Origin of the sequence: Rahnella sp. BIGb0603, assembly GCF_024808755.1 — a bacterium.
Lineage (GTDB): Bacteria > Pseudomonadota > Gammaproteobacteria > Enterobacterales > Enterobacteriaceae > Rahnella > Rahnella contaminans.
This window is the reverse complement of record NZ_JANUEX010000009.1, coordinates 114,420-202,626: the sequence shown is the minus strand read 5'-3', so window position 1 is coordinate 202,626 and position 88,207 is coordinate 114,420. Positions and strand designations below refer to the sequence as shown.

Genomic DNA, 88,207 nt, shown 5'->3' with positions numbered 1-88,207 from the left:
GTCGGCATGGTTCGAGCAATCAGATGTCACCGACAGAATATGAAAAGCAGTATTATCAACGGCTCGGAAGTGTCTAGATTATCCGTGGCGATTCAGAATTGCTATCAACGTTCCATTATGTCGGGCGTGCAATTAATTAAAAATGGCTATTCGAAACTAACTAAAATTTCTATACACCTTCAAGATCTATTAAATTTTATTTTCAGGCATCACCCTTAAGGGTGATGCCTGAAAATAGGAATTTATATTAGCGTGAACTCTCTGTTTTAGAATAGATAAATAGGGAACTAGACAGCACTAATTATTAACCTTTGTCTTTGACACGTAAATTGGGATGGAAAAGGAGATTCCGATGAATCTGAAATTTATTGAATTTATGCACACACTCGGTGACGCGAAATGCCTCATCATTAATGGCCAGTGTTTTACGTATCGAAATGTTGTTGATGGTATTCAACGATGGGATTCTGAATTTTCTAACTATGGTATAACTCAAGGCTCGGTTGCCGCTTTAGAAGGTGCATACTCCTTAGATATGGTAACAGCAATGCTCGCGCTATTTTTACGTGGAGTGATTGTTATCCCCCTATCTCCGAACGCTAAAGGAGAACGAACTGACTATTATGAGATAGCACATGTCGAATGGACGGTATTTATTAATACTGAAACACATTTACCGCCATATAGTATAAAGCGGAGAATAGCAGCTCAGAACCATTCTATAGAGCAACATCCACTTTATCACCAGATTGTAGAGAGTGATCATGCTGGCCTGGTCCTTTTTAGTTCAGGAACAACAGGGAGCCCCAAAGCATCTTTGCTCGACGTGCACAAGATGATTGCTCGTTATCCCGATAATAAGAGACCTCAGATAATTCTTGCCTTTCTGAGTTTGGATCACATTGGGGGGATAAATACTTTACTTCATACACTATCTAATGGAGGGGTACTCGTTACAGTAACGGAACGAAACCCCAGAACAGTTTTTGAAGCAATACAAAATCATCGTGTGCAAGTACTGCCTACGACTCCAACCTTCCTAAACATGATTTTACTCTCTGACGTTTGTGAAAAATATAATACCAGCTCATTAGAGCTAATCACATATGGTACAGAACCCATGCCGCAGCGTACGTTAGATATTATAAAAATAACTATGCCTCATGTACGCTTAAAACAGACATATGGTCTAACGGAATTAGGGATTATGCCAACGAAATCGAAGGGTAATGGGTCTCTTTGGATGAAATTAGGGGGAGGTGGATTTGATTACAAAATATTGGACAACATTTTATGGGTTAAATCTAATATGGCAATGCTTGGATATCTAAATGCTGATTCACCTATCGATTCAGATGGTTATTTTAACACGCAGGATGTTGTTATTGTTGATGGGGATTATGTTCAAATTCTCGGTCGTAAATCAGAAATAATCAATGTCGGAGGCGAAAAAGTTTATCCAAATGAAGTTGAGAATGTACTTTTGACAATGCCAAATATCGCTGCTGTTCGAGTTAGTGGCTATCCTAGTCATATCACTGGATATGTAATACGTGCTACCTTCCAGCTCGTGGAATACGAAGATATTGGGTTGTTTAAAGTTCGAGTGAGAGAGCATTGCAAGACGCACTTAGCTCCTTTTAAAATTCCTGTTGTGATTGAGGTTACCCAATCTGATCTCCACTCAGAACGGTTTAAAATGATCAGGTCTGGAACAATCGTATGAACATGATTTCTGCACAAGTTGCAATTGTTAGTGGCGGCAGTCGTGGTCTTGGAAAAGCGATTGTGGAAAAGTTGATTTTGGAAGGGTGGAAAGTTGCAACATTCAGCAGACATGAGAACGGGTTTATTTCCCAATATCAGAATAAATATCCTGACCAATTTTATTGGTATGAACTTGATTTAAAAGACCCAAGGGAGTTGTCTATTTTCATAAAGTCGGTAGTTGTTCGGTTTGGTGGAATAAATCTTCTGGTAAATAATAGTGCTGTTTTATATCAAGGCCTTTTTTTAAGTACATCTCTTGAAGCTATTGATGAAATGGTGTTGGTAAATTTACTTGGCCCCATCAAACTCACCAGAGCATGTGTGCGTGTAATGGCTAAACAGAAAACCAGCGGTAGTATTATAAATATTTCCTCTGTAGGAGCGATCCGAGGTTATCGCGGAACTGCTGTGTATTCTGCAACTAAAGCTGGGCTTGATGGTTTTACACGAAGTCTCGCCGGAGAAATGGGAAAGCTAAATATTCGTGTTAATTCTATTGTCCCAGGTCTTTTTGACTCGAAGCTTTCAGAGAATGTATCTGATATTAATCGTGAGAAAATTGCTAAACGCACCCCTCTGGGAAGATATGCAGAACTTAAAGACATCCTAAATGTGTTGTCATTTCTTATCTCACCGCATGGGAGCTTTATAACAGGTCAATCAATAGTCGTGGATGGAGGTCTAATATGCTAAATCAAGAAAAAATTGAATATGGCGTTCTCAACAAAGTTTCAGAATTGATAACGGTTGACGTAGTGGATATAGATATTAAAGCTAATTTTGATGAGGTTGGACTTGATTCTTTAAGCCTCGCAATGCTTTTTATCGAGTTGGAAATGCTATTTGGATTTGATCCTTTGGGTGAGGGTAACTCATTACTATCAGATATTCATTGTATTTCCGATATTATTGATATATTTACAAAAAATGAAAAGTCACTTCTGTTAGGATAAGATATGAATTCTAAAAAAAAGTTTTCTTCTGTCGATGAAATACTTGGTCCCTCGGAGAATCGTTTTTTTTCCTCAGGCTACCGATGTTCAGAGCATAAAGTATCCAATCTGACATTTCCTGAACCAAGAGAAAATAATTGTTGCTTAGAAGCAACCGTTTCACTTTTTTACCCGTCGAACTGGTCAGTTAAAAATGCAGGTATGGACGTTACTCCGCATTTAAGTACTGTTGATATGCTCGTCCTTGCTATTCAAATGGTAGAAACACATCTTTCATTTCATTTAGGTCTCAGTATGGATGATCTGGATACTAATCATGTTAATGAGATTGCTATCCATGCTGGTACAAAACCACAGGAAGATCTGAACGATATCCCTGTTTCGCTTGTGTTACGGCGTAGTGTAGAAAAAGCTGATGATTCCTCAAGAAAAGTATCTACATATGAATGCCGAGTAGGTTTGATGCGGGCAGTCTGTCAAATTGAACACCCATCCTGCGGAAAGGAGAATAATAAGTTAGAAATTAATATTTTGGATAATTCAAATATAAAAAAACGTTACTATGGCCTCGGGTATAAAGAACAAAAACATACCCTTTCTGCAGTTTGTTTAGATATGGCTAATCTGACGGCAGATGCACAGGTCGAATTTATCCTTAGTAAAGAAGAATCTCAAGCCATTACTCCTGAAAAAGTTAGCTATATAGATGTATTTGTTACTTGTGCACAGCTTGCTCAAATCCTTCTATATTCTTTAGATGGACTATCTCGCAGTGAGACCTCCACGCTGTGGATGATTAGAACCCATTTCTCAGAAGATGCTGGAGAAATTAAAAATCATGATAAAGTCACAGCATTAATATCAAAAAGTCAAATAATTGAATTAAATGGAAAGCAGTGGCGTAATGCCGAAGTGTTAGGAACACTTGGAAATAAAAAAGCCAAAATAACATTTGCACATGCTCTGCCTCCAATAAAAATTTGATATAAATATATACTGGGTGAAAATATGAAAATTGCTATGTCGGGTACTTACTCTTCTGGTAAAACTTTTACGGCGATGGTGCTGGCTTACTATACAGGAGTTCCCCGCCTTCTTTCAAAAGCCATAAGAGAAATCATGCCAGGACTGATGCCTGGTAAACGTCTCTCTGAAGTAACTCCCGAAGAGTTTCTTCATCTAATGATTGCTCGCCATATAGGCCGACTAAAATCGGAAATTAAAATGGGTAATAACTATGTATCAGATGGGTCTTCCTTACAGGAGTTGTTGTATGGTGAAGCAAGGTTAGTTTACGGAATCAATCCATCAGTAGGTAGTTTAGATATCGCAAAGTATGAAAATGATATTTCCTTCTTTGCTAGAATGTTAAAAGAATTTAGTCGTTCTCTAAAACTCCATGTAGCAAATACATATGACGTTTTCTTCCACCTTACACATGAGTTACCTCTTACAGAAGACGGTCATCGCCCCATGAACACTGATTTCCGCGATTTGGTCGACAAGCGTTTAATTGAAGTATTAAATGAAATAGGAACTCCATACTATATTGTAAGTGGTAGTGTAGAGAAAAGAGTTAAGGATATATCTGACCATTTAAATCTGCATCCAGTAATGTCAATGGAGGAAGCAGTTAAACGGGCTTCACTTGACTATAAAGCACAAGATCTTCGTCTGGAAGAAGAGCGTTCAAGAAGTAAAAAACAATAGTCTGGTTATTATATTATCATTTTTTAATTTAAAAACAGAAAGGATTCAATTATGGCTATTTCTAAAGCTGTTAAAAATACTATAGATTCTGTAGGGAAATTTACGTCTGTTGATATGACCCATGATCCTAAGTGGTTTATTAACTTTATGGATGAGGCAAATTGTCTGCCTGATCACGAAATAATCAATCGCAAATTAGCTGAAGTGCTGGAGCCACTGGATTATAAAAGCATTATTGAGTTAGGGTGTGGGACAGGGAATGACGTTCGCTATTTACTGTCTATTTATCCAGACGTAACTGAGATCATCGGGGTCGATTTAAGTGAAGCTATGATTGCTGAAGCAAATAGTCGGATAATAGAGGGTTCTCGTATTAGATTTGAAAAAGGTGACGGTAAGCATCTTCATTTTGATGATAATAGATTTGATGCCGCTCGTGCAAAGTTAGTACTAATGCATTGTGATAGCATTGATACCACACTGTCAGAACTTATTAGGGTTGTTAAGCCTAATGGTAAAGTTGCTATCTTCGACCATGATTTTGATGGGCTATTAATTGATCACTCAGATGTAAAACTTACCAGAGAAATAGTAGAGAGGCTATCTAATAAAGCTAAAAATAATTGGAGCGGACGCCAGTTATTTGGAAGGTTTTTGAATCATGGGCTCGTTAATGTATCCGTTGAAGCCATCAGTGTGAATTTAACCCTCGGCGTATTACGGTCTATGATTTTGGGACAAGAAGATATGGCTCATCTTTCTAAAGCTGAGCAGGCCTGGTGGGAAGAGTTAGTTATCAAAAATGAAAAAGGTCTTTTCTTTGCATCCTTTATAGGTTTTCTGGTTGTTGGTACAAAATAATGGCTTGATGTATTTTCAGTATTAAATTCTTGTAATAAATTTAATACTGACCCTAAAATATTTTCATCCTATGGTGACGATTTTTCTGTTATCCCTATGCTGGAATCAACGGGAAATCCAGTTTGCGTGGGTGGTGTTACAGATTTGGACAAATATATGTTGTTAAATGGCTGGTTAATAATTTAATTTATGAAATTCAAATTACTTTTATTATAGTCGCTTATATAATATTTGTACGATAGAAAATTCCTCCTTAGTCTTGAGCATATAAATGCAGATACAGGGGGCATGATCCACACCGATTTCAAGTACAGCAAGCAACTTGTGGTTTTGGCACATCAAGGTTGCACCAGGTAGCATCCTGTTTTTTTCTGTGATGTTACCTGACTATGAGCTTGCTCCGGAAATACTTCTGTCTTCTGCATTATCCCGTCGCACTATTACCCAATGCGTTTGCTGGTGTCTGACTTGTTCCCCGGGCCTGCGTAATCAGGAAGACATGATGGCGAGACACGGTATTTGGGTTGACTCTATTCCGCACTTCACCGTTGGGCATTCGGCTTGTGCCTCTGCTCAATCGAGCCTTTTGTCGGCATAAACGTTCTGTAGGCCGCAGCCCCTCCCGGCCAGACTGCCGACTTTCTGCTGATCGCTAATGTAGCTTTTGCCGAACTTCAAATGTTTACGTGGCATAACCCCAAAAGCTCTTCAAACCTTGAAAAAACCTTGGCGGGCTGCGGGCTGCGGGCTGTGAGGGAGATCACATCATCAGCTGCCGTTTTTTTGAAACGTTAAATCCTTTTTTAAATTTTGTAGTGATAATGTTATATTCGTAGCCATCATTTGAAAAAATGAAGTTTCAGTAACGATCCCGCGTGTTTTTTTGCTAATTTCTTGTTCGATAGTCTTAACAAAACAGAACTGAACATTTAGAGAAACAGACGTCATGAGAAAGATACTTGGTATGCTTCTCAACCGTGACTCACTGGGTGCCAGCGAGCCTGCGGCCGCAGAAGACGAAAAATCCGTTGATGTATTGCTGGTCGGCGGCGGAATTATGAGTGCAACGCTGGGGACGTATCTCCAGGAACTCGAGCCGGACTGGTCGATCCACATGATCGAACGCATGGATAGCGTGGCACAGGAAAGCTCCAACGGCTGGAACAATGCGGGCACCGGTCATGCGGCGCTGGCAGAAATGAATTACACCCCGGTGATGCCCGACGGCTCTGTCGATATCACGAAAGCCGTGGCGATCAACGAAGCCTTCCAGGTTTCCCGTCAGTTCATGGCGTATCAGGTTCAGAAAGGCGTGCTGAATAACCCGCGCTCATTCATCAACAGCGTGCCGCACATGAGCTTTGTCTGGGGCGATGAAAACATCGATTTCCTGCGCAAACGCTTCGCTGCGCTTCAGCAAAGCACCCTGTTCCGCGGGATGGAATATTCGGAAGACCCGGAACAAATCAAACAGTGGATCCCGGCCGTAATGGATGGCCGTGACCCGAATCAGAAAGTCGCTGCGACACGCACCACGGCAGGCACGGACGTTAACTTCGGTGAAGTGACCCGTCAGCTGGTGGACGCGTTACAGAAAAAATCCAACTTCACGCTGGCAAACGGTCAGGAAGTGCGCGATATCCAGCGCAACCGCGACAAGACCTGGCGCGTCACCATTACCGATCTGAAGCACAGTCACAAACACCACGTCGTGAATGCGAAATTCGTTTTCATCGGCGCGGGTGGTGCATCGCTGACATTGCTGCAAAAATCCGGCATCCCGGAAGCGCGTGAATACGGCGGTTTCCCGGTCGGCGGTGAATTCCTGGTGACTGAAAATCAGGACGTTGTGAAACGTCATCTGGCTAAGGTTTACGGCAAAGCCGCCGTGGGCGCGCCGCCGATGTCCGTTCCGCATCTCGACACCCGCATTATCGATGGCAAACAGGTTCTGCTGTTCGGGCCGTTTGCTACCTTCTCCAGCAAGTTCCTGAAAAACGGCTCCCTGTGGGATCTGTTCGGCAGTGTGAACAGTTCCAACCTGTTGCCGATGACTCACGTGGGCATGGGCAACTTCGACCTGGTAAAATATCTGGTCGGGCAGGTGATGCTCAGTGATGAAGACCGTCATGCCGCACTGAAGGAATTCTTCCCGCAGGCCGAGCAGAAAGACTGGAAACGCTGGGTCGCCGGACAACGTGTGCAGGTCATTAAAAAAGATGGCAAGCACGGCGGCGTTTTGCGTCTGGGCACGGAAGTGGTCAGTGCGAAAGACGGCAGTATTGCGGCATTGCTGGGGGCCTCTCCGGGCGCGTCCACGGCAGCGCCTATCATGATGAAATTGCTGGAAACGGTCTTCAAAGAGCGGGCCGCCAGTGCTGAATGGCAGGCGAAATTCCGCGAAATCATTCCATCCTACGGCACAAAACTGAATGGTAACGTGGAAGCGACCGAGAAAGAGCTGCTGGAAACCAGCCGCATTCTCGAACTGGAAACCCCGTCAATGAAAACGACGCCGGTTGCCGAAGTGATTCAGTTGCGCCCGCTTGAAGCCGAAGCCAAAGAAGAACCGAAAAAGCCTGCGGATATCGCACTGTAAGTTCGGATTTCAGAAAAACAAAAACCGCCTTTTTCACAGGCGGTTTTTTTTATGCCCATAATTCCGATCTACATGCCTGACAATGGTTTTGCGATATTTGCTGCTTTCACACGCGCCGTTTCGTTCTGTGATTCCAGCACTATTCTCGCCAGCGGCGTGTCTTCGTGATAACGCGTTTTATCATCCAGTCCTTTGGAATATTTGTTGTATTTCCACCACGCATAGCCGAGGAAAAGTACCAGCCCGCCGACGTTATAAAACACGATGGTAATAATGCTGGCACCGGTCGGGAAGGTTGAAGCGATAAATCCGACGGTGAAAATCACAATCAGCGTGCTGACGATGGTGATGCCCTGCATTCTGGAACCCATTTTGAAATCGCGTTCGACGTTGTCGTATTTCAGCCGCAGGTTCAGGTATGCCAGCATAATAAACAGCGGCGGAAGCATGGACGCTGCGGCAGTCATGTTGATCAGCGTATTCATGAGTTCCTGCACGCTGTTGGAGCCTAACGTTGGAATTAACATCAGCGGGATGACGATTAAAAACTGTATCCACGCCGCACGTGTCGGAACGCCATGTTTATTCAGTCGAATGGTTTTCTCGCCAAAAATCCCCTTAGGAATTTCAGTAAAGAAGATTTTCACCGGCGCGGCCGTCCACATCAGCAGTGATCCAAACATGGCGGTGAAAGAAACCACGCCGACAAAACGGTTCATCAGGACGGCCGGTAAACCAAAGTGCGCCGATAATCCTTCAAAAACCTGTACCGTACCGCCGGTGAAATGCAGTGCGGACTGTGCCACAAAAACGTTAATCAACAATGACGCGATGGAATAAAGCACGCCAATCACCAGCCCGGAAATGATAATGACTTTCACAAACGACCGGCTGCCGCCTTTGACGTCATTCACATAAACTGCCACGGATTCTGCTCCGCCTGCCGCCTGGAATATCCACGCGATAATGCCTAAGAATGCCCAGTTAAAGTGCGGCGTCATGGCCTCCACGTTAATCGGATTCGCCGGTTCCACGCCGCCCATTAATGCCGCGCCTGCCAGCACAATATAAGAGAACGTCAGCAGCAACATTAATGTGGATGTTACCGACGTCATCGGACCGAGTAATTTCGCGCCGCTGTTGGAAATTAATGTCGAGAAGGCGAACAGACAGATGCTGATAATTGCTGTGGTGATTGGCGTGAAGATATAGTCGTGCCCTAAAAAAGCGTACGACGCATAGGCAATGACGCGCGGAAGTAATGCCGTGAAGAAGAACAAATTCACGAACCAGTAAGTGTACGCGGTCATAAATGCCCAGCGTCCGCCGAGTGCGCTTTTTACCCAGGCGTAAACTCCGGCTTCCGAGTTTTTATTCAGCGAGACAAACTCGGCGATGATCAGACAGAACGGAATAAAGTAAATGATCGTCGCCACCAGAAATACCGGTGCGGAGGCGATGCCTAACTGGATGTTATTGTTGATGACGTTATTGAAGCTAAACACGGCGGCAAATGTCATGGATAATAATCCAAATTTGCCTATGGTATTTCGACTGGACCCGGCCATAAATACTCTCCAACTGCGATGTTTGTAGGGTAAGTGGTTCTTGTTTTTTTATTATTTATTAACGAAATAACTCTCTTCGACGGTCACTTTTAATATGACTTTTTTGACGTCTTTTTCCGGCCTGAACCGGCAGGCTTCGTGGTTTTCAAAAATGACCACGCGGCCTTTATTCACCTTTACCGTTTCACCCTGACCGCTAAAAAATTCGCGATCCGTTTCATCGTCATAAGGCGAAATGCAATGCAGGGCAGATTTGGCAGCAAACTCGATTTCTTCTGCGCCTTCGAGGTAGTAATGCACGTCGAAATACCGGCGGTGACCTTCGAATTCTTCACGCTGAAACTCTGCGCCGGACGCTAACCGGTACACCAGCGAATCCCCGATGGAGTGAAAGACGCCGGAGTGGATTTTTTCAATATTATTAATGGCTTCCATACAGCGCTGCCATTTTTTCCCTGTATGATAAAGCTGCTGAAATTCAGCCAAAGACCCGAGAATAATCATCAGTTTGCCTCCTGCGGCTGGATGCTGAATTGCGCGAGACTCAGGCTGTCGTTGTCCTGCTGGCGGAATGGCAGCATCGTGAAGCCGTAGCGAAATGCCGTGAAATACACGCGGTAGGAATCGAGCACTTCCGAGCCCCACGAGTTCGAGCCGAGCCCCATAATCTGGTGATCGAGATTGAGCGTCAGGCAGCTGTCCTGCGTGAGTTCGTCGATGTGCTGCGCCTGTTGCAGCATCTGCGAACTGTACGGCCACAGGCTGAAATTGAGCGGCTGGCGTGGCTGAATGAAAATCCCTTTTCCCGCGTCATCGCGAAGGCTCAGCCAGCGGATATCCTGCCGGTTACCGTTGTCCTGCGGCATCGGATAATTTTCAAATAAGCGGCTGACCGGCTGCTGATAATGGCCGATCAGGTTGGCCTGGCGGCTGTCCGGATAGTTTTCACCCGGTCCGCGCCCGTAATATTCCACCTGCGTGAAGCGGCGGCTGACGCCAAAATCGAGGCCGATCTTCGGGATAATTGCATCGAAATGACCGTAGGGTGTGCCGGATAAATCGAGGCTCACCGCGCCCTGAGGCGTTATCTGCCAGCGGTAAACGCAGCGCATCCCGAAATCAAAGACCGGCGGTGCAATGATGCTGTGAACTTCAATCACTACGTCGCTATTTTGATTTTTCCAGCTCAGTGAGCGGAAATGTTGCTGCATGATTTGCAGATGGTTGGGCTGCCACAGGCCCTCGAACTCCTGTTTATGGTTGTCGATAACCGGCTTGAAGAAATTGAGTTTCGGCGCGCGGCCGGTGATCTCAACGCCGTCCGCCTGCCAGGATTTCAGTTCGCCGTCGAGACGGGAAAATTCGAGACGGAAGTTTTCGCCGCGAACGATCAACTGATGTTTTTGCTCGTCGCAGATCAGCGCTCCGGTGGCTTTAAGGTCAGGCAACGTTTCCAGCGGCTGAGCTGCCTGCAACAGCACCTGGTAATGGCCGAGCGGATGATTCGCTTCGCTGTAAGCGGTCGGGCTGTTTTTGCTGATGCGGATATTCAGGAAGGTTTCCTGCCCGTTGTCAGTGAATTCCGGCAGCGGAACCGTTTCGCTTTCGCCGGATTGCAGATGCGGCAGGGCGATTTGATGGTCTTCCAGACCGCGACCTGCTACCTGCACGGTGAGCGTCAGCGTGATGTCTTCCAGTGAGCTGAACCAGTAACGGTTTTTGACCCGCAGCGTATTGCCGGCGTGGCTGATTTCCACCGGGCACAACACCTGTTTGTATTCGCGCAGGCCGGGGCCGGGAGTCTGATCCGGATAAATCAGGCCGTCCATGCAGAAGTTGTAGTTGTTCGGATAATCGCCGTAATCGCCGCCGTAGGCGTAACGCGACTGACCGTTTTCACCGGTTTCCAGCAGGCCATGATCGCACCATTCCCAGATGTAATGCCCCTGAAGGCTGGCATGGCGGTTCATGACGGCCTGATATTCCGCTAATCCGCCGGGGCCGTTGCCCATTGCGTGGGCGTATTCACAGAGGATGCGCGGTTTGGCGTGCGGGTATTCGCCGAATGCATTCATCATTTGCACACGGGAATACATGGTGCTGATGACGTCGGTGACTTCTGCGTCACGGTCTTCTTCGTAGTGAACCAGACGGGTCGGATCAAGGGCTTTGCAGCGCGCAGCCATCGCGCGGATGTTACAGCCATAGCCGGATTCGTTGCCGAGCGACCATATAATGATGGACGGGTGATTTTTCTGCGCCATCACGTGACGCCCGATACGTTCCACATAGGCGTGTTCCCAGCGCGGATCGTCGGTAATGCGGCTCAGATCGCCGACGTTCGCGAAACCGTGGCTTTCCAGATCGGTTTCGGCCATCACGAATAAACCGTAGATGTCGCACAATTCATAAAAGCGCGGATCGTTCGGGTAATGCGCGGTGCGTACCGAATTGATGTTGTGCTGTTTCATCAGAATGATATCGCGCTCAACCCGCGCCATATCGACCGCCCGGCCTTTGCGATGATCGTGATCGTGACGGTTTACGCCGTGCAGTTTGAGGTAGCGCCCGTTGACATAAAACAACCCGTCGCGCACGCAGATATCCCGAAAACCCACGCGCTGCGGCACCACGGAAATCACGTTCCCCGCCTCGTCGTACAGCGTCAAAAGCAGCTGATATAACGCAGGATGTTCGGCGCTCCACTGGCGTGGCTGGCTGAGAGGAATGTCCAGGCGACAGCGCGTTTTATCGCCAATAGTCAGGTTATCTGCTGACAATTGCGCCACACAGATGCCACCGTCGAATAACTGGGCGTGCAGACGATAGCCGCTGACTGGCTCGTGCAAATTACACAGATCGGCATCAATGTTAAGCACGGCGTCGCAGTAGTTATCGTCAAACGCTGTCACCACGGTGAAATCGTTGAGATGAACAGGATCCCGGCCAGTCAGATATACATCGCGGAAAATCCCGGCCATCCACCACATATCCTGATCTTCGATATAGGTAGAATCCGCCCATTGCAACACGCGCACCGACAACAGGTTTTCGCCCTCCTGCACAAAAGCGCTGATATCAAACTCCGCGCACAGGCGGCTGCCTTTGCTGAACCCAACGTAATGGCCGTTCACATACACTTCAAAGTAGGTTTCGACGCCGTCGAATTTTATGAGGGTTTGCGCATTTTCCCACGCAGCATCGAGATGAAATTTCCGCTGGTATGCGCCGGTCGGGTTATTGGTTGGAACAAAAGGAATGTTGATTGGGAAGGGGAAACCCTCATCGGTGTATTGCAACTGGCCGTGGCCTTCCATCTGCCACATGCCGGGGACGGTGATATCGCCCCATTCTGCCATCGGTTGATTATAAAATTCGTCCGGGACTAAAGCCGGGTGCTTAAAATAACGAAACTGCCAGCGGCCGCTGAGCAACTGAAAATGCTGACTGGCCGCGCGGTCAAAGCTCAGTGCCTGCTGCGCATTTTCATAGCTGAAAAAGCTGGCACGCGGCGGTAAACGGTTTTCTGACTGCTTGTCGATGTTTTCCCAATTATTCACGTGAACTCTCCTGAGACGTGTTTCTATGGGAAATAAGATAGTAAATATTTAGTAAAAATAACTAAAAACATTTACCGATTGTTCAGAGGATCACAAAAATTAAAAAATACGCAGAAGGATCATGCAGTTAATTTTCACTGCGACTGATGATCCTTTTTAAGGCCGGGGACTCTAGCGACGGGTGGTGTCGCGCAGCTGGAGAGAGCTGGGCACAAACACGGCAAGCGGGACGTTGCGTTCATCACGCAGACGTTCGGTCAGCAGGTTAACGGCCTGCGCGCCCATAGTTTCGGAATGAATACGAACTGTTGATAAAGAAGGAAAAACAAAACGCGCGGTCGGGATGTCGTTGACGCTGATCAGCGCGATTTGCTGCGGGATTTTCACGCCGTGTTCCAGCAGCGCGCGGGTAACGCCCAACGCTATGGTGTCGGTGGCGATCAGCAGCGCCGGAGGAAACGGCGTATTCTCCTGCAACATTTTCTTCGCGCACTGGTAGCCGGACTGGCTGGTGAAATCGCCGTAGTAAATATCCTGCGGCTGCACGACGTTTTTCAGGCGGCCATATTCTACAAAAGCCTGTTCCCGCTGGTCGGCAAATTCCGGGAGATCGCGCCCGCCGATAAAACCGATCCGTGAATAGCCCTGGTCAATAAAGAAGTCGATCACTTTCTGGCTGATCTTAAAGAGATCGACGTTCACGCAGTCAAACTGTGCGTCTTCCATCACGCCATCAATGAAAACCACCGGGCTGGATTGCTGACTGAGCTGGGTGTGCAGCGCCGTTTGCGGCTGGCCGATAACCAGAAAACCGTCGGCGGCAGGCAGTGGTTTATCGCCGGTGAAGTCATAGCCGGAAATCAGGGTGATGCCGAGTTTTTCGCACTGTGTTTCAATGCCATAGCGCATGGAAAGGTAGTAAGGATCGTCGATTTCCAGCCCCTGCCGGTAGGTGAAAAGCGCGGCGAAGGTCATCCGGTGCGTGGCGTTACGTTTGGACGGCGACAGTTTATATTCCAGGCGTTCTGCCGCTTCTAAAATCTTCTGCCGGGTTTGCGCTTTCACGCTCAGGCTCGGGTCGTCATTTAGCACACGTGAAACCGTCGCAACGGATACGTTCGCGGCCTCAGCGATTTCCTTCAAAGTAGCCATCAGCGTCTCATAATCAGGTAAACCAAAGCCGTAGCTTAATGTGATCAGCGGCTTATGTACACCAGCCCCGGATGCGTAAGCCCCAAAATCTCAATGTGACAGGGTTAACGCTTTACCGATATTTAAGTATGATTTAGTAAAATATTTACTAGACTGCGTTTTTACTTTTTAGCTCAGTTCCTCTGAATTCTAAATACTCACCTTAAGTGAAGCGCATACCATGAAGAAAATATCATTCCACAAAATGTTCATGATTTTATTATTCGCCTCGCCAATGAGTTCATGGGCGCAGGAATCTGTCGTGCCCGCTGAACATAATGTTTTACCGCCTCCGGAAATAACACCACAAAGCGCCAATAACACTGCCTACCGATTTTATGGCGAAATGGGCGGCGGTGGCAGCGTATATTTGAACGGTAAAGACCAGCATAAATACAGCGACGGCACCTATATCGAAGGCGGTCTGGAAATAAAACACGGCAACTGGTTCGGGCTTATTTATGGCGAAGGCTGGACGGTGCAGGCCGATCATCACGGAAACGCCTGGGTGCCGGACCACAGCTGGGGCGGATTTGAAGGCGGTCTGAACCGTTTTTATGGCGGTTACCGCACGGATAACGGCACCGAAATGATCCTCAGTATGCGCAACGATTCTTCGCTGGACGACCTGCAATGGTGGGGCGATTTCACGCCGGAATACGGTTACGTGATCCCCAATACGCGCGATTTGACGCAGGCGGCAAAAATCCAGAATCTCACCGGAAAATTCCGCTACAGCGTGACTGCCGCCCCGGAAAGCCGCGTGAATGAAAGTACCGCGTTGCTGCATTTCGGAAAATATGACCGCTATTCAGATAAATACACATACCGCGCGATGGTCAACGGCTATACGCAATATGACCTGACGGAAGGGCTGACGCTGCTCAACGGCCTCGAACTTACCGACGGCACCGGGCAATTATTTCTCGCCGGATTGCAGGGCAAAAACCTGGCCGGGCGCGTCTGGCATCACACCGGAAAAGGCGACGGCAATCATCCGGGGAGCGAATCGGGCGTGATGGTCAGCGCCATGGTTGAAGCGGTATCCGGCCTCTATTTCTCCACCGCCTACAGTTACGCCGAACACCATTTAGATAACGCATCGGACACCACGACATCCTACGCACAAGCCGGTATCTGGTACGAATATTACGGTGGCCGGTTCGCCACGGCGCTGGACAGTAAATTCTATATGAGCAACGACAATACCGGTGCCAGCAATTCCATATTTCTGATGCAATATTTCTATTGGGGAAAATCATAATGAAAACCGTCAGCAAGATTAAACCTGTTGCTTTATTTATTGCCGCAACATTATTTATTTCCGGCAACGTTTTGGCCGAAAACGCGAATACCCTGCGCGCCGGTGAATATAAAAATGTGATTAACCGCACCGGTGCGCCGCAATATATGCTCGATTATGATTTCGACGAGCATCAGCGTTTTAATCCTTTATTTGATGACGGTGCGTGGCACGGGCATTTATTACCGGCCAGCGCGGAAGCGGCTGGCGGATTCCCCGGTCCGGCGCTGCTGACGGAAGAGTACATCAACTTTATGGCTGATAATTTTGACCGCCTGACACTCTTAAAAGACGGCAAAAAAGTCGCGCTGAGCATGACCGCTTACAGCATTCCCGGCGCATTAATTCAGACGCTGACCGCGCCCGGAATCCATGTCGTTCTGACGCTGCGGTTTGTCACTAACCGCACCTCGCTGCTGGAAACCAAAATCACCACCGAAACGCCGCTGGAGCTGGTCTGGGATGGCGAGCTGCTGGAAAAACTTCATGCTCAGGAAGGAAAACCGCAGTCGGATAAAACCATCGAACAGGAGTACCCGGGTTATACCCGAAAAATCATCCCGACCGCCGATGGCCTGAAAGTGACTTTCGGCAAGGTGCGTGCGGCTTCCAGCCTGATGACGTCCGGTGAGTCGGAATATCAGATCCATAAATCGCTGCCGGCGCAGACTATCGCGCAAGGCCATCAGTTTACCGCGAAGGCCAAAATCGCCGGTTCCACCACGATTTACACTACCTATTCGCATTTGCTGACTGCCGCCGAAGTACAGCGGGAACAGCCGAAAATCGCCGACATTCTGGCACATCCGCAAACCTATCTCGCTGCCTCGGAGAAGCGCTGGGAAGGTTATCTCAATAAAGGGCTGACCAATCCTCACGCGACGGCGGCGCAGGAGCGCGTGGCGGTGAAAGCGATCGAAACCCTGAACGGCAACTGGCGCGGTGCGGCGGGTGCGATGAAATTTGATTCCGTGACGCCTTCGGTCACGGGGCGCTGGTTCTCCGGTAATCAGACCTGGCCGTGGGACACCTGGAAACAGGCGTATGCGATGGCGCATTTCAATCCTGAGGTGGCGAAAAACAATATTCGCGCGGTGTTTGCCTTTCAGACCCAGCCCGGCGACCCGGTTCGTCCGTGGGATGCCGGTTTTGTGCCTGACCTGATTGCCTACAACCCGGGCCCCGAACGTGGCGGCGACGGTACCAACTGGAATGAGCGCAACACCAAGCCGAGTCTGGCGGCATGGTCGGTGATGGGGGTCTATAAAACGACCGGCGATAAACAGTGGCTGGCAGAAATGTACCCGAAACTGGTCGCTTATCACGACTGGTGGCTGCGCAACCGCGATCACAACCACAACGGCGTGCCGGAATACGGCGCAACGCGCGATAAAGCGCACAATACCGCTGACGGGAAAATGCTGTTTACCGTCAGGGAAGGGCAGAAAGAGCAGACCGAATCCGGCCTGGAAAGCTACGACCGCGTGGTGAAATCCGGCAAATACGACAGTATCGAAATCCCCGCGCAGGTTGCCGCTTCCTGGGAGTCAGGCCGTGACGATGCGGCGGCTTTCGGTTTTATCGATGCGGATCAGCTGGCGAAATACATTAAAAATGGCGGTAAAAAGCAGGACTGGCAGGTTAAATTCGCCGAAAATCGTTCGGATGACGGAACGTTGCTGGGATATTCCCTGCTGCAAGAGTCGGTCGATGAAGCCAGCTACATGTTCAGCGACAACAAGTACCTGGCTGAAATGGCTGACATCCTGGGTAAGAAAACCGACGCTCAAGACTTCCGCACAAAAGCCAGCAAACTGGCGGATTACATAAATACCTGCATGTTCGATGACCACAGCGGCTTCTTTTACGATATACGGATTGAAGACAAGCCGCTGTCCAACGGCTGTGCCGGCAAACCCATCGCCGAACGCGGTAAAGGGCCTGAAGGCTGGTCACCGTTGTTTAACGGCGCGGCGACGCAGGCACACGCCGACGCCGTGGTGAAAGTGATGAAAGATGTGCGCGAATTTAACACCTATGTGCCGCTCGGCACCGCCGCACTGACTAATCCTGCGTTCGGCGCTGATATTTACTGGCGCGGCCGCGTCTGGGTTGACCAGCTGTATTTCGGTCTGAAAGGCATGGAGCAATACGGCTATCGCAATGACGCCATTACCATGGCGCAGGCCTTTTTCGATCACGCCGACGGGCTGATGACTGACGGCCCGATCCGCGAAAACTACAATCCGCTTAACGGCCAGCAGCAGGGTGCACCCAATTTCTCATGGAGCGCAGCGCATCTTTATATGCTGTACAACGATTTTTTCGGGCAGAGGAAATGAGTGAGTAAGGGCTGAATTTCAGGCACAAAAAAACCGCCCTCAGGGGCGGTTTTCTTAGTTCAGCTTTTACGCCCCAATCCCCAGCACACCAGCCCTGCCACCAGCAGCGACGGAATAGTCGCCCCCACGTCAGGCAGCAGATTGGCCATCAGATGATAGACCGCGATACCCGTAAACCAGGCCGCGACAGAACGCAGGTTCAGGTTTTCTTTGGTCTGACGGCGCAGAACAAAATGATGTGTCAGCACCACGCCGAACAACGGCGCAAAGACCGAACCGATCAGCAGCAGGAAGTTTTCGTATTGCGTCAGCGGCACCGACCAGGCAATCAGCGTACACAACAGGCCGATGCCAAGCGTCAGCTTACCGATTCCGACGGGTACGGAAGTACCCGCAGAAACCGCCGCCGAGTGAATATCGGCAAAGGCATTTTCATGCTCATCCACCAGAATAAGCAGCAGGGGAATACCCAGCGCAACGCCAGAAAGTGCCAGCAGCAGCGCATTGGCATCGGTCGATGTGCTGACGAACGCCAGCGTGTACGCGACGCCGAGCGACATCATCCAGACGCTGCCGAGAAAATATCCACAGGCGGTTCCCCAGAAATTCTGTCGTGCAGATTTGCCGAAACGGGTGTAATCCGACACCAGCGGCAGCCACGAAAAGGCCATCGACACCACGATATCGCATGCCAGCGCGAACGGCATCGAACCATCTCCCGCTTTGTGCCAGAGCGTGGATAAATCCGCATGCAGGAACAAATAACCGGTAAGCCATGCGCAACTCGCCAGCAATAACCAGATGCCCCAGCGCCGCAGCACCACGCGGATAAATGCCAGAGGTCCGCTTGCCGCCAGCAGCGTGGCGATTGCGCCAAAGATAAATGTCCAGAGTGTCGGATTGGCCCACAAACCGCCATCGCCCCACGCCCGTTTTGCCAGAAGAGTGGCCGCATCGCGCATGACGACGATTTCGAACGCCCCCCAGCCGATCAGCTGGATCAGATTGAACAGCACCGGCAACGCCACGCCGCGTTTGCCAAGGCTCAGTTTCAGAGACGCCATAGATGACATGCCCGTCTGGCCGCCAGTCACCCCGACCAGCGCCAGCAGCGCGACGCCAACGGCAGAACCCAGCACAATAGCCGCCAGCGATCCTGCCAGCCCGAGGCCGGGTGCCAGAATCGCACCGGCCTGCAACACCATCAGACCCATACCAAGCGAGAACCACAGCGAGAATAAATCGCTCCAGCCCAGAACCCGTGACTTTTCCGGCACAGACGCCTGAGGAGAGTAAATACTATTATCTTTCATGAGGTTAATTTAGTGGCTAATGCGAATGCCTGTTATAGCATATTGCGGTGAAATCCTGATGACGCACGGGCGAGAAGCGCACTTTTCGGTTTCCATAATGCGTATTTCAATCCCTGTCACTTGGAATACTCTCACGTCGAATGAATCACAATCACCCCGAGCTTCTCCAGCAAATGGCTTTGCTGCCAGTCATCGATTTTCACGCCGTCGACGTCAACTTTACGGAGGTTTAATTCGCCCAGATCAGAGTTTGTCAGGTCGCAGTGGGTGATGTTCACATTATTCCAGTCGAACTCGGTGAATTCGCCGCCGGACAGGTCGGCGCCGCTGAAGTTTGCGCCCTGCACATTTGCGCCGGTCCAGCGGTTTTCCCACAGCTCGCATTTCTCCAGAATGACTTTGCTGAAGTTGGCGTAGCTGAAGTTATTTTTGGTCATGAACGCGCTGCAAAACCAGGTACGGGTAGTGATCATATTCATAAAGCTGGCGCCACTGAAATCTGCGCCTGTGGCTTTGCATTCGCGGATCTCCAGGCCGAGTGCCTGAATATTTTTGAAATCAGCCATTGTCAGATCGCAGTGTTTAAAACTGGCGTCCTGTAATTTTGCGTGCTGGAACGAGCAGCCGGTTTGTTCGTCGTCATCGTAAAACAGACAGTCAGTAAAAGCGGTTTCTGATAAATCGCAGCTGTCGAAATGGCAGCAGTAAAAGCGGCAGTTTTCCAGCGCTTCGCCGGTGAATTGTTTCACACCAAAACGCTGGCCGGTGAAAGTCTGGTCTTTAATCATGATGTTTTCCTGCCTTTTTTACGCGCTGAGAAGGGCAATATCCTGACAGAAAGATTCCCCTGAAAATATTTAAACCCCTTGTCATCACACGATTTCCTTACGCACTTCTTTTGCCGGATCGGCGACCGGGGTCTATTCTCAATGGCTTAACGGAGCAATTTCTCTTAATCAGATAAGGAAGACTGAAATGCGTTTGTCCTACCTCTTTTTGGCAACCAGTCTGGCCATGAGCCAGTTTGCAGGCGCTGCGCAGAGCGTGCAGCCCGCCACGCAGGAGCCCGTCATGAACCATGCCATCAGTAAAGATAATCCATTTCTGAAACCCAGCCCGCTGGAATATCAGGCACCACAATTTAATCTCTATAAAGACAGCGATTATGAGCCGGCCATCCTCGAAGGAATCCGCCAGAAACTGGCTGAAGTCGATAAAATTGCCAACGACTCTTCACCGCCGACATTCGAAAATACCTATGTTGCGCTGGAAAAATCCGGCGTCACGTTGCAGCGTGTTCAGAGCGTTTTCGGCGCGATGACTGGCGCGAATACCAACGATACGCTACAAAAAATTGATGAAGATACCTCGCCAAAACTGGCGGCGATGGACGACAGCATTCACCTCAACAGCAAATTGTTTGCCCGTCTGAAAACGGTGTATGACCAGCGCAATACGCTGAAACTGGATGCGGAATCGCAGCGTCTGATTGAAGTCACGTATAAAGATTTCGAGCTGGCAGGTGCGAATCTTTCGGATGCCGGTAAAGACAAACTCAAAGCGCTGAACCAGCAGGCGGCGACGCTCAGTACGCAATTTACCAATAAATTACTGGCGGCGACCAAAGCGGGCGGGCTGACGGTGAAAGACAAAGCGCAGCTTTCCGGGCTGAGCGAGGCCGAGCTTTCTGCGGCGGCGCAGGCGGCCAAAGACCGCAAGCTGGATAACGCCTGGCTACTGGTGCTGCAAAATACCACTCAGCAGCCGTTATTGCAGTCGCTGGATGACCGCGATACCCGCAAGGCGCTCTATGAAGCTTCCATTAATCGCGCCGAAAAGGGCGATGCGAATGACACCCGTGAGCTGATTGCGAAACTGGCAAAAGTGCGTGCGCAGCAGGCTCAGGTGCTGGGTTTCCCAAGCTATGCGGCGTGGAAGCTGGAAGATCAGATGGCGAAAACGCCGCAGGCCGCGCTGGATTTCATGCACAAAATCGTGCCGGCAGCGACCGCCCGCGCTGAGCGTGAGGCGAAAGATATTCAGTCAGAAATCGATAAACAAAAGGGTGGATTCAGCGTTGCGGCCTGGGACTGGCAGTATTACGCCCAGCAGGTACGCAAAGAGAAATACGATCTCGACGATGCGCAGATCAAACCCTATTTCGAGCTGAATAATGTGCTGGAAAACGGCGTGTTTTATGCCGCGAATCTGCTGTACGGCATCACGTTTAAAGAGCGCAAAGACCTGCCGGTCTGGAACCCCGATGTGCGCGTTTTTGAAGTCTTCGATAAAGACGGTAAATCGATTGCGCTGTTTTACGCCGATTATTATCAGCGTGATAACAAAGGAGGCGGCGCGTGGATGAGTAATTTCGTCGATCAGTCCAAACTGCTCGGCACCAAACCGGTCATTTATAACGTCGCTAACTTCCAGAAACCGGCGGCGGGGCAACCGGCGTTGTTGTCGTGGGATGACGTGATCACGATGTTCCACGAGTTCGGTCATACGCTGCACGGGCTGTTTGCCGACCAGCAATATCCGAGCCTTTCCGGCACCGCAACGCCGCGCGATTTCGTCGAATTCCCGTCCCAGTTTAACGAGCACTGGGCGAGTGACCCGAAAGTGTTTACTCACTTCGCGAAGCATTATCAGACCGGCGAAGTCATGCCGCAGGCTTTGCAGGACAAAATCGAGAAAGCCAGCAAGTTTAATAAAGGTTATGACATGACTGAGCTGCTGGCCGCTGCACTTCTGGACATGCACTGGCACAGCCTGAGCGCTACGGAACCGCAGCAGGATGTGGATAAGTTCGAAGCCGAATCGCTGGCGAAAGACAAAGTGAATCTGGCGTATGTGCCGCCGCGCTACCGTTCCAGCTATTTCCAGCACATCTGGGGGAATGGTTATGCCGCCGGATATTATGCCTACCTGTGGACAGAAATGCTGGCCGATGATGCCTTTGCGGGCATTACGGAGCAGGGCGGGCTGACGCGTGAAAATGGTCAAAAATTCCGCGACCAGATCCTCTCGCGCGGTAACAGCGAAGACCTCGAAAAGCTCTATGAAACCTGGCGTGGCAAAGCACCGTCGATTGAGCCGATGCTGAAAAACCGCGGGCTGGAAGAGTAAGTTTCGGGATCCTTAAAGCCCTGACCGTGTAAACGTTCAGGGCTTTTTTATGCTGTCCGCGACGCCAGCCGGTGGCCCATCCAGAAGAACACCAGCCCGCCCGCCGAAGCGGCAATCAGCGCAATAAACATCACCGGCGGCGCGGCGTAACTGAGCAGGAATCCGCACATCACTGGGTTGATGGCGCCGCCAAGATTGCTCAGGTTTTGCATGCCGTAGTAGCTGCCTTTCATGTTTTCCGGCGCGATATAGTCGATAAACATGTATTCGACCGGAATAACGATCAGCTCGCCAAAGCTGAAAATCGCCATCGCGATGATCCAGAACAGCACGGATTGCCCGGCCGTCATGAAGCCAATCAGGCCGATGATGAAGAAAATAGTGCCGAGCAGCAGCCATTTCAGCAGGCTTTTTTGTTTCATCCGGCTGCTTAAAACGTACTGGAAGGCGATCACGATGACGGCGTTGGTGATCATCACGGCGCCGATAATTTTGTAGGCAAACGCCGCATTGGAAACCAGAATCAGATACTGCGACAGATAACCGGCGAACTGCCCGAACACTATCGACCCCAGCGTGCTGCCGAGTGTGAAGTAAATCAGGCGACGGTCGTGGGCGAGAATGCTCAGTGTCTGGCGCAGATTGGGTTTGGGCAGCGGTTTTTGTTCCAGCTCAGTTTGCGGTGGTTTTTGCGGGATATTACGCAGTCCCCAGGTCAGGGAAATCACGGTGCCCAGCGCCAGCATGCCGGAAATCACGAACGGCAGCATCGGGCTGAAACCCGCCAGCCAGACACCCAGCGAAGATCCCACCGCCCAGCCGACGTTCACCAGCGTGTAGTTCATCGAAAAGGCTTTAACCCGTTTTTCCACCGGCAACCAGCTGGCGATACAGGCTTTGAGCGTAATACTGAGCAGGGCGTAAGAGGCATTGAGCAACGCCAGAACCAGCAGAACGCCGGTCACATTGGGCAGAAACGGCAGCAGCAGAAAGCTCAAACCAAACAGGCTGACGGAAACGGTGATGAGCGTCCGGTGATTGAATTTATCCACCAGATAGCCGCCATAGAGACTGCTGAGAATACCGATCGCCAGACTGGCCCCGAGAATAATCCCTACGCTCTTCGGCAACAGATGATAGTGCTCAGTCAGATAAATAGTGATAAAAGGCAGCGTGACGCCGCGTCCGATAGTGAGTACTAACGAACTGGCAAGCAAAGCCAGGATCAGCGGCGGCATTCCCTTCATGTTTAACGGCATTCCCTGAGTAACAGCAACATTTTCGTTACATCATAAAGGAGTCTGCGCAGTATTTTTCATTACAAAAAAGAGGGATTTAAGAGAGTTGCGCGGCTATCCCGGTACTTGCAAGAATTTCGCTTACCGCTTCTGCGGCCCCAGCCCGTTAAAGAGCAGCAGGGAGACGTGCTGGCGCAGCATATCGGGAGAAATCAGCGAGCCGCCTTCTTTTCTCATTTTCATGGAAGCCATCGGGAACAGCGTCAGGCCGAACAATGAAATAAACAGCAGCGCCGGATTCAGGTCGGGGTTCAGACGTCCTTCTGCCTGCCAGCGTGTTATCGATTCATGAACGACTTTGCGGTTTTTGTCGCCATTACGTTCTTCCATACGCTTTTTCAGCATGCCACTTTCGCTGATCACTTCACGTACCCACAGTGGCGCCACCCACGGGTATTTTTCCGCGGCATCAATCATGCATTGCGCCATGTGCGTAATCGCCATCAGCGGATCGTCGGCGTGGGTTTCAAAAATATCGGTAAACCCGGCGCGCACCGGCTGAAAACGTTCGTCGATCATGACGTCCAGCAGCTGCTCGCGGGTATTAAAATAGTAATGCAGCATGGCGGTAGTCACGCCTGCTTCTTTGGCAATCTGGCTCAGCGGCGTTTCGGCGATACCGTATTGGGCAAACAGTTTCAGAGCGGCATCCAGCAGCAATTCCCGCTTGTCCGCACCTTTTTTGGCGCTGCGCGGACGGCCCGGACGGCGTGCTGGCGTTTGATCCTTTTGTGCGGTTCCTGTCGTTTCTGAGATTTTTCTGTCTGTCATAAGCGGTTTGATCCATTGACCGGATAGGGTGGATGCTTCAATATTAATTATACAGTTAATTAATTACAAGTCAGGAAGCTATTCATGACCACTATACATTCAGCGCAGAGTGATGTCGCAGAACAGAAGCCGTCGATAAAGCTGCTGTTCTCCGCACTGATGCTGGTAATGCTGCTGGCCGCGCTCGACCAGACGATTGTCTCCACCGCGCTGCCGACGATTGTGAGCGAGCTGGGCGGGCTGGATCAGCTTTCGTGGGTGGTGACGTCTTACCTGCTGGCGTCAACCATTGTCGTACCGCTGTACGGTAAATTCGGCGATCTGCTTGGCCGCAAAATCGTCCTGCAAACCGCGATTATTGTGTTCCTGCTCGGGTCGGTTTTGTGCGGACTGGCGCAGAACATGACGCAGCTGATCCTGATGCGCGCGCTTCAGGGGCTGGGCGGCGGCGGGCTGATGGTGGTCAGTATGGCCGCGGTCGGCGATGTGATCCCGCCTTCAGAACGCGGGAAATATCAGGGCCTTTTCGGCGGCGTATTCGGGCTGGCGACAGTCATCGGGCCGCTGATCGGTGGTTTTCTGGTGGAGCATATTTCGTGGCGCTGGATTTTCTACATCAACCTGCCGCTGGGTATTTTCGCGCTGCTGGTCATCGGCGTGGCGCTGAAATCGCAGACCGCGCGTATTCGCCATGAAATTGACTTCCTCGGCGCGGGTTATCTGGCGGCGGCGCTGACCTGCATTATTTTGTTCACCAGCGAAGGTGGCACGGTCTATCAGTGGTCGGATCCGCAGCTGTGGTGCATTCTGGCGTTCGGACTCGTTACGCTCGGCGGATTCATCTATGAAGAAACGCTGGCCGCAGAACCGATTATTCCGCTCGGGTTATTCCGCGACCGCACGTTCCTGCTGAGCTGCGCCATCAGCTTTATTATCGGGATGTCGCTGATGGGGTCGATGACCTTCCTGCCGCTGTATTTGCAGGTAGTAAAAGGCTCGTCACCGTCAGAAGCGGGCATGCAACTGTTGCCGCTGATGGGCGCGTTGCTGGTCAGTTCGATTGTCAGCGGACGACTGATCAGCCGCATCGGCCGTTATCGCATCTTCCCGATTATCGGTACCCTGCTGAGTTTCGCCGGCATGTTGTTACTGGCCCGTCTTAAAGTCAGCACGCCGGTGCATATGTTGTATCTCTACATCGGCGTGCTCGGTTTTGGTCTTGGGATGGTGATGCAGGTGCTGGTGCTGGCGGTACAAAACTCGGTATCGATGAAGCAGATGGGCGTGGCGACGTCCGGCGTCACGCTGTTCCGTTCAATCGGCGGCTCCATCGGAGTGGCGATGTTTGGCGCGATTTTCACCCACGTCCTGCGTGACCAGCTGATAGCGCGGATCCCGGAAGGCACTGTCCTTCCGCGTTCGATGGGCGCACAGGCGGTGCAGGAACTCCCGGCTGCCATCCGCGATGATTATTTGCAGGCTTTCGGCTCGGCGCTGCACTCGGTGTATCTGATTGCCGCCTGCGTGATGGTGCTGGCGTTCATTCTTTCTCTGCTGCAAAAAGATGCGGTGCTGAAGAAATAGGCCGCTACGTTATTGGTGAAATGCACTAAGCTTTCCCCTTTACGGCGTTGAAATGGCATGGGAAAGATCGACGTCGCCAGGGAAATTCCAGAGGGGGAATGCTATGCTTTTTCGCCGTTTCGAGCGAATGATCGACATTTTTCGGGAGGCACCGGGGGCTGAGCCGCCGGGTAAAGTCTGGCCTTTTTATCTTTATTATCTGCGTCAGGTCTGGCCGAGTTTTGCGGTATTGCTGGTCGTCGGGCTGGTGGCGTCACTGATTGAAGTGTCGCTGTTCAGCTATCTCAGCCAGATTATTGATCTCACCAAAGACACGCCGCCGGGCAGTTTTTTCTCTGACCATATGGGCGAACTGCTGTGGATGGCAGCGGTGGCGATGATCATGCGGCCGGTGTTTTTCGGGCTGAATGATTTGCTGGTTCATCAGACGCTGACGCCCGGCATGACCAGCATGATCCGCTGGCAGAATCACAAATACGTCCTCAGACAGAGCCTCAACTTTTTCCAGAGCGATTTTGCCGGGCGTATTGCCCAGCGCATCATGCAGACCGGCAGTTCGCTGCGCGATTCTGCGGTACAAATGGTCGATGCCATCTGGCACGTGGTGATTTACGCTGCCAGCGCATTGTTTCTGTTTGCGCAAGCCGACTGGCGTCTGATGATCCCGCTGATTATCTGGATTTTCTGTTACGCAATCTGCCTGTGGTATTTCGTTCCGCGCGTGAAGCAGCGTTCGGTTGAATCGTCCGAAGCCCGTTCGAAACTGATGGGCTGCATTGTGGACGGCTATACCAATATTTCGACGCTCAAACTGTTCGCGCATACCGATCTGGAGCAGCAGTACGCACGCGAAGCCATCACGGAACAAACCATTAAAACCCAGCTGGCTGGTCGCCTGTTAACCGGCATGGCATTTGCGATTACCACGCTTAACGGTCTGCTGATTGTTTCCAGCACCGGGCTGGCGCTGTGGCTGTGGACACAATCGCTGATCACCGTCGGGGCTATTGCCCTTGCGACGGGGCTGGTGATTCGTATCGTGAATATGTCCGGCTGGATTATGTGGGTGGTGAACGGCATTTTCGAGAATATCGGTACGGTGCAGGATGGCCTGCACACCATCGCGCAGCCGCTGACCGTCACGGATAAGCCGCAGGCTCCGGCGCTGAAAGTTGATCGGGGTGCGATCCGTTTTGATCACGTGAACTTCAACTATGGAAAAGGCAGCCCGGTGATCCGGGATCTGGATCTGGCGATCCGCCCCGGTGAGAAGATCGGCCTGATCGGGCCTTCCGGCGCGGGGAAATCCACGCTGGTGAACCTCTTGCTCCGGCTTTACGACATCGATGGCGGGCGGATTTTAATTGATGAGCAGAATATTGCCGATGTCACACAGGGCAGTCTGCGTGCGCAAATCGGTATGATCACGCAGGATACCTCGCTGCTGCACCGTTCGATTCGCGACAATCTGCTGTACGGCAGGCCGGGCGCGACGGATGAAGAATTGCAGCGGGCGATACATCAGGCGCGTGCCGATGAATTCATTCCGCAGCTTTATGATTCATTGGGGCGAACCGGGTTGGATGCGCACGTCGGGGAGCGCGGCGTGAAACTTTCCGGCGGGCAGCGTCAGCGTATCGCCATTGCCCGCGTGTTACTGAAAAATGCGCCGATCCTGATTATGGATGAAGCCACTTCTGCACTGGATTCAGAAGTGGAAGCGGCGATTCAGGAAAGCCTGGAAACGCTGATGGGCGGTAAAACGGTGATTGCGATTGCGCACCGGTTATCGACCATTGCCAAAATGGATCGTCTGGTGGTGCTGGAAAAAGGGCAGATTGTTGAGACGGGAAGCCACGCCGAGCTGCTGGCGCAGGGCGGTCTGTATGCCCGTTTGTGGCAGCATCAGACCGGTGGATTTGTCGGGATGGATTAATCTTTCTTTAAGACGTAGCGTGCCGGTAGGGCAGCACTTCACGGGCTTCATCGGCCCAGCGCTGCACGCCGGCACGCTCTTCCACCAGAAAATCTTCGACGGCGTCGCGCAGACCCGGATGCCGTAAATAGTGCCATGAGTCGGTGATCACCGGCTCAAACCCGCGCAGCAGTTTGTGTTCGCCCTGCGCGCCCGCATCGAACCGCGCCAGTCCGTGCGCAATCGCATATTCCATCCCCTGATAGAAACAGGTTTCGAAGTGCAGCCGGTCGAACTCCGCCAGACAGCCCCAGTAGCGGCCATAAAACGTATCGCCACTGATTAAGCTGAACGCCATCGCCACGTCGCGGCCATTTTGCTGCGCCATCACCACGCGGATCGCCTCCGGCATTCTTTCTGCCAGCAGGCTGAAAAAATCGCGGGTCAGGTAGGGTGACTGGCCACGGATATGATAGGTATTGCTGTAGCAGGCGTAGACGAAATCCCACTGCGCTTCAGTAACCTGTGCGCCTTCCCTCCAGATAAATTCGATACCCTGTGATGCCACCTGTTCGCGTTCTTTGCGAAACTGTTTACGCTTGCGCGACGTGAGCGCATCGAGGTAATCCTGAAAATCGCGATAACCGCGGTTATGCCAGTGATATTGCAATCCCTGCCGGTGTTGCCAGACGGGTTCAGCCCCGATTAACCGGTTAGCGCGCACGTCAGTAAAATTGATGTGCGCGCCGGTCAGGCCGTTTTCTTGCAGATAATCCGGTAATGCCTGTAACAGGCTGACCGCAGCAGACTCATCGCCCAGCAGCCGTGCGCCGGTCACCGGGCTGAACGGCACGGCGCCCAGCCATTTGGGGTAATACGCAATGCCCGAGCGCTGGCAGGCATCCGCCCAGCCCTGATCAAACACGTATTCTCCGTAAGAATGGCGTTTTCGATAGCCGGGAATGGCCGCCAGAATTTTGCCGTTTTCCTCCCACAGAAGATGTTCCGCACGCCAGCCGGAATTTGGCCCCAGGCTGCCACTGTCTTCGAGCGTGGATAAAAACGCATGGCTGAGGAAGGGTTGTTGCGCTGGCACCAGTGCATCCCACTGCGCGGCAGGCAAATCGGCCAGACGGTTTAACGGCGTAAGGGGCATCAGTTTTCTCACTCTGGTGAAAAGGGGGTGTCGCGTTCAGATTATAATGAGTGTTGATTTAGCGGGCGCTGATTTAGTGCTCTGGAAAGGATTATTTCAAATAACGAACGGGGTGATGCTTTGATTTATCATCCGGAATATTACCCACAATATTCCGGATGATAATTAATTTTCCGGTATGCGAAAAATTAATTAACTGGCTCTGACTTCCGGATTATCTGACAGCGAAATAAAGCTGGCGCTCTTCGCATCAAATGCTTCGATACAGCCTGATTCAATATCGTAAACCCAGCCGTGCAGGGTCACTTCGCCTTTCGCTAATGCCACCGCCACGCAAGGATGCGTGCGCAGGTTGCTCAGCTGTGCGACCACATTCTGATGCACCATGCCGTTGACGCGCGCTTCCGGCGTGGCGTGTTCAGTGGCTTCGTTGATGGCTTTTGCCGCATCGGAATAACGCAGCCAGTGAGCTACCGCAGGCATGTGTTCCAGGCAGGTACAGTTGGCGATCGCGCCCATCGCGCCGCAGTTGGAATGCCCGCAGATCACGATATCTTTGACGCCCAGCGCCTTTACGGCGTACTCGACGGTGGCAGAAACGCCGCCCGGTTCCGGCCCGAATGGCGGCACAATGTTACCGGCATTACGGATAACAAACAGTTCGCCCGGTTCACGCTGCGTGACTAATTCCGGCACTAACCGGCTGTCAGAGCAGGATATAAACAGAGTCTTAGGATTTTGGTTTAATGCGAGTTCTTTGAATAACTTAGAGCGTTGCGGAAACGCTTCTTTCTGGAATCTGAGGAAGCCTTCAATTACGTCTTTCATAGGGGGAATTTCCTGTATTTCAATCGCAACGATACTGCCATGAAAAAAAATGCAGATCAATCAGACGGAAAATCACTACTCTTTATAAGGTAAATCAGTTTGCCTAAAATATTATAAATTTCAGCAATGAAGAATTTCATACGGCATTTTTTATTATCTTCTCTTTATCTCTGCGTGTTCCGCCCCCATTATTTCTCTGTCCCCTAAATCAAGGAGTCTGTATGACAATCGAATACGCTATCTTCGGTGGCGGCTGTTTCTGGTGTACGGAAGCGGTGTTCAAAGACGTCATCGGCGTGGAGTCGGTGGAAAGTGTTTACACGGGCGGCACGCGCCCGAACCCGACGTATGAGCAGGTCTGCACGGGCGTAACCGGTCATGCAGAAGCCATTCGGGTCGGTTTTGACCCGGCGAAACTCAGTTACGGCGATTTGCTGGATATTCACTTCGTCACGCATGATCCAACCCAGCTGAACCGTCAGGGAAATGATGTCGGCACGCAATACCGCTCGGCGATTTTCCCGGCTAACGAACAGCAAAAAGCAGAAGCGGAAGCAGCAATTCTGCGTGCGCAGCACGACCACAGTGATCCGATTGTGACCAGTATCGAACCGCTGGGCGAAGTGTACGTGGCGGAAGATTATCACCAGAATTACTGGGAAGGTGCCGGGCAGCAGAACCGCTATTGCATGGCGGTGATCCCACCGAAACTGCAAAAGTTGCGTAAGAGCTTTGCGCAACGGACGAAATCGCTGAATCAGTAAATGGCAGAAGCCAGAACCTTCGTTCTGGCTTTTTTCTGCCTCAGAAACCGTAGCGGATGGCATCCTTACTTTTTTGCATCAGCGCATCGATTTTCTCCGAATATACCTCCAGCCCCTGACCGTCACCGGCTTCCGAACACTGGCGTCGCCGCACGTTATAAGCTTTCATCAATTGCGCCTGTGCAAATCCCGGCTTGCCATAACAGGCCATACTTTGTTCCCAGCAGACAATGGCCGCGTCCAGATCCTGTTGTTCCTGAAACTGTTTTCCCAGTTCGTTCAGCGCTTTCGCCGAATCCTGTGGCGGCAGTTGCTGCGCTAAAATTTGTTCAATGCGTGTGTCCATAACCTTAACCTCCGGATCACTTAGTGGAAGAAGTTGAGAATGTGGCCGAATACCAGCCCGACGCTGATGACGTCCGAATCACTGAAGGTCACGTTCGAGAAACCGAACTTGCCGAGCAGCGGCAGTAAAAGAGCAGGCAGCAGGGTGATAAACAGGCCGTGGAAGATGCCGCCGATAATCGCGCCGCGCCGTCCGCCCACCGCATTACCGAAAATACCCGCCGTGCCGCCCGCGAAGAAGTTGGTCAGCATGCCTGGTAAAATCATCGCCAGCCCCAGACTCGGAAACAGGAACATGCCGATGACAGAACCGATGGTGGTGGAAATAAAACCGATGATGACGGCGTTCGGTGCGTAGGGGAAAAGCACCGGGCAATCGAGCGCCGGAATGGCGTTGGGCACGATGCGCAGGGCGATGCCACGGAATGCTGGCACGATTTCCGCCAGCAGCAGGCGTACACCGGAGAGCAGCACGTAAACGCCGACCACAAACTGAATGGATTGCAGGAACGAGTAGACCAGATAGTTAACGTTGTTGGCGAAAGGCGCGACGACTTCCGGCCCGGCGGCGATGGCGGGGATCAGGTAAATCGGGATCATCACCACCATCATCGACAGATAGGTGTCTTGCAGGAAGGAGAGTGCCTGCGGCAATTCGAGATCTTCGGTGCTTTTGTTGACGTTACCGGTGATTTTCGCCACGCCAGCCTGCACGATGTAACCGATAGTACAGAAATGGCCGAGCGCAAAGTCATCAGAGCCGGTAATTTTGCGCACAATCGGTTGTGCCAGCACCGGCATACCGACCGCCATCACACCGGCAATCACGCCGCCGGTAATGATCAGCTCCGCACCGCGCAGGCCGCCCATATAGCCGATAACGGAACAGACGGTCGCCATCCACAATGACGCCTGACCGGTGAGGAAGATATATTTAAAGCGGGTCAGACGGGCAATCAGGATATTGACGATAAACGCCAGAACCATAATTAATGCGGTTTCCCGCCCGAGCGTTTGTTGTGCGATACCGGCGATTGAACCGACGTCGGTGACCACGCCGCGCATATGAAAACCTTTCTGGAATATTTCGCCCAGGAAGGTCAGCGCATTGACAATAATACTGGCGCCGGAAAGTAAAACCAGAAATCCGAGCAGCGTTTTTAATGTGCCGGTAATAACTTGCCCCGGACTTTTCTTTAATGCAATCAGGCCAATCATGGCAATCAGCGAAATTAATATTGATGCCTGGCCTAATACATCATTGACAATAAAGTGAAGGAAAGACATAAGTGTCCCCTGTAGAGTTCACGGTAATTGTTCTGTAGATTTATACGTTCTGTGAGTCAAAACGTTATTATTATCAGATTGCCAGGTGACCCATTTCCTGAAGGACAGGCGTCAGCTTGGTTTTTATTTCATTTTTATCCACCAGGCGTTTGAGGTAAATAATATTGGCGCTGATGGTGTAATGCTGGAACTGTGATCTGAAGTTTTCGCCGGTCATAATAATGTCGGCTCTGGATGAGGTAGCGCTGGAAATATCGCAGTGCGATAAATCCGCCTCCACGCCTAAATCTTTCAGCGCGGCTTCAATACTCATTTCACAGGCAAAACTGCTGCCTAAACCCGCACCGCATACCGCAAGAATAGATAACTTTTTCATCACGTTTCCTTAGGTTCTTTGTAGGTGTTCATTAAGGGTTATGTTCGTCTCTCTACACTTCACGTCTAAAACTGCCGGATAATGTCTAAAGCTTCCTGCTTGTTTTTACTCAGTTTTAATTTTTTAGCCGCTTCATCATCGCAGAAAAGATGAGAGAGGCTGGCGATCATTTCAATGTGAGAATGGCTGTCAACGGCGGCCAGCGCGAAGATGACATAAACCGGATCATTATCTTCGCTGCCAAATTCAACGCCTTCTGAAACAATCACCAGAGAGAGTGCCGTTCTTACCACACCTTCTTCCGGCCTGGCGTGAGGCATGGCAATACCTTCTCCCAGCACATAATAAGGACCGATTTCGCGGTGCATATCATATATCGCCTGAAGATAGCGACTTTCGGCGGCGCCGGAATCAATTAAAGGCTGCACAGCTAATGCCACGGCACTTTTCCAGTCATCAATTTTGGTAATAATGGCGGTGTTACTTTCATTAATCCAGTCGCTTAACATAATACCTCTTCATATGAATAGGGTCTTTTCTCAGTATGATATTTATTTAAAATAAAAACTGTGATCTATCCAGTCCTGTTAGTCATCAATGAAAGATATTAATTTCAGGCGACGTGAAGGAATCAATGATAGTAGTGTATTAACAAGGTCCTGATATCAGAATTGGCTTACTTTTCAGTAAATGAATATTTCCTCATGGACGTATTTATTGAATCTGTGTATTGAAGGAATTCATTATCCATTCGTGAATACCAACAATATTAACAGGCTTATTTTGTCCAATAACATTCTGGTCAACACAATAAACTGGCCCTAACGTCATTGGTCGTGCATTTCCGGCGAGAATTTTTAATTCGGGAATATATTCTGCCCCGACGTGTCCGGGTAAACGTTCCCCGAGTCGTGAAGCAAAACGTTCCGCAGCGAGTTCTGCATCAATCTGACACCAGATTTCGAGAACCTGCGTGACGCCCGCCCGTTGCAGATAATCCTGCAACACCTCTTTTGGCTGGAAACCAAACCACGCATCGGCAATAAAGGTGCTGCCCTGCGGTGCGCCGCCGATGATATCCCAGATAACCTGATAACTTGCCAGCCCGAGCACGCGGTTAAAAGGGCGATCGACATTTTGCAGCCGCTGAAGAAACGGGTTTTTGATGCCATCAAGCGACAGTTGCAGCCAGCCGCTGTATTCAGAAAGCTCAACGGCGAGCCGGCTTTTACCTGACGCCGGGATCCCGTTTACCAGGATGACGCGTTTGCCGGTAAAGCCATTTCGTGAGGCGCTTCTGTTTTCAGACATGTTCCACCTGTTCAGTTTGGTTGCGGGTCGGGGCATGGAAATATTGCTGAATAACAGCCTGAAGTTCGTTCAGCCGCGGAACCGCCAGCGATTCGAGCCGGGATTTTGTCGCGCTGCGATCCAGCGAGATACAGTCTTTCCACAGAGAACGCCCGGCAATCACGCCTGATGCGCCTTCGCTCATGGCATCCGCCACTTGTTTGAGGAAGGTGGAATGATCTACGCCCGCGGAAAGCACCGCCCACGGCACGTCGCCGGCCAGTTTAGTGATGTTTGCGCAGGCCTGCTTTGAACCCGGATAAGGCAGTTTCAGCACCTTCGCGCCGCATTCCAGGCAAATCTTCGTGCCGCCATAAATCAGTGACGGGACTTTTTCTTTATATTCTTCCTCGGTTTCATTGTCGAGTTTATAGGTGAGGAACTCCACCACCAGCAGCAGGTCTTCGCGGGCGAAATCGTCAATGCACTGACGCAAAATATCGATGTTGTGACGGTTCGCCGCTTCCTGATCCGAACGCAGATACACCATGATTTTGCCGCCGGTCGCACCCAGTTCACGCACGCGCCGCGCATCAACGTTCGCCACCAGCCGTGACTGGCGGTAGCCTTCCGGTGAATTATCCCAGCCTGATGCATCAAGGCCAATCAGCAGGGCGGTGTCGCGGGCAATAATACCGTTGTCCACCAGCTGTGGCACGGCGCAGACCGGATCGACGAGAACACAGGACGCTTTACTGGCGAGATATTGGGTGATATCGGCTTTAATCAGCCCGAGCTCGTGTTCTGAAATGGCAGATTGTTGTTGCGGATCGCTGGCGAGCAGGCTGCGCATGGCACCGCGCTGGTCACAGGCGATCACCAGCATTGCGCCATTTTTGCCACAAATCTGCTGATAGCTGCGTAATTCTGAAGTAGACATTTTTGACATGGAACTCTCCTTTGCGTGAAATTTATTACAGATGAAAAAATCTCGATTACACTGGACGTTCTGTCTTTTCCCCCTGACGAAAAGGGGCGGAAAATCGCGTAACACGCCGTTTTACAAGGGTTGAAGCCCGATCCGGCACATTGCATTTTTACAGGTGTTGCGCAATAATCCCTCAATCGACGATTTGAGTGTAATTCATTACTGAAAGGAATTTCAAGCTGAAAGAGCCAATTTTGCAAGATATTGCAGCAACGCGTGCCATGATGCACCTGGTGGCCAAGCTGCATTACGAGTCTGATATGTCTCAGGTGGAGATTGCACGCAAGCTGGATGTGTCGACGGCAACCATCTCCCGGCTGCTGAATAAAGCCCGTGCGGCGGGGATTGTGCGCATTGAAGTAGTGGGATTATCTTCTCCTGAAGACATGACTTCAGACCTGATAAAACGTCTCGGACTGAAACATGCCTATGTTGTGGATGCGCCGCCGGGTAATGTGCTCGGCGCGCTGGCGACGCCGCTGGCTTCTCTTTTACAGGAAGCCGGTTTGGGTGCGGGATCGGTGTTGGGTATCGGCTGGGGCAGGGCGGTGCGCGAGGTGACGCTGGCCGGTATGCCGCGTCTGCCAGGCATTATGACCGTGGCGCTCAATGGCGGAATGCAGCAGTCTGCGCCGCATTTTCAGATCACCGAGTTCGTGCGTCGCGCGGCAGAACAGATGGAAGGCACGCCGTATTTTCTGCATGCGCCTTATATTTCTTCGGCAGAATTGCGTGATGCATTTCTCGCCGACCCGAGCGTGAAAGAAATTATTTCGCTGTGGGACCGCCTCGATGCAGCGATTGTCGGCGTGGGACTGACGCATACACCAAAACCGAGCGAATCCACCACCGCCACGCCGGGCGAACAGGCGCTCAGCGACGCGGCGGGCGATGTGCTGCGCCATTACTTCACTGAGTCCGGCGAGTTATTGCACTGGGAAGGCGAGGAGCGAATGATTGCGGCTTCGGTCGAACAACTGCGAAAAACGCCGCTGACCATTGGCGTGGCTGCCACGCCGGAAAAGGCCGCCGGGATTATCGGTGCAGTACGTTCGGGTATGATTAATTCGCTGGTCACCGACGTGAATACCGCGCAGGCTATTCTGGATAAACTGCCGGTGGCGTGACGGCCTGATTTTCAATAGAAGTTTTCAAAAAAGCGCAAAAGAAAAAGGCATTCCCGCCAGGGAATGCCTTTTTCTTTTGCGTCATTCCTGTCAAAAAAATCTGAACAAGTTGCCAAATTCTTTCCGCTATCTGCTTTTCATCTCCTGCCTTATTGTTAATTCCAGCAGCACAACAGCAAAACGTTAAATACAAACACGCACCCCAACAATGCACTCTGCGAGGAAATGAAAATGTCTAAATTCGATCTGCTCGACCCACAGAACTCCACTCTGATTTTCATCGACCATCAGCCACAGATGTCATTCGGCGTTGCAAATATCGATCGCCAGCAGCTTAAAAATAATACTGTCGCTCTCGCAAAAGCGGGCAAAGTTTTTAACGTGCCGGTGATTTACACCTCGGTCGAAACGGAAAGTTTCAGCGGTTATATCTGGCCGGAGTTACTGGCGGTACATCCTGATGTAAAACCGATAGAACGTACCTCGATGAACTCATGGGAAGATGCAGCCTTCGTGAAAGCAGTGGAAGCAACAGGACGCAAAAAACTGATTATCTCTGCACTGTGGACCGAAGTATGTCTGACGTTCCCGGCGCTGATGGCGCTGAAAGAGGGCTATGAAGTGTATGTGGTGACCGACACCTCCGGCGGCACCAGCGTAGATGCGCACGAACGTTCTATCGACCGTATGGTGCAGGCTGGCGCAGTGCCGGTGACCTGGCAGCAAGTGTTACTGGAATATCAGCGCGACTGGTCACGTAAAGAGACTTACGACGCGGTGATGGATCTGGTGCGTGAACACAGCGGTGCATACGGTATGGGCGTCGATTATGCCTACACCATGGTGCATAAAGCCCCACAGCGTAAGGCATGATAGCCGAAATTACAGCCCGGTTATTCCGGGCTATAAACGGTATTTATCCCCTCGAAATCCTGTAAATTCTCCCGCCACCACATTGCAGCGTTGCCGGTGGCGTTTTCGTTCCAGGCCATAAAAGCCTGATCGCGGCGCGTCTGGGTATCAAGACGGCGCTCCACCAGCGCTCCGCTTTCAAGGTGAGGTGCAGCCAGATAACGGGGCAGATAGCCGCAACCCAGCCCGGCGATTTGGGCATGAACTTTGGCATTAAAGTCATGAACGCTGATCATCTTCTGCTCATCAAGTACGCGCAAATCTGCGCCTGTGCTGTGGCGGGACGTATCGTGAACCACTACCGCGCGGTACTGGCGGATTTGCTCGCGCACCAGCGGCTCCGGCATCGAGGCGAGCGGGTGATGCGGGGCAACGGCAAACACATATTCCAGCCAGCCGATAGGGCGATATTCAATGCCGCTGCGCGTGAGTGGCTCCTGAACTGCCCCGAACAGGATATCGGCTTCGCCATAACTGAGCGCTTCCCAGCAACCGGCGAGCACGTCGTGGCGGAATAATAGTTGGGTATGCTGATGCTCTGCGTAAAAACGGTCTATCAGCGGCGTAAGCAGCGCGAAGGGCACGGAAGCATCCAGGCTGATGGTCAGTTTGCTCTCCCAGCCGCTTTCAACATATTGCGCCTGCTGTTCCAGCTCACTGACGGCACGCAGCAGCACGCGGCCTTTATCCAGCATCAGACGACCGGTGGGGGTGAAGGTGGCGCGATGGCCTGAGCGATCCAGCAGTTTGATATTGAGATCACTTTCCATTTTCTGCACGGTGTAACTCAGTGCGGAAGCCGTTTTAAACAGTCTGGCAGCCGCTGCGGCAAAGGTGCCGTGACGGTCTAACGCGTCAAGGATCAGCAGCGCTTCAAGGCTTAATCGCATTTATTTTCCCACCCCATAATGGTTGAACGCCGGACAATCATTTCCGGTAGCAATGGCTGCTCCATTTCGTCTTGTTTACAGTTATAACGCAACAAATAGTTAACCAGAGGTTGATGACTGTATGCATTACCAGTATCATTCGTCTGTTTTTTATACGGCATTTTTATTGTTAAAGTTAGCAGAGAAAACAGGTCAGCCAATTTGTGGAATCCCGAAAAAGCGCTTTTTACCGAGCTCTACCAGTACCCTGAACATCTTCGTCATACCTTAGAAAATCTACCCGGCAGCAGCGGTGTCTATATTTTTTACGGCGACGATAACGCCTTTCCGCTGTATATCGGTAAAAGCGTGAATATCCGCAGCCGCGTGATGTCGCACTTTCGCAATCCTGCTGAAGCCAAACTTCTGCATATGACCCGCGATATCGAACACATCGAAACAACCGGTGAGATCGGAGCATTGTTGCTGGAATCTGACCTGATCAAAACCCGGCGTCCGTTGTTTAACAAACGCCTGCGCACCGCCCGCAAGCTGTGTTCCATCCGGCTTCAGGGATTAAGTGCGCAAATTGTCTTTAGTGATGACGTGGATTTTTCTCACAGCGAAGATCTGTTTGGCCTGTTTAAAACGAAAATGTCGGCAATCGAGAAAATCCGCGATATCGCCGATCAGGAAAAGCTGTGTTACGGCGCGCTGGGGCTGGAAAGACTGACGAAAAACCGCGCTTGTTTCCGCTTTTCACTGGGCAAATGCGCGGGCGTTTGTTGTGGTAAAGAAACGCCTGAGGCGCATCAGGAACGTCTCAGAAATGCGCTCAGTACCCTGAAAATCCGCAGCTGGCCATATCCTGGTCGGATCGCTATCGTCGAAGAAGCCAGCGGCCAGACGGATTATCACGTCATCAATCACTGGTTCTATCTGGGCACGGTCAAAACGCTGGAGGCTGCGAAAGCCTTTGATATTGCCGTTCCGCACTTTGACCGCGACAGTTATAAAATTCTCTGCAGGCCGATGTTCGAGACGGACAGTTCGAAAGTGATTTTGCTGGACTGACTGCAATAAAAAAGGCTGCCAACCGGCAGCCTTTCAGTGCATTGCGTCACTGCGCAATGCCCGCGAATTAACGCATAGTCACAAACTCTTCCGCACCGGTCGGGTGGATAGCGACGGTGTTGTCGAAGTCTTTCTTGGTTGCGCCCATTTTGAGTGCGACCGCGAAGCCCTGCAACATTTCGTCCATGCCGTAGCCGATACCGTGAATGCCGACGATTTTCTCTTCCTTACCGACGCATACCAGTTTCATGCGGCACGGCTGACGGTGCTGCGTGACAGCGGTGTACATCGCGGTAAATGCGGATTTGTACACTTTTACGTTGTCTTCGCCGAACTGCTCTTTCGCCTGCGGTTCAGTCAGGCCGACCGTGCCGATTGGCGGGTGGCTGAACACGACGGTGGCGATGTTGCTGTAATCCAGATGTTCTTCCGGTTTGTTGTTGAACAGGCGCTCGGAAAGACGACGGCCTGCTGCAACGGCCACGGGTGTCAGTTCAACCGCACCGGTGTTATCGCCCACTGCATAAATACCTTTTACGCTGGTATTCTGGAACTTATCGACGACGATATACCCTTTTTCGTTGGTTTTCACGCCGGTCGCTTTCAGGTTGAAATTGTCGGTTTCCGGTTCGCGGCCAATCGCCCAGACCAGGCTGTCGACTTCAAATTCTTGACCGTTTTCCAGTTTCAGCGTCAGGCTGCCGTCGGCATTTTTTACCACTTCTTTCGGAATGGATTCTTTATGCAGCGCCGGGCCTTCGGTTTCCATCACTTCCACCAGCGTTTCGACAATCAGCGGATCGAAAGTACGCAGCGGCGCGTGTTTACGCACGAACAGGTGCGTTTCAGCACCCAGCGCGTTCATCACACCGGCGATTTCTACCGCGATGTAACCTGCGCCAACCACGGCAACGCGTTTTGGCATTTCTGTCAGATCAAAGAAACCGTCTGAATCGATGCCATATTCCGCACCCGGAATATGGGGGTGGCTCGGACGACCGCCGGTGGCGATCAGGATGTGATCCGCAGTGATCTTTTCACCGTTCACTTCAACGGTGTGATCGTCAACGAAGCGCGCGAAACCTTTGATCACGTCCACTTTATTTTTACCCAGTACGTTGTCGTACGAGGTATGAATGCGGTCAATGTAAGCGGTACGGTTGGCGACCAGCGTTTTCCAGTTGAAACTGTTTACGGTGGTATCAAAGCCATAGTCCGGGCCGTAGTTGCGGATCGCTTCAGCGATTTGTGCAGCGTGCCACATCACTTTTTTCGGGACACAACCCACGTTGACGCACGTGCCGCCCAGCTCTTTAGCTTCGATCAGCGCACATTTTTTCCCATACATGGCTGCACGGTTGATTGATGCGATACCGCCGCTGCCGCCGCCAATTGCCAGATAGTCATAATGTTTGGTCATCGGATTTTCCATGAGTTGTCAAAAATGAAGAACGCCATACCGGCGTCGCTAATCTTAAAAATTGCTTGTGAGTTTAGCGCGTGAATGCGTTTTGTCGCAAAGTTTGGATCGATGGCTGCAATAGGTTTGATAGCTGAGACCTTAGAAAAAGGTCTCAGCGAGGGGGAAATCTTTACTTACTCAGGGACAACCCAGTTAACCGTGGTGTGACCGGTGCCGGAAGGAACCAGCACTTTCAGCAGCCACGGCAGCACGTTATTCATCTGCTGCTCGAGTTTCCACGGTGGGTTAATCACGATCATGCCGGAAGCCGTCATGCCGCGCTGATCGCTGTCCGGACGCACGCCCAGTTCGATTTGCAGGATACGGCGGATACCCGTTGCTTCGAGGTCACGCAGCATTTTTTTGATTTGCTGGCGCATCACCACCGGATACCACAGCGCGTAAGTGCCGGTGGCAAAACGCTTGTAGCCTTCCTGAATGCCTTTTACCACGTCCTGATAATCGGTTTTCATTTCGTACGGCGGGTCCATCAGGATCAGCCCGCGGCGTGACGGCGGCGGTAACTGAGCTTTCAGCTGCTGATAACCGTCGGCACGCGCAACGCGGGTACGGTCATCTTTCTGGAATTCACTGCGCAGCAGCGGGAAATCGCTCGGGTGCAGTTCGGTCAGGTGCAGTTTGTCATCTTCACGCAACAGCTGACGGGCAATCAGCGGCGAACCCGGGTAATAACGCAGGTTTTCATTGCGGTTGAAGTGATTGACGACAGACATATACGCCGCCAGTTCTTCAGGAATATCATCACGTTGCCAGATGCGCGCGATACCTTCCAGATATTCGCCGGTACGTTCGGCGTGTTCGCCACTCAGCTGATAGCGCCCGGCACCCGCGTGGGTGTCGAGATAAAGGAAGGGTTTTTCTTTTTCTTTCAGAGATTCAATGATCAGGCTCTGAACGGTGTGTTTAAGGACGTCGGCATGGTTGCCGGCGTGAAAACTGTGGCGGTAACTCAACATAACTTTATCATTCCGGAGTGGCGTATTGCGGACAGTATAAACATTCGGCCTTCAAGTTGCCCGTAAAACGCCGCCATCTTACTTCCCGACCCAGCTGTTCTTAATTTTGAACATGTCTGCGCGGTTAAAACTGATGGAGTAATTGAAGGCTTTGCCGTCCTCCAGCTTGGTGACGCCGGAGACTTTCAGCATCGGGCTACCGGTTTCAATGTTCAGCAATGCGCAGAGCGTTTCGTCGAACAGCGCGGCCTCTATCACCGAATTATAGAATTTAATTTTCCGGCCCGTTTTGTTTTCAATATATTCATATAAAGACGCTTCCTGTAAAACGGCTTCTGGAATTGACGTTATGACAGCGCAGGGAATATACGAGTCTTCAATCAGCACCGGGATATTATCAACCAGCCGGATACGGCGGATATAATGAACGTCGTCATCCGGATGAATATCCAGCTGAGCGGCGATATATTCTCCCGCAGCGATTTTGTTCAACGTAATCAGCTTGCTGGAGACTTTAACCTGATTTTTAAATTCACGCGAAAAACCCAGAATAGAATCGCTGGTGCCGTTATTGAGCAAATAAACGTTATCTTCAATCACTTTGGTGACGTACATGCCTTTGCCGTGGATGCGCTCGATGAAGCCTTCCTGTTCAAGCATATGCATCGCTTTTTGCAGGGTGACGCGCGTGACGTCGTAGTGCGCCGCTAATTCCCGCTCAGAAGGGATTTTATCCCCGACACGATATTCTTTATTGAGGATCGCCTGTTTCAGGCTGTTTTTAATATCAATGTAACGGGCGGCCATGGCGTAACGCCTTCTTGCAGCGGTTTATTTTCGGGCAGTATAAACAGAACACGCAGAGGTGTCATCCGGGCGCGCCGCCGTGAAAAATGCGCGGCGCGCTGAGGGGCTAACGGAGTTTTATCAGCGCCGGAGCCGGTTGCTCAAAGGCGCGATGCAGAATTTCCATGGTGGTCATGACGTCCTGCTGCGAAATATAAGGCGGTTTTCTATGCACCAGCGTGGCGTAAACCGCGTCGTAAACGCGGCCATAATCGCCGGTACCGGCATTGACTTTTTCAGTGATAATTTCACCGCGTTCATTCTGATATTTCAGCAAGCCGAATTCTGACTCCTGCCCGAAATGAGGGCTGCCCGGCATTATTCCGGCTTTAAGACAGGTTTCCTGCTGGTCGATATTCAGTTTGATAAATGACCCGTTTTCACCGTTAACAATGAATTTCGGATAAGGCTGCATGACCAGATGGCTGCATTTCACGATCGCTTTGATATCGCCGTAATAAAGTTGCAATTCAAACGTATCGTCAGGGTTATTTTTATTCCTGACAGAGCGGATATCGTAATGCACGAATTCCGGTCGACCGAACAGGCTGACGACCTGATCGATAAGATGCACGCCCAACCCGTAAAATGCGCCATCGGTGAAATCACCGGGTGCGTCAGGCGCATCGGGACGGAAATAGTCGAAGTGGCTTTCGAACTCGACAATTTTCCCAAGCACGCCGCTGTCGATCACTTTTTTAGCGGCTAAAAAACAGCTGTCAAAACGGCGATTCTGGAATGGCGTGACTGTGAGGCCCTTTTCTGTGGCCAGAGCAAACAACGCCTGCGCTTCAGCCAGCGTGCGGGTAAACGGTTTTTCGACGATGACGTTTTTCCCGTGCTCCAGACACTGACGGGCGAAATTGTAGTGCGTTTCCGGCGGCGTACACAGCGTCACCAGCCGGATGCTTTCATCGAGCAGAATGTCGTTCAGGCTGTCGGTGAAATGAATGCCCTGATATTCGCTTTCGGCTTCCAGCGCCGGGCGGCGGGTCACATCGAAAATCGTTTTTACGCGAAACGTGTCGCGGCGCTGAAAAACGTAGGGCAAGTGATAACGCGTAGCGCTTTTGCCGAATCCTATAAATGCACTGTTTATCGTCATGATAATAGACTCCCTGTATGAAGGTTTATGCACTGACCTGTGCCACTTTTGCCGGGATTTCGGCTGTTTCAGCCGCCAGTTGTTTCTTTTCCAGCAAACGGAAGAAGGGATAATAAATGATTGTCGAAATAATAATCATGACGCCTGACCAGATTGCCGCGGGAATATTTCCGCCAGTGGCGAAATAGGCATTCAGAAACGGCGGCATGGTCCAGGGGATCTGTAATACCGGGCGGCCAATAATATTAAATTCCATCAGGAAATAAGACATCGTACACAGCAGCATCGGCGTGACAATTAACGGCAACATCATCAGCGGATTGAAAACCATCGGCACGCCGAATATCACCGGCTCATTAATACAAAACAGGGACGGCGCAAAAGACATGCGGCCCAGCGATTTATAATAACGACTTTTCGACATCATCATCGCCAGCACCAAACCCATGGTCGCGCCGGAGCCGCCGGTACAAATGAAGAAGTTATAAAATCCTTCGGCAAAGATATGCGGGATCGGCTGATGGCTCAGATAAGCCTGCGTATTTTCGACAATGAATTTCAGGAAGATTGGCGCGGTAATACCGGATAACACGTTGGTGCCGTGTATTCCGCAACACCAAAGCAGTGAAATCAGAAACACCAGAATTAACATCCCCGGCAATGTCCCCAGGCCAATCACCAGCGGGCTGAGGATCATCGTGAAGAACGCGTTGATATCAAAGTGCAAAATCACCCTGACGAACCAGACCAGTGCCAGGCAGACAAACGCCGGGATCACGCTGACGAAAGACTGCAACACCGCAGGCGGCACACTTTCCGGTAGCCGGATATAGATTTTATGCTCAATGAAAAAGCGGATGATATATACCGTCAGTACCGACAAAATAATGGCGGAAAATAACCCCGACGCGCCGAGGTTATCGACGTTCAGCAGGTAATTATCATCGAGCTGCGCCATCAGAAAAACGGCGACGGTAATACCGCTGCACGTCAGCCCGTCGAGTTTGTAATGTTTTGCCAGGTTGTAACTGATGCCGATTGCGGAGATCAAACCAATAATGCCGAATGTGACGATAACCGGTACATTCAGCGCCGTACCAAAGGTGCCGAGATATTCCGTCCAGCCGGAAATAATAAACGGCAATGTCAGCGTGATGCCGTTTCTGACGGCGACCAGAATCACGTTTTCCCCGACTTTCACCAGACAGGGCACCACGCGGGATTCTAAAAACTTCATCATGATATTTCCCCCCCCTTGCCGGATTTGTACTGAGGCAGGAAAGGCCGGTTTACGGCCAGATATTCATCGAGAATTTTCCCGGCAATATCCACGGATGGGATCAGCGGATGCACCGACAGCGCCATTAATGCGGTGGAATAATCGCCGGTGACAGCGGCTTCAACGGTGAGTTCTTCAAACGCTTTAACGCTCTGGATCAGCCCGCGAACTTTCACCGGCAGGCGGCCATAAGCCAGCGGATGCGCGCCCTGACGGTCAATCATGGCGTTGGTTTCCACCACGCTTTCATCGTCCAGATCGCGCGTTGCGCCCCGGTTTGGCGTATTCACGACGTGGATTTCTTTTTTATCGTTATAAATTGAGCTGATGATGGAACAGGCCGTTTCCGAGTAATACGCGCCGCCGCGGCTTTCCAGCTCTTTCGGTTTGGACTCAAGCTGAGGATTTTTATAAATTTCAAAGAGTTTTCGTTCTATTTCTCGGGTTTGCTCGCCGCGTGTACCGTGCGCTTTACAGTCCTGAAGGCTGTGTTCGACCATTTCCCGGCTGAGATAAAAGTATTTCAGGTACGAGAGCGGAAACAAGCCGAGCGCACGGATAAAATCAGGCGGTAAGCCAATGTCCGGGACATTTTTTAACGAGCTGCCGCCCGCGCTTTTCGCCAGCATTTCAATAAATCCGGCGGTGACGTCCTGACCTTTTACCGCAATCTGATCGGCAAAAATCAGGTGGTTCAGCCCCATTACTCTGGCGTAAACGTCGCGGCGCTCAACGCCGTAAACGCCTGCAACTTCCATCATCATGTTGTTTGCGCCGCTGCAGATGCCCAGCGTTTTTATTGGGGAATATTTTTCGATGGCTTCCGTGACAATTCCGGCGGGATTGGTGAAGTTGATCAGCCACGCATCCGGGCAAAGCCTTTCCATATCACGGCATAAATCCAGCAGGACCGGAATGGTGCGCTGCGCTTTCATAAAGCCGCCCGCGCCGGTGGTCTCCTGCCCGAGAACGCCGTATTTCAGTGGAATGGCTTCATCGTGAATGCGTGCTTCCTGCTGGCCGACGCGTAACTGCGTGGTGACGAAATCCGCGTCAAACAATGCTTCGTTGCGGTTGGTAGTGAGGTGAACCGTCATCGGTAATCCTGATTTCTTCACCATGCGCTTTGCCAGTTCCCCGACAATTTTCAGCTTCTCCGCGCCCGCGTCGATATCCACCAGATAGTAATCGGTGACCGGCAATTCATCGTACCGGCGGATAAAACCTTCAATCAGTTCCGGCGTGTAACTCGATCCGCCGCCCAGCGTGACAATCTTGAGTTTTTTCATTTTCGTTTCTATCCATGATGTGATTTTTCGAGATAGCTTAACTGGCATATGCCAGATGAAAAATAGCACGATTAACCCTGCTGTAAATAAGGTTTACCTGACGGGCAGAACTCATGATGAAAAATGCGAGGCGGATCCAAATTGAGAGTGATGTTTGAGATGTGAGTTATTGATGCGGTTAATAACTTCTTCTGAGCCGACGAATTTGCCCGGCCCATTGATTTCGCCGCAACTTGACCGCATGTTAGAAGTTACGTCATCTTTAAGACGACCCGAATTCACGGCGTGGTGCGCCTCAGGCGCATCAAACCCACCCGAATTAACGAAGGACTGGCCCTATGACTGAACAGCAAAACGCGTCGAACAATCCGCTCTTAAAACCGTTCTCCCTGCCGCCTTTCTCTGCGATCAAACCCGAACATATCGTCCCTGCGATGCAATCTGCGATCGAAGAAAGCCGCCAGACGATTGAACGCGTGGTCGCTCAGGGCGCGCCTTATACCTGGGAAAATCTGTGCCAGCCGCTGGCGGAAAGCGACGACCGTCTGAGCCGTATCTGGTCGCCGGTCGGGCATCTGAACGCAGTCAAAAACAGCCCGGAACTGCGTGAAGCGTACGAGCAATGTCTGCCAATTTTATCTGAATTCAGCACCTGGACCGGGCAGCACGCCGGTTTGTATCAGGCTTATCGCGATTTAAAAGACAGCGAGCATTTCACTACGCTGTCCGTTGCGCAGAAAAAAGCGATTGATAACGCGCTGCGTGATTTCGAGTTATCCGGCATTGGTTTGCCGGTCGAAAAACAGAAACGCTACGGCGAAATTTCGGCGCGTCTGTCTGAGCTGGGTTCGACGTACAGCAACAACGTGCTCGATGCCACGATGGGCTGGAGCAAGCTGATTACCGATGAGGCCGAACTGAAAGGCCTGCCGGAAAGCGCACTGGCGGCGGCGAAAGCGCTGGCCGAATCGAAAGAACAGGAAGGCTGGCTGCTGACGCTGGATATCCCGAGCTATCTGCCGGTGATTACCTATGGCGAAAACCGTTCGCTGCGTGAAGAAATGTACCGCGCGTTCGGCACCCGTGCGTCCGATCAGGGCCCGAATGCCGGTAAGTGGGACAACAGCGAAGTGATGGCAGAGATTTTGTCGCTGCGTCACGAGCTGGCTCAGCTGTTAGGTTTTGATTCCTTCGCGGAGATGTCGCTGGCCACCAAAATGGCCGAAAGCCCGAAACAGGTGATTGATTTCCTGAGCGGTCTGGCGACGCGTGCCCGCCCGCAAGGCGAACGTGAACTGGCGCAGCTTCGTGCTTTTGCGAAAGAACATTTTGGCGTGGACGAAATGGAAGCCTGGGATTTGCCGTTCTACGGCGAAAAACAGAAACAGCATCTGTTCTCCATCAATGACGAGCAACTGCGTCCGTATTTCCCTGAACAACGCGCGCTGGAAGGGCTGTTCGAAGTGGTGAAACGCATTTACGGCATCACCGCCAAAGAACGCAAAGACGTGGAAACCTGGCACAAAGACGTGCGCTTCTTCGATTTGTTCGATGAATCCGGCGATCTGCGCGGCAGTTTCTATCTCGACCTGTATGCCCGCGAACACAAGCGTGGCGGAGCCTGGATGAACGATTACGTCGGCAGTATGCGTAAAGCCGACGGCAAACTGCAAAAGCCGGTCGCGTATCTGACCTGTAACTTCAACGGCCCGGTCGGCAATAAACCGGCGCTGTTTACGCACAACGAAGTTACCACGCTGTTCCACGAATTCGGCCACGGTTTGCATCATATGCTGACCCGCATCGACACGCCAGGCGTTGCCGGAATTGCCGGTGTGCCGTGGGACGCCGTCGAACTGCCAAGCCAGTTTATGGAAAACTGGTGCTGGGAGCCGGACGCGCTGGCGTTCATCTCCGGGCATTTCGAAACCGGCGAACCGCTGCCGAAAGAGATGCTGGATAAAATGCTGGCCGCGAAAAACTATCAGGCGGCGCTGTTTATTCTGCGTCAGCTGGAATTCGGTCTGTTCGATTTCCGTATGCATGCGGAATATGACCCGGCCAAAGGCGCGCAAATCCTGCAAACCCTGGCAGAAATCAAGAAGCAGGTTGCGGTTGTGCCGTCACCAAGCTGGGGACGTTTCCCGCACGCCTTCAGCCATATCTTTGCAGGCGGTTATGCGGCGGGTTACTACAGCTATCTGTGGGCGGAAGTACTGTCTGCTGATGCCTATTCCCGCTTCGAAGAAGAAGGGATTTTCAACCGCGAAACCGGGCAGTCGTTCCTGGATAATATTCTGTCGCGCGGCGGTTCCGAAGAGCCGATGGAGTTGTTCAAACGCTTCCGCGGGCGTGAGCCGCAACTGGATGCTATGCTGCGTCATTACGGTATCAAAGGATAATTTCTGCCTGTGAGCGTGTGTTTACTCTGTGAAGAAGGCGCCGATGAAGGCGCCTTATCTGTTCTGGCACAGCGCTGGAATCTGACGTCCGACCCGGATGCCATGATGGCGCTGGTGCTGACGCCTGAGCGTCTGGAATTACGCAAACGCGACGAGCCAAAACTCGGTGCCATTTTTGTCGATTTCGCCGGCGGCACGATGGCGCATCGTCGTAAATTTGGCGGCGGACGCGGTGAGGCGGTGGCAAAAGCGGTCGGCATCAAAGGCAGTTATCTGCCGGATGTCGTCGATGCCACCGCAGGTCTGGGCCGCGACGCGTTTGTGCTGGCCTCTCTGGGCTGCAAAGTGCGGATGCTGGAACGCAATCCGGTGGTGGCGGCTTTGCTCGACGACGGGCTGGCGCGCGGCTACCGTGATGCGGAAATCGGCCCGTGGCTGCGTGAACGCATGACGTTGCTGCATGCTTCAAGCCTGACCGCGCTCTCTGAGCTTTCGCCAAAGCCTGAAGTGGTGTATCTCGATCCGATGTATCCGCACAAACAAAAAAGTGCACTGGTGAAGAAAGAGATGCGCGTGTTTCAGGGGCTGGTTGGCCCGGACGAAGATGCCGATGGCCTGCTGGAACCTGCGCGCAGGTTAGCGACCAAAAGGATTGTAGTGAAACGCCCTGACTATGCGCCACCGATGGCGGACATCGCCGCGCAGGCTGCGGTTATCACGAAAAACCACCGGTTTGATATTTATACGCCGCTGTAAATCCCCATAAAAAAAGAGGTGCCACTGGCACCTCTTTCTCATCAACGCGCATACGTCGCGTCTTACGCTTCTTCTTCCTCGTCACGCAATGGCACGATCAGCATGTCGATATGGACGGTGTTGATCAGCTGGCGTGCGGAGGACATCAGCTTGCTCCAGAAATCCTGGTGGTGGCCGCACAGTACTAAATCCACGCCGTATTTGTTGATGGCATCGACCAGCACCTGGGCTAAATCACCGCTGCCGCTCAGGGTTTCTGAAATCGGGTAACCGGCGTTTTGCGAAAGCTCGTTCAGCGCGTGGTGCGTTTCTTCGGAAATACGTTTCTGCATGTCGCCCAGGTTCACGTCAATCAGGCCGGTGTAGAGGTCTGAATAGTTCACATCAACGTGGATCAGGGACACCTTGGCGTTATACGGACGCGCCATGGAAACCGCTTTCTCGACTAAAACTTTGCTCTCAGGTGAGAGGTCAACAGCAATCAATATGTGTTTGTAAGCCATAAGAAAACTCCTTCCATAAGTCAGTTAAAAGCTATATCAGCATCATGCGAATGTCATGACGTCAGTATAGCGCCAAAATGGTGAGACAAATCAAGCATACAGATCCCATTTCCTAATCTGACAATCTATAGATACAAATAATATGAACACTTACAGATTCGTTTCCTACACTCAATAATGCAGGCTTCTCCTGCTTTAGCATTCTTCTGTGATAAGAAAAGAGGGCGGGCGATGGTTGCCCGGGGGTGTGAAATCGCGGAAAGGCAGGGCGAAACGTCGGGTGTGCGGCAGATTTTGAGCGGCATTGCGCGGTGTCAGTTCGCCTTGAGGGGGAATCATGATCAGTCCCGTTGCGCTGTTTTGGGCTTTATGTTTTGTGTGTGTGGTGAATATGCTGCGTTATTACTCGTCTTTGCGCGCGTTGCTGGTGGTGCTGCGGGGCTGTGATCCGTTGCTGTATCAGTACGTGGACGGCGGGGGATTCTTTACTTCCCACGGCCAGCCCGGCAAGCAGATAAGACTGGTTCGCTATATTTATGCTCAGCGCTATGTTGAACATCACGACCCTGAGTTTATCCGCCGGTGTGAAAGAGTACGCGGCCAGTTTGTCCTGACGACATGTCTGGTTGGACTGATTCTTATCAGTATGATGGCCATGTTGATCTGGTACTGACACGTCTAAAATCGTTGCGAGGAAAGTGTGAAAAAGGGAATAAAAAAAGGCGACCGGTTCTGAGAACAAGGCCGCCTTTTTTACATCCGTGCCTGAGCACGCAGGTTTATCAGATAAGCTTCAGCGCAATCCAGTACAACACGCCGGAAAGAACAATCGACACGGGCAGGGTTAAAATCCACGCCATAGCGATGTTTTTCACGGTTTTAGACTGAACACCGCCGCCATCCACAATCATGGTACCTGCAACCGCAGAGGACAACACGTGCGTGGTGGAAACCGGCATACCGGTGTAACTGGCCACACCGATAGACACCGCTGCCGTCATCTGCGCAGACAGGCCCTGAGCGTAGGTCATGCCTTTCTTACCAATCTTCTCACCGATGGTGGTCGCAACGCGCTTCCAGCCAATCATGGTACCCAGCGCCAGCGCCAGCGCGACCGCGATGATGATCCAAATCGGGGCATATTCGACAGTTTGCAGAATGTCGGTTTTCAGCTCGCCGAGGAAGCGTTTATCCGCCGCGGAAGTTTCCGGCAGTTTAGCGACTTTATCGGCAGTATCAGAAACACACATTAGCAGGCGGCGCATGTGGCTGCGTTCTTCCGGTGCCAGATCGCTGTAAGACTGAAGATTAGTCAGCAGTGTCTGCGCACGGCCAATCGCATCAAGTGCGTGGCTGCTGTCGCAATGGAACACTTTTGTCTCATCGGCTGGTGCGATATTGACGTCCGGTGCAGGCACCAGAGGCGTCTGCGCCACAACGTGTGGCACCGCATCAACATGCTGCGAATAATACTGGCCGAGGTGCGTCACGGCGTCGCGGGTACGGGCAATGTCGTAACCGGTCGCGCTCATGTTCACCACGAAACCTGCCGGAGCCACGCCAATCAACACCAGCATGATCAGGCCGATACCTTTCTGACCATCGTTCGCACCGTGAGAGAAACTCACGCCGATTGCGGACAGAATAAGGCCAATACGGGTCCAGAATGGCGGCTTCTTCTTGCCGTCTTTCTTTTCACGTTCTGCCGGCGTCAGGTGGATACGGGCGTGTTTTTTATTCCCGCTCCAGTAGCGACGCAGCAGGAAAATCATGGTTCCCGCCATAATCATCCCGACCAGCGGTGAGACGATTAGTGAGGCGAAAATGCCAATCATTTTCGGGATGTTTAACGCATCAACCACTGACGTGTGGGTCATCAGCGCGTTAGTCAAACCCACGCCGATAATAGCGCCAATGAGGGTATGGGAGCTGGACGCCGGCAGACCAAAATACCAGGTGCCGAGGTTCCAGATGATCGCCGCCAGTAACATAGAGAACACCATGGCAAGGCCATGCGCGGAACCTACATTCAGCAACAAATCGGTTGGAAGTAAATGGACGATGGCATAGGCCACGCTCAAACCACCGAGCAGGACGCCAAAGAAGTTAAATACCCCTGCCATCACGACCGCTAATTGCGAACGCATTGCCCGGGTGTATATGACGGTTGCTACTGCGTTGGCCGTATCATGGAAACCGTTAATGGCTTCATAGAACAGAACAAACAGTAACGCGAGAATCAATAACGAACCGGTATGAATATCCAACCCGGCAAATAGATGCAGCATAATTGTTACGCCAGTTAGTGGTCATGAACGCCGCGCATTATCTGCGAGAACAGGGGGACGGGAAAAGGAAAATATGACATTTTTTTGACTAAAAACAGTTCAATATTTGGCGTTGTTTCAATTTATTTTTTATATATCAAAATCTTATTCCTCGTTTAGGCGCTGAAACATTTACTTACGACGTTCAGAAAACCACCTCTCCGGCTGGTTTAAGGGGCGTCTGTCCCTTACAATCCGCGTCGCAATGCGGCTAAAGCCCATTGGCACAGGGGGAAGCCCTGTCTAAAACGTAGCTGAAATTTCCGGTAAGAGAGGCCAAAAGTGGAACAGGTTGATGTGGTAGTCATTGGTGCGGGTGCGGCAGGCATGTTCTGTGCAGCGCAGGCCGGACAGGGTGGCTGCCGGGTTCTGCTGCTGGATAATGGCAAAAAAACCGGACGAAAAATTCTGATGTCGGGCGGCGGTCGCTGCAACTTCACCAATCTGTATGCCGAACCGGCTGCCTATCTTTCGGAAAACCCGCATTTCTGTAAATCCGCGCTGGCGCGTTACACCCAGTGGGATTTCATCGATCTGGTCAACCGCTACAACATCGCCTGGCACGAGAAAACGCTCGGCCAGCTTTTTTGCGATGATTCAGCGACACAAATTGTGGCGTTGCTGGATAAAGAATGTGAACGGGGGAATGTCGATGTGCGTCTGCGCAGCGAGATTTCAGACGTTCAGAAAACCGAAGATGGCTTTATTATCAAAGTGAATGGCTCAACTGTAAGTACTCACTCACTTGTGGTTGCCAGCGGCGGACTTTCCATGCCGGGGCTGGGCGCGTCGCCTTTCGGTTATCGTCTGGCCGAACAGTTTGGCCTGAAAGTGTTACCGACCCGCGCCGGTCTGGTGCCGTTTACGCTGCACAAGCCGCTGCTCGAGCATTTACAGACGCTTTCCGGCGTCTCCGTGCCCGCTGTGCTGACCGCGGAGGATGGCACAGTGTTCCGCGAAAGCATTCTGTTTACGCATCGCGGGATGTCCGGCCCGGCGGTTCTGCAACTTTCCAGCTTCTGGCAGCCTGGCGAGTTTGTGAGCGTTAACTTACTGCCTGATGTCGATCTGGCGGCGTTTCTCAATGCACAGCGGCAGGAACACCCGAACCAGAGCCTGAAAAATACGCTGGCGATGCAACTGCCTAAACGTCTGGTGGAATGTCTGCAAACGCTCGGGCAACTGCCGGACGTCACGCTGAAACAGCTGAACGTGCCGCAACAGGCCGAACTGGTTGAGCAATTGCAAAACTGGCAGGTTCAGCCGAACGGCACCGAAGGTTACCGCACGGCGGAAGTTACGCTAGGCGGCGTCGATACGCGCGAACTTTCCTCCAAAACCATGGCTGCGGCAAAAGTGCCGGGTCTGTATTTTATCGGCGAAGTCGTGGACGTCACCGGCTGGCTGGGCGGATACAATTTCCAGTGGGCGTGGAGCTCCGCCTGGGCGTGCGCGCAGGACCTGATTTCCCGACCGAAGGGCGCGAAATAGCCACATGACAGGGGGATTTCACCGTTTCTTCATTTTGTCCCCCCTGTTTCTGACATCCTGCGGGACGTTATCTGACATGCAGGTGAAAGAGCATCCCGACGCCGTGCGGGCGCTGGCCTGTTCGGGCGATCTCGATGAGATGGTTAATGGCGTTGTCCGCCAGTATCAGAAAAAAGAGAAAGCGGCGGGCCTTGCGATAGGCATTATCAGAAACAACGGCGAGGCCAGAACCTGGGGCTACGGCTACACCAATTCCACCCACAGCTACAGAATCGACGGGGAAACCCTGTTCGCGCTGGGTTCTGTGAGTAAAGGCGTGACCGGCGAAGTGGTGGCCGGGCTGGTCAATAAAGGCCAGTTGCGCTGGGACGATAAACTTTCCGATTTGCTGCCGAAAAATATCCCGCTGAGCGAGGATGCGAAAAACATCACGCTGTTGCAGCTGGCGACACACACGTCCGGTCTGCCGCGACAAAACATGAATAAAGACATGCTGGAGAGTTTTCTCCGCTATCTCTACACCGGCGACAATTTCTATCACGAGCTGGACAGCGATTCCGTCGTCAACGATCTGTCAGGGTTTACAAAGCCGGAGAAGCGCGAGCCGCAGTATTCCAATTTAGGCTACGCGCTGTTGGGGTATATTCTCAAACTGAAAACCGGCGAAGACATCCAGCAACTGTCTTATGATTTTATTTTCCGCTCGCTGAAGATGGATAACACCAGTTTTTATGCGACGCGCCTGAAAGACTATCCTTACCGCGCCATCGGGCATGCGGGCGATCAGCCGAAATTTATCCCGCGCGGCGAAGTGGTGCCTGACTGGCATTTCTCCAATAACATGGTGGCCGCCGCCAGCCTGTACAGCAATGTGGACGACCTGCTTAAGTACCTGCGTGCTCACATAGATGGCTCAAAAAATGGTGATCTCAACATGGCGATCAGCGACACGGAAAAAGTATATTTCCAGCGAGCTATCGAGGCGGCCAATATCGCGTGGGTGACGGATCACATCAGCCATCAGACGATTACGTATCAGGTCGGCTATATCGGCGGCTATTCCAGTTATATTGGTTTTGATAAAAAACATCAGAATGCCGTGGTGGTATTACAAAACACCTTTAACTGGAGCAATTATATTGGTCATGATCTTTTGCTGAGAATGGCGATGGCCGATGATTATCGCGGGAAGTGCCATTGATATTGTTTTCGTGAATGTGCGCGTGCTGAATAATCTGACTGATTTATGTAAATAAAAATTTTTACACATTAGAATTCAGAAGGGGGGATTGTTTCATAACAGTTTTATAGTTTCTTTCCGACAGTCTTGCGCCGAATCAGATATTTCTTTTCCGAAAATAATATAACCTGCCTGAAAATTATCACGCCCTGCGGGGACTCTCTTTTAGCAAAGGACTGTTATGTTCTCCCTGACTCGTAAAAAAAACGCCTGCCTTGCAGGCTTACTGATGTTGTCCGGCGCAGCCGTTGCCGCTGATCCCGCGCCGGTTGTCACTACGGAACCTGCCGTAACGTCGGCACCTGAAAAACCGGCTGCTGTTGCTGCCGCCGAAGCTGCTCCGGCAGCGCCTGAGAAACCGGCACCTTTTGTTGCCACTGAACCTGCTCCGGTAGCATCTGAAAAACCGGCACCTGTTATTGCCACTGAACCTGTTCCGGTTGCATCTGAAAAATCCGCCCCCGCTGTTACCGAAATTCCGGCTCCGCTGACCGTTTTACCGACATCGGCAGCCACCGTTCCTGCGGCGAAAGAAGAACCGAAAGCGCCGGTAAAACCTGTGTTCAGCCTCGACAGCGAAGAGCAGAAACGGGCTTACGCCAGCGGTGTCGCGATGGCGCGTTATATCGAAGAACAGATTGAGCAGCAGAAAGCGCTGCACATCACCATGAGCAAAGACATCATGCTGGCCGGGATCGCAGACACCTTTAATAATCAGGTGAAAATGAGCGATCAGGACATTCACACGACGCTAACGGCGTTTGATGAACAGGTCAAAGTCCTGACGAAAGCAGAAATGGATAAAAAGAGTGCCGCGGATAAAGCCTTCCTCGCTGATTTCGCCAAACAAGATGGCGTGAAAAAGACCAAACAAGGTTTGCTGTACTTGGTTAAAAACAAAGGCGAGGGCAACGTACTCAAAGATACCGATACGGTTGAAGTTGGCTATCAGGGCAAACTGGTGGATGGCACCATTGTAGACGGCCCGCAGGTTGAGAATGCCAATCAAGTCTTCCGCGTGGCGAATATGCCGCCGGTTCTGCGCGACAGCGTAAAACTGATTCGCAAAGGCGGTGAGATTCAGGTGGTCATTCCGCCTGTTGCCGTTGAAAACGCCAGTGACGCAAATCGGCCGGACGTAGTGGTGATTTACACTATTACCGTGGTGGATGTGAATAAAGCACAGTAATCCGGATGAATAAGAAAGGGCGCCCTTGTTTATACAGAGGGTGCCCTTTTTTGTGTCAGAATTTTTGTCAGAACAAGGTATTAGCCCTGGTGCACCGCAATATAGCGTTCAAACTTAGACGGTTTCAGCTGACTGAGATCCACCAGAACCAGCCCGTCGATGCAGTGGTTGAATTCCGGGTCGCTGCCGAAATCAATAAACTGCACGCCGCCGGTTTCGCAAAGTTCTGAATACTGCTTATACAGCGCCGGAATACTGCAACCGAGGTTTGCCAGCAGACGTTTCAGACGCTGCAAATCTTCCTGATAGTCATCACCGCAAAACTGTGCGAGCACGTCGGGCAAAGATGCCGGATAAGGGCGGCGTGACGTCGCCAGCGGCAGGGCGGGCGCGAAATACAGGCGATAAAAGGTGACCAGTAAATCGCGTGCGGCCAGCGGTAAGCCGCCGGAAATCGACACCGGGCCAAACAGGTAACGCGTTTGCGGATATTTCGCCAGATACGCGCCGATGCCGAGCCACAAATAATCCAGCCCGCGTTTGCCCCAGTACGCTGGCTGAATAAAGCTGCGTCCGAGTTCAATGCCCTGTGCGAGAATCGGGTCCATCTGATGGCCGTACTGGAACAGGCTCTGGCTGTAAATGCCGTTCAGGCCTTTGCTGGCGACCTGTTCGGCGGTCGGGATAAACCGGTAAGCGCCGACGATTTCCAGCGCCTGCGGATCCCACAACACCAGGTGATAATAATCGTCATCGTAACTGTCGAGATCGCGACGACGGCCGCTGCCTTCGCCTACGGCGCGGAACGCAATTTCGCGCAACCGCCCCAATTCGCGCAGTATCGGCACGTAATCTTCGCCGTGGCGGCGATAGAGATAAATCATTTTGCCGTCGGGTGTTTTGCCCAGCACTTCACTGGCTTCCAGCGCATGTTTCAGCACGGCGCGGTCTTCTGCGCGGGCAATCGACGTTTCGGTATGAAACAGCTCAGGCTTTCCGCTGCCAAGGCGATACACGTGTTTTCGGAAACGCGCGGCCAGATCGCCCGCCGTCATTTGTCCGTCGTGCCAGCTGGAATAAGGAATGCGCGCGCCGATTTTCAGCGTCAGGCTGTTACCGCGTTGCCCGAACATTTCATGAACCAGCAATAACGTGCTGAGCGGGCGGTAAATCATTGAGCTGAGATAAAACAGCGCGCTGTTGCTGCCGCCGATATGCACCGGAACTACCGGCGCACGGGCTTTGGCAGCAAGGCGGATAAAACCGGTATGCCATTTGCCGTCGCGCACGCCTTTCGAACTCATGCGTGACACTTCACCGGCCGGAAACACAATCAGCACGCCCTGATTCACCAGATGCTCCTGCATCAGCGTGACCTGATTACGTCGGGTGCGATTGCCCATATTATCAACCGGGATCATCAGGCTGCCGAGCGACGTCACCAGCGACAGTATCTGGTTCGCGACCACTTTGACGTCAGGGCGTACAGACGCCACTGCGTGCAATAATGCCAGCCCGTCTAGCGTTCCGATCGGATGGTTGGCGACGATAACTACCGGCCCGTAGCTTGGGATTTGTTCCCGGTCGCGTTCCGTCAGTTCACAGCGAATATTAAAATGCTCCAGCACCTGTTCGGCCATATCAATGCCTTTCAGATGCTGATGTTGTTCGGCAAAGCGGTGGAATTCTTTTTCGCGGAACAGGGCTTTTAGGAGACGGCGTTGCCAGGAAGGGGTCTTGTGCTGCGGGTCGAGATCCTGAAACAGGGTATCCATGCTGAACATAGGATGTCCTCCGGTTGAAGTCATCTGACCATAGTCAGCCGGTGTGACAGTGATGTGTCAGTAAAATGACAGAATAACGAACCTTTCCGGCGCTGAATTATTTCCGTATAGTGCCCGCGCCGGACTATAGTGTGTAGGTAAAATCAACAACTCAGGGGAGGGAATTCGAAATGGACAAAAAACCTGTTCCTGATTTATTGCTCCCTATGTCAAAACCGACTAAAGCCATTAATAAACTCATTGCGGCTTTCCGCACGGCGTCCGCCCCTCTTGAGATAAAGGGAAAAGAGTCTGTTATTGAACTGAACCCGGTAAAGGAACAGGCAAAAGTAGTCTTAGTATTAGACGGCGCGCTGAATATTTACCGTACTGCCGATAACTTACGTTTTGTCAGAGCCGCTGCGCCAAATCTATTTGGCATGCAGGGTTCACCGTTCCGCTATAACCTTTATCAGTTCAGAAGTGAAAAAGGGGCGGTACTCGAAACGTTACCTTTTTCCCGCGCGATGGAACTTGTCAGTGAACATCAGTTGTTCAAAGAAGTCCTGCATTTCCAGACGTACCTCAGTGACTTTCAGGCCTACCGGACCAATTTGCTGATCAGCAAATCAACGTATCAGATCGTCTGCGCCTTCCTGTTTGAACTGGAATTGATGCCGCCTGAGCAACGGTTACGCACCAGCGTTTTTAATTATATTCATGAGCACACTCACCTGGCCCGTAGCGGGGTGATGAAAATTTTGTCCGATTTACGGCAGGGTGAATATATTAATATTGAGAACGGCAAGCTTATTGCGATCCTCAAAAAATTCCCTCGGGAATATTAAAACATGCAACGGTGTTGTTTAATTTACCAGACAGGCGACGCCTTCTAAATTATCCTTAGATAATTAATCGGTGTCTGGCTGGTTATTGTTACCGGCATTGATGTTCGATGACGGTGATAGTGCCGGTATTCCAGCACGATATCGTTGTTTCGGTCGACAAAATCCATCCGGCTGCCCGCCAGCGTGCACATATCGGCAACCGCAGAGGCATCCCGCTGTTTCGAAAGCGGCGTACCGATGGGGTAATCAAAACTGATATTCGCCGTGACTTCATTCTGGTCAGAATTACCTTGTTTATATCCCGCACCGATCGTCACCAAAGGCACCGGCGTGTAATCCACGCCCAGCGTCACAGAGGTCGGGTCTTCCTCAAAACTGTCGGTGCCAAAAAGCGCAACCTGATTGCGGATAACAAGGTAAATAGATCGGGAGCCGGACGTTCTTCGTCATTATCGAAGTCCGCTGACGCTTTCCACGCAGACAAAGGAATAGAATAGTTTCCGCTAAGTTTTAAGAAATTCGTGCACACTTCAGAACCTAAATGGCCGGGTTCTCCATTCTCCAGAAAGGTAGCGGTTCCGGGGCTCTTAAATCGGTGTTTCAATTTGTTGCTAAAACAACCTATTGCTAATAAAGTCCAAGACTCATTTACGGCTTTGCAACATGCCAGAACCTTCTTCGTGAGACGTCGATTTCCATGCCTGCTCCCGCTTTGCCCGAAAGTTCGTCTTCAAAAACCACATTACGGATCCTCTCCATTCTGGTTTTCAACTTTGCTAACTACCTGACGATCGGCCTGCCGCTGGCGATTCTGCCTGGGTATGTCCACGATCATCTCGGTTACAGCGCGTTCTGGGCGGGGCTGGTGATCAGCTTGCAATACTTCGCGACGCTGCTGAGCCGTCCGCACGCCGGGCGTTACGCCGATAAAGTTGGGCCAAAGCGCGTGGTGATGCTCGGGCTCAGCGGCTGCCTGCTTAGCGGCGTGTTCTATTTGCTGGCGTTATGGATGGACGCGTCACCGGCGGCCAGCCTGACGCTGTTGTGCGTCGGGCGTTTACTGCTGGGCGCGGGACAAAGTTTTGCCGGAACCGGTTCGACGCTCTGGGGCATCGGCGTGGTCGGTTCGCTGCATATCGGCAAGGTGATTTCGTGGAGCGGGGTGGTGACGTATGGCGCGATGGCAATTGGCGCGCCGCTCGGTGTGGGGATTTTCAGCCTAGGCGGCCTGACGCTGTTGTCGGTGTGCATTATTCTGGTAGCGCTGACGGCGTTACTGGTGGCGTGGCGTAAACCGCCGGTCGCGGGGAAACCCGTCACGCAAATTCCGTTCAGCCAGGTGCTGGGGAAAATTTTGCCCTACGGCATGATGCTCGCGCTGGCTTCCACCGGCTTTGGGGTGATCGCCACGTTTATCACCCTGTTTTACGATGCTAAAAACTGGTCCGGCGCAGCGTTCTCGCTGACATTTTTCAGTGCAGCGTTTGTCGGCATGCGGTTGCTGTTCCCGAATTGTATCAACCGCTTTGGCGGCTTACGCGTTGCACTGGCGTGCTTCGTTGTTGAAATCGTGGGGCTGATCCTGGTCTTTTTCGCACCGACGGCGCTGGTCGCCATGGGGGGCGCATTCCTGACGGGCGCAGGCTTCTCGCTGGTCTTTCCGGCGCTCGGCGTGGTGGCGGTTAAGAAATTGCCGCAGGACAATCAGGGCAGCGCGCTGGCGACCTATTCTGCGTTTCTGGATTTGTCACTGGGAATTACCGGCCCGCTGGCGGGAATGCTGATGGCGCAGGCCGGAATTGATTCGATTTACCTCGGTTCTGCGTTGCTGGTGTTTATTGCGATGGCGCTGGTTCTGCGGCGTTTACCGCGCGAAACCAGCGCCTCCGTCAGGACAGATTAAACGCCGCGGATGCGCCCCATATGCAGCGTATCCACCAGCTCGCCGTCGCGCAGGGCGTAGTACGGGCTGCGGCCTTCAATGCTAAAACCATACTTCTTGTACAGCCCGATGGCTGCCTCGTTATCGGCATACACCGTCAGTTCGACGCGTTTCACCTGCAACCATTTGTCGCAGAGTTCCAGCGCCGCTTCAAGCAACTTGCTGCCCACACCACGCCCCTGAAAGCCGGTATCCACGCCAATCCCGAAGGTCGCCACATGACGTCGCCGCCACGGTTGCTCGACCATCAGCGTGAGATTGCCGACGAGTTTGCCGTCAATGCAGGCCACCAGCGCGAATCTTCCCGGCGCAGAGTTTGCCAGTCGGTCTTCCCATAGCGAGGCGGGCGGATAAGGGAGCTGGAGAGTGTCGCTGTAAACAGGAACCTGAGCGTATAGGTGCTGAAGCGCCTCTGCATCTGCGGCTTCAGCGTGACGGATGACTATTTCGCTCATGGCGACACTCCTCTTTTTATGGTTACTGTTTGAATATCCTCTACATTTATCAGGAATAGGAAAACTGTCAATCGAATGTTTGGTGAAAAAAAATGCTTTACAAGTGCGAATGATAATGATTATTATTGCCATGCGTTCCGGGGATGGCCTCACACCAAGGTCAAACGGGTCCCCATGAATGCACGACATTGCTCACATTGCTTCCAGTATTACTTAGCCAGCCGGGTGCTGGCTTTTTTTTTCCTTCCTATTTCGCGCTGTGGATGCGTTGGCTGCGTGCGCTCACCCGAATCACATACTTATGTATGCTCATCGGGATTCACTTTCTTGCCGCCTTCCCACAACATGAACTATTTCGGAAAAAAACACATCTTTTTCTCTTTTCCAAATCCTCCTCATGCCTTCCACAAATCCTTTGGATTTAATCATCTGCATTTGTTCATATTTTTTGAACAGAGGGGTGAAGTTTTTACGCTTTCTTATTCTCAGCCGTTGACTAGACTAGAGAAAACATTGAGGAGAGTTGAACATGATCTACTTACGCAAAGCACAAGAACGCGGTCACGCAAGTCACGGCTGGCTGGAAAGCTGGCATACCTTCTCTTTCGCCGATTACTACGATGCGAACTTTATGGGCTTCTCCGCGCTGCGGGTGATCAATGAAGATTTCATCGATGCGGGGCAGGGTTTTGGTAAGCATCCGCACAAAGACATGGAAATTCTGACTTACGTGCTCGAAGGCACTGTGGAACATCAGGACAGCATGGGCAATCAAGAGCAGATTCAGGCCGGTGAATTCCAGATTATGAGCGCCGGGACCGGTGTGACGCATTCCGAGTACAACGGCAACAGTGACCGTAAACTGCACCTGTATCAGATCTGGATTATTCCCAATCAAAAAGGGCTGGAACCGCGTTATGAACAACGCATGTTTGACGCGCCGCAGGGCCGCCAGCTGGTGCTCTCTCCGGACGCCCGTGACGGTTCGCTGAAAGTCTTCCAGGATATGGAATTGTCCCGCTGGGCGCTGAAAAAAGACGAACAGTCTGTTTATCAGATTCAGGCAGAACGCCGCGTGTGGATCCAGGTGGTGAAAGGCACGGTGTCCATCAATGGCCAGAAAGCCGGGCCGAGCGATGCGCTGGCGATCTGGGATGAAACGGCGCTGTCCGTTCACGCCGAGGAAAACAGTGAAATTCTGCTTTTCGACCTGCCACCGGTCTGATGATTTCTGGCACTCCGCTAAAGGCGACTCCGGTCGCCTTTTTTGTTTTTGTCCCTTAGTCCTTTTCCCCGCGTTTGCATTGCTGAATCTTTCAGCTTCGTGACGGCATTCACACCCGCAACAAATCGACCGGCAATTTTTTGACCCCCTTCGCACATTGGTTTCTGTTCTATGGAAACCGGTTTCCAAAGTGATTCAAATACCCTCAGCAAGAGAAACGGGCAGAACATAAATCATCTGGGAGTGAAGCAAAAATGAAAAGAATCATGCTTTGTTGTTCGGCGGGGATGTCGACCAGTTTATTAGTTCGCAAAATGAAAGAGGTTGCTGCGCAGCGCGGTGAAGACGTGCAGATTGATGCGTTCGGGGCCAGCGAGTTTGACGAGAAATTCCGTGATTATCAGGTGGTACTGCTCGGGCCGCAGGTGCGTTATATGCAGGCTGATTTATCCAAAAGGGCCGCAGAATTCAATATTCCGGTCGAAGTCATCAACATGATGGATTACGGCATGCAGCGCGGCGACAACGTACTCGACTTCGCCTTCGGCCTGATCGCACAGGAAGGAAGCCGCGTATGAGTGGCCTTTATCAGGCGATGGTTAACGTCATCGAAAAGCACATCACGCCGCTGGCGGGCAGCGTCGGTCAGCAGCGGCATGTGATCGCCATTCGTGACGGATTTATCGCGGCGTTGCCTTTTATGATTATCGGCTCGTTTATGCTGGTCTTCATTTTTCCGCCATTTTCACCGGGCACCACCTGGGGTTTCGCGCGTGGCTGGCTGGATTTGTCGCTGAAATACCGCGAACAGCTGATGCTGCCGTGGTATCTGAGCATGGGGGTGATGACTTTTTTCATCTCTGTCGGTATCGGCGCGAGTCTCGGTAAACACTACAAACTCGACCCTATCATGACCGGACTGCTGGCGTTTATGGCCTTTCTGCTGGTCGCTGCGCCCTACCATGACAAGCAAATCTCAACGCAGTATTTCTCCGGTGAAGGCATTTTCACTGCGATCCTGACGGCGATTTACGCCGCCGAAGTCTATGCGCTGCTCAAACGTCGCAACATTACGATCCGCCTGCCAAAAGAAGTCCCGACCGGCGTGGCGCGCTCGTTTGAAATCCTGATCCCGGTCGTCGTGATTGTCGCCACGCTGCATCCGCTGAACCTGTTTATTCAGTCCGCCACGGGCATGATTATTCCTGAAGCGATTATGCATCTGCTCGCACCGCTGGTTTCTGCGTCTGATTCCCTGCCGGCGATTCTGATTTCGGTATTTATCTGTCAGGTGCTGTGGTTCGCCGGTATTCACGGCGCGCTGATTGTCACCGGCATTATGAACCCGTTCTGGATGACCAATCTTGCGCTGAACCAGACCGCGTTACAGGCCGGTGAGCCGCTGCCGCACATTTATCTGCAAGGTTTCTGGGATCACTATCTGCTGATTGGCGGCGTCGGCTCGACCCTGCCGCTGGCGATATTGCTGTTGTGCAGCAAGGCCGTGCATCTTCGCACCATTGGTAAAATGGGCGTGGTGCCGAGCTTCTTCAACATCAACGAACCCATCCTGTTTGGCACGCCGATTATCATGAATCCGGTGTTTTTCCTGCCGTTCACCTTAGTGCCGATGCTCAACGCCGTTTTCGCGTATACCGCCACAAAACTCGGCTGGGTCGCGCAAGTGGTGTCGCTCACACCCTGGACAACGCCTGCGCCAATTGGTGCGTCATGGGCCGCAAACTGGGCATTCAGTCCGGTAATTATGTGCCTGTTCTGTATGGTGTTATCAGCAGTGATGTATTACCCGTTCCTGAAAGCGTACGAACGCACATTACTCAAACAGGAAGCGGAAAAGGCCGGTGCCCAAACGGCGGGTAACGCCGTACCGGTCAACAGCTAAAACGCAAAGCAACGGACAGCGAGGATAACGATGAAATACGCATTTCCAAAAGAGTTCTGGTGGGGCAGTGCCAGTTCTGCGCCGCAGACGGAAGGTGAAACCCTGAGGCACGGTAAAAGTGCGACGGTATGGGATCACTGGTATTCGCAGCAACCGACGCGTTTCCATAACGACGTCGGCCCGCAGGACACATCGACGTTTTATAAAAACTGGCGCGAAGATATCGCGCTGCTGAAACAGCTGAACCACAACACTTTCCGCACATCGATTTCCTGGGCGCGTTTGATCCCCAACGGACGCGGTGAAGTGAATCAGGAAGCGGTCACATTTTATAATCAGGTTATCGACGAAATGCTGGCGCAGGGCGTCCAGCCTTTTATCAATCTGTTCCACTTCGATATGCCGATGGCGATGCAGGAAATCGGCGGCTGGGAAAACCGGGACGTCGTGCAGGCTTACGCCAAATACGCCGATACGTGTTTTGAGCTGTTTGGCGATCGCGTGAAGCACTGGTTCACGTTCAACGAACCGGTCGTGCCGGTGGAAGGCGGCTATTTGTATGATTTCCACTATCCGAACGTGGTGGATTTCAAACGCGCAGCTACTGTGGCGTTTCACACCATGCTGGCGCACTCGCTGGCGGTGAAAGCCTATCGCGCCCGTAATGCAGGTGGCGAAATCGGCATCATTCTTAACCTGACGCCGTCTTATCCGCGCTCGCAAAATCCGGCAGATCTGAAAGCGGCGAATATTGCGGATCTGATGTTTAACCGCAGTTTCCTTGACCCGGCGCTGCGCGGTGAATATCCGCAGGAACTGGTCGATTTGCTAAAAAAACACGATCAGCTGCCGGTCTGTCAGCCGGGTGATACAGCGCTGCTGCAACAGGGCGTGGTGGATTTGCTCGGCATCAACTATTACCAGCCGCGCCGCATTCAGTGCCGCGACAGCATGGTCAATCCAGAAAGTCCGTTTATGCCGGAATGGTTCTTTGATAACTACGTCATGCCGGGGCGCAAAATGAACCCGCACCGTGGCTGGGAAATCTACGAGCAGGGGATCTACGATATCCTCACTAATCTGCGTGAAAACTACGGCAATCCGCGCTGTTTCATTTCTGAAAACGGCATGGGCGTTGAGCATGAACTGCGCTTCGAAAAAGACGGACGGATTGAGGACGATTACCGCATCGAGTTTGTCAGCGGACATCTGAAATGGCTGCACCGGGCATTGCAGGAAGGCAGCGGCTGTCTCGGCTATCATATGTGGACATTTATTGACTGCTGGTCATGGATGAATGCCTATAAAAACCGGTATGGTTTCGTCCAGCTGGATCTGGAAACGCAGAAACGGACGGTGAAGAAAAGCGGCGAATGGTTCGCGGCGGTATCTGAAAATAACGGTTTCGATTAACACAAGGAAAGACATGGCAAACATTAACGACGTTTCGCGGCTGGCGAAGGTGTCGAAAGCGACGGTGTCCCGTGTCCTGAGTGGCAGCCGCGGTGTCAAAGAAGAAAGCCGCCTGGCCGTAATGCAGGCGGTGGAAACGCTGCAATACAAACCGAGCGTGATTGCGCAGTCGCTGTCCACGCAGTCCACCGGCTGTATCGGGGTGATTTGCGCGGCAGAAAACATCAACCAGTCCACCGGTTATCTGCACGCGCTGGAAAAAGAATTACGGCTAAACCAGAAATATTTGCTGCTGAGATTCGCCACGGATGCGGCGGGTCTGGCGCATTCAGTTAACGAAATCGGCAGAGGATTATGCGATGCGATGATCGTTATCGGCGCGCGCTTTGAACTGCCGCCATTGCCGGAAAACGTGATTACTATTGATTGTCTGGATGAAGATTCCGACCGCAGCATTCACTTTGACCGCAGCTTTGCCGCCGAAACAGCCTGCCAGTATGTTTTGCAGCAAGGACGCAGGCAGATTGCGCTGATTAATGCAGAAAACGGCGAAACCGCCGGGCAAATCTTGCAGGGTTATCATCAGGCGCTGGAAAAATTCCTGCTGCCGTACGACCGGCGGCTGGTCCACAGTGGCGAACAGGCGCTTACGCAGTTGCTGGCGCAAAACGTTCCGTTCAACGCATTGCTGGTGCCGGACGATGCCAGCGCACAGGACGCCCTGCGCCAGCTCGCGCAACACGGGCGCGCTGTGCCCGCCAGCGTGATGGTCTTCAGCCTCGACAGCACGTTGCCGCCGGGGATTTCCGCCGTTCCGGCCATCACGTATCCGCTGGAAACGCTGGCACAAACCGCCATGGCGTTGCTCGCCGGGCAATTTTCAGCGAACGCGGGCGCACCGGTTCGCGGGCAGCTTTCTATCCCTTTCTGACCCACATCTCATGTCGCGCAGCAACGGATATCCGCCTGCGCGATTGTTTGCTACCATTACGCTCTGATCCCCTTAATCCAGTTCATTGAAAAACGTGAAGAAAAAAAGGCCCGTACTCCAGGATGTTGCCGACAAAGTGGGCATCACCAAAATGACGGTCAGCCGTTATTTGCGCAATCCCGAACAAGTTTCCAGCGCCTTGCAGGAAAAGATTTCGGCTGCGCTCGATGAACTGGGTTACATCCCAAACCGCGCCCCGGATATTCTCTCGAACGCCAAAAGTCGCGCCATTGGCGTGTTATTGCCGTCACTGACCAACCAGGTGTTCGCCGAAGTGCTGCGTGGCATCGAGAGTGTCACGGATATTCACGGCTACCAGACCATGCTGGCGCACTACGGCTACAGCCAGGAGCGCGAAGAACAGCGTCTCACGTCACTGCTTTCTTACAATATTGACGGCCTGATTTTGTCCGAACGCCATCACACCGCGCGTACGCTGAAAATGATCGAAGTGGCCGGTATTCCGGTAGTTGAGATGATGGACTGCGTCTCGCCGTGCGTGGATCTGGCGGTCGGTTTTAACAACTTCGAAGCCGCGCGGCAGATGACGCAGCAGATCATCGCGCACGGGCATCGGCATGTGGTGTATTTCGGCGCGCGTCAGGATGAGCGTACGATCATCAAGCAGCAGGGTTACGAGCAGGCGATGCGTGAATCCGGGCTGGAGCCTTACAGCGTGATGACCAGCCGTTCATCCAGCTACAGCGGCGGTGCGGAATTACTGCGTCAGGCGCAAAAAGACTGGCCGCAAATCGACAGTATTTTCTGCACCAACGATGACCTCGCGGCGGGCGCATTCTTTGAATGTTTACGTCAGGGGCTGAGTATTCCGTCACAAATGGCGATTGCCGGTTTCCATGGTCACAACATGGGGCAGGCGATGGAGCCACCGCTCGCCAGCGTACTCACGCCGCGCGAAAGAATGGGGCAGATTTCAGCCGAACGCCTGCTGGCAAGATTGCGCGGCGAAGAAGTCTTTCCGAGGATGGTGGATGTAGGGTTCACCATCTCGGCAGGCGGAAGTATTTGATTTAAAATTCCTCCCCCTTCGCAGGGGGAGGAGAAAGTCTTACTTCTGTAATGTTTTCAAGGCCGCTACGCAGCGATCGACCACACCTTCAAACTTATGATCGATATTTACGCGCAAGACATCCGGCTCATCTTCGCCCGGTTCTTCGAGCGCATCGAACTGGCTTCTCAGTAAATCCGTCGGCATAAAATGCCCGGCGCGCGCTTTCAGGCGCTCGGCAATCACGTCAAAACTGCCTTTCATGTAGATGAAGACCATGCCTTCGTTGTCTTTGCGCAGCGCGTCGCGGTAGCGGCGTTTCAGCGCGGAACAGACAATAATGCCGGTTTCATTTTTATGGCGCAGGCTGTAAGCCGCATCATTCAGACGTAATAACCATGGCGCACGATCGTCGTCATTGAGCGGCGTACCGCTGGCCATCTTTTGAATATTCGCGCGGGGATGAAGATCATCACCGTCGATGAATTTTGCGTTAATTTCACGGGCCAGTGCCGCGCCGACGGTGGATTTACCGCTGCCTGACACGCCCATCAGAATGATGCTTTGTCCTGCCATAAGTATGATCTCTATCCCAAAATGAACATTTCGACTGCGTAGTGAGTCCTAATATTAGCATGTTACCGGTATCATGATACCGGTAACAAATGGAGATGTGACTAATATCACAAAGGAATGCACTGCTGTTTTAGCGGTCGCGGTCTGTACCCGTTGCACTGTTAATTCCTACAACATGTTGAAAATTAAAAACAATGCGTCACCTGTCTGGCCACGATGCCACGGTGACCGCATGAGGGGAAGAATATGCCAATAGTTATTGTAGCGGTGGGCGTTGCACTGCTGTTGTTACTTATGATCCGATTTAAGCTGAACGGCTTTATCGCGCTGATCCTGGTCGCCCTGGCGGTCGGGATTATGCAGGGTATGCCGGTCGATAAAGTTATTACGTCGATTAAAAACGGGGTAGGCGGAACGCTGGGCAGCCTGGCGCTGATCATGGGCTTCGGGGCCATGCTCGGTAAAATGCTTGCGGATTGCGGCGGCGCGCAACGTATCGCGACGACGCTTATCGAAAAATTTGGCCGTGAGCACATTCAGTGGGCCATCGTGCTGACCGGTTTTATCGTCGGTTTTGCGCTGTTCTATGAAGTCGGCTTCGTGCTGATGCTGCCGCTGGTCTTCACCGTTGCCGCGGCTGCGCGTTTGCCACTGTTGTACGTCGGTGTGCCGATGGCGGCGGCGTTATCCGTGACTCACGGTTTCCTGCCTCCGCACCCGGGCCCGACCGCAATCGCGACCATTTTCCATGCGGACATGGGCAAAACCTTGCTGTACGGTTCGCTGCTGGCGGTACCGACGGTAATTCTGGCGGGGCCGGTGTTTGCGCGCTTCCTGAAAGGTATCGATAAACCGGTGCCGGAAGGTCTGTTCAACCCGAAAACCTTTACCGAAGAAGAGATGCCAAGCTTTGGCGTAAGCGTCGCGACTTCTCTGGTGCCGGTGATTTTGATGGCATTCCGCGCCGTTTGCGAAATGATCCTGCCAAAAGGCCATCCGGTTCTGGCGTACGCTGAATTCTTCGGTGACCCGGTGATGGCAACGCTTATCGCGGTGTTGATCGCCATTTTCACCTTCGGCCTGAACCGTGGCCGTAAAATGGAAGACGTCATGGCAACCGTGACCGATTCCATCAAAATCATCGCGATGATGTTGCTAATTATCGGCGGTGGCGGTGCGTTCAAGCAGGTTCTGGTCGACAGCGGTATTGAGAAATACATTGCAGCCCTGATGGATGGCAGCAACTTATCACCGATCCTGCTGGCCTGGTCAATTGCCGCCGTTTTACGTCTCGCGCTGGGTTCCGCAACCGTTGCGGCGATCACCGCAGGCGGTATCGCGGCTCCGTTGATTGCGACCACCGGCGTCAGCCCTGAGTTGATGGTGATCGCGGTCGGTTCCGGCAGCGTTATTTTCTCTCACGTCAACGATCCGGGTTTCTGGCTGTTCAAGGAGTACTTCAACCTGAGCATCGTCGAAACCTTCAAATCCTGGTCGGTGCTGGAAACCATTATTTCCCTCTGCGGCCTGGGCGGATGCTTGTTGCTGTCGATGGTTGTCTGACGACAAATTGTGAGCATAAAAAAGGCGAGCCGTGTGGCTCGCCTTTTTTACATCATTTTAAATTGTTTTAAGCGTCTGGATAATTTGCGGATTCAGTTCCAGCATTTTCAACAGCTTCAATGCTGCGCCATTTGGCAAACGCTTTTGTTGTTCCCATGCCTGCACCAGCGAGGGAGAAACACCAAGCAGCCGGGCGAACTCATCCTGTTTAACACCTGCTTTTGTGCGAATTTGTTTTACTTCAGGCATGGAAATACGCGTGATATGCGCAGGTGCCATCTCACCTTTACGGATCGCGACCATTTCTTCAGCGGATTGTCGCAATTCTTCAAAGAATTCTTTCGTCATGGTCTATCTCCTGTGTCACGACAGACTTCGTACAATGTTTTTCAAAATCGATTTTTCGCTTTCCGTCAGAGAATCTTTCTCACTCTTGGGATAAACCAGCAGCATGTAAATCTGACCATCAGTGCACAGGTAATAATAAATCGCCCGCACACCTGCACTTTTCCCCCGACGATGGTTACCCCAGCGGACTTTTCTGCAACCGCCCGTCCCGACGATCAAAGCCCCTGCATCGGGATAATGCGTGAGGTATTCCTGAAACTGGCTATATTCCTCCTCAGTCAGCAGCTCTTTGCATTTGCGGCTAAAAGTCGGGGTTTCGATAAACTCCAGATATTCCATATGACTCATTCCATGACTCAAGATGGCCGGATAATACTCTCACAGGGTAAGATTTCAGCGCGAGGTTTTTCTCGTCAGAAACGAAAAAGGCGAGCCGTGTGGCTCGCCTTTTTGTCACGACTGTCCGCTAAATCTTCAAATACGCTCTGATCCCATCCAGGAACATCTGCGTCGAAAGCATCACCAGGATCAGGCCCATCAGACGTTCAAGGGCGCTGACGCCTTTGTCGCCGAGCAGTTTCAGGAAAACGTTCGACAGTAGCAGGATAGCCATTGACATGCCCCAGGCGATAAATAACGCCAGCGTTAAGTGGCTCATCTGATTCGGGTACTGATGCGAAAGCAGCATCAGCGTGGCGAGAATTGACGGGCCGGCGACCAGCGGAATGGCCATCGGTACGAGGAACGGTTCCTCACCGGCGGGTAAACCGCTGCTGCTTTTTTCTTCCGACGGGAAAATCATTTTGATGGCAATCAGGAACAGGATGATGCCGCCGGAAATCGACACGGTTTCAGTGCGCAAATTCAGGAACGACAGAATTTTTTCCCCTGCGAACAGGAAAATCAGCATCAGGATCAGGGCAATCAGCATTTCGCGGATCAGCACCACGCGGCGGCGTTTCGGATCAAGATGTTTTAACACCGACATAAAAATCGGTAAGTTGCCCAGCGGATCCATAATTAAAAACAGCAAAATGGTTGCTGAAATCATTTCGGTCATGACTACCTCAGAATGATGAAATTCGGGTTAAAAATGCTTGTTATAAGTTGTGCTGCTATTAATGGCGGCACTATTGATTAAATTCACTTGCCACTTTTAGTACATTTTGTAAGGTGGTAGACCAGCGCGTTAACAGAGCATGGCGCATCATAAAAAGGCGCCAACGTAGTGCAAAACGCGCGTTAAGCTTTTTAAGCCGTTATCACCCTCAGGGCAGGACAGATATTATGAAAAATGTAGGTTTCGTTGGCTGGCGTGGAATGGTCGGTTCTGTACTCATGCAACGCATGATTGAAGAACGCGATTTCGACGCTATCCGTCCGGTATTCTTCTCCACCTCTCAGCACGGTCAGGCCGCGCCTTCTTTCACGGGGCAGTCTGGTACCTTGCAGGATGCCTATGATCTGGACGCACTGAGTGCGCTGGACATTATCATCACCTGTCAGGGCGGCGATTATACCAATGAAATCTACCCGAAGCTGCGTGAAATCGGTTGGTCTGGCTACTGGATTGACGCAGCATCCTCTCTGAGAATGGAAGATGACGCGATAATCATCCTCGACCCGGTCAACAGCGCGGTGATCCATCAGGGTATCGACAAAGGCATCAAAACCTTTGTGGGCGGTAACTGTACCGTCAGCCTGATGCTGATGTCCCTTGGCGGTTTGTTCGCCAATGACCTGATTGAATGGGCGTCGGTTGCCACCTATCAGGCCGCTTCCGGCGGCGGTGCGCGGCACATGCGCGAGCTGCTGACCCAAATGGGCATGCTGCATAATAGCGTCGCGAAAGAACTGGAAAACCCGGCTTCTGCCATTCTGGATATCGAACGTAAAGTGACGGCGCTGACCCGCAGTGGCACGCTGCCGACTGACAACTTTGGTGTTCCGCTGGCGGGCGGTCTGATCCCATGGATCGACAAACAGCTCGATAACGGCCAGACCAAAGAAGAGTGGAAAGGCCAGGCGGAAACCAACAAAATTCTCGGCACGTCCAGCATCATTCCGGTGGATGGCCTGTGCGTCCGCATCGGTGCGCTGCGTTGCCATAGCCAGGCGTTCACGCTGAAACTCAAAAAAGACGTGTCGATTCCAGAAATCGAACAAATGCTGGCGTCGCATAACGACTGGGTTCGTGTCATCCCGAATGATCGTGAATTGTCGATGCGTGAACTGACGCCAGCGGCAGTGACGGGCACTATGAATACGCCGGTGGGTCGTCTGCGTAAACTGAATATGGGCCCGCAATATCTGTCTGCGTTCACCGTCGGTGACCAGTTGCTGTGGGGCGCGGCAGAGCCACTTCGCCGCATGCTGCGCATCTTGCTGTAACGGCATAGTTACCCTGATTTCGTCCCAACGGGACACCAGCACGGTGTCCCGTTTTTATTTCTGTCTTCAATCACTTCACCGTTAAACCGCATTTTCCCAGCGCAACCCTCTGAATTTCATTTTGCGAAAAATTCATCGGCTTCTGTCCACTGATTTACCGAACCTTTGTCTATGCTTAGTAGAAGAGCTCTGCCTCTTTGAGAAGCTGAAACAGAAACTTATTTGGAAATTGTGAACATAAGCGCCATCGCGCATTTTATGGCAAAACGAAATCACGCCAGATCACAAAGTGACAGGAAAAAGGGGAGCAAACTGGGATCACGTTTCGTATTGAATACCTGAATGATTTTATTGGATTTATTGATTTAATTAATCATAGGACGAAATTCATGTCTGTACTTCCCGATCAGCACGTCATTAATCAAATTATATCTGGCCATTACGCTGATCCTTTTTCTCTTTTGGGAATGCATTCCGTGAGCGCCGGGCTGGAAGTTCGTGCGCTGTTGCCGGATGCCGATCAGGTCTGGGTCATTGATGTAGAAAAAGGTAAACAGGTCGCAGAACTGCGTCGTTATGACGAGCGCGGTTTTTTTGTCGGCCTTATTCCCCGCCGTAAAAATGCCTTCCGTTACAAGCTGGAAGTGCGCTGGGGCGAGAATCTCCATGTGATTGACGACCCATACCGCTTCGGCACGTTATTGCAGGAACTGGATATCTGGCTGCTGGCGGAGGGGACACATCTGCGGCCATACGAAAAACTTGGCGCGCATCCGCAAACGCTCGACGATGTCGATGGCGTCAGTTTTGCGGTCTGGGCACCGAACGCGACACGCGTTTCGGTGGTCGGTGAATTCAATTTCTGGGACGGTCGCCGCCATCCGATGCGCCAGCGTCGTGAAAACGGCATCTGGGAGCTGTTCATTCCGGCCGTTCACGAAGGTCAGCTGTATAAATTCGAAATTATCGACTGTCGCGGCAATATTACCCTGCGCGCCGATCCTTACGCATTTGAAGCCCAGATGCGCCCGGACACCGCGTCCTGCGTGCGAAAAATCCCGGACGTCGTACCGTTTTCAGAAACCAGAAAGAAAGCCAACGCGCTGAATCAGCCGGTTTCGGTGTACGAAGTTCATCTGGGTTCGTGGCGACGCCATACCGACGATAACTTCTGGCTGAGCTACGGCGAGCTGGCGGAACAGCTGGTGTCTTACGCCAAATGGATGGGCTTTACGCACATTGAGCTGATGCCGGTTAACGAACATCCGTTTGACGGCAGCTGGGGTTATCAGCCGCTGGGCATGTACGCGCCGACCCGTCGTTTCGGCACGCCGATGGATTTCAAAGCCTTCGTTGATGCCGCGCACGACGCTGGTCTGAACGTGATCCTCGACTGGGTGCCGGGGCATTTCCCGAGTGATTCCCACGGCCTGGCAGAGTTTGACGGCACCGCGCTGTATGAATATGCCGATCCGCGCGAAGGTTATCATCAGGACTGGAATACGCTGATTTATAACTATGGCCGCCACGAAGTACGTAACTATCTGGCGGGGAATGGTTTTTACTGGATTGAGCGCTTTGGCATTGACGGCCTTCGCGTCGATGCCGTGGCCTCCATGATTTACCGTGATTACAGCCGCAAAGCCGGAGAGTGGATCCCGAACTATTACGGTGGCCGCGAAAATCTCGAGGCGATTGCCTTCCTGAAATATACCAACCAGACTATCGGGCGCGAACTGGGTGGCGCGGTGACGTTAGCGGAAGAATCGACGGATTATCCCGGCGTCACCATGCCGCCGGATGCCAACGGGCTGGGCTTCCATTACAAATGGAATCTGGGCTGGATGCACGATTCGCTCCAGTACATGCAGCTGGATCCGGTTCACCGCAAATACCACCACAATCTCATGACGTTCGGCGTGCTTTACGCCTACAGCGAGAATTTCATTCTGCCGCTTTCGCATGACGAAGTGGTTCATGGCAAAAAATCCCTGCTCGACAGAATGCCCGGCGATACCTGGCAGAAGTTCGCCAACCTGCGCGCGTATTACGGTTTCATGTGGGCGCATCCGGGCAAAAAATTGCTGTTCATGGGCGGTGAATTTGCACAGGGGCGCGAGTGGAATTTCGACGCCAGCCTCGACTGGCATCTGCTGGATGACCCGGCCGGCTGGCACAGCGGCGTTCAGCATCTGGTGCGAGATTTAAATCTGACCTATCAGGCCAACGCGCCGCTGTATGAGCTCGATTACAACCCGCGCGGCTTCGAATGGCTGGTGGTTGACGACCATGAGAACTCCATTTTTGCCTTTGCGCGCCGCGATGAAAACGGCGGCGAAGTGATTGTTATCAGCAACTTTACGCCGGTGCCGCGCGAACACTACCGGATTGGTATCACCCGTCCGGGGCGTTATCACGAAATTCTCAATACTGATTCGCACTTCTACCGTGGCAGCAACGTCGGGAACTGCGGTGACGTTTACAGTGAAAACATCGGCCATCATCAGCGTGAGCATTCGATCAGCATCACCATTCCGCCGCTGGCGACCGTCTATTTGCGAAGAGAAGAGGCGTAATGAAACAGCTCGAAACCGGTCAGGCCGCGCCATTTGGCGCACATCTCAGAGATAACGGCGTAAATTTTTGCCTGTACTCCGCGCATGCGGAAAAAGTGGAGTTATGTCTTTTTGATGAGACCGGCAGCGAGCAGCATCTGCCTTTACCCGGCCGGACCGGCAATTTGTGGCACGGTTTTTTGCCCGAAGCGAAAGCCGGGCTGCGTTACGGTTACCGCGTTTACGGGCCTTTTGACCCGCAAAACGGCCACCGCTTTAACCCGAAAAAAGTGCTGATTGACCCCAGCGCGCGGGCGATTGACGGTGTCCTTCCGGATAACGCGCGGTTCACCGGCGGCACCGATGCGCCGGACGATAAGGACAGCGCGGTGGTGGCACCGAAATCGGTGGTCGTCGCCGGTAAGTTTGACTGGGAAGACGACAAACCGCCCGCCACGCCGTGGGGCGAAACTGTGATTTACGAAGCGCATGTGCGCGGGCTGACGCGCCAGCATCCGCGTATTCCGGCAGCCATCCGCGGTACTTACGCCGGGCTGGCGCATCCGGTCATGCTCGAATATTTGCAGCATCTGGGTGTCACGGCCATTGAGTTATTGCCGGTTCAGCATCATGCCGACGAACCGCGTCTGCAACGTCTCGGCCTGAGCAATTACTGGGGCTATAACGTGCTGGCGCCTTGTGCGGTTGAACAAAGTTATGCCAGCGGGCTGGGCGGCGTGTCGGCGCTGAGCGAATTCAAATCCGCGGTGAAAGCGCTGCATCAGGCGGGCATAGAAGTGATCCTCGACGTGGTATTCAACCACAGTGCGGAGCTGGATATCGACGGGCCGTTTATTTCGTTTCGCGGAATCGACAATGCCAGCTGGTACTGGCTCAGCGACGATGGCTCGGACAACAACATGACCGGCTGCGGCAACGCGATGCGCCTGACAAATGACGAAGTGATCGCCTGGACGCTCGATTGCCTGCATTACTGGGTACGCGAATGTCACGTTGACGGTTTCCGTTTTGATCTGGCGACGCTTCTCGGCAGAACGCCGGAGTTCACCGCGCAATCGCCGCTTTTCGAGGCGATTAAGCAGGACGCTGTCCTTTCAAACATCAAACTGATTGCTGAGCCCTGGGACATCGGCACAGGCGGCTATCAGCTCGGAAAGTTCCCGGCACCTTTCGCCGAATGGAGCGACATCTGGCGCGATGAAATGCGCCAGTTCTGGCTGCACGGCGATATCTCCATCGGGCAGTTTGCCGGGCGTATCGCGGCGTCGGCGGACACATTCAATCCCGCGCAGCGCGAACCTTACGCCAGCATCAACATGCTGACCGCGCACGACGGTTTTACGCTGCGCGATTTAGTGAGTTTTAACCAGAAACATAACCAGGCTAACGGGGAGGAAAACCGCGACGGCCATAACGAAAATTTCAGCCAAAACCACGGCGAGGAAGGGCTGGAGGCATCTGCCGGCGTATTGCGACAACGCCGTCTCAGCCAGCGGGCATTGCTGGCGACGCTGTTTATGTCACAGGGCACGCCGATGTTGCTGGCCGGTGACGAGCAGGGCAACAGCCAGCAGGGAAACAACAACGCCTATTGCCAGGACAATCCGCTGACCTGGCTCGACTGGGAAAACGCCGATGAAAGCCTGATGGCCTATACCTCTGCGCTGATTGCGTTGCGCCGGAAAATCCCGGCACTGACGCAAAACCGCTGGTGGCAGGAAGGCAGCGAAGATGTGCAATGGCTGAATCAACAGGGGCAACCGATGAGTACCGGCGACTGGGAGCAGGGGCCGCAGCAATGGCTGCAAATCTGCCTGTCGCGGCGCTGGTTGTTGATCGTGAATGCCTCACTGCATGAGGTTGAACTGCATCTGCCGCCGGGGAACTGGCAGCCGGTTGCGCCGTTTAACAGCGTGCTTTTTGATGAGGAACCCCGGCGCGTCACGGAAGGCTCGCAATGGCGGGCAGCAGCAAAAACCCTCTGTGTCCTACAAGATTTTACTCCACAGAGCCGGTAACTATAAAAACGAAGGAGTCAGATATGGCGACATTAGATAATCGGGACCCGGTCATGCTGGCGCGACAATTGCCGCTGAAATCCGTGGCGTTGATTCTGGCCGGGGGACGGGGTTCAAGACTGAAAGATTTGACCTCTACCCGGGCAAAGCCCGCCGTCCACTTTGGCGGGAAATTCCGCATCATTGATTTTGCCCTGTCGAATTGCCTGAATTCAGGGATCCGCCGCATCGGCGTGATCACACAATATCAGTCACATACGCTGGTTCAGCACATCCAGCGAGGCTGGTCTTTCCTCAATGAAGAAATGAACGAGTTTGTGGATTTACTGCCGGCGCAGCAACGCCACAGCACCGAACACTGGTACAAAGGCACCGCCGATGCGGTGTATCAGAATCTGGATATCATCCGCCGCTATAACGCCGAGTTTGTCGTGATTCTGGCCGGGGATCATATCTATAAAATGGACTACTCGCGGATGCTCATCGACCACGTACAGAAGGGCGGAGAATGTACCGTCGCCTGCCTCGAAGTGCCGATTTCCGAAGCCAGTGAATTTGGCGTGATGGGCGTGACGGAGGATTATCAGATCACCAGTTTCGTCGAGAAACCTAAAGATCCGCCGCCGATGCCGGGCAATCCGGACATGGCGCTGGCGAGCATGGGCATCTACATTTTTAATGCAGACTATCTTTTCCGCATGCTCGAAGAAGACATGGCGAGTGAGGAATCCAGCCATGATTTCGGCAAAGACCTGATCCCGAAACTGACCCGTCAGGGGGTAGCGCGCGCGCATCCGTTTGGCCTGTCCTGTGTGACGCAAAACGACGAATTGCCGCCGTACTGGCGGGATGTGGGGACGCTTGATGCCTACTGGCGCGCGAATCTGGATCTGGCATCGGTGACGCCGGAACTGGATATGTATGACCGCAACTGGCCCATCCGTACACACATGGAACCGCTGCCGCCCGCCAAATTTGTGCAAGACCGGTCGGGCAGTCACGGTATGACCATGAACTCGCTGGTGGCCGGTGGCGTGATTGTTTCAGGCTCGGTGGTGGTGCATTCCGTGCTGTTCCCGCGGGTGCGCATCAACTCTTTCTGCAATATTGATTCGACGATTATTTTGCCGGATGTGAATGTGGGTCGTTCCTGCCGTTTACGCAAATGTGTGATTGACCGCGCCTGCCAGATCCCGGAAGGCATGGTGATTGGTGAGAATGCCGATGAAGACAGCCGTCGTTTTTACCGTTCGGAAGATGGCGTTGTACTGGTGACGCGCGCGATGCTGGCGAAACTATAAAGACACGTTAGAGAGCAGTATTTTTCGTCATCCCGGTGAAGGCCGGGATGACCGGGATAATCAGGAGCGCGAATGCAGGTTTTACATGTTTGTTCCGAGCTGTTTCCGCTGTTAAAAACGGGCGGCCTTGCGGATGTTGCGGGGGCATTGCCCGCCGCTCAGATTGCGGAAGGCGCTGACGTCCGCGTGCTCATTCCGGCTTTCCCCGATATCAAAAAAGGGCTGGGGGAGACGAAGGTCATCGGCACGCTGGCGACCTTCGCCGGGCATGTCACCCTTTCACTGGGCTACTTTGACGGCGTGGGCATTTACATCATTGATGTGCCCGGTTTGTACGACCGACCCGGCAGCCCTTATCACGATCAATCATCTTTCGCTTATCCGGATAACCATCTGCGTTTTGCCTTGCTGAGCTGGATGGCGTGCGAACTGGCGCTGGGTTTTGACCCGCACTGGCAGCCGAATATTGTGCATTCTCACGACTGGCACGCCGGGCTGGCGTCGGCGTATATCCGCGCCCGCAACGCGCCGGTGCGCACCGTTTTCACCGTACATAACCTGGCATTCCAGGGGCTGTTTGGCGCGCATCATATCGATGAGCTTTACCTCCCGCGTGAATTCTTCCAGATGCACGGGCTGGAGTTTTACGGCCAGATTTCTTACCTGAAAGCCGGGCTGTATTACTCCGATCACGTGACGACCGTCAGCCCGACGTACGCCAAAGAAATCACGCGTCCGGAATTTGGTTACGGCATGGAATCCCTGTTGCAGGAACTCGAAATACAGGGGCGTCTGACCGGTATTCTCAACGGCGTTGATGACGCTATCTGGCAGCCGCGCGATGACGTGCTGCTTTCTGCCCGTTATGACGCCGACGATTTACGTTCCAAAGCCATCAATAAAGCCTATCTGCAACGGGCGATGGGTCTGGATGTGGATGATTCGCGGCTGGTTTTTGCCGTCGTCAGCCGTCTGACCAGCCAGAAAGGGCTGGATCTGGTGCTGGAAGCGTTGCCCGATTTACTCGAACGTGGCGGCCAGCTGGCGCTGCTGGGTGCAGGCGATGCCGTATTGCAACAGGCGTTTCTGGCCGCCGCGGCGGATAATCCGGGGCAGGTCGGCGTGCAGCTCGGTTATCACGAAGCCTTTTCCCACCGCATTATCGGCGGTGCCGACGTCATCATGGTGCCGAGCCGGTTTGAGCCGTGCGGATTAACCCAACTTTACGGACTGAAATACGGCACGTTGCCGCTGGTGCGCCGGACAGGCGGGCTGGCGGATACGGTCGTGGATTGTGCGCTGGAAAATCTGGCCGACGGAACAGCCAGTGGTTTTGTCTTTGAAGAAGCAACGGGGAAATCGCTGGGAAATGCGATCCGCCGGGCCTTTGTTTTGTGGAGCCGTCCTAAGCACTGGCGACACGTCCAGCAACACGCCATGGGTATTGATTTCGGCTGGAAGGTGGCAGCGCAGGAGTATCTCACGCTGTACAACCGTCTGTTGTCCTGAACCCTGAACATAGCTAACCAGATCGGGAATGTAACGTTATGACTTCACCGTTTAATTACAACTCGCCGACAGTCAGTGTCGAAGCGCTGAAACATTCTATTGCCTATAAATTGATGTTTATCATCGGCAAAGATCCGTCCATTGCGACGCAACATGACTGGCTGAATGCCACCTTGTTTGCGGTGCGCGATCGTATGGTGGAACGCTGGCTGCGCTCCAACCGGGCGCAAACCTCACAGGACGTACGGCAGGTTTATTATCTGTCGATGGAGTTTTTGATTGGACGGACTCTCTCTAACGCGCTGCTGGCGATGGGTATTTATGACGATCTCAAAAGTGCGCTCGATGAAATGGGTTTTGACCTCGAAGAACTGATCGGCGAAGAGAATGACCCCGGTTTGGGCAACGGCGGTCTGGGGCGTCTTGCAGCGTGTTTCCTCGATTCGCTGGCTTCGCTGGCGTTGCCGGGGCGCGGTTACGGCATCCGTTATGAATACGGAATGTTCGCGCAAAACATCGTAAACGGGGAGCAAAAAGAATCACCGGATTACTGGCTGGAATACGGTAATCCGTGGGAGTTCCAGCGCTACAACACCCGTTATAAAGTGCGTTTTGGTGGTCGCGTGCAGCATGAGGGCGTGAAAACCCGCTGGCTGGAAACCGAAGAAGTTATTGCCTGCGCCTACGATCAGGTGATTCCCGGCTACGATACCGACGCCACCAACACGCTCCGGTTGTGGGGTGCGCAGGCCAGTAACGAAATCAATCTGGGTAAATTTAACCAGGGTGATTACTTTGCGGCAGTGGAAGATAAAAACCATTCCGAGAACGTATCGCGGGTTCTGTATCCCGATGACTCGACCTATTCAGGGCGCGAACTGCGTCTGCGCCAGGAATATTTCCTGGTGTCGGCGACCGTGCAGGACATCCTCAACCGCCATTACACCACGCACCATACTTACGATAATCTGGCCGACAAAATTGCCATTCACCTCAACGACACGCACCCGGTGCTGTCGATTCCTGAGCTGATGCGGTTGCTGATTGACGAGCATAAATTCGAGTGGAAAGACGCGTGGGAAACCGTTTGTCGGGTGTTTTCGTACACCAACCACACGCTGATGAGCGAAGCGCTGGAAACCTGGCCGGTAGATATGATCGGCAAGATCCTGCCGCGTCATCTTGAGATTATTTTCCAGATTAACGATCACTTCCTTAAAGAAGTCGCGGAACAGATCCCCAACGATAACGGTCTGCTGTCCCGCGTTTCTATTATCGATGAAGGTAACGGCCGTAAAGTCCGGATGGCGTGGCTGGCAGTGATTGCCAGCCATAAAGTGAACGGCGTTTCTGCGCTGCATTCCGACCTGATGGTGCAGTCGTTGTTTGCGGACTTTGCGCACATTTATCCTGACCGTTTCTGCAATAAAACTAACGGGGTTACGCCACGCCGCTGGCTGGCGCTGGCCAACAAACCGCTTTCTGCGGTGCTCGATGACGCTATCGGCCAGACCTGGCGCTCTGATCTCAGCCAGCTGGCGGAGCTGAAGCAAAATCTGGATTACCTGAGTTTCCTTCAGGCGATCCGCAAGGCCAAGCTGGATAATAAGAAAAAACTGGCGCTCTTTATCGCCCAGAAACTGAATATTGTGGTGGATCCGAAAAGTCTGTTCGACGTGCAGATCAAACGTATCCACGAATACAAACGTCAGCTGATGAACGTGCTGCACGTCATCACGCGTTACAACCGAATTCTTGAAGAACCGGACGCTGACTGGGTACCACGCACGGTGATTTTTGCCGGTAAAGCGGCGTCGGCGTATTACGCGGCGAAGCAGATTATCCGGCTGATCAACGATGTCGCGTCAGTGATCAACAACGATCCGCGTGTCGGCAATAAACTGAAGATCGTGTTTATTCCTAACTACAGCGTCAGTCTGGCGCAGCTGATCATTCCGGCGGCCGATCTTTCCGAGCAGATCTCGCTGGCGGGTACCGAAGCATCGGGAACCAGTAACATGAAATTCGCGTTAAACGGCGCGCTGACGATTGGCACGCTGGACGGTGCGAACGTCGAAATGCTCGAACACGTTGGAGAGGAAAATATCTTCATCTTCGGCAATACCACACCACAAGTCGAAGAACTGCGACAAAAAGGCTACAACCCGCATACCTACTTTGAACAGGACGCCGAGCTGCATCAGGTACTGACGCAAATCGCGACCGGCGTCTTCAGCCCGACCGAACCGAAGCGCTACACCAATCTGTTCGATACGCTGGTCAATCTCGGCGATCATTATCAGGTGCTGGCGGATTACCGCAGTTATGTCGATACGCAGGATAAAGTCGATGAGCTGTATAAACTGCCGGAAGAGTGGACGCGGCGCACGCTGCACAACATCGCCAACATGGGCTATTTCTCGTCTGACCGCACGATTCAGGAATACGCGGATGAGATCTGGAATATAAAACCGGTGAAATTGTAGAGCGGGAATAAAGGTAGGATTTTCAGCTCCTCCCCCTTCGCAGGGGGAGGAGCTAACTAAATCAGGACGCCAGTGACAAATGTTTCTTCTGCTGTTTGTGTGTTTCCAGCCATTCGGCGACGCGCTGTTGCTGCGCTTTATCCAGCCACATGCCGAGTTTGGTACGACGCCAGATGGCATCATCGAGCTGTGAAACCCACTCTTTTTCAACCAGATAACGCAACTCGGCTTCATATAAACCGTGACCGAAATCTTCGCCCAGCGATTCGATGTCGGTTGCGTCATTCAGGAACAGTTCCGTCTGGCTGCCGTAGGTGCGCGCATAACGGCGGGCCAGTGATTCCGGCAACCATTTGAAGCGGCTGCGCAGATTCGCGCTGTACGTATCGCGGTCACCATTCAGCTTCCCACCAGGCAGAACGGCCGTTTTCGTCCAGGCCGGGCCGGCTTTCGGATAATACTTCACCAGTTTTTCCAGCGCGTGCTCGGCCAGTTTACGGTAGGTGGTCAGCTTACCGCCAAACACCGAAAGCAACGGCGCTTTGCCATCCTGATCGTGAACATCCAGCGTGTAATCTCGGGTTACCGCCTGCGGAGAATCTGACTCATCGTCGCACAGCGGACGTACACCGGAGTAAGTCCAGACGATATCTTCCGTGGTCAGCTGCTTTTTAAAGTGGTCGTTATACACTTTCAGCAGATAACCGACTTCTTTGTCATCGATTTTCACGTCTTTCGGATCACCGTGATATTCCACGTCGGTGGTACCGATGATCGAGAACTCATCCATCCACGGGATCACGAACACAATACGGTGGTCTTCGTTTTGCAGAATGTACGCCTGCGGCTGATTGTGCGCGCGTGGCACCACAATATGGCTGCCTTTGATCAGGCGGATGCCGTAAGGCGACTTCAGTTTCAGGCCGTCGTCGAAGAAATGTTTGACCCACGGACCGGTCGCATTCACCAGCCCTTTGGCGCGCCAGGTGAAGGTTTTGCCGGTATCGATATCTTCGGCTTCCACCATCCACAAACCGTCTTCACGCCATGCGCGGGTCACGCGGGTGCGGGTACGCACTTCGCCGCCGCGTTCTTCCACTTCCTGCGCGTTGACGACGACTAAGCGCGCATCGTCAACCCAGCAGTCTGAGTATTCAAAACCTTTGGTCAGTTCTGGTTTCAGTACCGATTCGCTGCCGAATTTCAGGCCTTTACTGGCGGGCAGGCTGGTACGTTTACCCAGGTGGTCGTACAGGAACAGACCGGCGCGGATCATCCAGGCCGGACGCAAATGCGGCTGATGCGGTAAACGGAAACGCATCGGGAAGGCAATATGCGGTGCCATTTTTAACAGCACTTCACGTTCAGCCAGCGCTTCACTGACCAGACGGAATTCGTAGTGTTCCAGGTAACGCAGGCCACCGTGGATCAGTTTAGAACTGGCCGAAGAGGTCGCGCAGGCCAAGTCTTGCGCTTCAAGCAGCAGAACAGACAGCCCGCGGCCAGCTGCATCTACTGCGATGCCGGTACCATTAATACCGCCACCAATTACGATCAAGTCTTTGGTTTCCACGTCATCTTCCTCCAGATGTTCGCAATAGCTCTTTTATGTTCGTTTTCGCTCACGATTGTAATCGAGATTCGACAAACAAGCCAAGAGTTAACCAAATAAAAACAATTATGCGTGATGGAGGTAACATTTTTGTGTCAGTAACGAGCAAAACGGTGGGCAGGGGACAAAACCGAACGCAACAACGCGTGGAATTTTTCGAAATTGTTCGTTTTAAGCAGAAGCAGGGAAGGGAGATAAAGCAGGAGCGCCCGGGCGACGCTCCCTGATAGAGCCGGAAATCAGCAAAGCTCGAGGTGTACGTCGTACTTATCGATGATTTGCTTCACGCTCTCCGGCGGCTGTTTGTCGGTAAACAGATAGTGAATCAAATCCATTTTACCAAGGTTAACCATTGCGTTACGGCCAAACTTGGAATGGTCAGTCACCAGCATTACGCAGCGGGAGTTTTCGATAATCGCACGCTTGGTTCGCGCTTCGTGATAGTCGAATTCGAGCAATGAGCCGTCCATATCAATGCCGCTGATGCCGAGAATGCCGTAATCGAGGCGGAACTGGGAGATAAAATCGAGCGTCGCTTCACCCATCACCCCGCCATCGCGGGCGCGGACTTCGCCACCGGCGAGGAACAGGCGGCAATCGTCTTTGGCACTGAACAGCGTCGCCACGTTCAGGTTGTTGGTTACAATCCGCAGATCTTTATGATTGAGCAGTGCGTACGCTACCGCTTCCGGCGTGGTGCCGATATCGATAAACAGCGTTGAACCGTCCGGGATCTGCCCCGCGACGCGTTGAGCAATACGCGCTTTCGCTTCTGACCACATCACTTTACGGTCGTTATAGGCTGCATTGACCGAACTCGATGGCAGCGCCGCACCGCCATGATGGCGGTGGATTTTATTCTGCTCGGCCAGGTCATTGAGATCGCGCCGGATGGTTTGCGGGCTGACCGCGAAATGATCGACCAGTTCTTCGGTGCTGACATAACCCTGCTGGCGAACTAACTCGATAATCGCGTCATGGCGTTGTGTTTGTTTCACCCAAATCCCCTACTTGCGTTTTTTGCGCGGTAAGCGCGTATCAACAAATGCCATCACCAGACCCAGACCCAGGCCAAATGTGTGGGCGGCATTAGCCACCGCTGCACCGCCTGTGGCATAGCCGATGAACATGAAGATCAGCGAAATAGCCAGTAATCCGCCGGGAACGTACAACCGGCTTTCAGGTTTCAACACGCCGGTCAGCCAGACATAACCCATCAGAGCGTAGACCACGCCGGACAAACCGCCGAACCAGGAACCGTTGACCATCGACTGGCCCCAGCCGCTGATCAGCGCCGCGATCAGCGTGACGGTGAATAATTTTCCGCTGCCAAGATGCTGTTCAATCTGGCTGGCCATATACCACCACCAGACCAGATTGATGAGCAATGAAAATAAGGAAAAATTCATCAGCGCAGGTGTAAACCAGCGCCAGACCTGAAAATACCGCGAGCTGTCCGGCCAAGCCAGCCAGTTCATGACCTGCTCAAAGCCGACCATTTGCTGAAGAATATAGACGGCGATACACAGCACAATCATGCCGATCGTCAGCGGGCCCGCACGGCTGCGCAGCGTTTTCATAAAGGGGGTATGCGACATCCGCAAACCCGGCTGCGCCTTGCCGGTTTGCCAGCTGGCGGCCTGATAACGAGGGTGCAGCGGGTCACGGACAAACAGCGCGACCTGCTTCTCTGCCTCTTCCAGACGCGATTCGTCTTCCAGCCAGAGCTGGACTTCCTGACTTTCGTGTTTAATCGTCAGCGTGAAACCCTGCGTCGCCATGTAATCGACAAAAGCCTGAGCGAGGCGGGGGTTGTTCAGGTTAAGAATGCGCACCATAGCGTTAAGTGATTTCCCTAATTGTTTGATTTGTTGCCGTCATTTTAGGGCAATACCTTATCTGCCAGCGTGGGGGAAGTCGATTATAACGTCAGTCGGGGCGGGAAGGGGAAATTACGGATGCAGCGTCATTAGCTGAAACAGAAAAATTGCAGTGATGTGATAGGGATCGAAGTCTTTTGCAACACCGCCGGATGACGGTGCTGCAAATATCGGGAACTTACAGCCCTTCCAGCGCCTGTTCCAGATCGGCAATCAGGTCGTCGGTGTCTTCGATACCGATACTGATGCGCACCAGCCCGTCGGTAATCCCGCTCTGACGGCGGACTTCCGGCGCGACGGCGCTGTGAGTGGTTGAGGCCGGATGGCAGGCCAGCGAATCGGTATCTCCCAGGGAAACCGCCTGCGTGATGATGTTCAGCTTATCGAGGAAAGTCCGTGCGGCGTTCAGCCCGCCTTTCAGCTCAATTGCCATAATCCCGCCGAACAGTTTCATCTGACGCGCTGCGATGGCATGGCCCGGATGTTCCGGCAGCCCGGGATAAAATACCGTTTCCACTGCGCTGTGACTGTCGAGAAATTCCGCTACCGCCTGTGCGCTCAGTGAGCTGGCTTCCACGCGCAATGGCAAAGTTTTCAGCCCGCGGATCAGCAAGCTGGCTTCGAACGGGCTCAGGCAACCACCGAACTGTTTCAGGCTCAGCGTGCGGATTGGTGTAATTAATGCCGCAGAACCGGCCACTACACCGCCGGTCGCATCGCCGTGACCGCTGATGTATTTGGTCGCCGAGTGCAGAACGATATCGATGCCCAGCGCCAGCGGACGTGTCAGGTAAGGCGTCGCAAAGGTGTTATCCACCACGCTGATTGCGCCAGCTGCTTTGGATAAACGCGCGATTTCTGCCAGATCGGCAATGTCCAGACCCGGGTTTGCCGGTGTCTCAACCAGCACGACTTTGGTGTTTTTTGTGAATGCGCCTTCCAGTTCGCCGACGTTCGCGACGTGTACTGGTGTGATGCCATAACGTGGCAGAAGATTACGTACCACACCTTCTGTCCCGCCGTACAGCGTACCGACATGAATGATTTCATCCCCCGGCACCAGCAGGGCAAATAATGTTGCGCTGATCGCCGCCATGCCGCTTGCGCAAGCCACGGAGGTTTCTGCGCCTTCCAGCGCGGCCAGTTTTTGTTCAAAAACGGTCACCGTCGGGTTAGCAAAACGGCTGTACATATAGCCCGGCTCTTCCCCGCTGAAACGACGTGCGCCGCTGTCAAAATCCGGATAGGAGAACGCGGAAGAGGCGGTAATCGGTGTCGCGACGGCACCGGTCTGGGCATCCGGCTGCTGGCCACCATGAACGGCGAGCGTACGCATACCCAAAGAACGTGTTTTGTTCAGTTGTTTCATCTTGAAATCCTGTCGATAGTAGGCGGAAATTATATCAACACTGGAGAACGGTAGCTTTTTCGGCTTAAGAACATTTTCGGCGCAAACCAGATAGCCTGGTTATAAAGACTCGGTTTATAAGACTATAGTCTGCGCCGGAGGGGGGGGATCAGGCTTCGATATCTTGCGGGAAGGTTTGTGACCAGGCTTCAAAGCCGCCGTCAACGCTGTACACCGATTCGAAACCCTGAGAAATCAGAAATTGTGCGGCACCACGGCTGCTGATGCCGTGATAGCACATGACCAGAACCGGCGTTTTGGCATCGGCCTGTTCCATAAAGGCGCGCATGCTTTCATTGCTCAGATGGAATGCGCCGGGCGCGTGTGCTGCGCCAAAACTTTGCGGGTCGCGAATATCGACCATAACTGCTTCGCCGGATTTCAGGCGGGTATGCGCCTGTTCAACGCTGATTGCTTCAAATTGTTCCATCGGAGGTGCCTCTTAAAAGATGATTCCGCCATTCTACCCAATTATTGGCTTATCAAGACCAGACAAACTACAGGGGAAAAGCGCTAAACCAGAATCACCTTCACACCTTTGAGGCGTAATTTTTCGATAATTTCGCCGTCGGCTTCTTTGCCGGTGATGAGCACATTGATTTGTTCCGTGCGGCTGAACAGCATACCTGCGCGTTGCCCGACTTTACTGCTGTCGACCAGCACCGCCAGATTTCCGACGTAATTCAGCATCTTCTGTTCTGCCATTGCGGTCAGCATATCGGTTTTATACAGGCCATCGGTGGTCAGCCCTGCGCCGCTGGTAAACATCCAGTGCCCGGCGTACAGGCTCGCATCGCCATCCTGCGGTGCCAGCGTAATCGACTGACTTTTATTGTACTGACCACCCATGATCACCACGCTGTCGTGTTCCTGCTCAATCAGGTAATTGGCCAGCGGCAGATAGTTAGTGATCACCTGAATGTCTTTTCCGCACATCTCGCGCCCCAGCAAAAACGCTGTCGAGCCGCAGTTAATCACCACGCTTTCACCCGGCTGGCACAATTCGGCCGCAGCTTTGGCGATACGCATTTTTTCGTTGAGATTATGGGTCTGGTGAATATTAAGCGGAGTCCAGTTCTGGCGAGGCTGGTTAACGGCTTCAGCGCCGTTACGCACTTTACGCAATTTCCCCAACTCGTTGAGCTTAGTGATATCACGACGCGCAGTGGCTGGAGAAATATCAAAATGATCAATGACATCAGCGACAGAAATCTGCCCCTGACGCTGCAAAAGATCAAGGA

General features: G+C 52.4%; 76 protein-coding genes and 1 pseudogene (1 of these 77 running past the window's edge). 38 read left to right on the top strand and 39 right to left on the bottom strand.

Annotation, left to right across the window (positions count from 1 at the left end):
• Positions 1-352 precede the first annotated feature (352 nt).
• The 8 genes and pseudogenes from M2403_RS21395 to mqo all read left to right on the top strand — a co-directional run bounded on the left by M2403_RS21395 (position 353) and on the right by mqo (position 7,893).
• Positions 353-1,726 (top strand): fatty acid--CoA ligase family protein, encoded by a 1,374-nt coding sequence (locus tag M2403_RS21395; RefSeq protein WP_259230873.1) that lies wholly within the window; start codon positions 353-355, stop codon positions 1,724-1,726.
• A complete protein-coding gene (locus M2403_RS21390; protein ID WP_165060846.1) occupies positions 1,723-2,463 on the top strand; it encodes an SDR family NAD(P)-dependent oxidoreductase in 741 nt (246 codons plus the stop codon). Before M2403_RS21395 ends, M2403_RS21390 begins: the two co-directional genes overlap by 4 nt.
• Entirely contained in the window at positions 2,457-2,723 is a 267-nt protein-coding gene (locus M2403_RS21385; RefSeq protein ID WP_165060849.1) for an acyl carrier protein, read from the top strand. The genes M2403_RS21390 and M2403_RS21385 overlap by 7 nt, the downstream gene beginning before the upstream one ends.
• Positions 2,724-2,726: 3 nt before the next feature.
• A complete protein-coding gene (locus M2403_RS21380) occupies positions 2,727-3,707 on the top strand; it encodes an AvrD family protein (protein ID WP_259230871.1) in 981 nt (326 codons plus the stop codon).
• A 24-nt stretch (positions 3,708-3,731) separates the two neighbouring features.
• Positions 3,732-4,433, top strand: coding sequence for an ATP-binding protein (locus M2403_RS21375; RefSeq protein ID WP_259230869.1), 702 nt, complete (start codon positions 3,732-3,734; stop codon positions 4,431-4,433).
• A 51-nt stretch (positions 4,434-4,484) separates the two neighbouring features.
• Positions 4,485-5,294, top strand: a complete 810-nt coding sequence (locus M2403_RS21370; RefSeq protein WP_259230867.1) for a methyltransferase domain-containing protein — start codon at positions 4,485-4,487, stop codon at positions 5,292-5,294.
• A 389-nt stretch (positions 5,295-5,683) separates the two neighbouring features.
• A pseudogene (locus M2403_RS21365) lies at positions 5,684-5,908 on the top strand (IS6 family transposase); the annotation flags it as partial.
• 332 nt (positions 5,909-6,240) lie between these two features.
• Positions 6,241-7,893, top strand: a complete 1,653-nt coding sequence (mqo, locus tag M2403_RS21360) for a malate dehydrogenase (quinone) (protein ID WP_152327619.1) — start codon at positions 6,241-6,243, stop codon at positions 7,891-7,893.
• Positions 7,894-7,961: 68 nt separating this feature from the next.
• Here mqo and M2403_RS21355 read toward each other — a convergent pair whose 3' ends face one another.
• The 4 genes from M2403_RS21355 to ebgR all read right to left on the bottom strand — a co-directional run bounded on the left by M2403_RS21355 (position 7,962) and on the right by ebgR (position 14,173).
• On the bottom strand, positions 7,962-9,461 hold the full coding sequence (locus M2403_RS21355) for an amino acid permease (RefSeq protein WP_217152397.1): 1,500 nt from the start codon (positions 9,459-9,461) through the stop codon (positions 7,962-7,964).
• A gap of 51 nt (positions 9,462-9,512) precedes the next feature.
• Positions 9,513-9,965, bottom strand: coding sequence for a beta-galactosidase subunit beta (locus M2403_RS21350; protein WP_208950072.1), 453 nt, complete (start codon positions 9,963-9,965; stop codon positions 9,513-9,515).
• Positions 9,965-13,021, bottom strand: a complete 3,057-nt coding sequence (gene ebgA, locus M2403_RS21345) for a beta-galactosidase subunit alpha (protein ID WP_217152398.1) — start codon at positions 13,019-13,021, stop codon at positions 9,965-9,967. The genes M2403_RS21350 and ebgA overlap by 1 nt, the downstream gene beginning before the upstream one ends.
• Before the next feature lie 171 nt (positions 13,022-13,192).
• Positions 13,193-14,173 (bottom strand): transcriptional regulator EbgR, encoded by a 981-nt coding sequence (gene ebgR, locus M2403_RS21340; protein WP_208950070.1) that lies wholly within the window; start codon positions 14,171-14,173, stop codon positions 13,193-13,195.
• A gap of 220 nt (positions 14,174-14,393) precedes the next feature.
• Between ebgR and ygjJ the strand changes: the two genes are divergently transcribed.
• Together ygjJ and ygjK are read left to right on the top strand one after the other, a co-directional pair.
• Positions 14,394-15,476, top strand: a complete 1,083-nt coding sequence (ygjJ, locus tag M2403_RS21335) for a protein YgjJ (RefSeq protein ID WP_152327614.1) — start codon at positions 14,394-14,396, stop codon at positions 15,474-15,476.
• A complete protein-coding gene (ygjK, locus tag M2403_RS21330; protein WP_259230863.1) occupies positions 15,476-17,857 on the top strand; it encodes an alpha-glucosidase in 2,382 nt (793 codons plus the stop codon). The genes ygjJ and ygjK overlap by 1 nt, the downstream gene beginning before the upstream one ends.
• Before the next feature lie 59 nt (positions 17,858-17,916).
• Here the strand turns inward: ygjK and cytX are convergent, their stop codons facing one another.
• Positions 17,917-19,170, bottom strand: a complete 1,254-nt coding sequence (cytX, locus tag M2403_RS21325; RefSeq protein ID WP_259230861.1) for a putative hydroxymethylpyrimidine transporter CytX — start codon at positions 19,168-19,170, stop codon at positions 17,917-17,919.
• A gap of 131 nt (positions 19,171-19,301) precedes the next feature.
• Positions 19,302-19,958, bottom strand: coding sequence for a Qnr family pentapeptide repeat protein (locus tag M2403_RS21320; protein ID WP_152327611.1), 657 nt, complete (start codon positions 19,956-19,958; stop codon positions 19,302-19,304).
• A 187-nt stretch (positions 19,959-20,145) separates the two neighbouring features.
• On the opposite strand from M2403_RS21320, the gene dcp reads away from it, so the two are divergent.
• Complete coding sequence (gene dcp, locus M2403_RS21315) at positions 20,146-22,299, top strand: peptidyl-dipeptidase Dcp (protein ID WP_259230858.1); 2,154 nt, start codon at positions 20,146-20,148, stop codon at positions 22,297-22,299.
• A gap of 47 nt (positions 22,300-22,346) precedes the next feature.
• On the opposite strand, the gene M2403_RS21310 is transcribed toward dcp, so the two are convergent.
• Positions 22,347-23,546: an MFS transporter gene (locus M2403_RS21310; protein ID WP_259230856.1), complete on the bottom strand. Its 1,200-nt coding sequence runs from the start codon at positions 23,544-23,546 to the stop codon at positions 22,347-22,349.
• A 132-nt stretch (positions 23,547-23,678) separates the two neighbouring features.
• Positions 23,679-24,368, bottom strand: coding sequence for a TetR/AcrR family transcriptional regulator (locus M2403_RS21305; protein ID WP_152327609.1), 690 nt, complete (start codon positions 24,366-24,368; stop codon positions 23,679-23,681).
• Between the two features lie 84 nt (positions 24,369-24,452).
• Between M2403_RS21305 and M2403_RS21300 the strand changes: the two genes are divergently transcribed.
• Together M2403_RS21300 and M2403_RS21295 are read left to right on the top strand one after the other, a co-directional pair.
• On the top strand, positions 24,453-25,952 hold the full coding sequence (locus M2403_RS21300) for an MDR family MFS transporter (protein ID WP_152327608.1): 1,500 nt from the start codon (positions 24,453-24,455) through the stop codon (positions 25,950-25,952).
• Positions 25,953-26,055: 103 nt separating this feature from the next.
• A complete protein-coding gene (locus tag M2403_RS21295; RefSeq protein WP_259230852.1) occupies positions 26,056-27,888 on the top strand; it encodes an ABC transporter ATP-binding protein in 1,833 nt (610 codons plus the stop codon).
• A 7-nt stretch (positions 27,889-27,895) separates the two neighbouring features.
• Here the strand turns inward: M2403_RS21295 and M2403_RS21290 are convergent, their stop codons facing one another.
• A complete protein-coding gene (locus M2403_RS21290) occupies positions 27,896-29,023 on the bottom strand; it encodes a GNAT family N-acetyltransferase (RefSeq protein WP_259230850.1) in 1,128 nt (375 codons plus the stop codon).
• A 192-nt stretch (positions 29,024-29,215) separates the two neighbouring features.
• Positions 29,216-29,851, bottom strand: coding sequence for a carbonic anhydrase (locus M2403_RS21285; protein WP_259230849.1), 636 nt, complete (start codon positions 29,849-29,851; stop codon positions 29,216-29,218).
• A 221-nt stretch (positions 29,852-30,072) separates the two neighbouring features.
• On the opposite strand from M2403_RS21285, the gene msrA reads away from it, so the two are divergent.
• Positions 30,073-30,615 carry a peptide-methionine (S)-S-oxide reductase MsrA gene (gene msrA / locus M2403_RS21280; protein ID WP_259230847.1) on the top strand — a complete coding sequence of 181 codons (543 nt, stop codon included), beginning with the start codon at positions 30,073-30,075 and terminating at the stop codon, positions 30,613-30,615.
• Between the two features lie 40 nt (positions 30,616-30,655).
• On the opposite strand, the gene M2403_RS21275 is transcribed toward msrA, so the two are convergent.
• The 6 genes from M2403_RS21275 to M2403_RS21250 all read right to left on the bottom strand — a co-directional run bounded on the left by M2403_RS21275 (position 30,656) and on the right by M2403_RS21250 (position 34,862).
• Entirely contained in the window at positions 30,656-30,961 is a 306-nt protein-coding gene (locus M2403_RS21275; RefSeq protein WP_217152407.1) for a hypothetical protein, read from the bottom strand.
• Between the two features lie 20 nt (positions 30,962-30,981).
• Positions 30,982-32,247: a PTS sugar transporter subunit IIC gene (locus M2403_RS21270; RefSeq protein WP_152327602.1), complete on the bottom strand. Its 1,266-nt coding sequence runs from the start codon at positions 32,245-32,247 to the stop codon at positions 30,982-30,984.
• 73 nt (positions 32,248-32,320) lie between these two features.
• Positions 32,321-32,623 carry a PTS sugar transporter subunit IIB gene (locus M2403_RS21265; RefSeq protein ID WP_165060888.1) on the bottom strand — a complete coding sequence of 101 codons (303 nt, stop codon included), beginning with the start codon at positions 32,621-32,623 and terminating at the stop codon, positions 32,321-32,323.
• Positions 32,624-32,688: 65 nt separating this feature from the next.
• Complete coding sequence (locus M2403_RS21260) at positions 32,689-33,132, bottom strand: PTS sugar transporter subunit IIA (protein ID WP_259230845.1); 444 nt, start codon at positions 33,130-33,132, stop codon at positions 32,689-32,691.
• A 205-nt stretch (positions 33,133-33,337) separates the two neighbouring features.
• A complete protein-coding gene (locus M2403_RS21255) occupies positions 33,338-33,934 on the bottom strand; it encodes an AAA family ATPase (protein WP_152327599.1) in 597 nt (198 codons plus the stop codon).
• On the bottom strand, positions 33,927-34,862 hold the full coding sequence (locus tag M2403_RS21250) for a tagatose-bisphosphate aldolase (protein ID WP_165060896.1): 936 nt from the start codon (positions 34,860-34,862) through the stop codon (positions 33,927-33,929). The genes M2403_RS21255 and M2403_RS21250 overlap by 8 nt, the downstream gene beginning before the upstream one ends.
• A 233-nt stretch (positions 34,863-35,095) precedes the next feature.
• Here M2403_RS21250 and M2403_RS21245 point away from each other — a divergent pair, with 233 nt between their 5' ends.
• Both M2403_RS21245 and M2403_RS21240 read left to right on the top strand, forming a co-directional pair.
• Complete coding sequence (locus M2403_RS21245; RefSeq protein WP_165060899.1) at positions 35,096-36,028, top strand: sugar-binding transcriptional regulator; 933 nt, start codon at positions 35,096-35,098, stop codon at positions 36,026-36,028.
• A gap of 231 nt (positions 36,029-36,259) precedes the next feature.
• Complete coding sequence (locus M2403_RS21240) at positions 36,260-36,901, top strand: hydrolase (RefSeq protein WP_129953873.1); 642 nt, start codon at positions 36,260-36,262, stop codon at positions 36,899-36,901.
• Positions 36,902-36,921: 20 nt separating this feature from the next.
• Here the strand turns inward: M2403_RS21240 and M2403_RS21235 are convergent, their stop codons facing one another.
• Complete coding sequence (locus M2403_RS21235; RefSeq protein ID WP_259230841.1) at positions 36,922-37,830, bottom strand: LysR family transcriptional regulator; 909 nt, start codon at positions 37,828-37,830, stop codon at positions 36,922-36,924.
• A gap of 201 nt (positions 37,831-38,031) precedes the next feature.
• Between M2403_RS21235 and cho the strand changes: the two genes are divergently transcribed.
• Positions 38,032-38,883: an excinuclease Cho gene (gene cho / locus M2403_RS21230; RefSeq protein ID WP_152327594.1), complete on the top strand. Its 852-nt coding sequence runs from the start codon at positions 38,032-38,034 to the stop codon at positions 38,881-38,883.
• 67 nt (positions 38,884-38,950) lie between these two features.
• Here the strand turns inward: cho and gorA are convergent, their stop codons facing one another.
• From gorA to M2403_RS21200, 6 genes are all read right to left on the bottom strand, one after another.
• Positions 38,951-40,303 (bottom strand): glutathione-disulfide reductase, encoded by a 1,353-nt coding sequence (gene gorA, locus M2403_RS21225; RefSeq protein ID WP_152327593.1) that lies wholly within the window; start codon positions 40,301-40,303, stop codon positions 38,951-38,953.
• 176 nt (positions 40,304-40,479) lie between these two features.
• On the bottom strand, positions 40,480-41,322 hold the full coding sequence (locus M2403_RS21220; RefSeq protein WP_013573521.1) for a 23S rRNA (adenine(2030)-N(6))-methyltransferase RlmJ: 843 nt from the start codon (positions 41,320-41,322) through the stop codon (positions 40,480-40,482).
• A gap of 78 nt (positions 41,323-41,400) precedes the next feature.
• Positions 41,401-42,129, bottom strand: coding sequence for a GntR family transcriptional regulator (locus M2403_RS21215; protein ID WP_165060902.1), 729 nt, complete (start codon positions 42,127-42,129; stop codon positions 41,401-41,403).
• 106 nt (positions 42,130-42,235) lie between these two features.
• Entirely contained in the window at positions 42,236-43,273 is a 1,038-nt protein-coding gene (locus tag M2403_RS21210; RefSeq protein WP_259230838.1) for an oxidoreductase, read from the bottom strand.
• A 25-nt stretch (positions 43,274-43,298) separates the two neighbouring features.
• On the bottom strand, positions 43,299-44,513 hold the full coding sequence (locus M2403_RS21205) for a PTS sugar transporter subunit IIC (protein WP_259230837.1): 1,215 nt from the start codon (positions 44,511-44,513) through the stop codon (positions 43,299-43,301).
• The gene (locus M2403_RS21200) at positions 44,510-45,841 is read right to left on the bottom strand and encodes a 6-phospho-beta-glucosidase (protein WP_259230836.1); all 1,332 of its coding nucleotides are present in this window, start codon (positions 45,839-45,841) and stop codon (positions 44,510-44,512) included. Before M2403_RS21200 ends, M2403_RS21205 begins: the two co-directional genes overlap by 4 nt.
• A 338-nt stretch (positions 45,842-46,179) precedes the next feature.
• Here M2403_RS21200 and prlC point away from each other — a divergent pair, with 338 nt between their 5' ends.
• Positions 46,180-48,243, top strand: a complete 2,064-nt coding sequence (gene prlC / locus M2403_RS21195) for an oligopeptidase A (protein WP_259230835.1) — start codon at positions 46,180-46,182, stop codon at positions 48,241-48,243.
• Positions 48,244-48,252: 9 nt separating this feature from the next.
• A complete protein-coding gene (gene rsmJ / locus M2403_RS21190) occupies positions 48,253-48,999 on the top strand; it encodes a 16S rRNA (guanine(1516)-N(2))-methyltransferase RsmJ (RefSeq protein ID WP_259230834.1) in 747 nt (248 codons plus the stop codon).
• 62 nt (positions 49,000-49,061) lie between these two features.
• Here rsmJ and uspA read toward each other — a convergent pair whose 3' ends face one another.
• Positions 49,062-49,502, bottom strand: a complete 441-nt coding sequence (gene uspA, locus M2403_RS21185) for a universal stress protein UspA (protein ID WP_014333460.1) — start codon at positions 49,500-49,502, stop codon at positions 49,062-49,064.
• A gap of 337 nt (positions 49,503-49,839) precedes the next feature.
• Between uspA and uspB the strand changes: the two genes are divergently transcribed.
• Positions 49,840-50,175, top strand: coding sequence for a universal stress protein UspB (gene uspB / locus M2403_RS21180; protein ID WP_152327585.1), 336 nt, complete (start codon positions 49,840-49,842; stop codon positions 50,173-50,175).
• Positions 50,176-50,284: 109 nt separating this feature from the next.
• Here uspB and pitA read toward each other — a convergent pair whose 3' ends face one another.
• Positions 50,285-51,790 carry an inorganic phosphate transporter PitA gene (pitA, locus tag M2403_RS21175; protein ID WP_152327584.1) on the bottom strand — a complete coding sequence of 502 codons (1,506 nt, stop codon included), beginning with the start codon at positions 51,788-51,790 and terminating at the stop codon, positions 50,285-50,287.
• Between the two features lie 321 nt (positions 51,791-52,111).
• On the opposite strand from pitA, the gene M2403_RS21170 reads away from it, so the two are divergent.
• The 3 genes from M2403_RS21170 (at position 52,112) to M2403_RS21160 (ending at position 55,749) form a co-directional block, all read left to right on the top strand.
• Positions 52,112-53,320, top strand: a complete 1,209-nt coding sequence (locus tag M2403_RS21170) for an NAD(P)/FAD-dependent oxidoreductase (protein ID WP_152327583.1) — start codon at positions 52,112-52,114, stop codon at positions 53,318-53,320.
• 4 nt (positions 53,321-53,324) lie between these two features.
• Positions 53,325-54,521, top strand: a complete 1,197-nt coding sequence (locus M2403_RS21165; protein WP_217152477.1) for a serine hydrolase — start codon at positions 53,325-53,327, stop codon at positions 54,519-54,521.
• 220 nt (positions 54,522-54,741) lie between these two features.
• Positions 54,742-55,749, top strand: a complete 1,008-nt coding sequence (locus M2403_RS21160) for an FKBP-type peptidyl-prolyl cis-trans isomerase N-terminal domain-containing protein (protein ID WP_152327581.1) — start codon at positions 54,742-54,744, stop codon at positions 55,747-55,749.
• Between the two features lie 80 nt (positions 55,750-55,829).
• Here M2403_RS21160 and M2403_RS21155 read toward each other — a convergent pair whose 3' ends face one another.
• Positions 55,830-57,533 (bottom strand): lysophospholipid acyltransferase family protein, encoded by a 1,704-nt coding sequence (locus tag M2403_RS21155; RefSeq protein WP_152327580.1) that lies wholly within the window; start codon positions 57,531-57,533, stop codon positions 55,830-55,832.
• 170 nt (positions 57,534-57,703) lie between these two features.
• Between M2403_RS21155 and M2403_RS21150 the strand changes: the two genes are divergently transcribed.
• On the top strand, positions 57,704-58,360 hold the full coding sequence (locus tag M2403_RS21150; RefSeq protein WP_152327579.1) for a helix-turn-helix domain-containing protein: 657 nt from the start codon (positions 57,704-57,706) through the stop codon (positions 58,358-58,360).
• Positions 58,361-58,404: 44 nt separating this feature from the next.
• Here the strand turns inward: M2403_RS21150 and M2403_RS21145 are convergent, their stop codons facing one another.
• Together M2403_RS21145 and M2403_RS24970 are read right to left on the bottom strand one after the other, a co-directional pair.
• Complete coding sequence (locus tag M2403_RS21145; RefSeq protein ID WP_259230876.1) at positions 58,405-58,770, bottom strand: inverse autotransporter beta domain-containing protein; 366 nt, start codon at positions 58,768-58,770, stop codon at positions 58,405-58,407.
• On the bottom strand, positions 58,710-58,889 hold the full coding sequence (locus M2403_RS24970; RefSeq protein WP_193333200.1) for an inverse autotransporter beta domain-containing protein: 180 nt from the start codon (positions 58,887-58,889) through the stop codon (positions 58,710-58,712). The genes M2403_RS21145 and M2403_RS24970 overlap by 61 nt, the downstream gene beginning before the upstream one ends.
• Positions 58,890-59,057: 168 nt before the next feature.
• Here M2403_RS24970 and M2403_RS21140 point away from each other — a divergent pair, with 168 nt between their 5' ends.
• The gene (locus M2403_RS21140; protein ID WP_152327577.1) at positions 59,058-60,263 is read left to right on the top strand and encodes an MFS transporter; all 1,206 of its coding nucleotides are present in this window, start codon (positions 59,058-59,060) and stop codon (positions 60,261-60,263) included.
• Here the strand turns inward: M2403_RS21140 and M2403_RS21135 are convergent.
• Positions 60,260-60,757 carry a GNAT family N-acetyltransferase gene (locus tag M2403_RS21135; protein WP_152327576.1) on the bottom strand — a complete coding sequence of 166 codons (498 nt, stop codon included), beginning with the start codon at positions 60,755-60,757 and terminating at the stop codon, positions 60,260-60,262. The two genes, M2403_RS21140 and M2403_RS21135, sit on opposite strands and share 4 nt — an antisense overlap.
• 529 nt (positions 60,758-61,286) lie before the next feature.
• Between M2403_RS21135 and M2403_RS21130 the strand changes: the two genes are divergently transcribed.
• The 6 genes from M2403_RS21130 to gntR all read left to right on the top strand — a co-directional run bounded on the left by M2403_RS21130 (position 61,287) and on the right by gntR (position 67,319).
• Entirely contained in the window at positions 61,287-61,982 is a 696-nt protein-coding gene (locus M2403_RS21130) for a pirin family protein (protein ID WP_259230829.1), read from the top strand.
• Between the two features lie 254 nt (positions 61,983-62,236).
• Positions 62,237-62,560: a PTS sugar transporter subunit IIB gene (locus M2403_RS21125; protein WP_152327573.1), complete on the top strand. Its 324-nt coding sequence runs from the start codon at positions 62,237-62,239 to the stop codon at positions 62,558-62,560.
• Positions 62,557-63,885 (top strand): PTS sugar transporter subunit IIC, encoded by a 1,329-nt coding sequence (locus M2403_RS21120; protein ID WP_259230827.1) that lies wholly within the window; start codon positions 62,557-62,559, stop codon positions 63,883-63,885. The genes M2403_RS21125 and M2403_RS21120 overlap by 4 nt, the downstream gene beginning before the upstream one ends.
• A 30-nt stretch (positions 63,886-63,915) precedes the next feature.
• Positions 63,916-65,298 (top strand): glycoside hydrolase family 1 protein, encoded by a 1,383-nt coding sequence (locus M2403_RS21115; RefSeq protein ID WP_259230826.1) that lies wholly within the window; start codon positions 63,916-63,918, stop codon positions 65,296-65,298.
• 13 nt (positions 65,299-65,311) lie between these two features.
• The gene (locus M2403_RS21110; protein WP_165060933.1) at positions 65,312-66,229 is read left to right on the top strand and encodes a LacI family DNA-binding transcriptional regulator; all 918 of its coding nucleotides are present in this window, start codon (positions 65,312-65,314) and stop codon (positions 66,227-66,229) included.
• Positions 66,230-66,323: 94 nt separating this feature from the next.
• On the top strand, positions 66,324-67,319 hold the full coding sequence (gntR, locus tag M2403_RS21105) for a gluconate operon transcriptional repressor GntR (RefSeq protein ID WP_152327569.1): 996 nt from the start codon (positions 66,324-66,326) through the stop codon (positions 67,317-67,319).
• A gap of 39 nt (positions 67,320-67,358) precedes the next feature.
• On the opposite strand, the gene M2403_RS21100 is transcribed toward gntR, so the two are convergent.
• Positions 67,359-67,874, bottom strand: coding sequence for a gluconokinase (locus tag M2403_RS21100; RefSeq protein WP_152327568.1), 516 nt, complete (start codon positions 67,872-67,874; stop codon positions 67,359-67,361).
• A gap of 246 nt (positions 67,875-68,120) precedes the next feature.
• On the opposite strand from M2403_RS21100, the gene gntT reads away from it, so the two are divergent.
• Positions 68,121-69,437, top strand: a complete 1,317-nt coding sequence (gene gntT, locus M2403_RS21095) for a gluconate transporter (RefSeq protein WP_259230823.1) — start codon at positions 68,121-68,123, stop codon at positions 69,435-69,437.
• Positions 69,438-69,494: 57 nt separating this feature from the next.
• Here the strand turns inward: gntT and nadS are convergent, their stop codons facing one another.
• The 3 genes from nadS to M2403_RS21080 all read right to left on the bottom strand — a co-directional run bounded on the left by nadS (position 69,495) and on the right by M2403_RS21080 (position 70,845).
• Positions 69,495-69,785, bottom strand: a complete 291-nt coding sequence (gene nadS / locus M2403_RS21090; protein WP_129637682.1) for a NadS family protein — start codon at positions 69,783-69,785, stop codon at positions 69,495-69,497.
• Positions 69,786-69,800: 15 nt separating this feature from the next.
• Positions 69,801-70,124: an addiction module toxin RelE gene (locus M2403_RS21085; RefSeq protein WP_259230875.1), complete on the bottom strand. Its 324-nt coding sequence runs from the start codon at positions 70,122-70,124 to the stop codon at positions 69,801-69,803.
• 127 nt (positions 70,125-70,251) lie between these two features.
• Positions 70,252-70,845, bottom strand: a complete 594-nt coding sequence (locus M2403_RS21080; protein WP_152327566.1) for a YhgN family NAAT transporter — start codon at positions 70,843-70,845, stop codon at positions 70,252-70,254.
• A gap of 227 nt (positions 70,846-71,072) precedes the next feature.
• Here M2403_RS21080 and asd point away from each other — a divergent pair, with 227 nt between their 5' ends.
• The 6 genes from asd (at position 71,073) to glgP (ending at position 82,066) form a co-directional block, all read left to right on the top strand.
• On the top strand, positions 71,073-72,176 hold the full coding sequence (gene asd / locus M2403_RS21075) for an aspartate-semialdehyde dehydrogenase (protein ID WP_120132887.1): 1,104 nt from the start codon (positions 71,073-71,075) through the stop codon (positions 72,174-72,176).
• Positions 72,177-72,565: 389 nt separating this feature from the next.
• Complete coding sequence (glgB, locus tag M2403_RS21070; RefSeq protein ID WP_259230820.1) at positions 72,566-74,752, top strand: 1,4-alpha-glucan branching enzyme; 2,187 nt, start codon at positions 72,566-72,568, stop codon at positions 74,750-74,752.
• Complete coding sequence (glgX, locus tag M2403_RS21065; RefSeq protein WP_259230819.1) at positions 74,752-76,770, top strand: glycogen debranching protein GlgX; 2,019 nt, start codon at positions 74,752-74,754, stop codon at positions 76,768-76,770. The genes glgB and glgX overlap by 1 nt, the downstream gene beginning before the upstream one ends.
• A 23-nt stretch (positions 76,771-76,793) precedes the next feature.
• Entirely contained in the window at positions 76,794-78,071 is a 1,278-nt protein-coding gene (gene glgC, locus M2403_RS21060) for a glucose-1-phosphate adenylyltransferase (RefSeq protein ID WP_152327563.1), read from the top strand.
• Positions 78,072-78,143: 72 nt separating this feature from the next.
• Positions 78,144-79,580 carry a glycogen synthase GlgA gene (gene glgA / locus M2403_RS21055; protein ID WP_152327562.1) on the top strand — a complete coding sequence of 479 codons (1,437 nt, stop codon included), beginning with the start codon at positions 78,144-78,146 and terminating at the stop codon, positions 79,578-79,580.
• Positions 79,581-79,618: 38 nt separating this feature from the next.
• Positions 79,619-82,066 carry a glycogen phosphorylase gene (gene glgP, locus M2403_RS21050; RefSeq protein ID WP_259230818.1) on the top strand — a complete coding sequence of 816 codons (2,448 nt, stop codon included), beginning with the start codon at positions 79,619-79,621 and terminating at the stop codon, positions 82,064-82,066.
• A 61-nt stretch (positions 82,067-82,127) separates the two neighbouring features.
• Here the strand turns inward: glgP and glpD are convergent, their stop codons facing one another.
• From glpD to ulaR, 6 genes are all read right to left on the bottom strand, one after another.
• Positions 82,128-83,639, bottom strand: coding sequence for a glycerol-3-phosphate dehydrogenase (glpD, locus tag M2403_RS21045; protein WP_259230817.1), 1,512 nt, complete (start codon positions 83,637-83,639; stop codon positions 82,128-82,130).
• 278 nt (positions 83,640-83,917) lie between these two features.
• The gene (locus tag M2403_RS21040) at positions 83,918-84,676 is read right to left on the bottom strand and encodes a DeoR/GlpR family transcriptional regulator (protein ID WP_104923688.1); all 759 of its coding nucleotides are present in this window, start codon (positions 84,674-84,676) and stop codon (positions 83,918-83,920) included.
• A 9-nt stretch (positions 84,677-84,685) separates the two neighbouring features.
• A complete protein-coding gene (glpG, locus tag M2403_RS21035; protein ID WP_217152225.1) occupies positions 84,686-85,516 on the bottom strand; it encodes a rhomboid family intramembrane serine protease GlpG in 831 nt (276 codons plus the stop codon).
• Positions 85,517-85,736: 220 nt separating this feature from the next.
• Positions 85,737-86,927 (bottom strand): PLP-dependent aspartate aminotransferase family protein, encoded by a 1,191-nt coding sequence (locus M2403_RS21030; protein ID WP_259230816.1) that lies wholly within the window; start codon positions 86,925-86,927, stop codon positions 85,737-85,739.
• 148 nt (positions 86,928-87,075) lie between these two features.
• Complete coding sequence (gene glpE, locus M2403_RS21025) at positions 87,076-87,396, bottom strand: thiosulfate sulfurtransferase GlpE (protein WP_104923683.1); 321 nt, start codon at positions 87,394-87,396, stop codon at positions 87,076-87,078.
• 83 nt (positions 87,397-87,479) lie between these two features.
• Positions 87,480-88,207, bottom strand: partial view of an HTH-type transcriptional regulator UlaR gene (gene ulaR, locus M2403_RS21020; RefSeq protein ID WP_104923682.1) — the 3' portion only. 28 nt of this gene lie beyond the right edge of the window; the window shows 728 of its 756 coding nt (coding positions 29-756); its start codon lies beyond the right edge, outside the window; it ends in the stop codon at positions 87,480-87,482.

What these genes read in the sequence shown, in the direction of transcription:
- pitA (WP_152327584.1), bottom strand. Translation starts at nt 51,790, where the DNA reads ATGCTGCATCTATTTGCCGGGTTGGATATTCATACCGGTTCGTTATTG.
- M2403_RS21085 (WP_259230875.1), bottom strand. Translation starts at nt 70,124, where the DNA reads ATGGAATATCTGGAGTTTATCGAAACCCCGACTTTTAGCCGCAAATGC.
- glpE (WP_104923683.1), bottom strand. Translation starts at nt 87,396, where the DNA reads ATGGAACAATTTGAAGCAATCAGCGTTGAACAGGCGCATACCCGCCTG.
- M2403_RS21275 (WP_217152407.1), bottom strand. Translation starts at nt 30,961, where the DNA reads ATGGACACACGCATTGAACAAATTTTAGCGCAGCAACTGCCGCCACAG.
- M2403_RS21030 (WP_259230816.1), bottom strand. Translation starts at nt 86,927, where the DNA reads ATGAAACAACTGAACAAAACACGTTCTTTGGGTATGCGTACGCTCGCC.
- ygjJ (WP_152327614.1), top strand. Translation starts at nt 14,394, where the DNA reads ATGAAGAAAATATCATTCCACAAAATGTTCATGATTTTATTATTCGCC.
- M2403_RS21200 (WP_259230836.1), bottom strand. Translation starts at nt 45,841, where the DNA reads ATGAAAAAACTCAAGATTGTCACGCTGGGCGGCGGATCGAGTTACACG.
- M2403_RS21150 (WP_152327579.1), top strand. Translation starts at nt 57,704, where the DNA reads ATGGACAAAAAACCTGTTCCTGATTTATTGCTCCCTATGTCAAAACCG.
- M2403_RS21355 (WP_217152397.1), bottom strand. Translation starts at nt 9,461, where the DNA reads ATGGCCGGGTCCAGTCGAAATACCATAGGCAAATTTGGATTATTATCC.
- M2403_RS21165 (WP_217152477.1), top strand. Translation starts at nt 53,325, where the DNA reads ATGACAGGGGGATTTCACCGTTTCTTCATTTTGTCCCCCCTGTTTCTG.
- glgB (WP_259230820.1), top strand. Translation starts at nt 72,566, where the DNA reads ATGTCTGTACTTCCCGATCAGCACGTCATTAATCAAATTATATCTGGC.
- dcp (WP_259230858.1), top strand. Translation starts at nt 20,146, where the DNA reads ATGCGTTTGTCCTACCTCTTTTTGGCAACCAGTCTGGCCATGAGCCAG.
- asd (WP_120132887.1), top strand. Translation starts at nt 71,073, where the DNA reads ATGAAAAATGTAGGTTTCGTTGGCTGGCGTGGAATGGTCGGTTCTGTA.
- msrA (WP_259230847.1), top strand. Translation starts at nt 30,073, where the DNA reads ATGACAATCGAATACGCTATCTTCGGTGGCGGCTGTTTCTGGTGTACG.
- M2403_RS21265 (WP_165060888.1), bottom strand. Translation starts at nt 32,623, where the DNA reads ATGAAAAAGTTATCTATTCTTGCGGTATGCGGTGCGGGTTTAGGCAGC.
- uspB (WP_152327585.1), top strand. Translation starts at nt 49,840, where the DNA reads ATGATCAGTCCCGTTGCGCTGTTTTGGGCTTTATGTTTTGTGTGTGTG.
- prlC (WP_259230835.1), top strand. Translation starts at nt 46,180, where the DNA reads ATGACTGAACAGCAAAACGCGTCGAACAATCCGCTCTTAAAACCGTTC.
- M2403_RS21385 (WP_165060849.1), top strand. Translation starts at nt 2,457, where the DNA reads ATGCTAAATCAAGAAAAAATTGAATATGGCGTTCTCAACAAAGTTTCA.
- M2403_RS21160 (WP_152327581.1), top strand. Translation starts at nt 54,742, where the DNA reads ATGTTCTCCCTGACTCGTAAAAAAAACGCCTGCCTTGCAGGCTTACTG.
- M2403_RS21130 (WP_259230829.1), top strand. Translation starts at nt 61,287, where the DNA reads ATGATCTACTTACGCAAAGCACAAGAACGCGGTCACGCAAGTCACGGC.
- M2403_RS21205 (WP_259230837.1), bottom strand. Translation starts at nt 44,513, where the DNA reads ATGATGAAGTTTTTAGAATCCCGCGTGGTGCCCTGTCTGGTGAAAGTC.
- M2403_RS21320 (WP_152327611.1), bottom strand. Translation starts at nt 19,958, where the DNA reads ATGATTAAAGACCAGACTTTCACCGGCCAGCGTTTTGGTGTGAAACAA.
- M2403_RS21155 (WP_152327580.1), bottom strand. Translation starts at nt 57,533, where the DNA reads ATGTTCAGCATGGATACCCTGTTTCAGGATCTCGACCCGCAGCACAAG.
- M2403_RS21380 (WP_259230871.1), top strand. Translation starts at nt 2,727, where the DNA reads ATGAATTCTAAAAAAAAGTTTTCTTCTGTCGATGAAATACTTGGTCCC.
- glgX (WP_259230819.1), top strand. Translation starts at nt 74,752, where the DNA reads ATGAAACAGCTCGAAACCGGTCAGGCCGCGCCATTTGGCGCACATCTC.
- M2403_RS21255 (WP_152327599.1), bottom strand. Translation starts at nt 33,934, where the DNA reads ATGTCTGAAAACAGAAGCGCCTCACGAAATGGCTTTACCGGCAAACGC.
- gorA (WP_152327593.1), bottom strand. Translation starts at nt 40,303, where the DNA reads ATGACCAAACATTATGACTATCTGGCAATTGGCGGCGGCAGCGGCGGT.
- M2403_RS21100 (WP_152327568.1), bottom strand. Translation starts at nt 67,874, where the DNA reads ATGGCAGGACAAAGCATCATTCTGATGGGCGTGTCAGGCAGCGGTAAA.
- M2403_RS21235 (WP_259230841.1), bottom strand. Translation starts at nt 37,830, where the DNA reads ATGCGATTAAGCCTTGAAGCGCTGCTGATCCTTGACGCGTTAGACCGT.
- M2403_RS21210 (WP_259230838.1), bottom strand. Translation starts at nt 43,273, where the DNA reads ATGACGATAAACAGTGCATTTATAGGATTCGGCAAAAGCGCTACGCGT.
- cytX (WP_259230861.1), bottom strand. Translation starts at nt 19,170, where the DNA reads ATGAAAGATAATAGTATTTACTCTCCTCAGGCGTCTGTGCCGGAAAAG.
- uspA (WP_014333460.1), bottom strand. Translation starts at nt 49,502, where the DNA reads ATGGCTTACAAACACATATTGATTGCTGTTGACCTCTCACCTGAGAGC.
- M2403_RS21290 (WP_259230850.1), bottom strand. Translation starts at nt 29,023, where the DNA reads ATGCCCCTTACGCCGTTAAACCGTCTGGCCGATTTGCCTGCCGCGCAG.
- M2403_RS21310 (WP_259230856.1), bottom strand. Translation starts at nt 23,546, where the DNA reads ATGAAGGGAATGCCGCCGCTGATCCTGGCTTTGCTTGCCAGTTCGTTA.
- glpG (WP_217152225.1), bottom strand. Translation starts at nt 85,516, where the DNA reads ATGGTGCGCATTCTTAACCTGAACAACCCCCGCCTCGCTCAGGCTTTT.
- glgP (WP_259230818.1), top strand. Translation starts at nt 79,619, where the DNA reads ATGACTTCACCGTTTAATTACAACTCGCCGACAGTCAGTGTCGAAGCG.
- M2403_RS21395 (WP_259230873.1), top strand. Translation starts at nt 353, where the DNA reads ATGAATCTGAAATTTATTGAATTTATGCACACACTCGGTGACGCGAAA.
- M2403_RS21300 (WP_152327608.1), top strand. Translation starts at nt 24,453, where the DNA reads ATGACCACTATACATTCAGCGCAGAGTGATGTCGCAGAACAGAAGCCG.
- M2403_RS21390 (WP_165060846.1), top strand. Translation starts at nt 1,723, where the DNA reads ATGAACATGATTTCTGCACAAGTTGCAATTGTTAGTGGCGGCAGTCGT.
- ebgR (WP_208950070.1), bottom strand. Translation starts at nt 14,173, where the DNA reads ATGGCTACTTTGAAGGAAATCGCTGAGGCCGCGAACGTATCCGTTGCG.
- glgC (WP_152327563.1), top strand. Translation starts at nt 76,794, where the DNA reads ATGGCGACATTAGATAATCGGGACCCGGTCATGCTGGCGCGACAATTG.
- M2403_RS21295 (WP_259230852.1), top strand. Translation starts at nt 26,056, where the DNA reads ATGCTTTTTCGCCGTTTCGAGCGAATGATCGACATTTTTCGGGAGGCA.
- M2403_RS21375 (WP_259230869.1), top strand. Translation starts at nt 3,732, where the DNA reads ATGAAAATTGCTATGTCGGGTACTTACTCTTCTGGTAAAACTTTTACG.
- M2403_RS21240 (WP_129953873.1), top strand. Translation starts at nt 36,260, where the DNA reads ATGTCTAAATTCGATCTGCTCGACCCACAGAACTCCACTCTGATTTTC.
- M2403_RS21110 (WP_165060933.1), top strand. Translation starts at nt 65,312, where the DNA reads ATGGCAAACATTAACGACGTTTCGCGGCTGGCGAAGGTGTCGAAAGCG.
- mqo (WP_152327619.1), top strand. Translation starts at nt 6,241, where the DNA reads ATGAGAAAGATACTTGGTATGCTTCTCAACCGTGACTCACTGGGTGCC.
- M2403_RS21140 (WP_152327577.1), top strand. Translation starts at nt 59,058, where the DNA reads ATGCCTGCTCCCGCTTTGCCCGAAAGTTCGTCTTCAAAAACCACATTA.
- glgA (WP_152327562.1), top strand. Translation starts at nt 78,144, where the DNA reads ATGCAGGTTTTACATGTTTGTTCCGAGCTGTTTCCGCTGTTAAAAACG.
- M2403_RS21120 (WP_259230827.1), top strand. Translation starts at nt 62,557, where the DNA reads ATGAGTGGCCTTTATCAGGCGATGGTTAACGTCATCGAAAAGCACATC.
- M2403_RS21305 (WP_152327609.1), bottom strand. Translation starts at nt 24,368, where the DNA reads ATGACAGACAGAAAAATCTCAGAAACGACAGGAACCGCACAAAAGGAT.
- nadS (WP_129637682.1), bottom strand. Translation starts at nt 69,785, where the DNA reads ATGACGAAAGAATTCTTTGAAGAATTGCGACAATCCGCTGAAGAAATG.
- M2403_RS21250 (WP_165060896.1), bottom strand. Translation starts at nt 34,862, where the DNA reads ATGTCAAAAATGTCTACTTCAGAATTACGCAGCTATCAGCAGATTTGT.
- M2403_RS21080 (WP_152327566.1), bottom strand. Translation starts at nt 70,845, where the DNA reads ATGACCGAAATGATTTCAGCAACCATTTTGCTGTTTTTAATTATGGAT.
- M2403_RS21370 (WP_259230867.1), top strand. Translation starts at nt 4,485, where the DNA reads ATGGCTATTTCTAAAGCTGTTAAAAATACTATAGATTCTGTAGGGAAA.
- M2403_RS21285 (WP_259230849.1), bottom strand. Translation starts at nt 29,851, where the DNA reads ATGAAAGACGTAATTGAAGGCTTCCTCAGATTCCAGAAAGAAGCGTTT.
- gntT (WP_259230823.1), top strand. Translation starts at nt 68,121, where the DNA reads ATGCCAATAGTTATTGTAGCGGTGGGCGTTGCACTGCTGTTGTTACTT.
- M2403_RS21215 (WP_165060902.1), bottom strand. Translation starts at nt 42,129, where the DNA reads ATGGCCGCCCGTTACATTGATATTAAAAACAGCCTGAAACAGGCGATC.
- M2403_RS21220 (WP_013573521.1), bottom strand. Translation starts at nt 41,322, where the DNA reads ATGTTGAGTTACCGCCACAGTTTTCACGCCGGCAACCATGCCGACGTC.
- M2403_RS21350 (WP_208950072.1), bottom strand. Translation starts at nt 9,965, where the DNA reads ATGATTATTCTCGGGTCTTTGGCTGAATTTCAGCAGCTTTATCATACA.
- M2403_RS21260 (WP_259230845.1), bottom strand. Translation starts at nt 33,132, where the DNA reads ATGTTAAGCGACTGGATTAATGAAAGTAACACCGCCATTATTACCAAA.
- M2403_RS21125 (WP_152327573.1), top strand. Translation starts at nt 62,237, where the DNA reads ATGAAAAGAATCATGCTTTGTTGTTCGGCGGGGATGTCGACCAGTTTA.
- M2403_RS21135 (WP_152327576.1), bottom strand. Translation starts at nt 60,757, where the DNA reads ATGAGCGAAATAGTCATCCGTCACGCTGAAGCCGCAGATGCAGAGGCG.
- M2403_RS21270 (WP_152327602.1), bottom strand. Translation starts at nt 32,247, where the DNA reads ATGTCTTTCCTTCACTTTATTGTCAATGATGTATTAGGCCAGGCATCA.
- ygjK (WP_259230863.1), top strand. Translation starts at nt 15,476, where the DNA reads ATGAAAACCGTCAGCAAGATTAAACCTGTTGCTTTATTTATTGCCGCA.
- M2403_RS21115 (WP_259230826.1), top strand. Translation starts at nt 63,916, where the DNA reads ATGAAATACGCATTTCCAAAAGAGTTCTGGTGGGGCAGTGCCAGTTCT.